We start from the raw sequence: 115,343 nt of genomic DNA on the forward strand, positions 1-115,343 counted from the left end.
CGAGATCCGGGGTCCCGGTCGCATCGGCACCACTGGGGACCCGGAACACGTCATAGGAGCGAGACACTGCCCCTGGCTCCCACACCGGCAGTAGCAGGCCCCTCCGCAGGAATCACCGGGGGCTCGTTGTTGAACGGCTGGCTCCCGTCACATACGTTCACGTCCGCGATGCCGAGGTTGATCTCCCGCGGATACAGCAGGTACTCCTCGCCCTTGGCCGGGTCCAAACCGCATGCGGCAGGGCTGGATGCGGTGCGTACACGGGTGACCTGCTCTTCTCCCTTGTATGTGGTGATGACTCTGATGTTGGCCGTCGTCCGGCCGTGGTGAGCACATCCGCCGCCCACAGTGCGCCGGGTGGCAGTACCTCGGGCGCTCGCGCCTCAAACCGTGGCGGCACTGGGGCGGCCGCCGACGGCGACACCATGAACGGCACCGCGAGGCCGGCCGAGACACCTGCAGGAGCCGCTGTACGCACAAGACGCCTACGCATGGAAAATCCCCCACTCCACCGAACCGAAAAAGCCGCACGCCGCCCTCGCCCCTCACTCCTGGACAACAAAGCAGCGTGCGAGCGATGACAGACCCAACCCACCCACGGTGCTCCGACATCGAACACCCCTGCCCCGGACCGCCGGTGGGCGGAGCCCCAGCATGGGGCGGGCCCACCCTTGCCCTGGAGTGGGGCGGCGGCACGCCAGCGCCTCCTGCCTGCGCCGGGCGGCGTGGGCAGGGTCGGGCACCGGCTTTTCGAGCAGGTCGCGGCCAGCGTCCGTTTGGGCAGGATCAGGGACGGCACGCAACGCGTGTGACAAGGGGATCCGCCGCGCCGCCCCCGTTTCTGACGCAGGTGAGGTCGGCGTCGGCGGGTTCGCGGTCGGCCTTCAGTGCAGGCTCGGGCTTGTGGACTCTTCCGGCCGTGGCGTGCCCGGCGGAGGCGCTCGGGGCCGCGGCAGAGGAGGCAACGCGGAGCGTTAGTTCTCGCAGCTGGCGGCCGGTGGCAGTGATGTCGTATCGGCGCGCGTTATGGAGAGCCTCTTTGGTCAGGTCCTGGCGCCGGTGCAAGTCCCGGCCCATCTCGTCTAGGGCCTCGGCCAGCGAGTGCGGGTTGCCAGGGGTGTAGGGAACGCCACCGTTCCCGAGGACATCCCTCACGCCAGGAAGATCGGAGTAGGCGACCGGAAGTCCGTGGGCCTGGGCCTCGATGAGGACGAGCCCGAAAGCCTCCAGACCTCTGGTCGTGAAGACGAAGGCGTCGAAGCCCGGCAAGCGGCGCCACAGTTCGGTGCGGGGCAGGAACGGAACGAAAAGAACCCGGTCGCGCAGCCCGAGTTCGATAGCCCGCTGTTCCAGATGCTCCCGGAGGATTCCTTCGCCGATCACGGTCAAGTGGTGCGGCTGATCGGTTAGAGCGAGGGCTTTGACTGCGGTGATCGTGGATTTGTTGTCGTCCAGACGACCAGCGTGCACCAGAGACAGGGGGCCGATGCCAGTGGGCGGTTGATTGCGTACCCGGGCATCGCTCAAACGGATGCCCCACGGGATGACGGTGAGGCGATCGGTGAATCGGTGTCGGGTGAGACGGTCGATGCGATCGGCGAGCGCGGAGGTCGGGGCGACGATCGCCGCGCTTGCGGCAGCAACTTCGTTCATGCCCTCGCGTTCCGATGGACTGCGCTCGGCCGCCATCACGTCGGGGCCGTGGGCGATGGCGATGATCGGGATGTTGCCGGCAGTTCGGGTGAGGGCCAGGCTGAGAGCGAACCCGAGGTTCTGGGCGTGTATGGCGTGCGGCTGGATCTCGTTGACGAGCGCACCGACCTCACGCGTCAACGCGTCAACGTAGGGGGCGAAGTCCGGGCCGTGGGGACGCTTCGCCGTGGAGAGGGTGATCAGCCGATCAAATGCAGCCTTCCATGCCGGGGCGACCGGTGCTCTGCCCAGGAAGGTCGTGTGGAATCCAGGCATTGCGCCGTAGAGATCGCTGGCGAGGATCATGCTCCCGGATGAGGGTACGCAGGTGCGGTTGATGCCGGTCAGGATGCTCAGGAGTTGGGTGGTCATGCGGAGACTCCGTCCATCGATAGCCGGTTGGTGGGAATCGGAGACCGGGCCCCCTGGGCAGGATGAACTGGTGCATGATCGGTGGCGTTCTGCGTCGCGCGCTGGCGGGGTGGCGCCCACCACGAAGCCAGGTGCGGCGTGAAGACGGCCGTGACCTCCTCAGCCGGATGTAGATAGCCCTTACTGTCCTGTTGTGCCGTCCACGCCCTGACGGACGATCGGGGGTAGACGGGATTTATCCCTATCTCTCCTTTGGGGAGGATCCCGTTGAAGGGAGTGGGGATTCCCTCGCTGTTCCAGTAGTCCCATGCCTCAAGAGCCTTGGCTTTCTCGAAGCAGTGGTACAGCTGCCGGTAGCGGGACATGTACCGGATCTCGCGGAAGATCATCTGGCCGATCAGCCCAGGCGCGGCGTTCTGGATCGTCGGGAGATCAGCGCCCTCGAAGGCGACCGATGCCGCGTCCTGGGACGGGTGCAGCGCGGTCCGGGCGAACAGGTGGGACAGCCGCCGCCGGACGTACTCGGCGGCTCCCGGGCAGAGAGCCGGTTCGATGCCGTCGATGAGCTGGACGAGCCGGTGGTGGCGCGGATGGAAACGGGCCAGGTCGAACAACTGGTTCATGCCGTCCACGGCGGCGAAGCTGAGTCGTTTGTAGAGGCAGTTGTTCAGCTCTCCCGCATGGGCACAGGCCTTGGTCTCGGGAGTGGTGGAGTGGAGCATCAGGTATTCGGAGAGCACCTCGAAGTAGAGGTAGCCGAGGAACGGCACGTGGGCCGCAGCGTCGGACAGCTGGTCGATGAACTCGGGTGCCGGGGTGGCATGGCCGGCGGCGTTGCGCAGGGCGACGTCGAGGAACATGGCTGCGGCGCGCAGCCCGGCCAGCACGGCGCGGTCGAGCTGTTCGTTCTCGGCCGGGGTGAGGAAGCTCTGGTAGCGCCGGTAGGTACGCAGGTGGATGGCGCCGAGATGCAGGTAGTCGAGGCCCTTGGGCCGGATCGGGGCATCCGGGGTGACCTCGAAGACCATGGGCGTGGTGGAGGGTTTCGTGCGCATCAGGTAGGCGCCGAGGTTGTGCGGGCGCAGTCCTTTGGGCTCGCTGGTGAGAGGCGAGCAGTACAGGGCTCCGACCAGGCATCCGGTGGAGACGTGCAGCTCCCGGCTGGTGCGGATGGCGTCGATGTCCTTGGTGGTGTGCAGCAGGTACATCGGCTGTCCGCTGACGAGCGCTTCGGTCATGGCGTTGTGTCGTATCAGCCACCCGTTGGGGGTCGAGCGTTCCAAGTAGTGGCGCCAGTCGCCCTCGCTGTCGGCCAGCGAGGCAGGAATGCGACGCTGGGCGGGCACGGTGTAGTCCGTGTGGGCGTATTCCCATTCGTCGCGCAAAGGAACTCCTGGGGATGGAAGGTCGGCAGCCGGTCCGGGGGAATCGCGAGAGGCTAAAGAACCTCGACGTTCGCTCCGGACATGCGGTTTCGGCAGTCGAGAACCCAGGGCGCGTGTTCCTGGATCATCGCAAGGTCGAAGCGTGTGTGGTCCATGAGGAGCACCACGACGTCAGCGGCCGCGACCTCCTCGGGAGTCGCGGCCACCCGGCACACGGCCCGCTCGGTACCGGCGCCGTCCGCGATGTTGGGGTCGGCGCCGCGGACCTCGGCGCCGAGGCTGATGAGGAGTTCGGCGACACGTGCCGACGGTGAGTTGCGGAGGTCGGTGGCGTTGAACTTGTAGGTCAGCCCGAGCAGCAGGATCCGGGATCCGGTGATGGTCGTGCCGCGCTTGGCGAGTGCTTCCACGACACGCCGGACGACGTAGTCGGGCATATGGCGGTTCACGTCGTCGGCGAGTTCCACGAACCGGAAGGGGACGCCGAGGTCTTCCCGGATCTTCCACGCCAGGAACAACGGGTCGACGGGCAGGCAGTGCCCACCGATGCCCGGCCCCGGGGTGAACCGCGTGAACCCGAAGGGCTTGGTCGCAGCCGCGTCGATCGCCTCCCAGATGTTCACGCCGAGGCGGCCGGTCAGCGTCGCCAACTCGTTGATCATGGAGATGTTGACGAGCCGGAAGGTGTTCTCGATCAGCTTGGCCAGCTCGGCGACCCTGGGCCCGGACACCGGCACTGTGGTCTGGAAGATGCCGTCGTAGAAGCCCTTGATGACATCGAGGGATGTGGCGTCGATTCCGGACACCACTTTGGGCGTCCCCTCGAACGACCACCTCTGGTTCCCCGGGGCGATGCGCTCGGGACTGAATCCGGCCAGGAAGTCCACCCCGCCTTTGAGGCCCGAGCACTTTTCCAGGATCGGCAGCAGCAGTTCCTCGGTGGTGCCTGGATAGCTCGTCGACTCCAGGACAACGGTCGCGCCGGGACGAAGGTACTCACCCAGCGTCCGGGCGCAGGACTCGATGTAGGTCAGGTCGGGCACGCCGTCCCGCAACGGCGTCGGCACGGTGATGACCGCGATGTCGAAGCCAGCCAGCGCGCCGGCGTCGGCGGTCGCCGAGTAGGCCCCGGAATCCAGCACCGCGCGCAGCCGTGCGGAGGCCACGTCCTGCACGTAGGACTGGCCGGCGGCGAGCTGTTGGACGCGGTGCGGGTCCACGTCGTAGCCGACGACACAGTGCCCCACCTCTGCGGCGCGTACGGCCAGGGGAAGCCCTACGTAGCCCTGACCAGCGACAACTATCTGCATGGCAGCTCCTACTCGATGGCGGTGCTTGAATGGGCCTTCGGTCCTGGTCTGGCAAGGAGAAGCGCTGTGCCCCTGGTGTCTGTCGTGATGCCCGTGTACAACTCAGCAGCCACGCTCGGCGCAGCCGTGCGATCGGTGCTCACGCAGACCCACAGCGACCTGGAGCTGCTGGTCACCGACGACCAGTCCTGCGATGGCTCCATGGACCTGCTGCGCGAGTTCGCCGAGCAGGACGAGCGAGTCCTGCCGCAGGCGGCACCCGAACGGGGCGGTGCGGGCCGGGCCCGCAACCTGGCGATCGAGCGGGCCCGCGGGGACTACATCGCCTTTCTCGACAGCGACGACATGTGGCTGCCGGAGAAGATCGAGAGGCAGCTCGTCTTCGCCGCGGAAGGCGACGCGCCATTGACGTTCACCTCGTACTTCAAGATGGACGCCGACTATCACGGTGAGAGCACCGGCTGGGTCCCGAACGGGCGCGTGGTCCATGCGCGGGAGCATGTGGACTACCGCGCGATGCTGGTCCAAGACCACATCGGTGCTCTCACCGCCATGTACGACCGTAAGGTCCTGGGCACGAGGCTGATGCCGGAAATGCGCAAGCGCCAGGACTACGCCCTGTGGCTGTCGATCATGCGGGACGGCGCGGACGCCCGGGGCCTGGCTGAGCCGCTTGCGGTTTACAGGGCCCACCAGGCGGGATCGCTGTCCTCCAACAAGCTGTCGCTCGTGCCATACAACTGGGCCCTGTACCGCGAGCACGAGCATCTGTCGGTCCCGCGGGCAACGCGGGCGCTGGCCGGCGCTGTGTGGCAGTCCATGCGCAACTCGCGCATCTAGATCCGTGCACGGGCTCGGTGAGCCCGGTGCGCGACCGTTTCCGGAGGTGGCCGGCAGGGCTCCGCCTCGTGGCCCCGCCGCGTGCTCGGCGGCTGGACCCGTGGGCGGGACTCGGCGGGGTAGTGGTCCCATCGGCCGGCTACGCGGTGGAGCCATCGCCAGCCCTCGCCCGCAGGAACAATTGGAGGAGCAGCCGTCGGTCGGCGACGGGGACACCCTCCTGGCCGCTGCGGAGCGCCTCCCGGCCGTGGAGGAAGCGGCGCTGTTTCACGATGAGGTAGTCCCCGGGCTGGAGCATGAAGGAGACCTGACCCCGGACGAGCTCCTCGGCGAGCTCCCTGGCGGCATCCGCGTGCGCCTGGCGGAGCTCGGACCTCTCCAGCATCTTGGCGGTGAACCGGACGAACCCCTCGCCCGGGGCGGAGCCGTCCAGGATCGGAAACGGTTTGCACTCCTCGCCCACGCCGAACAGGTCGAAGAATGTTCCGTAGTGGTAGGCCGGCTCGGCCAGCAGGGTGCGGCTGTCCTGCGAGACCCGCGCCACGGCCGCGTGGGCGTCGGAGAGGATGCTGGGGCCGCCGCCGAGGGGGTCGGGTCGAACGCACAGGAGCGTGGTGTAGTCCGGGGGCAGGGTCCCGTTCACCAGGTCCATGTGGAACGCGTTATAGCCGATGCCGCTGGACTTGCCGGGGTCCTTGTCGACCTTGACCCCGATGTCCTTCCACAGAGGCCACCGCGGGAAGGGCGAGAAGGGCAGGGCCACCTCGGCCGCGAAGCCCGTCGCCAGCCGCAGGAACCGGTCGTCGTCGGCCCCCAGCGCCTTGGCGAGGTTTCCCAGCCGCAGCACGGCGTATCCGCCGCCTTCTCCGTGCAGTGCCTGCCGCAGCGTCGCGGCGGTCTCCTCGAACCGCGGGGTGGCTGTCAGCTCGGTCCGGTACCGCTTCCTGGTGGCCTTCGCCAGGAACGAGCCGTCCAGTGCCCACGTCGGGAGAGGAAGGTCGATCAGAGCGGCTTCGAGTTCGTTCGGGATATCGATGAACACGCGGAGCCTCCTATGTGTTGGGGTGTTCGGGGTGTCGTTCGCATCGAGGCGGTGCGAGGCATCCGTCTGCGTCGACGGACCGGAAGGGCGGGCATGGGCTTCACGGGACATCCTTCGAGGGGCGCGGGAGGTGAACGGTCTCGATGGCGTCCCGCGCAGACGCTGGGGTGATCGGGTGTCGAGCAACTGTGCGTGCAGCCACAGGGTTTGACGGGAGTCTCGCGGGAGTCCCGTCGCCTTCGTTACAAGGAGGGAACAACGCGCCCCTGCTGCTGCGGCAGGGGCACTGACGCGGTCCGCAAATGTGTTTGCACGTGATGCAAAAGTCCCGCCCATGAGGGCAGTTGAGGTCTACGGTGGACGCGGCGCAGCCCCGGCCATCGTCAGGAGCGGGCTATGGATGCCGTCAGCGCAACGCCGGGTTCCACCATGAAGGTCATCCCAGGTGAGGTGGTACGGCAGGCACGCAAGGCTCGGGGTCTGACGCTCGTTCAGCTGGGGGAGGTGACTGGGTACTCCGCCGCCCAGGTCTCCCGATACGAGCGCGGCGTCTCCTCGATGGGCATGGACGTGCGGTGGGGCTTCGCCAGGGCGCTGGACATCCCGCCGCAGACCCTGGGACTGTCGCCGCCCCCGGGGCGCCGCGATGTCCGACACGGCCAGCCGGTTGCCCCGATCGCGGCCTACCCCCAGCTGCCCGCCTCTACTGTGGTGGGACCTGGGTGGGAGGACGGTGACGATCCGGTGCGGCGGAGAAACCTGTTGGCGAACCTGGCGGTCACGGCAGCCGCCGCCGCAGGCGCGCCCCTGACGGGCAGTACGCCGCAGCCGGAAGAGCCCGCCGTCGGGGAACTGCTCGTCGGCCGGCTGCGCGACGCGATGCTCGGCATTGGTCCCGCGGAACCGCTGCGGCCTTCCGAGCAGCTGGACGTCGAACTGTCCCGCGCCATGACAGACTTCCACGCCTGCAAGTACGCCAGCCTGTCCGTGCGACTGCCCCGCCTCATCAGGTCCGGGCATAGCGCTGGAGTGGGACACGAGGGGATCCTCACCCAGGCGTACACGCTGGCGACGCGTCTGCTGGTCAAGCTCGACGAACAGCAGATCGGATGGATGGCCGCCGACCGTGCCCGGCAGCTGGCCGAATCCACCGGCAACGTCCTGGCCATGGCAGAAGCCGCTCGGAACCTGGCAGTCCTTGCGCGGAAAGCCGGATGGAACACCGAAGCTATGTCGATCGCTCTGGCCGCCGCCGACGACCCCGGTCTGTCGCGGGCAGGACGTGACGGCAAAGCCGAACGCGGCCTGCTGATCCAGTCGGCTGCCTACACGGCCGCGCGCAGTGGCGACCCGGCAGGGATGCGACAACTGACCGAAGAAGCCCTCTCCATTGCGAGACAGCTGGGCGGCGTCACCATGCTGCGTGATCACGGAGGCGGGTTCGCGCCAGTCACCGTACAGCTCCACCTCGTGTCGGCAGAGAACTCTGCAGGAGACCCATCGGCAGCCCTCAACGCCGCTCGCCGGATCGTCCCGCAGGCCCTGCCCACCGTAGAGCGCCGTGCCCGCTACTACACCGACGTCGCCACCGCGCTGGCCCACTGGGGACGCCGGGACGACTGCGTACGCGCGCTGCTGGCAGCCGAGCACCACGCGCCGGAAGAGACCCACACACGCCCGGCGGTGAAGTCGATGGTCGCCGGTCTGCTGGTGTCCGGGCGTACCACCAGCGAGCTGCGCGGTCTTGCCGCACGGTGCGGCGTCCTGCACTGACCCGGCCCGACGGCAGCAACACGGGCTGATCCGTAAAACCACCTGTGACTCCTGAGATGAGAAGAAACGGAGGGGCGAGGCGAGCGAAGCCGGAGGTATCTGGCCGTGCCCCCATTCGGTGATGCCCGCCCCGGCTGCTCGACCTGTCCAGGGTTGTTCAGCCGGAGGCGGTGGACTCTGGCCCAGTGTTCAGAGGGCGCCGGGTCTGGGGGATGAGGGTGGTGGCGTGCAGGCAGCGGAGACGAACTCCGTGCCGCCACCGAGCTTTAGGGCGACGCGGTGCGCAGCTGGTGCGTGCCGCACGCGGGAGCAGTGTGGGTGTGTTCCGTGGCGTCGGCCCGGGATGGGGCTACCTTTCGGCGGGGGTGCTGGTCGGCCACCACAGCGGCGGCAGGTGGGCTGGAGAGCACCCCCGCGATGTTGAGGTCGAGCGCGGCCTGGCGCCTGGCTGCTCAACGACGCCGTGGGAGGCAGTGGGGGCGTCGATCGGCGGGGTCGCGGTGAGCGGTCGGCTGCCATCGGTGGCCCGGGCGCACAGCAGTCGGATGGCCCTTTGGATCGCTGTTACCGAGTCCGGCTGGTTAAACCTGCGGGTAGCTGAGAGGGAAGGGGAAGTGGTGAAGGTCTGACTGGTCACTGTGCCTCCGCCCCTCGCGTCGTACACGCGGCGGCGGCCTCGTGGAGCAAATCCGCACTGAGGCCCAGGGGCTCCGCCCGCGCGCTCGTCGCATCGAACCCGCGCTGGTGTTCCCGGCCGGGGCTCCCGTTGATGTAGGTGGCGGAGTCGGGAGTTGTGTGGATCCACACGGTGGAGTTGTGGGGGCTGGGCATGGTCAGGCCGAGGAGATCACCGCTATAGAGCCCGGTGTGAGTGTTGGTGCGGATGATGCGGATGTCCGCGAGCCCCTTGTCGACGACTTCGCACAGGTATGTCAGTTGGTCGGCGAGGATGCGGGGGTCACTGTTGCATGGCTGCTGGAGCAGCGATTCTTCCAGGACGACGTCGACTTGTTCCCAGGAGTGGAGGCCGGTGACGACGGGGCGGCGCCAGCGACCTGGGCCTGTCAAGCCGATCATGAGGGGGGAGCGCATCGGTCCCAGGCTGTCCGCGTACGTGCTGCTGCGCACCAGCGCGGGAAAGGTGCGACTGCCGTATGCGTGGACGCCGACCGCGTACCGTTCGAAGGCCACGAGCCGGTCTTGTGCCTCGGGGGCGGTGTCCGGAAGGACATGCCGTGTGCCGTCATCGCTGATGCTCGTGGCCCAGTCGGCCAGGACCCGGTGGACCTCGGAGGGCTGACGGTACAGGCGCATCAATCGTGTCAGGCTCTTCTCGCCTGGCGGTATCTTGCCGGATTCCCAGCTTGTGAGCTCGTCTGGGCCCACGCGCGCGGCCTTCGCGGCCTGGGCCAGGCTCATGCCGCGGAGGTCGCGCATGTGGATCAGGTTGGAGCCTATGACCAGCAGGCGCACGGGCGGATCGTTTGATGTGGAGGTCATCGTGTCTCACCTGGGCGGAGTCGAAGGGAGAGGGAGGGGTACGTTGGTTGTGGCGAGGATGGTGAAGGGGGCGGAGGGTATCCGCCTGACCGGCGGCACCCGCTCATCGCGTACAGCCGACGGCTACGGCGGTGGAGTGCGCCTGCGCTCATGAGGTGCGCCCTTCGCCGGACCCGGCTGGGGTCGTGGGGTGGGGGATCGTGACGTTGGGCTGCTGGTACTGGGCGGCCTGGAGTTCGTAGAGACTGCGGAAGACTTTCGGTCCCGGCGCTGTGTCGGAGAGGAGCTCTGTGAAGGTGCCGCTTTCGACGACACGTCCGTGATCGAGTACGTAGATGAGGTCGGCGGTCCGTACGGAGCCGAGCCGGTGGGTGATGAGGATGACGGTCTGGCCGTCGTCGGCGAGGCTGCGGAACTCATCGAACAGGCTTTGCTCGGCCTTTGCGTCGAGGGCGGAGGTCGGCTCATCCACGATCAGAATGTCCCCGCCCCTGTAGTGGGCTCGGCCGATCCCCAGTTTCTGCCACTGCCCGCCCGACGGGTTGTGTCCGTCCTTGTAGCCGCGGGCCAGGAGGGTTTTCCAGCCGCGCGGCAGGTCGGCGATGAGGGTGTCGGCGCCGGCGTAGCGGGCGGCTCGGTCGCGCCGCTCGATGCTGACGGGGATGGTGGAGCGGCCGATGCAGATGTTCACTTCGGCGGTGAAGGGCCAGCGGTAGAAGTCCTGTCCGACCATGGCGAGACGGGAGACGAGTTCGGCGCGGTTGGCGGTGGCGGTGTCGACGTCGTCCCAGCAGATGCGTCCAGTGTCGGGCTGGTAGAGGCCGGCGAGGAGTTTGACCAGGGTGGACTTGCCGCTGCCGTTCTCCCCGCACAGGGCAACGATCTTGCCGGTGGGGATCGTCAGGGTGGCGCCGTTGAGGGCCTGCTTGCTGTCCTTGCCGGGGTAGGTGAAGGAGACGTCCTCGAAGCGGATCTCGCGAGGCTTTGCGGGCAGCGCCTGCCCGCAGAGGGGAATCGCCCGGGCGGTGGCTTGCTGGCACAGCTGGTCTAGGTCTGCGACGAACAGGGATTCCTCGTGGCAGTAGTTGATCTGCAGGACCAGGTTGGACAGGCTGGAGGAGCCGGTGCGGATGGCGAGGACGGCTGTTCCTCCCACGGACAACGCCATCGCCCCGCTCCACAGCAGGCCCCCGAGGGTGGCGTAGGCGGCCGCGGTGGCCAGGCCGGTCCACGCGGCGGCGATCAGCCCGGTGCGCGCGGCTAGACGGGCAAGCCGGTGCTGCTCGGCTTCCTGGTCCAGCGACATCTGCCGGTAGTGGTGCAGCAGGTAGGGGCCGATGTGGTGCGCGCGGATCTCGGCGGCGGCCTCGGTGGACATCAGCAGCCGGCTGATGAGCTGCCCGGCACGCGAATGCTGGACCCAGGTCTGGAAGGAGGTGTAGCGGCGGCGGGCCACCGTCAGCGCGGCCCAGGAACTGGGCACCGTCATCGCGACCAGCAACACGATCAACAGGGGGTGCAGGACCGCGAGGACGGAGGCAGCAGCGGCCAGCGACATGAAGCCCGTGACGATGTTCTGCACGTACTTGACCAGACGCCGCGCCGACCCGGCCCCGTAGGAGGCACTGTCGAGGAGGCGGTGGAACTCATCGTCCTCGATCGCCGCCAGCTCCACCGTGGAGGTGTGCGCCAAATACTGCTCGGTCGCCACCCGCTCCACTTTCGGCTCCAGCCGCCCTGTCCCGGCAGTCGACAGAGCCCGCAGCACGGCCCCTATCCCCGCCGCGGCCGCAGTTGCCCCGATCGCTCCGCTCGCGGCGGTGAGCTTCTCAGCCGTGGTCCCGCCGGCGAGGAGATGCGCGAGGATCCGGTTGACGGCGACCAGCCCGACGGCCTGACAGATGCCCCGGCCGACCTCGGCCGCCGTGACCAGGCGCAGGGCATCGCGGTCGGCCCGCCACGCCAGCTTCACCGTCAACGCGATCAGCTTGGGCAGCCGGATCACCATGGCCCGCAGCCCGAGCTCAAGGAAGGCGTCATCGTGTGTGTTCCAGCCGAGGTCGTAGCGCAGCGACCCGCCGAACAGCGTCTCCTCGGAGGCCGACCGCACCGTCTCCTCGGAGGCCGACCGCACCGTCTCCTCCACCGGCTTGTGCCGGCGCCACCGCCTCATGCGACGTCCCCTCCCGCCGGTGCGTACGGGGGCAGTTCTTCGAGGTAGGCCGGCGCCGGGCCGGTGCCCGCCGATGCGCGGAGCGCCGCGGTGAGCAGATGGGTGTTTGTCGCGTCCATCACGGCTGGGGCCTCGGTGGGATCCCACCAGCCCCATCCGAGCAGCTCCGCGTCGGGTACGCGGATGCGGGCGTGGTCCTGGGGGCGGATGGTGGCGGCGAAGACGAACAGGTGGCAGGCGCACGGGTTCACCTCGTACCGGCCGTTGCGGCCGCTCGGTAGCCACTGCACCACCAAAAGCCTGCCTGCCGTGACAGGAGCGCTGGTCTCTTCCCGGGCTTCGCGTTCGCAGCACTGGCGCGGGGTCTCCCCGCCGCCTGGTCCGTCATCGGTCTTGCCGCCCGGCATGACCCAGTGACCGGTGCCCGCGTGGTGCACGAGCAGGACTTTCCCGTCGTTGCGCTGGATGAAGGAGGCGGCGGCTGATCCGACCAGCGCACGCTGGGGCTTGTGGGTGGTCATGCGCCCCACCCCATGGCGGAGAAGGGCCGGTTGGCGGCGATGGCGGTGAGGGCGACGGCGGTGTAGTCGACGAGCGGGGTGGGCAGCGACGAGGACGGGTGCCAGCCCAGCGCGATGCAGCGGTCGGGTTCGCAGATCCTGGGGGTGCCCCGGTAGCCGAGGACGCGGAAGAACAGCTGCAGGCGTGGCATGGGCTGAGTGCGGTCGCGGTAATGGAGCACGTGGACGAGACGGAGGTCATGGGGATCGAGAAGCACCCCGAGCTCTTCGCCGGCCTCCCGTACGGCGCACTCCTCGGCCGACTCGGCTTCCAGGTGTCCGGCCGGCACGTGCCACTCCAGCGGTGCGAACGCGGACCGCGGTGCGCGATGCTGGAGGAGAACCTGGCCGTTCTGCTCGAACACAAGGTGAACGCCGATGATGTTGGGCTGGGTTCGCATGGAGCTCCTCCGGGGGCATCAGTACGGACAGGTGCTCGGGAAACTCGTCCGACGGGTCATGCGTAACGGTGATGCGAGAGCGAAGCGTCGCCACAACATTCGATTAGAGGCGATGGGCCCGTGATTCCGGGCCGGTGGGGCGTGATCTTGCGTTCGATCCACTCTTGCGGTAACTGTCACACGGACCGGTGATTGCCTTTCCTTGATCAACATCGGTCTCTCCGGCCAGGGACGGCGGACGGGGAACAGACACGGACAGCGGCAAACGGATCGCGAGCGGAAAGTGCGGATTCGCGGTTCTCCCCGGGCTCGCCAACACAGACGGTCACCCGGGAAGGCGGTGTGGGCGTGGAGCCAGCGGGAGTTGTCCAGCAGGCAGCCCTGTCCGAGCGCAAGCGGCAGGCTGGTCTGGTGCCGGTCGATGACGGCTCGCAGGTGGGGCGTGGTGAGTGGGCTCCTGCGGACGGAGGCGTCGGTACGCAGCAGCACGGCGATCCGTCTCTCGGTGAGCGGTCCGTAAAGTGACAGACAGGCAGCACCGCACGAGGCGGCAGCCAGGGCAGCGGGCGCCTGGTGGCTCGCCATACCGCCTGGCGTGGGGCACCGCGCAAGATGAGTGTCCACCCCCTCCGCGAGGGGTGGTGCGTCGGTTGGTACTCGGCCAGTTGTCCGGGCAGCATCTGTGGTGCGACATGCCCACCGGCCCGTCCATCGTGTACGCGGGGTGCACGACTGCTCGGCTGTCGCCGTCGGCCGTTCAACGTCGCTCCCTCTCGCTCACCAGCGCAATATTCGCGGCCGCTGGGGTGGGCAGAGCGTCCGTGTGTGCGGTTGCGTCGGTGGTGGCTGACTGGAGGAGTTGGCCGATGAACTCGGGGTGGCTGAGGCCCCAGCGGCTGGCGGCCATGCCGGCGAGCAGTCCGTCGCCGGACAGGCAGGGGTGGGTCTCCACGCTGAGCCACACCGGGCGGGTGCTGCCTTCCAGTGTGAGGTGGTGCACGGCGGGTCCGCGCAGGTGCAGGGTGCGGTGAGCGCGCCGGGCCATGTCGCGGGCGTGGTTGAGTGCCTCGTCGCCGAGGGGGTGGGCCTGGGCGGGAAGGGTGAGTGCGCGGGGACGGCCGCTGCGCTCGGGCAGGATCCCGACACACAGACCCCTGCCGGGGATCTCGGTTTCGGCCAGCAGCGCGGCCCGTGAGCGGTGGCGGGCGATGAGGTCGGCGAGTTCGTCCCGGCTGTGGGCCAGTCCGGTACACCGCCACTCCTCGCTTTCCTCCTCGGCTCTGGCGGGCAGCGGCTGCGTGGGTGGGGTGACGGGCAGGATCCGTACGGGACTGAGGGGCAGCTGGTTGAAGATGCGGCTGGCCTCGGCACGCGGCTGGTTGCGGGCGTTGATCAGCACATGGTGGGGCACTCGGACTCCGGCGTGGCGCAGGAGCTGGCGGGCGCTGTATTGGTGCGCGGCCAGAGCGGTGCCCAGGACACCGGAGCCCACGTACGGGATCCCCATGTGGTTGAGAAGGCCCTGGAGTGAGCCGGCGTCGGGGTGAGGGGTGGTGACGACTACGGCCCGTTCGGCAGACGCTTCCCACAGCGTTCCAGCGACGACGCCGTCATCTGCGTCGACCACGCACGCTTTACGTCCGAGGCTGCCGACCGCATCAGCGATCTCCTGGGCGTGCTGCTGCAGGCGGCGGGCATCGCGGCGGAAGGCGGCGCCGTAGATGACCGCGACGCACTCCTCAACCTCCTGAGCGGGCAGGGGAAGTGAGCCCGTCGCTGTGTAGGGACCGGATTGCATCAAGAACTCCACGAACGGGTGGGAAACAGGGTGGGGTGGGGGTGGCTGGGAGGGACTTCTTTCCGCGAAGCCCTCGCCATGACTGGACGGTGGCGCGGTGGCTGCTGCCGTGCCACGGATCCGGCACGGATGCGGGTGGCGGGCACCTCAACGGGGAGAGCTTGAGTTCTCCTGCCGCCTGGCTGAGATGGTGGTAGGGCACAGGAGAAGCGAACCCGGCGGCGGCGACCGCTCGATGCCAGGGGCTGTCCTCGGCCCAGTTCTGATGCTGCCCGGGGAGTCACGGCTTTCCTTCTTCGGTGCGGGGTGGCCGGTGGCGATCAATGTGGGAAGGCCAGGCTTTGCTTCGGGCCGGTGCTGGAGCAGATGTACATCGGTGCCGTCTTGACCGGGTCCGCTGCGGACGTGCTCCCACCCCCACTGCTCGCGCAGGTGGTGCAGGAGCCGTGTGTGCGGCACCGCGCAGCGCACCCAGTGCGCTCGGGGGAAGGTGCGGGCGACGTGGTCGAGGGCACAGCAGGTCATCATCCAGCCGACACGCCGATGTTCAGGGGCAGGGTGGGTGTAGAGGTGTTCCAGGCTCAGGCACGCCTCGGCGTGTTCGGTCGGCGTCCACAGCGGGGTGTGGGGCAGGCGGGCGGTGAGGGTCAGGCAGCCGACGATAGGGGCGTCGTGGCTGCGGCTGCCGGGGTGGGGAGCGGCCGTTTCGTCGGTGAACACCCACAGTTGATCCGATGCGGTGGGGTGGCGGGTCAGGAGGGAGTGGACGGCATCACGGGCGTGGCGGATGCGTCGGCGGTCCGCGAGGTGGGTGCACCGGTCGACGATCACCTGCGTGATGCCTTTCTCATCCGCGTAGTTGGCGGGCCGCATGACGTACATCGCGTTCTCCGTGAGGTCGTGGAGGGGGATAGGGGGCTGGCTCCTGGCAGGTCAGGCGGGTGTGAGGGTGCGGCGCCAGGCGGTGCGATCGGTGGCGCTGTTGTCCAGGAGGCTGTAGATGAACTCGGCGTAGGCGTATTGGTGGTGGGCGGTGGCCATCTGGGGGAGCAGGCCGGTGGGGGACAGGTCGGGCTGGGTCTGTACCTCGCGCCATAGCAGCTGGGTGGCTTTGGACCGGGTGAAGCGGTGCAGGGACAGACCACGAAGAAGCAGGACTTGGTGGGCGCGCAGGGCCAGGCGCCGGGCGCGAGCGAGGGTGGCACGGTCGGCGGGCGGCATGCCACTGCAGGGCAGAGGCCGCAGCGCGTACGGATCGCCTTGGCCGTCGTCGAGGATCCCGATCCACAGGCTTTGTCCGGCGATGTCGCTCTCCCACATCAACGGGGCTGCGGGGGCGGCGTGGGTGAGCAGGTCGGTCAGCGCGTCCAGCGTGTCGGCGGCGCCCGCGCAGGCCAAAACGGTGTCGCCTTCCGCTCCGAGGGGGACCGGTGCGGGCAGGACGGGCAGGACACGGACTCGACCGCTCGCTTCGCCCCAGATCCGCAGAGCCTCGGCGCGCAGCCCGGCGTGCGCCGCCACCGGGCCATGGGGCGGCACGGGAACCTGGGCGGCGCGCAGGAGGGTGCGGGCGGTCACAGGCCGGGCGGCGAGGGTGCAGCCGGCGACGCCGGACCCGACGTAGTCCACCTCCAGCGAGTTGAGCAGGCCTTGCAGGCTGCCCGCGTCGCACGGCACATCCCCCATGGTCACGATGGCCCGCTCGGCGCCGGTCTCGTCCACGAACGCCGGGAGCGAGACGCCGTCCGCGAGCGTGAGGCGGGCTTCGCCACCCTGACCGATCACGGCTTCAGCCACCGCCTGAGCGCACCGGCGGGAGCGCACGGCCGCCTCGGCGGACTCGCCACCGTGCACGACAGCGACGATGTAAGGGATGGGCTCGTCGGTGAAGGCGGAAACAGACAGGGACGACACACTCTCGTTCACGGGGAACCTTTCAGAGGCGGGCGGACAGGTGAGCGCTGCGGGCGAGGCGGGTGTTGGTCATCGCGCCGCCCGCGTCGTGGGCGGTGCCGGGGCCGCGCTCGGGGGCAGCAGCACCAGGCTCAGTGGTGGCGGGGGTGGTGCGATGTCGTCGAGAGCGGTGGCGAGGGTGAGCGGCCCCACCCAGTGCGCGCGCGGAGTTCTGACCCAGTACGTCCCGGGCGGCTCGGTCTGGTCGAGCGGGGGCAGGTCGCTGCGTCCCCTCGACCTGCAGAACCCGTGAGGGTGTGCCCATGCGATGCCGGAAGGGATGAGCCACAGGCAGAAGGCGCCCTGCTGGTCGGCCAACACCGGCCCGGCCCCCGCCGGCTGCAGCTCTTCGACGCGTTCGAGCACGGCGCGGGAGAACGGGCCTGCCGCGGTGATCACCACCTGGAACGTCTCACCGATGACCGTCTCGCCCCCCTGCGGCGGGAACAGTACGGAGAGGGGCGGCTCGGCCTGGAGCCGGGCGGGTATGGCCACGGCGAATGCCGCGGGGGCGAGGAGCGTGTAGAGGGGCGTCACGGCTGCCTCCGAACCGGCCCGGGTTCGCGGACTTGCAGGTGAGGGCCGGTGTTCACGGCACACGGCCGGGGAAGAGCGGGATCGTCGCGATGAGCAGCAGGCACAGCAGCGGGAACGTCGCGTACCCCGTGAAGTAGACGCGCCAGAACGATGCCGCATCCCCGCGCTGCGGCTTGGCTCGCGGGGGAGAAGTTTTCACTACGGACCAGGCCAGCACGAGGGCGTACGCGGGGATGACGCCATAGACAAACGTATGGAGCAGGATCATGGTCGGGGGAGGGCAGGCGGCGGGCAGCGGTCGGCGGGTGCTCGGCGGCGGCATGCAGGTCCCACCCCGGGTCCGCGTCCTCGGTGTCCAGGGGCGGGGGTCGGTGCGTCAGGGCAGTCGTCATCAGGCCGCCCCGGCGGTGAGGGGGTGGCGCGTGAGCAGTGCTTGCCCCGCCCTGTGGGCCGCGAGGACCGCATCGGTGGGGGACCGGCCGTGCAGGTACGTGTGCGCGTCGATGGACAGCGGGCCGCGATAGCCACGCTCGTGCAACGCGGTCAGCAAGGGCGGCCAGTCGATGACACCGTCGCCGGGCAGCATTCGCATGGCGTCGGTGAGCTGGGTGCGGGGAAGGCCGAGGGCGTCACTGATCTGCACGATCAAAGGCATGTCCGGCGGGATCTGGGCGAGTTGGCTCAGGGTGCCGTTGCTGGCGTGCCAGTGGTAAGTGTCCAGGAGGACGCCGACGTTGTAGCCCAGGCCCTGGGCGCAGGCGACCGCCTCCGGCAGGCTGCGCACTCCTTCGTCCGTCGCGCTGCCCACGCCGATGAATTCCAGGACGAGGTCGAGGCCGTTGCGGGCGGCCTGGGCACCGGTGCGGCCGATGCGGTCCTGGAGCTGAGCTGGGCTGATCGATGTGCGTCCAGGGGCGAAGCGGGGCAGGACCAGTGATCCGCTGCGGCTGCCGAGGGAGGCCATCGCCGCCATCCGCACGCGCGCGTGGCGCAGCCCGGCTTCGAAGCGGTCATCGTCCCAGCCCAGCCGCAGACCCCAGGAGCCATGGATGGGGACGAGCGCATCCGAAACGATCAGTGCGTGCAGGCCCGGATCGCTGTCCAGGGCTGTGAGCCAGTGCGGAGCGGACATCTCCACCTGACGAAACCCGCGGTCAGCGGCTGCGCGTACCACTTCGTGGTGCGGGGCCTGAGGGGCGATCGCCCCCCGGTTCAGACATAACTCCATGACGATTCCTTGCTCGTGATCCCTGGGCGGGCGGCCCGGTGGCGGTGGGCCGACCGGGCCGCGAGGGCTAGGCCTGCGTGAACCAGCGGGCCTGTTCGGCATCGGTCACCGTGGCCTGCTGGTGGGTGATCTCGGCTGCGGCGAGGTGGATCAGCACGCCGACGGTCTCTTCCCCGAAGGCCTTCTCGGCGAAGGCGCTGTGCTCCAGGAGACGGAGCGCTTCTTCGAGACTGGCGGGCAGCGCCGGCTCGTCGCGTGCGGTGTGGGCGTTGTTGACCCAGCGCGGCGGCGCGGCCAGATCGGATTCAAGGCCGTGGACGATGGCGGCGATCACTGCGGCCAGGGCCAGGTAGGGGTTGGCGTCTGCCCCGGCGACGCGGATCTCGGCGCGCAGGCTGGAGCCATGGCCGACGACGCGCACGGCACAGGTGCGGTTGTCGAGCCCCCAGGTCATGCGGGTGGGGGCGAACGAGCCGGGCACGTACCGCTTGTAGGAGTTGGTGTTCGGCGCATACAGCACAGCCAGCTCCGCCAGCACGTCCAGCAGCCCTGCGATCGCCTTCTCGCCGGTCTGCGAGAGCACAGTGCCCTCGCTGTGCGCGAACATGGGGCTGCCGCTGCGCGTGAGGGAGACGTGCAGGTGCAGGCCGCTGCCGACGCCGGTCTGTGGCGCCGCCATGAACGTCGCCTCCGCCCCGGCTTTGCGGGCCAGGGTCTGGACGGCGTGCTTGAACACGACATGCTGGTCACAGGCCTTGAGCGCGTCCCCGTAGGGGAAGGTGACCTCGATTTGCCCGGCGGCCGCCTCGCCCTTGACCGCCTCCACCGGCATGCCCGCGGCTGCGAGCGCATGCTGCAGGCGGTGGAGGTAGCGGCTAACGGCAGGGGACTGGTGCAGGGCGTAGTCGCCGCCCTGCGGGGTGAGCGGGGGCAGGGCGGGACCGCCGACCGTCCGGGCGGGGGAGTAAGTGCCCTGGTACAGGACGAATTCGCTCTCCAGACCGGCGTCGGCGCGCAGTCCGTGGGCGGCCAGACGGCCGAGCTGGTGGCGCAGGATCTCCCGCGGGTCCAGGGCGGACGGCTCCCCGTCGTCGCTGAAGGCATCGGCCAGGACGAGCGCAGCCTTCGGCAGCCAGGGCACCAACCGCAGGGTCGACAGGTCAGGCACCACACGGAAGTCGGGAAACCCGCCCTCCATGGAGGCAAGGCCCGATCCGGCAGGGGCCGGGGTCATGTCGATCGAGCTGGACTGCAGATACGCGCACATGTCGGCGCCGTGCGGCACTACGTCCATGAGGAAGTGCCGTGCGCCATAGTGTTTTCCGGCCAGACGCCCGTGCGGGTCCACGATCCCGCAGAGCACCGTCTCGACGGTGCCGTCCTTGACCGCCTTCTTCAGCGTCTCCAGGGGCGGCGTTGGGGCCGGCGGTCGGGGTGGAGCGGCCATGCTCGTACGGGCGGGGGAGGAGGTGGGGCCGCCGGGGTGCTCGGCGCCCTCGCGGGATCGGGAGAGGGGAGGCACTCACACCACCTCATCCTGGATCTGGGCGAGGTCACCGCTGGCGGCGACCGGCGGCAGCTCGTAGTCCTTGCCCGCTACCCGCCACCACACAGCGGCCAGGGTGAGTGCGACGAGCAGGGCGAGGGGTGCATAGTTGAAGGTGTCCACGGTGACCGGACGGCTCTGGGGCAGGCAGAACACCACCGTCACGAACGCCACCCACACCACCGCGACCGTCCCGACCAGCCCGCCCCAGCGGCCAAGATTCCAGGGACCCTGCTGGAAGGCGCGGCCCTGGCGCACCCGCAGATAGATGGGGATGGCGTAGGCGGGGGTGATGCCGACGACGTTGATCGCGACGACCGCTCCGTAGGCGGTGGGGCTGTACAGATAGGGCAGGGCCAGGAGGCCGGCGACGGCAACGGAGAGCCAGACGGCGGCCCGCGGGGTGCCGGTGCGGGCATGAACCCGGCGCCACCGTGCGGAGCCGGGCAGGGCGTTGTCCCGGCTGAACGCGAAGATCATCCGGGAGCAGGCGGCGGTTTCGGCGTTGCCGCAGAACAGCTGGGCCACGATCACCACCAGCAGCAGGGCCTTGGCCCAGCCGACTCCCAGGGCGTCGAGGAATATCTGCGCGGGCGGTACGCCCAGCGCGGAGTTTTGGACGGCGGCGTAGTCGTGGAGGGCGAACGTGAGGCCGCACAGAAGGACGAATCCCGCTGCCCAGGACCAGGTGATGGCGCTCATGATGCCGCGCGGCGCGGCCTCGGCGGCGTTGGCGGTTTCCTCCGACAGGTGCGCGGAGGCGTCGTAGCCGCTGAAGGTGTACTGGGCCAGCAGCAGCCCGAGCAGCACCACATAGCCGTTCGATGACCAGCCGGTGGTGTTCACGAACTCGGTGAACGCGTAGTGCGGGGAGCGGTGATGGGTGGGCGCGAGAGTGAGTGCGCCGACGATGAGGGCGACGCCCGCCAGGTGCCACCACACGCTGATCCCGTTGAGGACGGATATCAGCCGCACCCCGAACAGGTTCAGCACCGCGTGCAACGCGAGGATCACGAAGTAGGTGGCCATGATCTTGCCGGGGGTGGGGGTGAAGCCTGTCTGCAGGTTCAAGAAGGCCCCGGTGAACAGGGCGGCGCCGAAGTCGATCCCGGCGATGCCTCCCAGCAGGCCGAGCAGGTTGAGCCAGCCGGTGTACCAGCCCCATTTCTTGCCGCCGAGCCGGTCGGCCATGAAGTACAGGCCGCCGCTGGTGGGGTAGGCGCTGGTCACTTCGGCGAGGCCAGCGCCGACGAAGCAGACCATGAGGCCGACGGCCAGCCAGCCCCACAGCATGACCACGGGGCCGCCCGCGCCCATGCCGAAGCCGTACATCGTCATGCAGCCGGACAGGATGCTGATCACCGAGAAGCTGATCGCGGCGTTGCCGAACCGGCCCATGCGCCGGGCCAGCTGAGGGGTGTAGCCGAGCTCGCGCAGACGGTCGTCATCGAGCGGTGGCCGAGGTCTGGGAGTGGGCGGGGGCATCGCAGGCAACACAACCTCCAAGAGATCGGAAGAAAACGGGCAAGGGACGTGCAGGGGCAGGGCGGTCAGGGCCGGGCAGGGCCGGGCGGAGGGATGTCCTGTGCGCGGGCGCGCCGGGCGGTGTACAGGCAGATGCCGCGCACGCGCAAGAACTCGTGGGCGGCCAAGGCGTCCTGGGACGGATCGGTGGTGTGGTAGGCCCAGGGGGCGCGGGTGAAGTGGCAGTCCAGGACGGCGAAGACCTGCCCGGCCTTCTCGTACTCCTGGGCGCAAAACATGGCGTGAGCCAGGTAGTTGAGGTCGGAGACGGAGACGTGCGCATCCACCCGCAGGTCCGCGCTGTCATACGCCCGCAGAACGTCGCGGCGCAGCGGGTCACGGTTCCACTGGCGGCGCAGCAGCGGATCGCGGCCGCCGTCGTGGTGGAAGATGTCCACGGCTGCATACAGCGGCAGCATCAGCAGTGCCGCATCCTTACCGGGCCGCGCCCACGACGTCACCCAGCGGGCGAATGCGTTGGGGGCGGCCCCGGTGCCGGGGCGGGTGACGCAGCGCAGCATCTGGTGCCCGGCCTCCCGGCTGTAGGGGTGGCGCTGCCAGATCGCCGCCCACAGGCCCCAGGGACCCGGCGGGAGCATCAGTTCGCCTGCCTCCTGCCAGTAGTCGGGGTAGCGGAAGTGGACGTCGGTCACCCCGAGGGCCAGCAGGGCGATCAGCGGTACTGGATCGTCCGGGGCGCGCTCGTGGGCGTGCAGGCAGCTGGCACGCGCCGCCTCGACGAGCGCGGCGGTATTCGCCTGCCGGCGGCGGTGGGCGTGCAGTGCCCGCTGCACCAGCACCCGGGCGTGCATGACGTGACCGTCCACACTGTCGGGCTCCTCATACAGCCAGGCCCCCACGACATCGCGGTCGGTGCGCGCCGCGGCCGCGGCCAGCACTTGGCTGCGGGAGGTCCGCAGATCCCAGTCCCTGCCGGTGGCGTGCAGCAGATCCCGTATCCCGGCCCAGCGGGCCGCCTCCATCTCCTCCAGCGCCGTGCGCAGCGGACCGTCGAATCCAGCCGGGTGATAGACGGGCACCATGCTCTCCTCGCCGACACCCCTTCCGCGCGCCATCACAGCGCCCCCCTCAGGGGCGGAATCCCGGAAGGCAGGGCCTCGCGGACATCGTCACCGGCCGTGCCGCAGTGGTTGAAGACAGTGATCAGCGCCGATTCGGTGGTGATCGCCTGGTTGAGGTTGCGCAGCTCCTCGGCGGGCCGGTGCAGGACGATCTCATGGCGGCCCGCCTCCTGGACGTGCCGGTCCTCGACCCAGGCGCACATCTGGCAGAGGTAGGAGGCCAGATACGGGTCGCGGACCACCGCGGTGACATGGGACGCCGGCGGGGTGAGCCGGGCAGCATGGTCGCTTACCCACATCGACAGCAGGATCCCCAGCCGCAGCTCCCTCATGCTGGGGTGGGTGTATGCGTCGACCACCACCAGCTCCGCCTGCGTGTGCTGCCCGGCCGGCGGGCTGGGCAGCAGACCGTTGGAGCGGGCCAACACCAACACGGCCAGGAGCACGTCGCCCTCGAAGAGGCCGGTTACGCATTCCCCGGGGCTGGGCGGTGTGCCAAGGAAGGCGGCGATGTGCAGCGGGGCGGAGCCGGCCTTGCCCGGGGCTCTGGCATCCAGTGCCCTCATCCGCTCCTGGACGAGGGTGACCGCCGCCTGCCTATCGGCCGCGGTGAGCAGACGCATCACGTACATGCGTTCTCCTTCGCCGACGGGTGCGGTGTGAAGGCGAGCGCGGCGTAGCTGCCCGCGGCCCAGCCGGGCTGTCCCCGGTGGGGATGGGCGGGATGCCACTGGTGTGTCGGTACCATCCGGCCCACCTGGTGGAAGCCGTCGAGCAGTGCGGCGATCTGGGCCCGTCTGCGCCCCTGGAACAGCGGGGCGGGGCGGGCGGTCACATCGGCCGGGCGGGCGCGCCTGATCAGGTCCGGAGTGGGGTGGGTGAGCGAGACGGCGCTGCCCGCGGCCAGCCATTCGCGCAGCAGGACCATCCCCGCGCGGGCGGGCGCATCACGGACCTGGAAGAGCACATCGTGCAGCAGGGCGGCTATCGGCTGCGTGCGCTCCAGGCGCGCCTCGGCCGCGTCCAGCAGCTGCTCCATTTCCTCGAACCGTGCCCGCAGCACCGGCGCCCCACCCGGCATCGCCTTCGGGGTCCGGCGGGCGCGCGGCGAGGGCAGCTCGTGGTCGATGCAGAGCCACGTGGCCTGCGGCTGGATCCGCCGAGCGATCCGGTGCAGGTCATCCTCGAACCCGCGCAGCATGGGCAGGCGCACGTCGATGAACTGCTGGAGTCCGCGCCGGGCCAGTGAGGTCACGACCAGCTCCGCATGGATGCGGTCCAGGCGCTCGGTGCCCGGATGCGGCTCCGCGGTGGCCGTCAGGCGCTGTCTCTGCCCGGGCTCCCCGCCGCCCGCCACCGCTCCCGCCGAGTCGACCAGCCGTACCCGCGCGGTGGTCACCGTGCACCGCCCGCGTGCTGGGGACTTACATCCCACGTGGGGTCGAGGTCCTGGAAGTAGCACCAGACCCACTTGCCCACACCGTCTCTGCGCGGGGCGACACCCCAGCGGTGCGCCAGTGCCTCGATCAGCTGGAGACCCCGGCCACTGAGCTCCCCAGGCTCAGGACGGCGCGGGCGGACAGGGGCCGGTGACTGGTCGGCCACAGCGACGAGCACACCCCGATCGGTGCGGGTACGCGCGAGCCGGAAGGTGATCTTCCCGGCGCCGTGGCACAGCGCATTGGTGACCAACTCCGCCCCGGCCAGCACCACATCATCGGCCAGGGTCTCAAGCCTCCAGGCGAGCAGAGACTGTGCCGCCAGAGCCCTGCACCGCTGCGGCCACTGCGCGTCCGGCCCGGCCAGCACGTCGGCTCGCGGGGTGGTGCGCTGGAACCACAACTCCCGGCTGTAGACGCGCTCGGCGGACTCCGGATCCCAGCAGGCCAGCTGGGTGCGTAAGGGCGCAGGCACGAGTGCGGGTGCAGCGGGAGGCTCACCGAGGAGGTGAAGCAAGGAACTCTGCATGAGCGAGGTGGTGGGGGGCATCAGGAGCTCCACGGAGACGGGGCGGAGAGGGGATCGCCGTGCTGCGGATCCACCGGCGGACAGGCAGCCTTCCGGGGTGAGGTGTCGTCGATGTGCCATCGTGCAGGGGCTGTTGGGGAATATCGTCGTGCCCAGGCAACCGCGCGACGGCTCTCGCAGACACCCCAGCGCGGGCACGGGCACGGGTAACACGGGTAAAGATCGACTTGGTGACAGGGGCGCATTGTGGCGCGCACACGCAACACGCTGTTGGAGTCTGTGATCAACGAACTGGGCTGGTCCCAGGAGCGGGTGGCGGCCCATTTTCGGCGTACGGCCGCCGAGCACGCGGCCAGTGAACTCCTCACCGTGACGCGCTCGCATATCAACCAGTGGGTGCGAGGCAGCCGCCCCAGCGCCCCCGCGCCGGATATCTTGTGCGAGACGCTGTCGCGAGGACTGGGCCGCGTGGTCACCCTGGCGCAGATCGGGCTCGCCCCCAGCGCAACGGTGCCGCCGACCACCTGGGACTGGGACGCTGACACGGTGGTGCAACTGGTGGATATCGGGGGCGACAGCATGAGGGACCTCACCCGCAGGAAACTTCTGGGCTACTCGGCCGCAGGCGCTGCCCTGCCGGCCGAGCCCTGGTGGCGAGAGAGGGCCCAACGGGCCCAGGAGCGCCGCTCCCTGTCCCGGCGCACCATCAGCCCCGCCCACGTCGAAGCCGTACGCGACGCCATGCACCACTACTCCCGGCAGGACCAGCGCCTCGGCGGCGAGGCCGGCCGGGCCGCGCTGCTCGCCTACCTCCAGCACGACGTCGCCGACTACCTCTCGCGCCGCGTGTCCTGCGAGGGCCTGCGCCGCGAGCTCTTCTCTGCTGCGGCCGAACTCGTCTACCTCGCGGGCTGGATGAGCTTTGACGCATCGGACCACGGACAGGCGCAACAGTGCTTCACCCTCGCCTTCCGCATCGCTGCCGAAGCCGACGACGCGCCCCTGGGGGGCCATATCCTGCGCGCCGCCGCCCACCAGGCCATCGACCTCGGGCACCCCCAACGCGCCCTGGACATCGCCGAAGGCTCGCTCACCCAGAGCCGCTACGCACTCGCCAGCCCCCGGGAGAAGGCCCTGCTCGGTGTGGTCCACGCGCGGGCCCTGGCGGCCGCACAGCGCAAACAGGCTGCCCTGGCTGCTCTGCGGCGTGCCGAAGACGACCTCGGCCGGGCCCGAGAGGACCTCGAACCGAGCCGGGTGTTCTTCTTCGGCGAGGCTGCCCTCGCCCATGAAACCGCCTGCACACTGCGAGATCTCGGCGACCTCAAGGGCGCCGAAGCCGAGTTCCAGCGCAGCGTCCGCACCCGGGGCAAGCCGTTCCTGCGCACCCACGCCGTCACCCTCGGCTACCTCGGCGACGTTCAGGTCCGCCAGGGACACCTCGACGCCGCGTGCCAGACCTGGGCCCAGGCCCTCGACGTGATCGACGGGATCCAGTCCGGACGGGTACGCGACACCGTGGTCCACATGCGGCGCGCGCTGTCCCCCGTCCGCGGCCGAGGAGGAAGCGCCGCTGCCGAAGTCGACCAGCGGGCAGCCGCCGTACTGCGCGGCGTAGGGTGACGGTGCCACGACGCCGCCGGTCCGCACCACGCCTCGCCGATCGAGGCGAATGAGGGGAAACGCATGTCTGAAACATTCCAGGTGAAGGCCATCGCGACCGTGGTCGGCGGCCACCTCACGGCAGGAGACGACTACCAGGGCGGGGTTGAGTCCGTCATTCGCCTCAACGAGGAGTACCCCCTCGAAACCCTCCAGGGGCTGGAGGAGTTCTCCCACATCGAGGTCCTGTGGCGCATGCACCTGGCGGCGCCCCAGGACGTCGCCCTGCATGCCCGCAGCCCCCGAGGCAACACCGCGTGGCCGGCCACCGGAACCTTCGTGCACCGCAACCACCGCCGCCCCAACCAGCTCGCCATCTCCCACCCCCGCGTGCTCCGCGTGGAAGGCCGCGACATTCACGTCACCGGGCTCGACGCGGTCGACGGAACTCCCGTGTTGGACCTCGCCCCCTGGTTCCCGCAAATGGGCCCGCAGGAAAGCGTCCACGTCCCGGAATGGGTCGGCGACATGCTCACCCACTACTGGGCACCCGCCGAACACCGCATGTGAGTCGTATCCCCGCCCATCCCGGTGCCCCTGTGAGCACCCGCCAGCGGGGAAGCGGTACCAGCTGGACGTCAGGCACAGACCGCGACGGAACCCACGGCCAGTGACGTACCCCACGTGCTGGTACGCCGCAGGCAGGCCGCCCCACGTGCCCGGCTCGGCCGGGGGCCGAACGGACGCCGTCGCGCATGCCAGGAGCTTCATGCCAGCACCGCCGTCCTGAAGGCCACCGGCAGCGGATCACTGGCGGTGAGCAGGCAAGCCTGGTGGCCCCGGTACACGGCGTGCTGCGCATTCCTTGCGTCGAGGCGCCCGCACAGCAGCACCAGCAGTTCCCGCACCTCGGTCAGAGTCACCGCGCCGCGGCTCTTGTCGGCGTACTCCGTCAGCTCGCATCCGGCGGCAAGGGCCCGCAGCAGGTCGAGCTGGAAGCCCGGCACGACGAGCGTCCTGCTGTGCAGGACAGGCACCACACCACGGCTGGTAGTCAGGTGCACGATGCGCGTCCACCGGATGCACTCCCCGCCACTGAAAGCGCAGCCCAGATCCGCCACACCCCGCCAGGCGGCCGCATCGCTGGGATAGAGACCGTCCTCAGCAAGAGCTCGGCCGTCGTGGCCCTGGGCCACCAGCGTAAGGACACGCCGCTCGTGAGCGGTGAAGCGAGGCGCTCGCGTAGGGCCGAGGATCATTGCCGCGGCTCCTTCGCGAGGGACACCAGGCGCACGTTGCGTTCGGCGAACCAGGCGGCCATGTACTGCTGCGCCTGCACGTAGGCCTGCTTGGTTGCAAACGTGGCGGGTGAGAGAAGTTCCTCGGGGCGGGAGATCACCAACTGACAAATGAACCCTGCCGCGATGCGCGGGACGATCTTCTGCTGCCAGTACGGACGTTGTGCGAGCGGCACGTCAGGGGACCCCACGTCATAGGCATCGACGACAACTTCGCCACCGCTCCGCGCACTAAGGATCCGCAGTCGGCTCATCCAGGTCCGCACGACCCGCGGGTCCGTGTCCCTGAAGTGGGCGTAGACCGCGGCAGGTTCGGCCACAGCCTCCGTGGGCGGCTCGTACGCGGGATTGAGGAGGAACGGCTCCAGAGCCTGCGCCGCCTCGGGCAGCACACTCAGCTGCCGAGCGTCCGCCGGCCACTGCAGCGCCGCCCGAGCCACGGCCAGCGTGCTCTGCGCGTGCCGAGACGGGCCGTTGGCGACCTCGTCGACGGCGGCGGCCAGGACGGGCCGGATCCCCGCCGCGATATCAGCGCGCGCGGTGCCGTGCAGCGCCCCCAGGACGTGCTGCAGTACGGCTGTCGTCGGGCGGCCGGGAGTCCGTGCCTGATCGGGCGCAGTGCCCGAGGCGCCAGGCGTGCGACGCACCTCGGCCGCAACGGCGGACGACGGGGTATGCATCAGAGCTCCAGGGTCGGGAGAAGGGGGTAGCTGGTGCGAGGGGATCCCCGACGGCCCTGCGCGGGCGCCCCGGGGTGGGCAAGCGTTGCTGCGGTGCACAGGCTCGGCAATCAGGCAGTCCACTGATCCGTCACTTGAACGCCGAGCAGTCACTTCGGGCGATTGCATCTGAGGAGTAAGTCACTGCTGCTTGCAGGGATTTGACCGGCCGTCACTAGGCTGTCGAGCGTGCTGACAGTGTTTGGGAGGTACTGATGGGCCACACACCGCACGGTCCGTCCTGTGCGCGGCGGATCCGGCAGGAAGCGCTCGCCCACGGAGAGAGCGTCGGCCGGATCGCCCGGGTGATCCATGACCACTGCGGGGTGTCGCTGCTTCGCGCCCACCGCCTTGCCCGCGGGCTGACCCTGCAGCAGGCCGCCCAGGAACTGAACTCGCTCGCAACCGGGCGCGCGGCTGCTCCTCATGTCGACGGTGACCAGCTGGGGCACTGGGAGACCGGGCGCCAGCCCCGCGCGGCGACCCTTGGGCTGCTGTGCGACTTCTACGACTGCGCTCCCCATGACCTTGGACTCGGACACGCGAGGGCCGGGGATGATGGCGCGAGGCCGATCGCTGCGGGCTCGCGCACGAAGCCCGCGCCCGACTGTCTGGCGGTCGATTCCCTGGAAGGGACAGTTGATGCGGTGCGGCGCTCGGTGGACCGCACCCTGGCCACCGGCTCGGTCAGCGCCGCCCAGCTGGAGCTGGTCGAAGAGCAGATCTTCCGGGCCCGCCAGCAGTACGTCTTCACCCCACCGAGACAGATGATCACTGTGCTCCTTGACCATCTCGTGGAGGTTGAGGCGATGGCGGCGCACCGCCAGTGCGCCGCTGTGCAGGTCCGCCTGTCCGAGCTCACCGCGATGCTCGCCACGCTCGTCGCCGACGCGCTCATGAAACTGGGACAGCTCAGCCGCTCCCGGACCTGGTACCACACCGCGCGTACGGCTGCGGATGACAGCGGGACGAGCGAGCTCCGGGCCCGGGTGCGGGTGCAGGCAGCGATGCTGCCCTTCTACTACGGCCCCCTGGACGAAGCGGTCAAGCTCACCCGGCAGGCCCGCACCATCCTGCGGGCAAGGCCGGTGCGCACCACCGCCTTCGCCGCCGTGGCCGAGGCACGCGCCCTGGCCAAGCTGCACGACACCCACGCCGCACAAGTCGCACTGCGCGACGCGCTCACCGTCTTTGAGCACAGCAGAGAAGAACACCTGGCCGACAACGACGCCTTCGGCTTCCCCGAGCGCCGCTTCCGCCTGTATCAGAGCGGAACCCTCACCGCGCTCGGCCGCACCAGCCAGGCCCGCCGCGTACAAGAGGCAGCCCTGCGCCTCTACCCCCGGACGAGCGGCATCGACCCCGCCCTGCTCCACTTCGAGGCCGCCCTGTGCCTGGCCCACGAAGGCAGCCTTACCGACGCCTGCGAACTCACCGCGACGACCTTCCTGGGGATCGTCGCCGAACACCGCACACCCATCGTGGAGGAACGGGCCCGCGAGATCGTCGCGGCACTCCCACCCGGTGCACAGCTCAGCCGGCCCGCCCGCGAACTGCGTGAGATCCTCGCCCTTGCTCCCGCACCCACGTGACAGGCACGCGCCCGGTCGGCGAGTGTGGAGTCCATGACACACGTGGTGATCGCTCCCGGCGGATTCGACAAGTCCGAGATGCAGCAGGTCCTGCAGCAAGCCTGCGCCGTGGTCGGCCTCGACCACGGTGATGCCCGGCTGCTGCGCGGACACACCAACGCCGTGATCCTCCTGGAACGCGAACAGACCGTCGTCAAGATCGCCCGCCGGGGAACGCGCACCGAGGACGTCGTACGTACGGTCGCCTTCGTCCGCCACCTCATGGACCTTGGCTTTCCCACCGTCGCCCTGCACCCCATTGGCCAGCCCGTCATCATCGACGGGCACGCCGCCACCTTCTGGCACTACCTGCCCCAGCCTCCGCACCCCGTCACCGCCGCGCAGCTCGCCAGGCCGCTGCACGCCCTGCACACCCTGGCCGCCCCACCTCTCACGCTGCCGCGCCACGACAACCTCGCGGCGATCCGCCGCTCCCTCGCGACCACCAGCTGGCTGCCCGGGCGAACCCTCGCCTTCCTCAACGACTACGCCGACCAGCTCGCCCATGCGCTCACCACTGTGGACTTCGCCCTTCGCGACGGCGTGATCCAAGGCGACCCGCAGCACCGCAACGCCCTGCACACCGGGCACGGGGAGGCCGTGCTCTGCGACTGGGACACCGTCACGCGCGGGCAACCGGAATGGGATCTGGTCACCGTGGAGATCCACTGCCGCCGATTCGGACACGGCCAGCAGCACTACCAGGCCTTCGCCGACACCTACGGCTTCGACATCACCCGGTGGCCCGGCTACCCGATCCTGGCCGCGATCCGCGAACTGCGGATGATCACCACCAACGCACGCAAGGTCCCCCAAGCCCCCAGCAGCCAAAGGGAAGTCGAACGGCGCATCGCAGCCCTCCAAAGCCACGACAGGCAACTGCGGTGGAACATCCTGTAATACCCCGCGGCACTGCCGGGAGACGCCACGGCGCTCGCCCGCCGACGCTGCTCCGCGCCGGGCAGCACCCGACCGGGGCCACGGGCGCACCGGCAACCGCGCGCTGTGGCAGAGCAGCGTCCCAACCGGCGATGACACTTCGATCGGTGCCCCGCACGCCGGGTGCGGCGGGCAGGTATCGGCGGCGAAGAACACAGCAGATCCTTTCCGGGAACGAAGGGCTCAGCGTTGGCGGACGGTCTGGCCGTGGGGGCCGGCGGTGAACTCGAAGTCCGCAAGGCGGGGCTAGCCCAGTTCGGGCCACCGTTTGCGTGCGCGCTGGCCGCGCACGAGCATGAAGTCGACGGCGGCGACCAGGGGACCACTGACCGTGTCGTCCTCCTGGCGGGTCAGGACCGCGACCGCGTCGGTGCCGAACGGGGTGGTCACCGGTGCGACGATCACCCCGCCGACCGCTACCTGTTCTGCCCGTGCCGGAGGGATCTGTCAGCGTCGGAGGACATGGTCCGGCTTGTCGAGCCACACCTGCTGGCCCTCGTCGGAGACGGTCAGGCCGTAACGGGTCACGTGAGGCTGGCTGGCTGTGCGCCATGCGGTGTAGGCCGTGACGACCTCGGCCCACAGATCGCGTTCTCCCCAGACGGTCACCGCGCCGTCCTCCCACCAGTCGGTGTAGCGGACGACGGTGACGGAAGCGCCCGTGTCGTCCCGGATCTGGGCTCGGCGGGTGCTGTCGTCGTCGCGCTGCCGATCGATGGCGATGTGGGGCACGTGCAGACCGATGGCGAAGTCCTGGGCCCACGTCCCGTCCAGCACCTGGGCGGGGTCGATGGGCGAAGACGTGAGCGCGTAGGTGTCCGGGTTGCGGGCGGGCTCGCGTGGTCGCTCGGAGCGGGCCCACATGTAGGAGGCAGAGCCGACGAACGGGCCTGAGGCGATGCCGTCATGTACGCGCAGTTTCAGCAGCCCGCCGTTGGCGTAGAGCGTGTTGAACGGGGTCAGGATGATGCCCCCGTCGGTTGTCTGCCGGCGCCAGGCGGCCGGGATGCGGCGCAGGGAGGCCGTGTTGATGATGCGGTCGAAGGGAGCGCTCTCGGGATGTCCGGCCAGCCCGTCCCCGCGTACCACATAAGGGGCGTAGCCGGCCTTGCCGAGATTGTCCGCGCCCCACGCTGATAGGGCCGGGTCGATCTCGATCGTGGTCACCTGTGCGGCCCCGACGCGTTCGGCAAGGAGCGCGGTGTGGTAGCCGGAGGCGGTTCCGATTTCGAGGACCCGGTGTTCGGGCTCGACGTCGAGTTGGTTCAGCTTCTCGAAGGCGATGTCGAGGGCGGAGATGCTGCTGGTGTAGTCGCCTCGTGCGGGGCCGTCGGCGGGGGTGCGGCCGTCGTCCATCTGCGTGATCAGCGAATTGTGGGTGTCCCACACCCCTGCCTGCCACGCATCGAAGTCGGCGGACCGGTCGATGACGGGGTGGAGGCCCTTCTCGTCGGTGGCCAGGGTCCAGAATTGAGCGGGGGCGAACATTTCACGGTCGACGGCATCGAACGCGGGACGGAGCCATGGGGACCGGAAGGCCCCCATGGCGTCCAGCTCCCGCGCGGCGCGTGCACGGTAGTTCATGGTGCGCCTACTTTCCGCGTCCGCCGCTGCCGGAACCTCCGCCGCTGCCGTCAGGGCTCGGCGTCGGCGGGGTCCACGGCTTGATCGGTGCCGGGTCGCCCTTGTGCTTGCTGTCGGCCATCATTTCCTCCTCGGTGTGGGCAGACGTCCGGGCTGTGTGTGATCTGGACGAGCGCGCGCGTGGTGGTGCGGCAGAAAGGGGCCTTGGCGCGGCCTCGTCCGTATCGAAGGCCTCCGGAATCACCTGGGCCAACTCCGGGGGAGCGAACCCCACGGCTGGAAAGTCGGTCATGACCGGGTCCTTCGTGGAGGGGAGGCTCGTCAGTGCTGGCGGACGCTTTGGCCGTTGGGCCCTGCAGCGAGTTCGAAGTCTGGGAGGCGGGGCCATCCGAGTTCGCGCCAGGGGCGGGGCTTGCGCTGGGAGCGGGTGCGCATGAAGCTCACGGCCGCTACCAGCTGCCCGCTTGCGTGGCCTTGGCCGTCGGCGACGAGCAGGGCCAGCGCGTCGTCGCCGAACGGTGTGGCCACTGGTGTGAGGATCGTTCCGCCGGGCTGCATCTGTTCCATCCATGCGGGCGGGATCTGCTGCACGCATGCGGTGCTGATCAGCCGGTCGTACGGGGCGCGGGCGGCGTAGCCGGCCTCCCCGTCCGCGACGACGACGGTGGGGGCGGCGACGTCGAGGGTGTGCAGTGCCGTGCGGGCCCGATCGGCCGTGGCCGGGTCGATCTCTACTGTCGTCAGGCGGTGTGCTCCGACGCGGGCAGCGAGCAGGGCGGCGTTGTAGCCGGTGCCGGTCCCGATCTCCAGCACGTTCTCGCCCGGCTGCGGATCGAGGTGATGGAGCATCTGCACGACGACGGCGGAGCAGGAGATTGAGGAGGTGAATGCGTTCGATCGGGCTGGACCATCCTGCGGGGTGATCTTGCCGTCGTCGATCTGGGTGATCAGCGCGATCCGCGGGGTGTAGACGGCTTCGAGCCAGCGTTCGGGTTCAGCGGTGCGGTCGATCACTGGGAAGAGGCCGTCCTTGTCCCGCTCGGGCCACCACACCAGGTCGGGAACGAAGTGGGCACGGGGGACGGACCGGAAGGCCTTGCGCAGCCAGGAGCGGCCTTGGAAGTAGCCGGCCCGGTAGCTGTCGATGATCTCCATGCACCGGGTGATGTGCTGCTGCTCGTCCATCGGGTTCGTCCCCTTCTGCCGCACTCAGCTGTCGCTGGGGGCGCCGCCGCCCATGCGGTCCTCGTCACTACCGTGACCCTGCCCGTTGCCGGTGTCGCCCTGTCCGGCGCCGTGGATGTCGCCCTCCTCGCTCTGGTCGCTGTCAGAGGTCCCGTTCGTACGTCCCATGACGGTCTTCTCTCCTTGAAAGGCTCGCTCACGGAGTGATCGTCCACTGCCTGTGAGGGGGATCAGCTTGGCCCCGAGGGGAGTGACAGCGCCATGTCGTGCGGGTGCCAGATGGGCGGCCCCTGCCAGGGCCCGGGGACGTCGCCAGGCCACTCAAGTGCCAATCTCTGCACAAGTGTTGAACTGGGGGCCGAGTGCGGTATCCCCTTTCGTGCAGAGGAATGACACGAGTCCCTTGACCGGTGAACCCCTTGGGGGAGACGTGAGTGTCTGTAAGCACTTATTTTGGCTCCAGTGCACGGGGTTCTTTTGGCTCCACTGGCTGGCCGGTGGGGGCGCGTATTGGTGTGATTCACGCCCCTGCGGCAAGGTGATTTGGCCCCACTTCGAACGAGTGGTTCTGCTGGCCGGGACGGGGGGTCGGCGCGGTAGTTTTGGAGTCTCGGTCAGACCTCCGAAAGCGTGCCCCCGACAGGTGCGTGGAGGGCTGCCGACCCGACTCGACTCAGGTTGCGGGCCGCCCAGTGCCCGTGGCAGCTGGACGAGAACGGGCGATGGCCTGGTCGGCACTGGGACTTGGCGGCTGGGTCCGAAACGGCTGCGGCCGGCCTCCCGTGAGGGAGGCCGGCCGCGGTTGTCGTTCGAGGTCAGCGGCGTCGCTTCTTCTGACTCTGGGCGAAGCGGTAGGAGTCGGTGCCGGTTTCGACGATGTGTGCGTTGAAGGTGACGCGGTCGACGATCGCGGTGCAGAGCCGGGGGTCGGTGAACGTCTGCCTCCACTCGGAGAACGGGGCGTTCGACGCGATGGCGATGGCTCTGCGTTCTTCGCGCTCGGTGAAGATCTGGAACAGCAGTTTCGCTCCGGCCTTGTCGAGGTCGAGATAGCCGAACTCGTCCAGGCAGAGTAGGTCGACGCGGCCGTAGCGGGCGATGGTGCGGCCCAGCTTCTTCTCGTCGGCGGCCTCGGCGAGCTCGTTGACCAGGTTGACCGTGGTCGTGTAGCGGACCTTCAGCCCGGCCTCGGCCATGGCGGTGCCGATCCCGATGAGCAGGTGGGACTTGCCGGTGCCGGAGTCGCCGATCAGGCAGAGCGGCTGCCCGGCCTTGACCCAGGCCGGGTCCGACAGCGTGCCGACCAGTTCCGGAGTGACGTTCGGGTTCTCGGCGAAGTCGAAGTCCTCCAGCCGCTTGGGGCGGGGGAAGTTGGCGTCTCTGACCAGCCGCTGCTTGCGCCGTTCCTCGCGTTCGGCGCACTCGGCCTCCAGCAGGTCGGCGAGGAAGTCCTTGTAGCTGGACCGCTGGCGCATCGCCTCCTCGGCCATCTCCGAGACCCGGCTGCGGATGGTGGGCAGGTGCAGGCTGCGGCATGCCTCGTCGATGGCCGTGTCCACGGCCTCCTCGGGTCCGGCGTCCCGGCGGGGTCCAGGGACGTGCTGGCGGGTGGGTGCGGCGGTCGTGTTCATGCAAGGCCTTTCGGTCGGCGGGTCAGGAGCTGGTCGTAGTGGCTCACGGTCGGCAGCGGGCGTTTGTCCTCGGGAAGCTGGGCTCTGCGGGCCGCCAAAGAGACCACCCCGCTGGGCTTGGCCCACGGCGGCGGATCGTCTCCGTCGCCTCCTTCCTCGGCCACCTCTGGTGTTTGCGCGGCGGCTTTGCGGGCCTCGACGGCCACGACGTCTGCGGTGGCGGCACCGGCCCGGATCGCGGCCGCCATGCCCAGCTGGACCGCCTCGGCCGGCATCCGCCGGTGCAGCAGGAGGACCTCGATCAGGGCCCTGGTCCCGGCCGCGTCGCCGTGCGCGGTGCGGGCCGCGGCCCAGAACGCCTCATGGACCTCGGTGAACGATCCGTTCTGGCGGGCGGTTGCCAATGCGGTGGAGCCCGCCATGGCGCCGGGCTTGGTCAGCAGGATCTCGAGGTAGTGGTCGAGTTCGTCGCGGAACTCGCCCCGCCGGGTCAGCCGGGGGTGACGGGCGGCGATCGTCCGCCGTTCGAACACCAGCAGTTCGTTGCCCCGTAGCAGCACCCGCACGTTCTGCCCGATGAAACGGGCGGGCACCGAGTAGTGGCACTGACGGACCGTGATCCGGCTGCTGCGGTCGACCTTCGGCGTCAGCGTGATGCCGCACTCGAACTCCTCGAACGGCAACGGCAGCAATTCGTCTTTCTCGATGGTGAAGTTGAAGCCGATGGTGGTCAGTCTGCCCGCAAGGATCCGTGTGTCCTCGGCCGCGTCGATCGCCGTGATCTTCTCGTTCAGCTCGGCCAACGAGGCGACGTCGGGAACCGGAACGAGGTGCGTGCGCCGGAAACGTCCGCCCTCGTGCTCGACGCCGCCCTTCTCATGGGCGCCTTCCTGGCCGGGGATGCAGTAGAAGGCGTCGAAGCCGTAGTGGGCACGGAAGGTCACCCACCGTTCCGACTCCACCCGGCTGCGGCCGGTGCAGATCCGGTTGACCGCCGGCTTCAGATTGTCGTAACGAATGTGCCGGGCCGGGACTCCGCCCAGGACGTTGAACGCCTCAACATGCCCTTCCATGAAGGACTCCTGGGCCTGTGAGGCATAGACCCGGTGGACGGCCTTGCCCGAGTACGACATCCGCAGCGTGAACAGGTGGCATTTGACCACTTCGCCCGCCAGCCGAACCCACACATCGGCGAAGTCGACCTCCGCTTCCTCGCCGGGAAGATGCACCTGGGGAACCATCCCGTTCATGTGCCGGTGCCCTTCCCGGGCCTCGGCCTCGATCTGCGGGCGCCGGATCAGGACGTAGTCACAGACCGTCGAGTACGACGCCTGGTCGAAGCCGTGGTCTTGGGCGAGACGCTGATGGATCCGCCGGGCCGTGTGTTTCTGCTTGCGTGGCGCGGTCAGGTCCTCCCGCAGCATCGCGTCGATCCAGGCCTTGGCCGGGTCTAGGACTGTCGCCCGCGGCACCGGTTTCTTCCTCGGCGGTGGGACCGCGGAGTTCAGGGCCTGACGGACCGTCCTGCGGTGCACTCCGTACTTCTCCCCAAGAGCCCGCTGCGACAGCTCCGGATCGAGACGTCTGTCTCTCCGGATCGCGGCGAACAGTTCAGCGCGCGACAAACCCACCCCGGCCTCCCGACATGACCGTGATCAACACACACGGCCTCCGACAAGACCGTGATCGACGCACACACCCTGCCGTCATCGGGCGGACAGAGCAGTGCATTCACTCCAAAGAGGGCACGTCACAGCACGTGTTCGCCAGGTGGAGCCAGATCAACTTCGTACCCCACGGGGCCACTTCAGATCCGTGCACTGGAGCCCAAAGAAGTGCTTACAAACACGTGAGGCAACAACCGCCGACCCTGCTGAAGCAGCTGTGCATGGAACGCAGCCTGGGTGTCCCGGAGATGGTCGCCCTGTTCTCGACCACGGCCGCCCAGATCATTGGCAAGGGCTCCAACGATCCGACCTGCAGTGAACGCACCGCGAAGCGATGGCGAGCAGGAAACGTCGATCCGCTCTCCTTGAGCTCCGACACCTGCCGCGTTCTGCAGGCCATGTTCGGCCAGCCCGTTGCCGAACTGTTCGGGCCACCCATACAGCTTGATGCCCGTACCACCGCGTTCGACCTGGAGCAAAAGATCAACATGATGGCAGAAGACGCCCACCACGACGCCAGCGCGACCGCCGCGGCGTCGATCTCCGACACCAGCCTGGACCAGCTGACCGACGATGTGGCAGGGCTCGCGCACGACTACGCCTGCCTCGCCCCCGTTACCGCCCTCCAGCGCGGCCACGCTCTTCAGGCGCGACTGCAAGACCAGCGTGATCACACCCGGGTCCCCGCACAGCAGCAGCGGCTCTTGTTGCTCTCCGGCCAGACCATGGCTCTGCTTGCCGTAGCGGCCTTCGACCTCGGTGCTTTCGCCGGCGCCCGGCGCCTGGCCCGCACAGCCGACCTCTACGCCGAGACTGCCCGCTTCGAGCCCCTGCGCGCCTACGCCGACGGCATCCTCGCCTACATCGCCTACTTCACCTCGATGCCCGGCGAAGCCGTCGCGAAAGCCCGCCGGGCCCAGACGTACGGCGGACTTGGTGACGTCGCCCGCAGGCGCCTGCTCGCCATCGAGGCACGCGCGCTCGGCCACCTCGGTGACCGCGACGCCGCCATGCATGCCCTGAGGCTGGCCGAAGACGTCGATGACGGCACGCGCGATGACCTGCACGACGGCGTCGGAGGAGAATTCGGCTTTCCGGCAGACCGCCTGGCCATGTCCAACAGCTCGACAGCGCTACTCGTCCACGACGCTAATCAGGCCGAGATCTCGGCACTCCAGGCACTGCAGCTCATCGACCAGCAGCCAGCCCAGACCCGCTCAGCGCACGTCCTGGGCGGCGCCTCGGCCGACCTTGGCATGGCACGCCTGCTCAGCGACGACGTTGAAGGCGCCGCTGAAGCCCTGCTGCCGCTGTGGAACATCCCAGCTGACCAACGTGTCACCGGCGTGCTGGCCCGGACCAGCCAGATCCAGCACCTCCTCACCTCACCGGCCTTCCGAGGAGCCGTGCAGCCCGCACAACTTCGCCAACAAATCGAGGACTTCACCCGAGCCGCCAGCGCCCATCAGCTGACCGGATCGGCACTGTTACAGCTCGAAGGATGACGGGGCCAAGGCGGCGAGAATCTTCGCCTCCTTGTCCGCGGCGATACCGTGCTCCTTCCACCGGGGGTGCTCCACCGGGCGTCCGTCACCGGCCAGCCAGGCCCACGTGTCACGCAGGGTCTCAACCACCGGCCGGCACCGGAAGCCAGCCGCCACCGCCCGACTGGAATCGACCGACCACGCACCCGCGTGCGTACGCCACAACGGCAACTCAGTCCACTCCTTCACACCGTGCCCGGCCAGCATCTCCGGCTCCACCCACACCGGCTTGCCCGCGCCGCCCGTGACCACCAGGCACTCACGGAGGAAGTCCTCGAAGGAGATGCCGTCAGGGTGGGCCAGAGTGAAGCCACCGCCCGCCGTCCCCACCGCCTGGTCCAGGGCGAAAGCCGCGACATCTCGTACGTCAACAGGCTGAATACGCTGCTCACGCGGTGCCGGCGCCACCATCCTCCCCCCGCGTTGGGCCCGCGACAGCCACCACGGCAGCCGCCCCACGTACTCCCCGGGCCCCAGCAGGACCCCCGGCCGAAGGAACACCGCCGCCTCACCGAAAGCCTCGTGGACCGCCCGCTCGCCACCGGCCTTCTGAAACCCGTACACGGTGGGGCTGCCGTCCTCACCGGTGTATCCGAACGACTCATCCGCGTCCGGCGGGCACTCCAGCAACGGCGAACTGTCAGTCAGAGGCATGTGAGGCCACCCCTTATAGACGGACACCGTGGAAATATGCACCCACCGCCGGGCCGCGCGTCGGAGGGCCACGGCCGCCAGACGCACGTCCCGCGGCGGAAAGTCAGAACTTGATGTGTCGATCACGGCATCCCAAGGGCCATGCCCGGCGAGACGGTGCAAGTCCCCACGAGAGGTGCGATCACCATGAACCGGCTCGACACCGGGAACATCACGGCCGGAGCGCCCACGGTTGAACGTAGTGACCGACCAGCCCCGCGCGAGCGCTCCCTCCACGGTGCTCTTACCCAGAAACCACGTGCCGCCGATGACCAGGATCCTCATGTGAGTGATCCTGCCGTCCTGTTCAGCGCGCGGAAAGGGCGACGCTGGAATCTGGGCGCTATCTGCGGGGCAGCGACCACGACGAGGACCGGTGATCGAGCCCGAAGCAGGGACTCTGTGGACGACCACTCAGGCCGCCCGGTTCCTGGGGACCGAGTCGACCGGCAGCGCCCGGCGCAGCTAGACCTGGTGGAGGTTGTAGAGGCTGATGAGCTCGCGTAGCGCAACCTGCTCGTCCTCGCCGCTGGCGTCGTGAAGGGCAGCATGCCCGAGGCGCAGCAGCCGGGTAATCCTCTCGCCGACATCGCGATCCCGGTCCCTGGCCTGTGTCTCGTAGCTGAAGGGGCTGTGTGGCCATCCTGCGAAAGGAGTTGACCGAAGGGCGGCGGGGCGGTGGAACCCGGGCGACTTCGCAACGAAGCGCTTCACCTGGCTACGCCGCGCGGTAGCACGACACCCAGCGCTCGTTCCACTGCTCTCACCAGGGAACTGCCCGGGAGGCGGACGCACTTCAAGCACCCTTTGCCGCCGATGCCTCGCGGTGCCCTTTTGGCTCTGCGGCGGCCCCCGCTACCATCCGAGCACGCACAGCGACGAGGAGGGAGTCTTCCTGTGGGCAGGCACGGAGGCAAGCCCGATCCATCGGAGAGCGATGGCCACAAGCCCGGCCGGCCCATCCCGCCCCCCGACCCCAAGCGCCCCGAAAAGCCGAAGTGACCGGGCCCGAGGAACTCGCCCACCGCCTGCGCGCGGACGGCTACCTCACGGAGGTCTGGTACGAGCCGTTCGTCTACGTCCGGCGTGAGGACTTCATTCCCGACCGCATCTGGGTACAGGCAGACGACGGCTACCGGCGCCTTGAGCGTGATGAGAATCCCGGCCGGTGGCTCTCGCTGGTGTACGACGACGTCGCACTCGTCACCCAGGTCGAAGACGAGCACAACGGACTCGCGCTCGTACCGTCGAGCTCGTCGAGCATGCCGCGCGTCGTGGCCACCATGCTGGAGACCCTCGATGTTGCCGACGGCATGAGCGTGCTGGAAATCGGCACCGGCACCGGCTACAACGCCGCATTGCTGTCTCACCGGCTGGGCGATGCACGGGTCACCAGCATCGAGATCGACCCCGCTGTTGCCGAAACCGCCCGCGAGCGCCTCGCGAAGGCCGGCCACCACCCCAATGTCATCACCGGTGACGGCACTACCGCTGCCCCTGGCCAGCGGCCCGTGGACCGGGTCATCGTCACCTGCGCCCTGGGCAGCGTGCCGTACGCGCTGGTCAACCACACGCGGCCCGGGGGCCGGATCGTGCTGCCGTGGGGCACCGGTCTGTACAACGGTGTCCTCCTCCGCCTCGACGTGCACGCCGACGGCAGCGCCTCGGGGCCGGTCATAGGTGACTGCGCGTTCATGTGGAACCGAGCCGAAGCGGTGCACCGCGACGTCACGACCGTGATCCACCACGATGATCCGGCCGAGGTGAGCCACACCGGCCTGGACCCGCGCCGCGTGCTGGGCGACGAGAACGCCGCATTCGTCACCGGCCTGCTCGTCCCCGACTGCCGCTACAGCGTCGGGCACGGCCCGAACAACGAGTTCACCCTCTGGCTCGCCGACCACCGCACCGGTTCCTGGGCGAGCATCGACTACACCCCCGGCGCCGCCACCTACGAGACGGCCCAGTTCGGGCCCCGCCGCCTGTGGGAGGAAGCCGAGGCTGCGATGCGGTGGTGGCAGAGCGCCGGAGAGCCCGTACGGACTCGCTTCGGCATCACCATCACGTCCACCGATCAGTGGACATGGCTGGATACGCCGGACCTGCGCATGACAGCCGGATGACGGAACTGCCGACTGCCGGCCACCGGTCTGCGCGGGCAACAACCTCGGCGATTACGACCGTCGCCATGCCCCGAGCCCGCCCCGATCTCCCGCTCAGTCCTGACACCCGCACCTTCTACCGGCTACGTGACACAGCACGAGCACGAGGCGGAACTGGGGGCCGCGATGTCGGATCGATCGACCATGGGCGAGATCCCCGGGGACTCCTCACCCAGCTGATCAACCAGCGAGTGACGCCGGGGACAACCCGCGGACACACAGCGGCTCCCGCTTTTGGGCGCGCCTGCAGCCGTGGGTCTCACAGGGCGATCGGTCGATACGCGAGAGCTGTATCGACCACCTCGTCGGCCGAGAGTTCCCTTTCCGGCGGCCAGAAGATCAGGTCGCTGACGTAGCCGGTCGGGCACGCCAACGCCCGGTCCAGCATCTCCAGCCAACTGTCGGCTTCCGCCTCGGAGACGAAGTCCGCCTCCATGATCCGCTGTACCAGGGCAACCGCTGCTGTCCTGCTCATCTCCATGGCGCTCATCCCGCCTACAGGGCCCACCAGCAGTACAGGCGCCGCCCATCGCTGGCACGGTTGGCCAGGCCCGACAGCAGGACCAGCACCTCGTACGCGGTGTCGGCGGTGATTCCGTACGCCTGGAGCTCATCCGTCACAGCCCACGCGCCGCCGGCTTCGGCCAGCCGCTCGTGCGAGGCTGAGGCCAGAGCCTCCTGCAGGGTGTCGGAGAGGCTGATGATCAACGCGCTCTCGTGATCGGGCGACGAGAGAATCTGGCCGGCGCGCGGCCGTGCTGATGCTTCGTCGTAGCTGCAGCGGGTGAGGATTGCTTCGAGGGAGGCCATCGTCACGCTCGGATCAATCCCTTTGAGGGAAATCACGTCGAATCCCGAAGCGTCGGGTCCACCGATCTGATCGAGAACGCCGACAGCCGCTTCGTCATCGGGAGCCGAGAAGTAGTCACACATAGGCATGCAACGATCCTTGCACCCGGCACTGACATTGAGCCGCCAGCAGCAGTGGGTACTCCAAGCGAACCACCATGCACGACGACATCGGGCAGTACTTGCCACCACGCACAATCGCCCGACATCCGGCGGCCCTGGGGCGCCTGGAATTCAGGGCCGTCCCCGTCTCACCACATCTGGGGCTTCTCCCCACCAGGGCAGGGGCTTACCGGTGTATCTACCCGAGGGTGACCAGGGTGACGGGTGTTCGCAGCGGAAGCGGCCAACGCTTGCGGCGGTGACGTACGCAGCCGGTTCCGCGGTGGGCCTGCGCGGTAGGCACCGAGCCTCGGTCACTCAGCGCCGCGGCAGGCGGGGCGGGAGCACCCTCGCCGACCGGGTGCTCCCGCCCCGCCTGCCGCGGGCTAGGTTCTGTCTCTCCGATCACGCTGGTTGTCTCGTGGCTCCGCCACCACGATGGGCCGTGGAGGCATCGCCTCCACGGCCCCGGGGATCATCGCCGTGAGCGGTCCGGACTCGTGATCCTGAACCGGGCCATGTTCTCCGCGTTCTCTTCGGTGGCCCACCGATGGAAGCCGGCCTTCTCCAGCACGCGGACCGAGGACGGGTTGGACAGTTCCACATCGGCGGACACGGTGTGGACCTCAGGTGCAGTGAGGGCGAACTCTGCCAGGGCCTGGGTGGCCTCAGGGGCATAGCCCCGGCCGCGGCGGGAGGCCACGATGCCGTATCCGATTTCGAGAACGCCTTCGCTGGGCGGCCAGAACAGGCCGATCGAGCCCACCACCAAGCCGCTCTCGCGCTCGATGATCAAACGGTGACCATATGCGTCGAGCCAGGCGGGGTGCTGGCCGAAGAGGCCCGCGACCACGCGATCGCCTTCGGCGGGAAAGTCGCCCGCCCAGTGCGTGGGCCTGGCGTCGTCGAGGACCGCAGTGGCCTCGTTCGTGGTCCAGGGCCGCAGGATCAGGCGCTTGGTAATCACGTCGGTGTGGGCGGGTGAAGAAGAGGAAGACACGTGTCTCTCCTGGTCGTTGGAACGACCCGGGCCGCGCTCTGCTATTGCGCGGGCCGGACGAGGGCATGCTGAAGACGGCCGACGGCAGCCATATTCATCAACCTCCCTGTCCCGCTGATCACGTGTCTCTCGCGCCAGCGTGACCGTAACAACTGCTCCGCAGCCTGGGCAACTCACTGACAAGCCCGCACACGCGCGCGCCCTCGTCACAACGGCGGCCAGACGGCCTGCCGCCGGAAGGATATTCAGCTCCATGACAGCAGCGTCCAGTGACGCGGTCGAGCCTCAGTTGCCAGTCGCTCGGTGGTAGGCCTCACGGATGTCGGCCGGGACCCGCTTGGGGCCAATCCTGTCTACTGTGTAGCCCTGGGCTTGGGCCCAGCTCCGGATGGTGTCCAGGTCGGGGTCTGCCTGGGTGTTCATGCGCGGGGTCCCCCGGACTGCATAGGCGGGCAGGCGGGCTTCATTGAGGTAGGCAGGGGAGAGGGAGAGGCCGAACCGTGCCTCGACCACGGCGAGGCTGCGCCGATAGGTGATCTTGTAATGCTCATCCTCCGGCGCGCAGAACGTATACCCGTCGGGCGCGAGCACCCCTGCTGCGACGAGCTCGGCCAGCAGCAGATCCGGCTCCGCACCCCAGCGGTGCCTCTCTTCCCTAATTCCGAAACCGCACACGTACCGGCCATCGCGGGCATAGCGGACGGTGGCAGGTGGACGTTCACCCATCGGTAGGTAATGGATGACTTCCACGCCGTTACGGGAGATCTCCACCAGCAGCTCGCCGCCGGTGGAGTCGCCGTACTCCAGGGCGAACGACCAGCCAGCGCACGCCCCGACCCGCACCACGCCGTCGCCGTCCCCGTCCGGCCGGTATCCGATCATGCCGAGTTCATTGACCTCGGCGTCGGTGATCGGTTTGCTCGCCGCATCCGCAGCACCGCCCATCCGCACCGCCAGCTCCCGCGGGGAAATCCCGCGCGCGAACACGACACTGGACATCCAATCGTCCAGGTCGACCAGCCACTGAATACCGTCCTCCATGACAACACCGCCCCCTGCCCGCTCAGCCACCTGTTGCTTCCAGCCTCGACCCTAACCGCGCCCACTGACAGGCCAGTTGGTTCAAGGCGGTGCCGCTCCCAGCAAAGCAACCGTCACACTGGCGGCGGTGGCGTGCTTCCGGTCCAGCCAGGGTGCAGATACCACGTAGCCAGGGCCTGGAGACATTCTTGGAGGCGCCTGTTGGCCAAGCCGAAAGACGGGTCCTGGGAGTTGGCGGGAGCCCTCCGGCTTGTTCTTCTCAGGGAGATGGTGGAGAAAACGAGAGGATGTTGGCGGGTACGGCCGTTATCGTCAGAGCACGCCGATCTCCGGCAGCGGCATCTGGGGGTCGCCGCGCCCGGGTACGAGGGCCCACCGGCGCGGGCTGCGTGCCATGGGGAACCAGGGACCGCCCCGTCCGCGCAACCATCAGCACCGCCCAGGGCGGCAGGATGACGGAAGGTGACGGCTGTGGACGGTTCATCTGGCAGTCTGCTGTGCTTCCTCGACGTCGACGGGCCACTCAACCCCTATGCGGCCAAGCCCCACCGGCGCCCCGCCGGGTACACCACCCACCGGGTGATGCCGCCGAGCTGGGAGTTGAGGCAGACGCACAAGCCTCCCGGGCGCCGCAAGCCTTTGCGGGTATGGCTCAACCCCGACCACGGACCCGCTCTCCTGGCACTCGCCGACCGCTACACCCTCATCTGGGCAACAACCTGGAGGGATGAGGCCAACGACTTCATCAGCCCGGTGCTGGGCCTGCCCATCCTCCCGTACATCGATTTCAGCGACGCGGCGGAGGCCCGGTCACGGCCTGACGGGCTGCACTGGAAGACAGAACCTCTGGTGGCCTACGCCAACGGGAAGGCCTTCGCATGGGCGGACGACGAAATCACCAGTCAGGACCAGGCTTATGTCGCCTCCCACCACGCCGGACCCGCCCTGCTGCGCCGGGTCGACCCGCAGATCGGGCTGCTGGACGGCGACTTCGCCGCGCTCAAGGCCTTCGCGGCAGTGGCCGGCGCAGCGGCAGGGACGGGAGACCAGGAGATGCCGCCCAGTTTGACGGCCTGACGGATTCCTGAGCCGATCTTGCCTGCAGTCCGTCGGCCGACGAACCGCGGCCTTGGCAGTGAAATACGGTGGCCCCTGGAGACGGTTGCCGGGTAGCGGGGTGGGGGCGCCGCCGCTCAGCGGGCAGACGTAGCGGCGGCTGGGGGCAGCTGCTGGTGGAGGATCTGCCGCAGCCGGTCGGCGTCGCCGGGCTCGTGAAATGCCCGCTTGGGCAGGAGGGTCATGCACTTCTGGTCGGCGCTGAGCAGCACGAACAGGTTCGGTGTCTCCACGTAGCGGGAGAACATGGCCCAGGCGGTCCACTGGCGTTCGTGCTGGGTCGCGGCCGTCACTCCCCAGCCATCCACGGTGATGTAGCGCTGTCCTTGGGCCTGGCCGTGCTGGTGAGCCTGCCGGGCCCGCATGCGTGGCACGATCACCAGGAAGAACGTCAGGAGTGTGGAGCCGAACATCAGCGGGCCCAAGTCCACTTCGCTGCCCGGGTGGTCGACCCGCAGGCCCAGCGCGAGGAGCACCAGCCCCATCCCGGTAACGGCCCACTGGCTGCGCCGGCCAGCGGGAGAGGCTTTCATCAGGACGCGCATCGCCTCCTGGAACTCCGCGGCCGTCGCCTGGTAGGCCACATGGACGGGCGCGACCGTGCCCAGCTGAGCATTATCGGTACTCAAGGTTTGTCTCCTGGCTTGATGGATCGCCAGCGAGCCGAGCCGGAGCGTGCTTTCTGCCGATGTTCCGGACCATTATGCGCGGCTCTTCGGCGGCCGCGATCGCCGCGAGGCGGTCCTTGGCCTCTTCGGGGACGGACAATGGCGCCAGGCATCATCATGCTTCTTCCCGCCCCACCAGGGCCGCCGCGGCCCGTTCTGAAGCACGGCCGAGTTGCCGGGGCGGTGGGTCACTTCTTGCGGGGGACGGTGAAGTAGTACCCGTTGGAGGCCGATGAGCTGAGGTAGAGGGCCAGGACGGTGCCGTAGCGGGCCCGCGCGGTCGCCACACTCATCGGGGCTTGGGGGGTGATCGAGCAGCGCTCGTAGATTTCGTCCTTGGGCGGGAAGCACGGGAGGGGTTCCTCGACCTGGCTCGGGAGCGGATCTGGCCGGTCCCATTCGATCCGTATTACTGCGGCTTCGAGGCCAGGCCAGCTCATCAGGGAGCCGTCGGGCATCCGTCCGTGTGCACGCTGGAAGTCGAGTGCGTACCTCACGCTGCTGGCCGCGACGGGCAGGTCGGCTGCTTCGAAGCGGGTGAGGACATCAGTGATGTCCCCCCGGACACCGAAGTAAGCATCAACCTCCATGCGGCACTCGAGGACGTACGGAGACGGATTGTTCTCGAAAACCGAGCGCTTGGCAGGCCTGGCGCAGGAGTCACGGAAGCGCGTGAGCACGTGCTCCAGGCCCTCGACAGCGGTCAGGCGCGCGAGCACGGCACGCATCCCTTGCTCCTCCACTGCTCTGCGGGACGCGGCCTGCGGCGACGTGTCCTGCGTCCGCAGGTCCTTTGCTGCCGGCTCACGCGAGCACGCCGCCGTCAGCCCCACCAGAGGGAACGCCACCAGTAGCCCGCCCGCTCGGGCGCACCACCGGCAACCTTGGCGCCACCGAGCCGCGATGCTCTCCATGTCCGCACCTCCGCCCCCACCGTGAGGGAAGGCGGGGGCTCGCACATGAGTACGCATTCTCAGGTGCTGCCCGGCAGCTGGGCGGCGCTGCGGCGCAGTGTGTCGGACGGTCCAACTCCCCATCGGCTGCACGCGGACCCGGCCCAAGGCGTTGACCTCCCTTCATCCTGTCGGGTGCGGTGGTGCGGGCGACCGCAGCGAGCGAAACCAACGGACGGGGTGACCGTCGGGGCCGTCGGTGAGCCAGGAACCAACGCCCAGGGGCACCAGCTCGTACGGGTTAGACAACGATGAACATCAAGAGCGCTACATAACTGGTGCTGAGTGAACGGGACGAGCCATGGAGGCCATCGTCACGGCGGAGCAGATCCGCTCCCTGTGCAACAGTCCGGAACCAGGGCGTCATCGACTGCGGCGAGGACTTCGAGCCCGTCGCCAAAGGGGCTGTTCACGAGTGGGCCTGGGCTGGGGGAATGGAGGGCCGTGCAGATCGTTTCCCGCGAGCGTGCTGATCGCTTCCCGTGATTCAGGCGGGCGGGTGCGGCCAGGACGGTGTGGATGATGGTCCGGTGACGAGCATCAGCGATGACCACGTGAAGGTCTGCTTCCGGATGCAAATAGATGAGGACGGCTGGCCGCCGTCGAGCGTGGAGAGCCTGTGGGCGGTGGACCTTGGCGATGGCACGGTGCGGCTGGACAATACGCCTTGGTTCGTACGCGGGGTCGCCAGCGGCGACGTCATCCGTGTGGAGGCCGACGATGAAGGCGTCCGTTGGGCTGGCGAGACGGTGCGGGCGTCGGAGAACTGCACGATCCGGTTGATCGTGCTGAAGGACGGCGGCTCGGCTGCTGCCCGGCAGAGTGTGCTCGAGATCTTCCACAAGCTCGGGACGACCGGTGAGGGGATCGAGCAGTTCCGGATGGTTGCGCTGGATGTTCCGCCGGACGCGGACCTGCCGCGGATCCGCAAGCTCCTGGAGCACGGTGAGGCCAAGGGGTGGTGGCACTGGGAGGAGGGCTGCGTCACCGCAGCGTGGGAGGCCACAGCCGCTCGGTGACGTGTGGGTGCTGGCTGGTTGCGCGGGAAGTGTCTGTGTCGGCCCCCGAGGCGTGTTCACGGCCTGTGGAGGTGACGGACAGTGATGTCCGGGCGTCTCGCTCTCTGCTGTTTGACCTCGTCTTGTGACTGCGAGCTTCCGTTACTCCAGATAGAGAGCTGCCAAGCGGGGCAGTCGGCGAGTCATTTCGTCGTGGTCATCGAAATCGAAGTTCCAGGTGGGGTCCAGCTCCCGGTAGCGGATGATGGGTGGGCTCGCGGGGAGCTGATCACCGGTCGCCGAGATGTGTGTGTTCCAGGCGATACCCAGCATGTCCTCGCCCTCCAGGTCGACGCTGTCGGCTGCGGAGGCTTGAACGATGGGCAGTTCTGCCAGGGCATCGGGATCAGCGACTACGCGCTCGAAGACTTCACGGCCCTGAGCGATCAGCCAGCCGCGGAAGTAGTCGAAGCCGTCGTCAGAGCACCCGCCGTTGGCAACGTAAGCAGCGGCCCACAGAGGATTGGTGTAGGAGTCAACCATCAGGTCCCACAGCGCCTGCTCAGCTGCGAGGATCTCCTCGGCCGGCCGGGAGGCCAGCAGCGAGGCCGCCTCGCGAGCGACCGCTTCGCCGTCGTTCGGATTGGTCGCCTGATTGCGGGCCGCCTCAATGAGCTGCCAGAACTGCTGCTTGTTCATGGAGGCAGAGCCTGCCAGCTGGTACTGACATCGGGCTGGTCGCGGGAGCTTGGCCCATCAGAGCAGCCACGTTGCTCCCGTCAGCGTGTGTGGTCGCCGGGTGCATATCGGCCTCCAGGCTCCTCCTGCTTCGGTGACCAGGCGAGTGGCTGTCTTGTCGTGGTAGCCGAGGGCCTTCGCGATGACGGGGGCCGGGGTCTGGAGGACGAGTTGGCGGATCGCGGAGGTCCGGCCGCGTTGCGGTGGAACGCCGATCTCTCGCAGGTGGACTTGGAGGCTCACCGGGTTCATCGGCTGTCCGGGCTGGCGACCAGGGAAGAGCCACTGTGAGCTTCTGCTGCTGGCGTAGGGCAGGTGCTGGCAGGACTGGATGTAAGCCCGCATGAGGTCAGCGACGGGCCCTGGCAGCGGGGACGGCGGATCTCCCAATCGGACGGCGACGGTGGCCCCGCCGTCGAGGACGTCGTCGACCCTGAGGCGGACGATGCGGGTGACGGGTTGCGCGTAGAGGAGAACCAGCGCCGCGGCACCCCGGGCTCGCAGGGGCAGGGAGTCGTCGTTGAGAGCCCGCCGGAGAAGGGCGAGTGGCGGTGCTGGTGCAGCGGCGGTGCGGTGAAGCCCTGCGGGTGGAGGTCTGGCCTTCGAGGGCGAGATGGCGATCGACCGGCTGATCGCGCGGCGTGAGGTGCACCTGGAGCAGGCGGGGCAGCAGCCGGGCGGTGCCAGCGTCCCAGTAGACGGGCTCCATCACGAAGTCCTCGCGGCCGGCGCCGCGGCGGCACGGTGCGCTGCTGTGGGCCCGGGGAGAAATATTCGCGGGGACGACGCGCTCCCACCCCGCTCCTGGATAGCCTCAGACCCCCGACAGACAAGGACACTCCATGCGCCTGCGACAGACCGCAGCCCTCACCGCGGCCACCGCCCTCGCCGTCCTCATCCCCACCGCCGACGCCCACGCCGCCGCCGTCGCCTGCGGCGGCTCCGTCTCCACCCAGGGCATCGCCGCCAACGGCTGCATCAGCGCCGAGAAGTTCAAGGAAGGAAAGGTCTTCTTCCGCGACATCAAGGCCCACACCGTCATCACCAACACCCGCGCCCACGCCTCCTACGTGGAGTACGAAGCCTTCCTCCACGTCGCCGGCGACGGCGACGACTGGACCAAGATGGGCAGCGGCCGCACCCTCGTCCAGCGCCGCTCGACCGTCGGCCCCATCGAAATCGCCAGCTCCACCCGCGTCTGCTTCGTCGTCAACGCGAAGATCACGGTCCGCGTCCACGTCCGGCCGGCGGGCGGCGCCTGGAGCAACTGGTCCAGCGCCGCCACCTCCCAGTGCCAGACCTGACCTGCCGTGCCAGCGCCCGGCCCTCCACGGCGCCGCTGGGGGAGCGGGGGCGTTCGGCGTTTTCGCAGGGTTAATCCGCCGTCGTGTCGGCCAGCGCCTGAACGAGGCGCCAGACGGCTTCGATCGCGCCCCGCGCGCTCGCCGTGGTCATCCTCGGCTAGGAGGACGAGCGTGTGGTCCGCTGCCCGGTGTGCGGGACCCGCTTCGCGCTGGGGGCACGGGCACCGCCGTGACGCGGTCTTCGACCACCCCGCCTGCCGCCAGAAGGCGCACCGTGCCCGGCGCCGGGAGGCCGGCCGGGTCCGCGAAGCCGTAACGCCATCGACGGGCCTGGCAGCTCCCGTACCCCTCTCCGGAGCTCTGGCCAGCGCGGACGCCTTGGTCGGGTTGGTGACGGCCCCCAGGGGAGGCGCCTGCGCGATCAACGCCCGTGTGGCGACGCCCCGTTGGCCACGGCGCGCCCCGGCCGGGGGCGGGCGATACCCGGCATCGCCGAGTCCCCAAAAAATTGCAGCGCCTGTTCCGACCTCGTCCGACGCGCACCTGGCCGCGCGGGTCGTCCAGGCCGAGCACGTGGCCGGCGTGGTCCAGGTCCCGCTGGTCGGCCGGATCGCGGCAGGAGAACCGATGCTTGCCGAGCAAGACGTCCAGGATGTGCTCCCGATGCCAGTTGCACTGGTTGGCCACGGTGACCTGTTTGCACTGAAACTGGCCAGTGCATGATCGACGCAGGTATCCGGGACGGCGACATCGTCGTCATCAGGCGTCAACGTGCTGCCGAGCTCGGCGACATCGTGGCCGCGCTGCTGGGCACCGGGGAGGCCACGGTCAAGAAACTCCGGATCGCGGACGACGGAGTGTGGCTGATGCCCTGCAACCCGGCCTTTTCCCCCATCAGCCTCGACGACGACGGCATGATCCTCGGCCGGGTCGTCGCCGTTCTCCGGTCGCTGTAGCTCACCCGGCCGCAAGCTGCGGCGCAGAACAGTCCAAGCCAGGAACAGCCCGCAGCAGGGCGTGCCACATGCGGGTCGGACCATCCCCCCCACCGGCGTGCGGGTGTGGCCGCGCACAGGGTGACGGGCCGTACGCCACCGGCGATCGTCATCCAGGGCTCATGGAGACCACCAGCGTTGCGCTCCCGGGTCGCGCGAACTTCCGTGGAAAGAGTCCAGCAGATCTACGCAGGGCGCCAGGACACCTGGAGAGGTGTCCTGGCGCGTCACCGGCGCCGGCCCGGTCCGGTCTGTGGCGTTCGGTCAGATGAGGTTAAGGGAGTTGTAGCCCCAGCCGATCTTGACGCGGTTGTCGAAGGGGTCGCGGGAGTCGCCGTTGCCGGAGTAGCGCCACAGCGTGCCGTCGTTGCCGCGCGCGACAAGGTCGCTGCGGCCGTCGCCGTCGAGGTCACCCACCGAGAGGAGGCGGTTGTAGGTGTTCCAGCCGCCACCGATCTTGACGCGGTTGTTGAACGGGTCCTTGCGGTCGCCGTTGCCGGCGTAGAGCCACAGCACGCCGGCCCTGTCGCGGGCGACGATGTCCGTGAACCCGTCGCCGTTCAGGTCGCCCTGGCCGGCGATCTCGGTGTACTGGCCCCAGCCGCCGCCGACCTTGGTGCGGGCGGTGACCCGGCCGTCGTTGTAGCCGAGGTAGAGCCACAGCACGCCCGCCTTGTCCACGGCGAGCAGGTCCGACTCGCGGGCTCCGGCGAGGTTGCCGGGGGAGAGCACCTTGTTGTAGATCTGCCAGCCCCCGCCGATCGCCTTCGTGGACGCCGTCTGGTTGGGCTTGGCCGTGGTGTACAGAAGCTGGCCGTCCTTCAGGACACTCCAGGCACCGTCCTTCTGTCCGTCCTTGTCCTGGTCGACCTGGATGTAGTGCTTGAAGGCGCTGAAGTCGGCGGCCGTGGGCCACGACGCCTCGAAGCCACCCCGGCCGTCCGGGAAGTACCAGTTCAACCACCCGTCCCGCTCCACAGCCGCCATCGGGAAGGTGGCCGTCCGCTCCCCGCCGACCGCCGCACGCGGAGCGGCCAGCTTGCCCTTCGCGGACGGGGCACGGTGCTGCTCGGCGGCCTGGGCGCCCTTGGTGGCGTCATCGGCCGGGTTCCCGGCCGCGAACGCGTTACCGGCGGTGGCGGCCATCGCTGCGGCGATGGCGGTGGCGGCGAGCGCGCTCTTGACGGCGCGGCCACGCTGGATGAAACGCATGGTTTTTCCCCCAGGAAAAAGGTCATAGGGGCGCGATTGGTCCGGACCGTGCCATAGTTCTTCCGCACCATACACAGAGCCTTGACCGGCCTGCATGGTGGGGGCAGGGGCTCGGGTTCACGACGGCGAACGATGCCTGAAGTGATCAAGCAGGATGCGCATCGGCGCATGCATTTCCAGGGGGTGGGTTCCATGAGCAAGCGGTAGGTGGCGGTCGGCATGACGGCCGCGATCGTCCTGGCGGGGTTGACGGCCTGCTCGGCCCAGCAGGCCAAGGAGACCGCGAAGTCGGTGGCGGACACGGCCGACAAGGCCAATGGCGCGGTGATGGCCGCGCTCGCGCGGACCAGCGACACGACGGAGCGGGCCCAGTCGGCGGTCATCACGGCCACGATCACGGGGGTGGGCTAGCCGGCGCCGATGGAGGCGACCGGCACGTACACGTGGGGAACCCAGACCGCGTTCGACACGCAGATCAACACCACCAGCGCGGGCATCAAGAACCTGCGCTCGGCGCCGACCACCCGGATGCTGTTCGTGAAAGGGGCCCGCCACTACCAGATCGCCCCGCAGGACAGCGGCCAGTTCAAGGACAAGCGCTGGATGCGGGTCGACGCGAGCGCTGGCCTCGGCGAGCAGGGCGCCACAGGTGCGGAGGGACACGCCATGGCTAGCGCCGAACGATGAGGTCCCGGTGGGGGGAATGGGTTCTGTGGGCCGCTGAGGTCGACGCCCAGCAATGCTCTCTCACGAGGGTCGCGGTCCTCACGTGCGATAGGTGCGGCCGCCGCGTCGGGGCAGGGTGGCCGGGTTGTCATCGGCGGTGGCGAGTGTTTCGGCGGCCAGGTGGAGTTCGGCCCGCACGGCGGCCGACGCCAGGTCCAGCCCGAGAGCCTCGCTGCACCGGGCTAGCCACTGCGTCAGGGTGCTGCGGCTCAGGTTCAGCTCGGCGGCCGCCGGGGCGGTGCGGCCGCGGTGGGCCAGCCAGCAGCGCAACGCGATGCGCAAGGGACGGTCCAGGGGCTCCAGTAGCTGTGATGCCCAGCGGCGGGCGCGTTCGGGCCGCAGAAGCTCGGGTGGCACACACGGCTGGCTTGGCAGCCGCCGGGTAGCCGAGGGAGGTGGGTGCGAGGCGGGTGCCCGGACGGCTAGCAGGAGCAGTGCTTGGGTCCCGGGATCGTCGAGTTCCACGGCGAGGGCGGTGCTGGCATTGCGTAGACGCAGGCGCACCGTGCCTTCCGCGACCGCGAGAGCCGATGCGGCGCCGGCCGCAGAGCCAGCGCGCAGGTAGGCCTCTAGGGTTTTGCGCTGCTCGCGGGTCAGCGGGTGGAGGACTTGCGCGGACCAGACGGCCAGCCGGTCGGGCGGTATCACATGGAGCAGTTCGTAGGCGCCCAAGCCGGTGGCAGGCGCCAGGCAGCCCCCGGCCGCACTGCTGCGCGCCGTCGCGGCCTCTGCCCAGGCCGTGGGGAGCATGTCCAGCGGCACCGGCTCCGCAGTGCCGCCCGCCAGGCGGTGCTGGTCAGCGATCCGCGCCATGAGGGCGAACCGCTGGTGGGAGTCGCCGTGGCGGTCGTGCAGGGCGATGACGGTGAGTTCTGTGCCCTGCAGGCACACCAGGGTGCGGGGCGAGGCGGGGGGACCGGGAGGGTGCACGGTGCGCCACAGGTCGCGGTAGGCGGTCTCGGCGGCTTCCCCGGTAAGCCGGTAGACCGTCGCGTGGGTGAGGGCGTTGCAGCCCAGTACCTCGGCAGCGAGCCGGGCCTGGCCCGCCAGGAGCAGCGCCAGTACCGCCCGGTGCTGGCGCTGCTCAAGGCGGTGGCTCTCCTCCACCTGGCGGGTGGTTGCGCGCAGCCTTAGCAGGTCGACTGCGGTCGACTGGATCAGCGCGACGCGTTTGCGCGGGGTGGCGGAGCCGGGCTTGATGACGAGGGTGGAGTCGGTCATTTTGCGGACGATGAGGTGGCGGTAGGCCAACGGGCGCTCCGCCGCGCGGATTCCCTCCGCGGCGGCGTCGGGCGGGCTGCTGTGCACCGCGCGGCCGCCGCGGTTGACCAGGACCGCCCAGCCTTCGGCCACGGCGGCAACTTCCGCAATCAGCTGCGCATCTGAGTGGGCGGCCGCCCTTTGAAGCCGCCGCACCAGCTGGTACGGCGTCGCCTTCCCCAGCGGGGAGGGCGGGAGTGCCCCACCACCTGTGGTCACCGGATCCGGGCCACGCCGCCCCACCCCGCGCGGTCGGTGAGGGTGCCGGTGGTGGGGTCCGGACGCCACCGGGGCCAGCTGGTGAAACCGGGCTCGACCAGGTCCGTGCCGTCGAACAGCTGCACCGTGACGGAGGGTTCGCGGAGAATATAGGGGATCGCGCCGCTGGTGTTGTACTCCTCCTGGACCTTGCGGTGAAGGTCGTCGGCGGCCGTGGAGTGGCTCAGTGCGAGGTAGCTGCCAGCGGGCAGCTGGTCCACCAAGCGGCGTACCAGGCCCAGGGCCGACTGCCAGTCCACGATGTGGCCGAGGACGTCGTTGATGACCAGGGCGATGGGCTGTGTCATGTCGAGTGTCTTGGCTGCCCCGGCCAGCACCTCTTCGGTGTTGCGCATGTCGGTCTGGACGTACGCGGTGGCTCCCTCCTTGGTGCTGGTGCGTAACGCGTGGACGTGTAACAGCACGATCGGGTCGTGGTCGACGTAGACCACTCGGCACTCAGGCGCGATCCGCTGTGCCACCTCGTGCGTGTTGTTGCTGGTCGGCAGCCCGGCCCCCAGGTCGATGAACTGGCGTATCCCCGCTTCCTTCGTGAGGTAGGTGACCGTGCGGCGCAGGAAGGCGCGTGATTCCCCGGCGAACGGGACGATGTTGGGGTACTTGCTGCTGTAGGCGTCTCCGGCCGCCTGGTCGGCAGGGTAGTGGTCCTTGCCGCCGAGCCAGTAGTTCCACACCCGCGCGCTGTGCGCGACGGACGTGTCGATTGTGGTCGACTTGGGGGTGGGCTCTGTCATCTCAGTGCCTCCATCGATGTGTTGGGGTGCGGGGCGAGCACGCAGGCGTGGTCCCACCGCACCTGATACGCCGTGACGGTAGTGAGTTCGTCCGAGACCTCGGCGGTTCCCGGCAGTCCGCCGTCGCGGACGACGTGGTCAGGGACTTCGGGCACGTTGACCCGGTAGAGCAGCAGCGTGGGCTGCCCGGCCAGGGCATGCAGGGGGCCGTCGAGGGGATAGATCTGCAAGGTGATGTCGCCGCGTTGCGCGGCGGCGGACAGTTCCCGATGCTGTTCGGCCATCACGGCCGGGCTGCCAACCTGTGTGTGCAGGGCCGTCGCCGACATGAGCGCCCAGATCCTGGTGTGCGCCTCGCGCAGGCGCCTCTGGCGCTCCAGTAGCAGTTCGGTCCGTGCCTGCCTGACCGCGGCGGACAGGTCGGACCGGCGGATGTCTTCCACGGCGCGTGCGTAGGCGGGTGTGCGCAGCAGAGCCGGAACCAAGGCTGGCTCCCAGACGCGGATCATTTCGGCGGCGGACTCGATACCCATGAGGTCCTGCTGCCAGGGTTCCATCGCCGAACGCCACGGGTGCCACCAGCCCGGCAGGTTGGCGCAGGCCATGTCGCTGAGGAACTCGTCGATCTCGGCGGGCCCGGCTCCGTAGGCCTTGAGGAGGGTGTGGACCTGGCCCTCGTCGAGTGAGGTCGCGGCCAACTCGATACGCCGGATGGTCGCTTGGTGGGCACCCAGGGCGTCGGCCGCCTGTGCCCGCGAGAACCCGGCGGCCTCCCGAAGGGTCTGGAGCCGGTTGGCCAGCACGCGGTGCGCGATGGTCCGGCCAGACCTTTCCCGTGCCACGAACTCCCCTTTCGGCGACACTTTGCACAACCTGCGGGTAGTGCCCACCTTGTACCTTGCATACTCTGCGCGCAACCCCACAGGATGTCTAACCTGCCGCAGCTACTGAGTAGTTGGGGGCCCGTTGTGGACCAGCGGTGGGCCTTCGGTCGGACCAGGTAGAGCCCGGGTGCACCCCGGTGCCGAGCGCTGGCCCGCTGTGCTCGTCCGCTGCGATCGACCCGGCCAGCCAGACCACGGGGGGACGTGATGGAACGGATTGTTAGGGGCTATCGGGCAGGGAAACAGCCGAGTCGGGCTAGAGCTGCACCCACATGTGTGCCCGGGTGGTCCGCCGCTGGCGCGTTCAACGCAGGCATTGTTCACCAGGGGGGTGACACCCTGGCCCCGCCCGGATCCTGGGCGCCACAGCCGGCCGCGCCTCAGTGGATCACGCCTGTGAGACCCGGCGCCCGGGAACCGGCGCATGCTGCGTCCACGCGCACGGTCCACTCGAGGCGCGTTCCGCCCTTCGCCGGCGCTCTCTCATCCAGCCGCCCGTTCACGCGCACTTCGGCACGTACAGCGCACGGGGACCATCGGCACGTGGAGGGACTCTCACCCGTTTCTGCCTGCCCGACCGACCCGCCGAGACGGGCCCCTACCGAGGAGTGCCGCATGCCGACTCTCGGCTCCCTCTCCACCAATCACCCGGAAGCACGGCTCGCATTCCTGATCCCTGGCGGCAGTAAGCCCTACCACGACGTGCCGGTCACGGGCCTGGTTGTCCTGCCGCTCGCCCGGCTCCTCGAGGGGCGCCCGCTGCAGCCTGTTCCCGCCGGGAGCATCGTTGTCCTGACCGGAGCTCCCGGGCGCTTTTACAGTCGCGACCTGGCGGCGGTGGACCGGCTGCTGCGGCACATGTCCGCACACGACGCCGTCGCGCTCGTCTTCACCATCAGCCGCGACTCGCGTCTGGTACTCCCGCGCGCGGTCCGTGACCTCGCGGACGAGCTGGCCATCGTACTGATGGTCTCCACCGCCCCGGCTTACCCGTGGCGCCGGGTACACGAGACCATCCAGCAGGGCAGAGTGGCTGCCGCCGAGCGTACGGCCTCCCAGATGACGGCGCTCGTCAGGCAACTCCCCGCACAGCTGGCCGACCGCCAGGCCATGCAGCGCATTGTCGACTGGCTCGCCACGAGCCTGCGCGCACAGGTGATGGTCAGCGATCCGGAACGCGTCCATGCGGCATCGCCAGCCAGCGCCGCCGAATACCTCGCTCCGCTGGTCATCCGTCAGACGTTCACCGGCACCGCGCCGACATCCCCAGCCCGCCACAGCCAGCTGGTCCCGCTCGGCGTGGTGCGCGGCCGCGAACCCGTTCTCGCCGTCGCCCGAGACACCCCCTTCGCCAGCCACGAGATGCAGATGCTGCGCCATGCCGCCAAGCTCCTCGGCCTGGTCGACCAGGCCCAACGGGAATACGGGCGGGTCGCCGACGCCACCCGGGCCGCGCGCGCAGCCGTGGCGGAACTCCTGTTCCAGTCCGAGGTCGCCACGGCCCGCCGCATCATTGACGGGCTCACCCCGGGACTGCTCGACCCCGAGACCGCCCGGGTCTTCGTCCTCGAGTCTGACCCGGCCGACAACGACAGGGTCAGACGGCGCTGCGAGGGGTTGACGGCCAGCAAGGCGCTCGTGGTACCCGACCCCCGCACGGCCTGCCGGACTCTGATCGTCCATCCCGTCCGGCCCGACGCCGATACGGGTGACGCACTGTCTGAGCAACTCATTGAGCTTGTGCGAGAGTTAGGCCCTTCAGTCTGCCTTGGGGGCAGTGGCGTCTACTCAATGGGACTGCTCGCCGACGCACTCCAGGAAGCCATCGGCGCCCTGGCTCTGGCCCGCCACCTGCCGGACTCTGTCGCCTTGTCCGCGCAGGAGACCAAACTGATCGACCTCCTGCCGCAGCCCGAGGCCTACGCCTGGGCGTGCTGCCTGCTGCGCCCGTTGATGCGCGCGGAAGCTGATTGGGAGCAGCTCCGGGACACGCTTCCCCTTGCCCTTGCCTACTCTCACTCCGAGGCAGCCCGAAGACTCGGTCTGCACCGCAACACCGTCACACGCCACCTAGGGAAGGCGAGTGAGCTGCTGCACATGGATCTTGCCACGCTGACGACGCGCATCGCCCTCGCCCTGGCCCTGGAGGTCGTCACCCGGCGCCAGCAGTCCGTACCGGACCACGTCTGCGCAACACCGCCCAGCCTGCTGTCGCTCCTGGCCGCCCCCGAAGTCGCGGCGTGGGCCGCGTCGTTGCTGCGCCCCGCGCAGCAGGACCGGCGCCCCTTGCTCCTCACGGCCGAGGCCTGGCTGACCCACGATGCTCACACCGAGCTCACCGCACGGACACTGGGAATCTCCCAGGCCACTGTCCGCTCCCGGCTGCGGGCTCTGGAGCACCTCATCAGCCGTGACCTGACGTCGCCCTGCGGCATGCGCGATCTGCTCTACGCCCTCCACCTGGTCAACGGAACCCCCGTCGTTGCGCCTGGCACACGCGTCTCCTGCGCCGCGTAACAACCCAACACCGGCCACTGTTGCTCTTGCAATCCCTCACTAAATGATCTTCGAGGCGGTTGGATCACTCCGGGGCTGTTGATCCTGGGGGTGGGGGTGGGGGGTGGCTCGGCCGGAGCCGTGGGATGTCGACGACGAGATGTGGGCGGTGGTCGAACCGCTGCTGCCCAAGGTTGAGCGGCGAGCCCGTCATGCCGGGCGAAAGCGGCATCCGGACCGGCTGGTGTTCCAGGGGACCCTGTTCGAGCTGCATGCCGGGATCGCCTGGGAACACCTGCTGCACAAGCTCGGCTTCGGCTCGAGGATGACGTGTGTGGACGATCGCGTTATTCGGCTCTGTCGCAGATCTTGTGACGCGGCCTGTTTGGGCCCACGTGCCTGGGTAGGTGGGCAGGTAGCACCGTGCGGTTCGGTGGATCAGTAGCGGTGGCCGGGCCAGTGCGGGTCCTCCCAGCGGTCGGGTCCGGTGACGCCGAGCAGGCGTATCCGGTGAAGTAGATCCTCGGATGCGCCACAGGCACGAAGCCGGGCAGGCGTGTGGCGGACAAGCCAGGCAGTCAGCTCGGCGCGCATCTCTTCCTCGTTCTCCCAAGCCCGCCAGGGAAGTTGGTCGCCGAGCAGTTCGTACTCCCAGTGCGCTGCCGCTTCGGCCAGGTGTCGGTCGGCTACAGGGTCACTCAGCGCTTGCCAGGTGTTGAGCCACGGGCTCAGCGTGCCCGTGGCCTCGGCACTGAGGGCGAGGAGGTCATGCGCAGGTATGGAGGGATCCGGATCGGTGAGGGTGCAGGCCCACCAGGCCTGCAGGAATTCCTCCACTGCAGTGGCCTGCTCGGCAGGCCACTGCTGCCAGTGGCCGAGAGCGAATGAACGCCCGACCTCCTCCATGCCGAAGAGGGGCTCGATGAGGCCGCTGACGAGGGCCGAGGCGAACTGGGGCAGGATCCGGCGCAGCACGGAGGCGTGATCGCTCCAGTCGATGGCCTGCCATGTGCGCTGGAGGAGATCGGGGTCCAGCTCCGAGTCCGCCACCTTGAGCTGCGCGAGGTCTTCCGCGCTGCCCCAGTGGCACTCGCAGTTGGACTCGTCGGGGTGAGCGGTCATCCCGCGGAAGGTGACGGCCAGTCCGTCCAGCGCGGCGTCGAGGCGAATTCGTGCGCGGGGCTGATCGAGGTTCATCATGGGCGTTTGCCTTTGGGGACTCCGGGAGCTTGCGCCAGCCGAAGATCGCTAATTTACCGGGTCAGGATCCCGACTGTCATCAGCATGACGGCGTCTCGACTCCCGCAGTGCTCGCGATTGCCCAGAGCCGGGTCACAAGATCAGCGACAGAGCCCCGTTATTCCCCGGGGGTAGGTTCACGTAATTACTCCAGCCGTAGATCGTGATCTCGATGGTGAGGGGCGCCGAGGCGACAGTCGGACAGCGTCGACCGTCTGGCCGAGACCGCCCACGCCGTCGGCTCCTTCTCCCTCTACCCGAGTTCACCGAGACGGAGGGCGTTCCTTATCTCGCTGAGCTTCGCGGTCGTCGCCGGGGTCTGCTCCTGCGCTTGTTCAGCGAGTCGGAGGGCGTTCTCAATCTCGCTGAGCTTCGCGGAGGACAGGACGGCCGCTCGCTCGATCAGGTCGTCCCGGGACACGGTGGTCAGCCACGTGCAAGGGGTGAAGCCCGGACGCGGCAACGCGAGCCGCAGCACGCCTTCGAACGGCAGCCCTTCACCGGCGCCCACCATCACTTCGATACCCAGACCGCTAATGTCGACGCCCGCCGGAGCGACGACCTGCATCACCTGGATCCCGGACGCGTCGTCTCCCGACAGCAGCACGACCGGCCGCCGCTCGTCGAACTGGACCCACCAGACTTCGCCACGTTGCACAAGTCCTCCTGACACAGGAACGGCAGACAGACGCTGCGCGAGCCTGACGCGCTGTGGAGACGGGTGTGGCCACCCGTTGATCATCGGTGTGTGAAGACAAACGATCACGCGGTGGCCGCAGGTCACAGCGTAAACCCTGCCCACTGGCAGGAGGCGTTCGAGGGCCTGATGAGCCGGATAGCGGGACGGTTCACACGGTCGAACCCCGGTTCTGAGTCCGGAAGTTGGTGCTTGGACTGCTGTCGGACCTGCCCGCAAGAACTGCTGGACCATCGCCGAATGGGCCGGGGACAAGACCCCGGACGGCATGCAGCACCTGCTCGGCCGGGCCAAGTGGGATGCCGACCAGGTCCGCGACGACGTGGTGGCCCACCTGCACGACGACCAGGCGGTACTGGCGGTCGACGAGACCGGCGACGTGAAGAAGGGCACCGACACGGTCGGCGTCCAGCGCCAGTACACCGGCACCGCCGGACGCGTCGAGAACAGCCAGGTAGCCGTTTACCTCGCCTACTCGACCCCGCGAGGACACGCGGCGATCGACCGGGAACTCTATGTTCCGCGTTCCTGGAACTCCGACCCCGACCGCTGCTGAGCCGCCGGACTCGGTGACAAGACGGAGTTCGCGACAAAGCCAGAGCTGGCCGCCCGCATGGTCACGCGATTCCTGGACGCCGGCCACCGGGCCGCATGGGCCGCCGGCGACGAGGTCTACGGCGGCAACCCGAGGCTGCGCGCCGCGCTGGAGGAACGCGGCAACGGCTACGTCCTAGATTGCCGGCTGCCGCTATCGGCGACGGATCTCGTGGGGATGATCACGTACCAGGAAAGCCGCCCCCCCCGCGCATACGCCCCGCCTTCCCATTCACCGGCGGGCCAGCGCCGAAGTGTGTCGCGGAAAGGTCAGCCTGAGCCACTGGCCAGCCGCCCGCGCCGGCCTGCCATAGACCGTGCAGCCGGGATGCCCCTCATCTGGGCCAACTGGGGATCCCCCTGGTAGATGTGACCGATGGCCTGGAGATACCAGGCGGCGGCTGAGTGATCGCCGACGCGGCATAGCTTGCCTTTCGCTCCGCGCCGAAGGCCCCGACCGGCCAGGTGCCCGAGTGGCCCACGCCTGCCCGCAGGGCACGGAGGAAGGGACTCGTCAGGCTCCGCATTCCCCTTCCTGCCTAGCGCTGACGTGCCCAGAAGTAACCACGTTGGCGCGGCGGATGGGCAGGCCTGGCGCCACGTCACTGAGTTTGTTCAGTGGGCAGTTCTGGAACCTCCCGAGCGACGGCAGTGCACCTCAGTAAGCCCACAGGGGCCCGTAGTGCAGAACTGGCAGGTGGCGGCTCGCAGATGGTGCACTCAGTCAATGGCGGCACGCGGTGTCTGCCGCCTAAGTTCCTTTACAAGTCAGCCGACCGCCGATGGCCAGGATGCGGGCGAAGCGGTGGCTGAGTACCTCGAGCCACGGCAATCCCCGCATCCGTCGGTTTGTCGCCGGGATCCAAGGATCCGAGCACACCGCCGTTCAGCCACGTCACTACCAGCACTACCGGATGTCCACTGAGGCGTTGACCGCCTGTGGAGTCGACCCGCTGCTGCGGCGGGCCCGCGCCGTGCCCTGTGGACTGGGCACTGTCTGCGCCCGCTCGCCGCGCCGTCGGCCCTACCTCTCCTCTCACCCATCATGGAGTGTTTTGCTGTGAAGCCGTTAAGCCGCACTGCTGCCGCGTTCACCCTGACGGTGGCCGTCACGGGAGCTGCTGCCGTGACCGCCACGTCCGCTCACGCCGTCGACAATCGCTGCTACATCACCGCGTCCGCGGCCAATGTCCGCGCGAAGGCAACTACCCGCGCTGTCGCGGTGGGTGTCGCTTACAAGGGCTGGTCGTGTGCCGCCCTGGACTACTCCTACCCGGGCGACACGCAATGGGCGAAGATCCGGGTGAACCGCACGGGCGTCGTCGGGTGGGTGCGCGGCGACCTGCTGCACTCGCCCGGGGAAGGCGGGCACACCTGTATCCCCGAGAACTGCCCCCGATAGACCACGAGCCCTGCGGGACCTGACCTTCCTGGGTTCCCGGCGCGCTGAGCCACAGGCGCCTTGGTGGTCTTCATGCCGCAGCTCCGTCCAGTTCGCCCCCGAACAGCGACCACGCTGATCTCCCCTCGCGCGGTCGCACGGACGGGGCTGCCGGGGTGCCGCTCGCCCCCGAGCGGCACCCCACCCCGCCGGCCCCGGCAGCCAGTTGGGACCGGTCGGCCTCGGGATGACACCAACGGCGCTGCCCGCCTACCGAAGTGCTCGCGCGCGCCCGGACAACATCACTCTTCTGTGCCCCCTCCACCACGACTCAGGGACCCGGCGTCGCCCGGCCCTGTCCGCCTCACGTCAGGACGCCTCTGTGTTCTCCGATGACACCCGCCCCGGCCCGCCGCTCCTCGTCGTCTTGGGCGCCGGTGACCGCGTCTACTGCGGATACGCGCTCCAGCACATTGCTGCCCGCTATCCGATTGCCTTGCTCGATAAGAAACCGGGGCAGTGGGCGTGTGACGTCAGCGCTGTGACGGTCGAGGTAGACCTGGCCTCTGACGAGGACGCCATCCGGGCCGTAGAGGCAATCGCCACGGGCCGCGGGGTCGCTGGGGTCCTTACCTACCAGGACCAGCACGTTGAACTCGCAGCCTGGCTGGCCCACCTCTTCCCCGGGCCCGGGAACACTCCCACCTCGGCGACCGCCTGCCGCGACCAGCACCTTGCCCAGTCCTTGCTCACAGGCGTCGACATCCCTTCTACCACCCCCGCCCTTGCCGGTGACGCCGACGCCGCCGTCGAGCACGCGAGCGCGCTCGACGGACCGGTCGTCCTCAAACCCCGCATTCTCAGCGGCTATGCGGGGGGTCACCGTGCCCAGAGCCCTCGCGAGATACGCGAGGCCTTCGTAACCGTCCGGGATTCCTACCAGCCGGGAGGGCAGTGCGCCGGTAGAGGCGGGGCGCTGATCGAGGCGTACATGGACGGCCCCGAGATCGGCGTGGAGTGCGTGGTCTTCGACCGCGACACCGTGCACGTGGCAGCCGTCAGCCGCACCTTCACGGAGGATCAGCCCTCAGTCCTGGAAACCGGACATCTCGTGGACGCCACCGACCCCGTCCTCCGCGATCCCCGGATCGGCCAGCTCGCCGCGTCGGCCGTGGCCGTGGTGGGCCTCTCACGCGGCGTGGTCCACGTCCAGATGCGGCTGACCCACCAGGGGCCGCGCATCACGGAGATCGGCGCCACTCTCGCCAGCGATCTCATTCCCCACCTTGTGTACCTGGCCACGGGCCTTAACCTGCCGCAGATCGCAGCCGATCTTGCCACGGGCGCCGACCTCGATCTGGTGCCCCGCCAGAGCCGATGCGCCGCCGTACGGTTCTTTTACCCCTGCGTCACCGGTCAGGTCACCGCGGTGCACTGCGGGATTCAGGCTGCGTGGCTGGAACGGCTCGTGTGGACCGCGCTGCCTGGCGAACACGTCTGCGCGCCGCCCCACGCCAGCATCCGAGACCGCACCGCCCTGGCTGTCGTCACCGGTGGCGACCCCTCCTCCTGCCGCAAGCGACTCCAGCTCGTCGAAGAGCGCACCGGTATCCACATCCAGCCCGGCACGGCCTGACCACCCACCAGGAGTCTCGCCATGATTCTCAGCCCCACCCGCACCAGCGCCACAGGACCGGACGCCCCCACCGCCGCGGGAGTCGCCGCCGTGATCGCCCCCGCCGACACCGGCACCCCCTACGCACCCGCCCTGGCCCGGCACGGCTGGTCCTGCATCCCCGTCACCCTGCCCGGGACGCTCCAGGCCGGCGCCGCTCCGTCGCGCCTCATCAACCAGATCACCCACACCGGCAGCCTGCGCCGGACGGCACGTGACCTCGCCCACGCGGGCACCACAGCCGTCGTGGCAGGCTCACCGGCAGGATGCGAGCTGGCCGACCGTCTCGCCGCCCGCCTCGGGCTGCCCGGCAACGCCCCCGCCACCGCCGACCTGCGCCGCGACACCGCCTGGACCAGCGCGACCCTGCGCGATGCCGGGCTCAGCGCCCCACGCCTCATCCGCACGGCCAGCCTCGGCGAGGCCCTGCGCTGGACCCGGTTCACCCGCCTGCCCCAGCTCGTCGTGGAACACCCTGACCCCGCCCGGACACACCCCGGGGCGCTCTGCCGCACACCCGCCGACATCCGTGCCGCCTGGCATCGCCAGCAACACCGCGACAGCCAGCCGCTCGTCCTGCGCGAGCACCACCCCGGCACCCAGTTCCGTATCCACACCATGAGCGGACCTTCCCACGACGGCAACGACGCCCACACCGTCACCGCCATCTGGTGCGAGAGCCACACGCGCGAACGGCAGATTGACCGAGCCGACCTGGTCAGCCGCCGAGGCATCCTGGCCCGCGCGCTCACCCGCTACACCCAGCGCGCCCTCACCATCTTGGGCGTGCGCTACGGCCCCGCCCAGGTCACCGTCGTCTACACACCCGACCGAGGCCCCACCCTCACCGCCCTGCGCACCGATGCTGGCACGGAATTCGCGCCCGAGGCGCTCCGCGCGGCGACCGGCCACGACCCGGTCGCCGACACCGTGCACCTGATTCTCACCGGCCGGCGCGAAGAGGCCCGCCCGGTCCGCCAGGCACACACGACTAAGGTCGCGCTGCTGCCCCGCCAGGACGGCGTGGTGAACCCGGAGCTGCTGCACACCCTCACCAGCCTTCCGACCGTGGCCGCCCACACCCCGCTGATCGCAGGCACCGCCGTGAGCGCCGGTCAGGTGGCGGGCTGGTTCCTGCTCGCCGCCGAGGACATGCGGGCCATCAACCGTGACTACCAGGCGATCCGGGCCGCCGAGGACTTCGGCCTGTACGGGCGAACCGCATGACATCGCCACCCGATCCCATATGTGCCAACAAACCGGCCGCACCGGGAATGCCGGAGCGCAGGACGACTTGGACGCCGGTATGCCCGGCTGAAACCGCACTGTACGTCGGTGAACTCCCCTCGGACCCGCTCGACGACGCTGTCCAAGTCCTCGCTCTGATCGCTGCACTGCGTGCCAAGACACCGCGCATCCCTGGCTTCGCCGGCAACCGTGCCTTCGCTTCCCCCGACCTCGGCTCCGCCACGGGCGCGCTGTTCAACAGCGTGGTTGATCCGATCAACAACGATGCCTGCACCATCGACACCAGGGCCTACGAGCAGGCCGTGGTCCGCTTCATCGCCCAGACCGCCCAAGCGCGCCCCAAGGACACCTTCGGCTACGTCACGCCCAGTGACAGCGAGGGACTCCTGTTCGGCCTCGCCACCGCCCGCCGTCGGCTGCCCGACGCCGCCGTCTACGCCTCCGACCAGGCCCACGACAGCGTCGCCACAGCCGCGGACCTCCTCGGCATGAAGCTCGTGACCATACCCACCACGCGTGACGGGGCAATGGACCCACAGGCCCTGAAGAGCGCGGCGCTCCTCCAGCGCCGCATCCGTCCCCACGCCGGGCGCGGCCCAGGAGCCATCGTGGTCGCAACGATCGGAACGGTCATGCGCGGCGCGTACGACGACGTCACCGAACTCCGTCAATCGGCTGCAACGGCGGGGGGTGTCCATGTCCATGCCGACGCCGCCTGCGGCGGGCTGATCGCCGCCCACGCGCCTTCCGCACCCCGCTGGAACTTTGCCCACGGCGTCGACTCCCTCTCCATCAGCGGCCACGAAATCCTCGACGCCCTCATCCCGTGCGGCGTCGTCCTGACCCGCCGACACCACGTCGCGGCGCCCCTGCTGGCCAGCACCTACGGCCAGGCCACCAGCCAGAAGCACGGCCACTCCCGCAGCGGCCTGGCCGCCCTGCTCCTCTGGTGTGTGCTGCGGCGCATCGGGCACTCCGGCCTACGCGCCCACGTTCTTGGCTGCCTGGCAACCGTCCAGTACGCCGTCGAGCAGCTCACCCTGGCCGGCGTTCACCCCACCCGCACCACCGACTCCCTCACCGTCTGCTTCGACCGGCCCGCCGAACGGGTCGCCCGCAAGTGGCACCTCGTCTGCGAAGGCCAGCTGGCCCGCCTGGTCACCGCCGGCCACGTCACACGGACTTCGATCGATGCCCTCCGCCGCGACCTGCGCACCCCCTGACACGAGGCCGAACCACGCGACAGGAACATCCCTATGCAACGCATCCTTCTCACTCGCCCAGCCACCGCCCAGCGCACCATGATCGACACCTGGCTCGACAGTTACATCATGCGCGCCCATCCCCTCCTCGGACGCAGTGGCGCCGTCTGCCCCTACGTCACCGCAGCCCGCCGCCACGGCGTCATCCGCGTACGGGCCGCCACCGACACCCCGACCGGAGACCTGGTACCCCGCGACCGCCAGCACACCAGCCTCGCCCAGGCCCGGACTTGGCTCCACGCAGTCCTGCGCACCGCGGTCGACGATTTCGAACACCACCCCTGGCCTCCCCACGCACGCCAACTGCACTGCCTCGTCGTGCTGCTCCAGGGCCTTGCCCCCGATCACTGGGGCGAACTCGACCGCGTCCACGCCGAGGTCAAGGCAGACGTGATGCGGCGAGGCCTGATGATCAGCCGCTTCCACCCGCGCTGCCCGGCCACGGCCGTGCACAACGCTTTCTTCGCCGTGAACCGGTCGCCGGCCCCGCTTATCGTCATCCGCCGCATGGCCCGCGATGACCACCTCTTCGCCGACGACGACCAGCAGCTGGGGGCCTACCAGCGCCACTTCCCGGACAGCGAGCGATGGGACACACCATCCAGCTGCGCAGCAGCCCACCCGCAAACCCTGTGACCACGGGCTGACACCGCCTGTGTGACACGGCGGCGTCACCGCGGACCTCATCCCTTGGATTCGTGCGCTGGCAGCGCCTCTGGCCTACACCAGCGACTCCAACGCCACCGCTGCGCTCACTGCCCCCGACCGCACGCCGAAGGCCGCGCTGCGGGGGCGCATCCTCCCCCCAGCCGCCTCCATGGAGTCCAACGCCATGACCACTGCCGTCCCCGACACCGACACCTCGAGCAGAGCCGATCACCAGGGCATCCGCACTACTGTGCTGAGTGACCGGCGCGCCCTCGCTTTCCTCGACCGCTGCTGGCCCACCCTCTACACCCGCGACCCGCACAGCACGCCGTACCAGTCCAGGGCCTGGCTGGGAGGCTGGGCACGGCACTTGCCCCTCACGGCCGCCCCAGTCATGGTGATCGCCCATGACAGCGGTGGACCTGTCGCGGCGATGGCCATGACATACGAGGTGACGGACGACGGCCATGACCGGATGCGGCCACTGTCCGCACCCGCCGCCGAATGCATTCGCGCCGTCGGCCCCGGAAGTGAACACCTGGCCGTCGCGAACGCACTGGTGCGATGCCTGGTCGGACTGGCCCGCGACGGAACGCAGGTTGAGCTTTCGGACGTTCCGGCCGACAGTGCTCTCGCTCACCAGCTGGCCGTGCAATGGAACGGCTCCCTGGACCAGACGCCCTACGCCATGATCGCCCTGCCGGTCGGCTATGGAGGCCTCTCCCGGACAACGCAGCGCGGCCACCGGCGCCGCCAGCGCGTCTGGGACAACTTGGCCGAGCACGGCCACCGCGTCCGCTACCGCCGCACCCAGAGCACCGCCGAACTGCTGGAGACCCTTCCCACCCTTGAATACTTGCACCGGCTGAGGCGGCCAAACCAGCCGGAAGGCCTACTCCATCAGGGCCTTCAGCCGTGGCGCACCGTCCTCGAACGCTGCAGCACCGCAGCCTTCATCGCCACACTGACTCTCGATGAGGACGTAGTCGCGACCCAGCTGTGCCTGCACCGCGGACACCGTGTCCACTCCGCCCTCGCCGCCATGAACCCCACCGCCTGCGCCCTGGCGCCTGGACACGCCCTCCTGCGGCATCTCACCGCCGACCTGGAACGCTCTGGATACCAGACGCTGGATCTCGGCAGAACGCGACCAGAACCCGGCCAGATCCACTACAAGGCCCAGTACGCCGCAACATGGACACGAACACTGGCGATCGCCAGCCAACCACTGGCTACGGTCGACTCCCCGGGTCTATCATGATTTAGGTGTTTCTCGCTGGTTTGGCCTAGTAGTTCTCTTGTGGGTTGTTACCCGTCCGGCCGTAAGGCGGCCGTCGAAGAGCCGGTCGAACTCGTTCAACGCGGTCTTCCACTTGTTGTTCCACCGCTGACGTCCGCGTCCGGTGGGGACCAGGGCGAGTGTGGTGAGGTAGAGGCGTTTGAGGGCGGCCCGCACATGGCGGCTCCGTCCCAGGCCGCTGGGCCAGCCCCACCACGATCTTGTCGACGGTCACCGCGCGGGCGTTCTGCTCTTCCACCGTCCATGCCCCCGTTCCGGGGGCCGGGTGGTTGTGCCCTACAAGCCTCGCGGGACAGAGGAGTGGGTTACTTGACTAAGTTGAGGCGGATGTGACGCCTGGGACGGCGAGTCCGCCGTTGACGGAGCCGTACGGGCGGCAGCCGCAGAAACCAGAACCGGGGGATTCGGAAACCGCAGGTGCGCGGTCAGACCGGCTGAGATCATGGCGAGAGGGTCAGCGCATGATCATGGCACAGCAGTGGGGGCGGCGATGGACGAGACGAGCACGGTGCGGGCGGTCGTGATCGACTACAAGGCGGTCCTGCGCTCGCCTGGGCACGCCCACAACGGGATCGCCGACTTCCTTCAGTGGCTCGACGAACACGGCATCTCTTTCGTACTGCTCACGACCGACTCCCTCGACGCCGAAGCCGCCCTGACGGCTGCTGGTCTGCCCGCGCCTGCCCTCCACCTGTGCCGCGACGACATCCCCGGCAGGCCGGCCCGTGGAAGCGGTGCCTGGCTGCTGACGGTCGCCGACCGCCTAAAGCTGCGCGCGAATCAGATCGTCCTGGTGGGAACCTCGGAGTGGGACTGGCGCACCGGCATCAACGCCGGCGTCGTTCACGTCCACGCCCGCTGGGCCAGCCACGTCCGCGACAACAAGGGCATGCTCACCTTGTTGGCTGACGAGCCGGCGGACGTCGGTGAGCTCCTGGAGCACTTCCTCCTGGATGAACCCCGCTGGGCCTTCAGCCACGACGACGACGCCCGCTCCTTCAAGATCCGCTCGCTGCTGCCTCCCAACGTGCGGTTCCCCCGGGAAGCCGGCCGGACCTTCGAGCTCCAAGACGTCTTCACACGCGGCCGCACGATCACCGTCGGCAGCCAGGACGCCCGCGACATCCTGATGCTGCGCCTGCTCTCCTCCGCATACCTCGACGGCACCCTGCCCCACCGCAGCCTCTTCTGCGTTTACCCCAGCAGCTCCCCAGGCCGGGTCAGCCAGCAACTCGCCGGCTTCCTCACCAAGGCCAAGGTGATGGTTGGCTCCTACTACCGCGAGGACCTCCTCGAGCGCACCGGCCAGGCCCCGGACACCAGCCTGGAACGGTGGAAGCGGAGCCGGGGCGAGGCGAGCACGGCGGACATCTCGATCGGCGCCCAGGCCCGCACCGTCCGGATCAACCCCAAGTACAAGGGCAAGCTCAAGGGCAAGATGGTGATCGTCTTCGACGACTTCACCACCGAGGGCAAGTCCATCGAGTGGGCCCGCACCCTCCTGACCAGCGCCAACGCGGCACAGGTCATCGCCCTGACCATCGGCAAGTACGGCGCCTCCCGCCACACCGCCTACCAGCTGCGCCCCGGAACGACGATCGACCCCTACCAGGTCAGCTACCACCTGGCAGCCAGGAACTTTGTGACGACGCCCGTCACCGGAGACTCAGGCCCGGGCCCCGACAGCGCCCTGCAGGCCACGATGTCCCACTTCATCGCCGCCGCGCAGAACTCCGAGTGACTGTGCCCATCATCCGGCCCTCGGACGAGCCGACGCGGCTCGGGGAGAACCTGAGCCGAACGATCGACCCGACCACACCCTTCCCTCCCGTACGGGGTCCGCGTACGCCATGATGGAGGTGGCCCGAGAACCTTGCTTCATCCTTCGAACATCCCGGGGCCACGAGTAGAAGGACACCCGATGGACCTCAATATCACCGCTGAGCAGCACGATCTGCTGACCCTGTGCGCGCTGCGCATCGGCGACACCTCCCTGGACTGGAGCCTGCTCGCCCGCAGCGCCCAGAGCCCCGAGGGCCTGGCCGCGCTCATGGACGGACAGCTGCACGAGGACTCGCGTGCCGCGACGAAGAACCGCCCCCTGCTGCAGCAGGCCCTGGCCGCCGGCCTGGACGAAGCCCGTGCCCGCGTCGACGACGAGCTCGCCGCGGCCAGCAACGCCGACGCGCGCCTGGTCACGGTCCTCGACAAGGACTACCCGGCGAACCTGAGGCTGATCGGCAACCTGCCGCCATTCCTCTTCTACCACGGCGAGCTCGATCAGCGCGACGCCCGCTCCATCGCCGTCGTCGGCACCCGCCAGGCCTCCGAGGACGGGCTGCGCCGAGCCGGCCGGATGGCCCGCGAGCTCGTCGAACACGACGTCGTGATCGCCAGCGGTCTGGCCAAGGGCATCGACGCGGCAGCCCACCGGGCCACGCTCGCTGCGGGCGGCCGTACCTTCGCCGTCATGGGCACCGGCATCGCCGCCCCGATCTACCCGGCCGAGAACCGGCCCCTCGCGAAGGCGATCCTCACGGCTGACGGAGCGCTGCTGAGCCAGTTCTGGCCCACGAGCCCCCCGGCGAAGTACACCTTCCCGCGCCGCAACGTCGTCACCTCCGGTACCACCCTGGGCAGCGTCGTCATCGAGGCTTCCAGCACGTCGGGCGCCAAGATGCAGGCCCGCCTGGCCGCCGAGCACGGCAAACTCGTCTTCCTGATCCGCTCCCTCGCCGACACCCAGCCCTGGGCCAAAAAGATGCTCGATGAGGACCGGGCGATCCTGGTCACCGCCTCCAGCGACATCACCAACCGCCTCGGCCAGGCCACGGACATCCAGGCCGCCGGCCAGCAGCGCCAGCAGCTCGCCCTGGCCGGCCTGTGACGGCAGGCCTCCCGGATCCGGCAGGCTTCCCCGACTGCCCCGTATGCGCCTACCGCATCACCGGCACCGCCCGCCTGTGCTCCGACTGCGCCGGCCGCACCCTCCAGCCGGTCGCCGAGCCCCACTGCCCGGTTTGCTCCCAGGTGGTCGCGCCCGGCAGGCAGTGCAGCAACCGGGTGTGCGCGCTATCGGAAGCCGAGCGGGGGTTCTCCCGAGTCGACGCAGTGGCCATGTACTCCGGAGCCCTGCGCGACAAGATCCACAAGCTGAAGTACGACGGGAAGGCCGGCTGGGCGATGATCTTCGGGCGGCTCCTTGTCGGCTGGATGGAAAGCCACCCCGAGGAGATGCGGGGCGTCGACCACGTCGTCGGCAACCCCACCCACACCGGCCGCCAGCCGATCCAGCACATCGAGGCGATCATGGACGCCGCCTACACTGAGGACGTGACCCGAGCCTTCCCACTCAGCCCGCCGGGCGCACACCGGCTGGTGAAGCAGGCCGAGACGGCCCGGTCCGCGAACCGCACGCTGGACGAGAAGCGCACGGCCGCCACCGCGCATGCCGCCGCCCTGACCTGGACCGGAGACACCAGCGACATCAAAGGAGCCACCATCCTGCTCGTCGATGACGTGTTCACCAGCGGATCGCAGCTCCAGCACGTCGCGCTCCGGCTCCGGGCGACCGGCGCCGCCGACATCCGGGGACTGGTTCTCGCCCGAGTCCCCTGGAGCGGATGACTCCGCCCCCGAGACCCCAGGAGTGAGCCTGGCGGCTGGTTCAGGTCGGTGGGTCAGTGCCGGATACGCCGCACCGAACTCACGCGGCCTGCCCAGGGGCCGTGGTCATGCGCCACCGGCCCGGGCCGGTGATGCCGTGGTCGGGGCGTCCGCGTCGGGGATCACGACGATCCCGCCGAGGTGGTCAGTGACCCATGCCGGAGGAGTCCGGCCTTCCAGGACGTCGCGCACGTAGTCGGGGGCCTCCGCCCGCAGACCGCGGAGCGCGTGCGCGAGGTAAGGCACGGAGAAGTGCCCGAAGTCGTTGGGGACGTTCTCGAAAAGGGCGCCGGTGACAGGAGCGGCGCGGTCCATGACCGCCGCACCGGCGAACTGGCCGTACCTGATCTGCTGAACCGGCCGGAGAAGCTCTTTTGCCACCCGGCGAGACCCCCGCTGCGGCTGCCGCAAAAAGCGGTCGAGGCCTTCGTCCAGGCTGCGCACGAGAGGCACGATCGGCGCGTCCAGGTGGTCGGGGCTGGCGATGTCTTCGACAGGGGTCGCGTCGTGGAAGGCCATCACGCCCGCACTTCTCCCGCCCAGACCGACTGCGGTCTCCGCCACCAGGGCAGAGACGATGGACACCCCGGCCCGGTCGCGTTCCTTGCAAAGAGCGTCATCATGGGTGCGATCGCAGTTCAGCGTCGACCTGTACTGCGAGTCACCGCAGTACAGGATGTAGGCCGCAGGGACCTGGAAGCGATTTGCCGCCCCGATCAGCTTGGAGAGCTGCGTCCTGTTGTCGCCGGGCGTCTTGTAGGTGAAATCGATGCTCCAGCGCGTGCCGTGCACCTTCAAGATCTTTGCCTGGACGAGGAGCCCGTAGCAGGTGCCGTCCCGGTCCACCCACCACCACAGCCAGTCGGCTCCGTTCTCCTTCTCCTGGCCAGCCGTCTCGACGAATTGGATGCGTGGGCTCGCGGTGGACAGCAGCACCTGGGTTGCCGCCACCTCATGGAACATTCCGCCAGCGTCCAGCATGCGCGTCATCAGACGATCCGCCGCCGTCCGGCCCTGCCGGAGTGCCTCGTACGGGCTGGTCTCATGATCGGAAAAGTCGTTCAACGCGACAGCCCCTCTCGGAGACTTGGGAATCGCACCTCCCCATCATCCTCCTCCGCCGCCGCCGCGGCCGCTGCTGGAGCGATCGTGAAGTTCGGAAGGCTCCAACGAAGGGAGGCCGGAGCGCCTCGGTATCGGCCGAGGCCCGATTGTCCGTGCATGTCGCTGCGTTCTGGCCGGACGGCAGCTTCGCATACTGGTACGCCATGACGACGGAAACGACGGACGTGATCCGCAAGTGGGACGACATGGCCCCCACGGCGGTGCCGTGCCCGGACTGCGGCGCCGACGAAGGAGAGCCCTGCCCGGGCGGTGTCGTGCACATGAACCGGTGGGCACTGATCATGTCGCGCGTGGACCCAATCATCTTCAGCCAATTCCGCCCCAGGCTGACGGCGGAACATGCGGATGGGTCCCGGTGCCCGCGAACGGGGAAGGGTAAGCACGTTCAACGCCCGCTCGACTCACGCTGTCCAGGCCGTGCGTTCTACGTGACGCACTGCCCGAACTGCGGTTGGGCATGCCAGAAGCCGAAGCGCAAGGACGCCGAAAACGCCGCGCAGTTGCATGTGCGGTTCTGCGCCGACCAGGAGATCCGGGACCGTAGCCTGACGCCCGCGGAGCGCCAGGAACGGCAGCGCCGGAAACAGGAGCAAAGGCGCCGCGAGGCCCTGACCTTCCCGTGTCCGCAGTGCGGCGTGCAGGCAGGAGAGTTGTGCCTGAACCGCCGCAAGAAGTATCCGCAGCCCGATCCCCGGCTTGTACACCTCAAGCGCTACGGACGCCCGGCCGTTAGTGTCCGACCGACTGATACAACAGAGGTCTCCAATTAACCCTGGCCACGGGGTGGCTACCACGCAACTCGGCCCGTGGCAAGGCTCCCTGGCGCCGTTCGGCGTCGGCCGCTACCTGGTGGCGATCCAGAACCCGTCGTGCTGCTCACACAGCGGGTCTGGACAGAGCCAGGTGACCAGGACGTCCGGGTCCAGATCAGGCTGCAGGCTCGGGAGTTCTGAGATGCGAGGATGGCTCATCGTCCGGCAGGCGGGGCAGGGGTGAGCGCGCAGGCGGCGCGCCTCGGACCGGGGGTACATCTGCTTCGGCTGGCTCATGTTTCCCACGCTGACACAGAACGTGCCCGTCCATTCCCCCGGCTCCGTTGTAGCAGTGCCCTCACGGTCACCACGAAGCCAACGAGGACTCAGTCAAAGACGCGTTCTAACCGTCGAGGGGAAGGCCATGACAGGATTCGATGTTTTTCTCACCTGGCAGTTCCCTGCCGCGCTGATGGCGGCTGCGGCTGCGGGCGGGCTCGTGCGATGGCGGTCGGCGGGCATAGGGGTGATGAGCCCTGTGCTGGACTATTCCTGAACTCTGCGGGCGTGATTCTCGGCCTGGGCCTCCCCACCGTCGCGGCCTGGGCCGACGGAAGCCACTTTCCCTCTGCGTCGTCCGCATTCGGCTTTTTCGGCGGCGCCGCCGTGGGGGTCCTGGTGGGCGCGGCTGTCGTCATTCCACTGACCGCGCGCTGGGCATCCGGGGAGGATCCCGGCACGGAGGCGTGAGATACCGCGTGCCCGGCCCGGACCGCAGGTGCACCGGGCCCGTCGGGTAGTAGCCGCACGAGTGGAAATCCGCGGTGACCCGGGTAGCCGGCGGCCTGCCGGAGGTGGCGAGGGCGGCGGCCGGGCCCGCGAGAGCGGCGACTGCCGCAACGGCAGTGATGGTGATCAAGGTACGCATGACTGCCCAACAGCCCTCATGATCTGGCTCCGAACATGATCCGAGAAACAGTGCCTAACAGTCTGCCGTTTGACGGCTGGGCAGCCTAGGGAACCAGGAGGCGTTCTACCGGCGGACGGCCGAGATCAGTCCGCCGGGGCGCTCCTCGCTCTGCGGCGGGGTGGTGATCGGGCGGCCGTAGGCGGCGGCGCGCTCGCGCAGGGTGTGGCTGGTGGCCTCCCAGCCGTGCCCGGCCAGCCAGTCCACCGGGTCGTCGGGCATCTCCGAGAGCCACATGGACGCCGCCGATCCCGGCTCGGCGTCCGCGCGGAAGCGCTCGATCACGCCGCGCGGGCTCAGCGTCAGCCCCATCCGGCTGCCCGGCGCCGAGTGCGCGCTGATCCGGGCCAGCAGCAGTTCCACCGCTTCCTCGGGGAGGTAGATCAGCAGTCCTTCGGCGATCCATACGGTCGGCACCGCAGGGTCGTGTCCTGCGGCGGCCAGCGCGGCTGCCCAGTCCTCGCGCAGATCCACCGCGACGGTGATCCGCTCGCAGCGTGCGACGGCCTGCTCCTGGCGCAGTATCGAAGCCTTGAAGTCGAGTGGGGCGGCGGTGTCGACCTCGAACAGCCGGGTGCCCTTGGGCCAGTCCATCCGGAAGGCCCGGCTGTCCATGCCGGCGCCGAGCAGCACGACCTGGCGGACCCCGGACGCACAGGCCTGCTGCAACAGGTCGTCGAGGAACTTCGTCCTGATGACGATGGAGTGCGACACGGCCAGTCGGCGCAGGTGCGCGGCCTCGTCGGGCAGCGGCGGCGAGGAGGGCCCCAGGCCGCCGGCGGTGGCGAAGGCCTGTGCCAGCGGGTCGCGGAACAGCGCGTTCTCCCGCTCGCTCTCCAAAGCCCGCACCCTGGCCACCCCCACCGCCGTGGCCCACACTCCCGACGGCTGCACCCGCTCCTGCTCATCAGTCACCACGCCAGACTAGATGAGATTCCCAGGGGGCCTGATGAGTGGAGCCAGATTCATGCGCGGCCAACCAGTCATGCGCGCGGTGACCGGCTACGACCACCAAAACCACCATTAGGCGAAGACCAACAGTCACCCCTGTGTACGCGACCACACGAAGTGGACCAGAGCCCGTTCTCGCGAACAAAGCCAGTACGTCACGGACTGGGTGGCCGACAAGATCCGCTGGGGGACTGAGCATCGACCCGACCGCGCAAGCCGCTCTGAGTGAGACGCTGGCGGGTTGTCCCGACGAGCAGATCAGCGTGGTCCGGGCCCGCTGACGTCCGTAGTTGACCCACCGTCTCCCTCTGGTGTGCCCAGGCTGCGGCGAGGGTATCCAGTCGCACGGCCTTGCACCGAGGCGGTGGTCAGTGCCATCCGTTCTCCCCCGACAGACCGGCAGCGCCCGCGAGGAAGGCGGTGACTGCGGCTGAGCTGGGCAGCGGCGTGTGTGCGGCCGCCAATCTTGTGCTGGCAGCGGCCCAGCAAGGTGCCTACACCTCGTTGAAGCCACGCGAGGCGTCGTAGATGTCCGCCTCGATGACCACTATGTAAAAGGCGGTCACGACGTAGTTGACCATCACATGGTCTTCCCACAATGAGCGCGTCACAGAGTCGGTTGTGTAAGCAAGGTGACTGGCAGCGGCTTCAGGCTCCGCTGCGATCCTGTCGACAAGACGTACCAACTTCTTGCGATCTTCGGCTGGCAGGTAGTCACGGAACCGCCCGGCCTGCTCAGTAAACTGCACGCGTCTCTTCATCGAGGCAGAACTATAGGAACACCAAGCAGGGCTCTGCCAGGCATATCGGGACGATGATGTCGTCGCCGCAGCAGACTGGGCGGGCTTTGGGCGGATACCTCGACCAGGGTGAGAGGGGAGTGGCTCCCATCGGTGACGTTCCAGTCCGAGCCTTGCCCGCCCACTGCCGTGCGTACCGCATGCCGAAACCGCAGGCGCGCAGCGCGGTTCGGGAGCCTTTCCGGGGCCTGCTGCGCCCCCGCTGTTGCCCGGGCGGCTGCGTCACAACTCGGTCCACGGCCGTGCTTTGCCCCCGGCGAGAGGCTTCCAGACGTTGCCGGTGGGGCCTGGGTTTTCGAGGTCGTCGAGGATGGCTGCGCCCATGGGTACCTGCCGGGCGAGTGCGGCGACGAGGGGGTGTTCGGCCGCCATGGCCTGCAGGTCGCTGATGCGGTTGCCGAGGACGGTACGGGAGGCCCCGGTCAGGACGAACAGGATGCGGGGGAAGACGGGGTACCAGCGCAGCCATATCGGCCCCGGGGTGGGCTGGCGTGTGCGGGGCCGGCCGACGAGTTGCGGTTCGTACGTCCACAGGCGGGCGTATTCGATGAGTTTGGTGGCGAGGCGCTCGCTGCTCATGGTCGCCCGGTCGACTTCGATGAACGCGCGGAGCTGGGTGCGCTGGTGGTCTGTGGTGAGGGTGTAGTGCATGAGGGCGTCGGCGATGAGGCGCTCGCCGTCGCCGAGGGGGTGGGAGACCTCGGGGGTCCAGTCCCAGGGGCCGTGCTCGTCGCCGCGCTGTCGGGCGTCGGTGACGAAGGCGAGGTGGGTGCGCAGGACGGTGAGGGTGTGCGGGGTTTTGAGCGAGGCGGCTGTCGCCGTGGTGATGGGGTAGGGGGGCCGGCCGCGCAGGGCGGGGAAGTCGCGGGTGAGGCGGGCGCCTTCGCGGGTGAGGAACCACAGGCGGGACCGGTTGGAGGCGGGCAGCACCGCGGCATCCACCAGGCCTTCGTGGCGCAGTTTGTTCAGCGGCGCGGAGAGGGTCTGCAGCCGTGCGTGGGGACGGAGGAGTTCATGGAGCTGAGAGGTGGTCGCGATGCGGTGCTGGGCGAGCGCAGCCAGGAGCTGATGCGCCAGCGTCTCGCCGGGACTCGGCCGACCTCCAGTGGGCGGGGACTCGAAGGGGGTGCTCACGGCTGATACCTCTTCTTCTTGCCCGGCCGGGTACGCGGGCCGGTCGCGGCGGCGTGGCGGGTGACGAAGCGGGTCACACGGGTCAGCTGCTTTTCGGCCCGGTCGGTGAGCTGCGGAAGGGGTGCGGCGCCCGCCGCGGCCTGGGCGGCGCGCTCCACTGCCGCCGCCTCGTGGGGGCGGGCGTAGTCGGCGAAGACGTCATCGAGGTGCGGGCCGGTGATGCGGACGGGGCCGACACGGCGGCCTTCGACGGTCAGTGACATGTAGTGCTCGAACCGGTCCAGAGAAGCGACGACTTCGGGGCTGGGGTGGTCGCCCCATTCGGCGGTGATCGGGGTGATGGCGGACTGCGAGCCCGCGGTCGAGGCCAGAGTCGAGGCGTTCTGCACCAGCGACAGCTTCACCGGCATAGGAAGGCGGCCCAGGAGCTGGGTCATGCCGTGGACGTGAACGCGGTATTTGCGGAAGTCCTCGAACATCGCGGCGATCGTCTCGGGGGCCGCGCCGGTCAGCGTGATCAGTTCGTCGAAGTAGGAGCGGAACGGCACCCGCTGGTCTTCGGGGGTGTCGCGGCGCGAGCGGACGGCGCGCAACAGGTCGCGGGCGAGGAGCGCGGTGATGAGCCGGTCGGTGGGCCCGTTGCCGCCCGGGCACACCCACACGATCATCTTCGTGTCCATGGCGGCGCGGATGTTGTAGACGCCGGCGGGCTGTCCGAGGAAGGCGCGGGTCACCGGGTTCGCGGCGAGGCGGGCGATCGGGTTGAGGACCACGGCGAACGCGTCGGCGGGAAGCGTGGGGAACACCGTGTGCCACCAGGAGCGGGTCTCCTCGTCCAGGCACCCCTCCACCGCCGTGAGGGCTGCGGCACGGAAGGCGGGGTCGGTGAGCAGGGAGCGGGTGTGGAAGATCGTGGCCTGGTCCTCGGGCTTCCCGGCGTGGCAGGCGGCCTCGTTGACGGCCACCAGCACCGCCAGTGCCGCGGTGAAGATGGTCAGTGCCCGCGGTGCTGTGGCATCGTCCCAGCCCAGCACGGACGCGTACGCGTCGGCGGTCGCTTCGACGACCTCGTGGGCGACCTGTCCCTGGTGCATGCCGATCGGGTTCCAGCAGCTGATCTGCGGAGTCGGCCCGTGTGCGTTGAGGTCGATGAGCGCGATCCGTTCCATCAGATGGTCGTGGGCCAAGAAGGGCAGCGCGCGCGGCCACGAGTCGCGGTGGGGGTCGACGAACATGAGTCCGCCGCCGGCGTGGGCCCAGCCGATGGCCTGGGCCAAGGCGCGTTCGGTCTTGCCGCCGCCTGCTTTGCCGACGCCGACCTCGAAGAGCGTCTCGCGCGCGTAGGTGGCGACCAGGCGACGGCGGCCGTCCGGCCCGCGGTAGATCCCCTGCAACAGCAGGTCGGGATTGCCGTGTGCGAAGGTCGGCAGGTCGCCGGCCAGTAGGGGCAGGCGGCAGTGCACGGTGGGAGGCTTGAGCAGACCGGTCAGTTCGTCCAGCTGGACCCAGTTGGCGCGCGGCGGCTGGCAGTGCCCCAGATTCCAGCGGCGTTCGAAGGCGCGGCGGCTGGGCCAGCGGTCCGCGCCGATCCGCCAGGGACCCACCCGCAGCCCGCGCATCGCCCACCGTGACCCGCCGCCGAACACATCCAGCGCCGCCTGGAGCTGAGCGAGCCGGGCCTCGGCCCGGCCTTTGGTGTGGGAGGCGCACATCACCAGCAACTGCACCCGCACCAGGTGGTCGTCGTCGGCGAGTTTGCCCAGCGCGTCGGCCGGATCGATGCGGCGGGGGACCGGCGGCATCACCAGCCGCCGCCCGCCACCGCTGTTCTTTCCGGTCACCAGCTGCTGCACCTGCCAGGCCAGCGAGTCCTCGATCCCCAAGGCGTCCTGCCGTATCCACCGGGCGGCCCGCTGGGCCTCGCGCCGTTCCATGCGGCGCGCCTGCGTCATCAGTTGCAGACGTCGCGCGCGCAGCGACGTTTTGGGGGCGCGCTGGATGTCGAGCCGTATCTCGGCCAGGTCACCCAGGTCGGCCCGCAGGTCGGACACAGCATCGACGAGCGGCTGGAGCGGGTCGGGGGAGAGGGGTACTTCGCGCAGCGGCGCGGTGGGCCTGCCGCGCAGGATGAACTCCGCCCGCACCACATGGGTGCGCGGCTTGTCCGTCAGCGAGCCGGCCCTGTTCACTGTCACCCCGGGGCCGAACGGGGTGATCGACAACAGGCGTTCACCGCCTGCCGGTCCTTCGATCCGGTAGCGCAGCGGGCTGGAGCCGTCTGCGCGCAGCCGGATCTGCACCGTCTTTGAGCGCCGCGGCGCCCACCACGGCATGGAGGTCGAGGCCCGGGCGAGCTGGACACCCCGGCGGAAAATCTCCTCGATACCAGGATCGAAATGCCGCGACGGCACGAGCTCCAGCGCCATCCGCTGCGCCGAGGCCTTACGCGCCAGACGGCGCACCACCACCTCACCCGCCACCCACAGGCTGATGGCGGCCGCGGCCACCACCCACCAATAAGTGATCACCCAGCCCACGGCATGCACGACGCCCAGCACGAGCCCGAGGAACGGCGCGGACGCCGCCTCGCCTGCCGGTCCGGTCACGTACGGGGCCGCGGTATCCACGTGATGCCCTCCTTCTTCGACAGGGTGCGGGCGAAGTGCCAGTCGGTGATGCGGCCTTCCGCGTAGGCGCCGCCCCGATCAGCGCCCGCCCACACCAGATGCACCACCGCCCGGTCAGCAGCCCCCTCCCGGCGGGCGACCGCGGCCTGGACGCGCCAACGCGCGGCAGAGAACGCCGGGGCCAGCGCCTGGCCCGAGGTGGGGAAGACGGTGGGCCACTGCGCGCGGCCGACGCCGGTGGCATCCGCCCGCAGTAGCGCGCGGCCGGCGTCGAGCAATACCCGCTCATCAGCGGGCGCAAGGTCGGCGGGCCAGGCCGCCTCCAGGCTCCGTTGAATGACCGCGTCGCCGCCCAGGCCGTCGCCGCGCGGGGGCAGAGCGGAGGTGGTGGCCGTGGGCGACGACTGGGGTGGCGTCGCGGCGCCAGACGTGTCGGGGGCCAGTGGGGTCGAGGGAGAAGCACTGTGGACCGGTGGCTGACGGGTGGTGGGGTGCTCGGTCGGCGCTGGCGTCGGGGATGAAGGCTCCTGCCGGTCGGGCACGCCCAGCAGGGCAACTCCGCCGACGGCCAACATGACGGTGCTCAGCAACAGCAGACGTGGGGAGCGCGGTGTGGTGGTCACAGCAGCCTGGCTCCCCCCGCGTAGCCGGACATGGCGGTGACGGCGTCGAGGCGCACGACAGTCCCTGGGCGGGCGGCGTTGACCATCTGCCCGCCGCCCACATAGATCCCGACGTGGTAGATCGTCGCGTCGCGCCCGGGAGCGTAGGCGTAGAAGGTCAGGTCCCCGGGGCGCAGAGCGCTGGTGCCGAGGCCGGCCGGGATCCGCTTTCCCACCCCAGCCTGTTCGGCTGCGGTGCGCGGCAGGCGCACCCCGGCCTTGGCGTACGCGTACGCGGTGAGCCCGGAGCAGTCGAAGCCCTTAATGCTGGTGCCGCTCTTGCCGCTGGGGGTGCAGCAGATCCCGTAGGTGGGGCCGCTGGCATCGCCGCCGCCCCAGGAGTACGGCACCCCCTTCTGGGCGAGGGCGGCCTGGATGACGGTGCGGACCGTGCCGGTCAAGTGGTTCGTCGCCGGGCCGGCGGCGGCCGCCGCCGTGTACTGGTCGATCCAGCCCAGCACCTCCGCCACGTACGCGGTGGAGTGGTTGTACTGCCAGATCGCCGCTTCGAGCTGTGAACGCTGCGCCAGATCACGGCCGTTCCCACAGAGGTAGAGAGCGGCGCCGAGGGCGGCGTCGTCCGCGTTGTGCGGATCGGCTATTCCGTCATCGTTGGCGTCCTTGCCTGTCGACTCCCAAGTGGAGGGCAGGAACTGGAAAGGACCGACCGCACGTTCACCTTGAGAGGTGCCGTCCCACTTGCCGCCGTCGGTGTCGGTAACTGTCGTGGTGTTGCCGCCCTGCCCGGAGCCGTTGAGCAAGACCCCATAGATCCGGGGGCGGATGTCGCCGTTGGCGGCGATGGTCCGGCCGACGGCGTGGTTGGACTCGACCTTCGAGATCCCCGCCAGGACGGGCCAGCGCATCCCCCGGCACTTCGGTACGTACGCGCCGACGTGCTCGGCAGCGTTCTTGTAGGCGGTGAGCATCCGGGCCGGGATGTCCGCCGCGCTGCCGCCCTCAACGAGGCCACCGTCGTCCTGCGCCCGTGTTCTGAGCGTTACGTATGCGCTGATCGCGTTGGATACGGGGGCCGCGCAGCACGTGGCGGCGAACACCAGCAGCGCCAGCAGGCATCTCCACCGCCGGACGCGGCGTCCAGAACGCGTCATTCTTGCTCGCCGCCCTTGTTCCGCCGGCGGGCCCGTTGCTGGCGCAGGCGTTCGGCTTCGGGGGCGGTCCTGCGCATCAACTCCTGCATCCGGGCCCGCGCCTCCTGGCGCGCCTGCCCGCGGGCGCTCCCGCCGCCGGGAAGCACGGCCTGGTGAAGATCGGGGCGAGCGCGGCGCCCAGGACCGTCCGGGTGCGACGGCTGTGCCGGGGGCGTGGTTGTAGAGGGGGCACCCGTTGCTTGGGCGGTCCGTCCGGCGGGGGCCGGAGGGCCCGCAGGACGTCCGGGGGACGCTGGCCGAGCCGGGGTTACCGGGCGGGAGGTGACTGTCGATGTGCCTGTGGTCGGTAGGCGGCGGCTGGGGAACGGGCCGGGGCCGCCGCGGTCGGTGTTCTCCCGCACGTCATGGGAGGCGTGCCGTGCGGTGTCGTGCCAGGCGCGGCCGTCCTCGCGCCAGGTGTTGCCCCACACCCGCACCTGCTGGCGGGCGTCGCGGGTGTAGCGCGAGGCGACGGTGTCGCCCGCGCGGGTCCGGCGGACGTTGGCCGGGAGCCCGACGGTCGCCCCGTAAGCGGTCCGGCCGCCACGGTGCAGGATGCGGTAACCGCGGTAGCGGACCAGCCGGTTGTGTGCCCGGGTGGAGAGCAGGGTGCGGTCGGTGTGCTGGTCGTGCAGCACCGTGTCGCTGTTGCGGTCGATGATCTGGCCGTCGGCGTCGCGGTAGCGGTCCGGTGGCCCACCGGGCCGACGCGGACCGGTGCCGCCCGAGCCATCGCTCCCGCCACCCGACGGTCCGCCACCGTTGGTGTCCGTGTCGGCGGTGGGTTTGCGCCACTTGGCCAGCTGCTCCTTGTCCGGCCGTCGTCCGATCAGCAGCCAGTGCCCGCCCCTGACGCCGAGCCGCGCCCCGAGCCCGCCGATTGCGGCGGCCGCGGTGAGGGGGGCGAGTCCGCGTCCGACTTCGGCACTGGCGTCGGCCAGCATCGCGCCGGTGTCCACCGGCATCCCCGTCCCGTCGGCCAGGGAGCTCAGCGCGCCCAGCAGGCGCTGGCGGGTGCCGAGCATCCCGTACCGGCCGCCGGTGCCGGTGAACAGGCGCAGCCCACCGCCGTATCCGCCCAGCGCTGCGGGGGAGTTCATGGCGAGCGCGGCCCCGAGTTCGGAGGTGTCGCCCGGCAGGTGGGTGCCGCCGATCTTGGCGTAGCGCATCCGCATCGCCATCCGCCGCCCGAACGAGCTGATGCCGCCAAGCAGGCGGCGGTGCCCGGCCGTACCGGCGATGGCCAGGACGTCGATGAGCAGGATCCGCTCCACCATCAGGTCCGGGCCGTTCGTGACGGTGGCATCTATGGCGATCCCGAAGAACGGGATGAACGCGCAGATCCCGACCACCGCGACGATCGCGATGCCCCACAGGGACAGCCACTTCCACACCGACTGCCGGGCCGGTCCCGGGAGCATGCCCGCGACGAAGGTGATGCCGCCGGCGGCCGCGGCCGCCACGCACACGCCCTGCGTGCCCAGCAGCACGACCGCGGAGGACAGGAGCATGCCGCAGATGAACAGTGCGGCGACCAGGAGGAGCCCGGCGCCGCCGACCCGCCACCAGGTGGGCCGTTCCGCGTAGGCGGCGCAGGCCTTGCCGACCGGCCCCGTCTTCTTGAGATCCGTGAGGAAGGCGGCGAACTCCTGGTCGTCCTCGCCCAGCACCGGATGGGGCGAATCGAGTAGGTCACCGGCCGCGGTCAGGGACGGCAGGACGTCGCGGCGGTCGGGTGCCGCGCCGCCTTGTCCGGCCAGGCAGTACTGCTTGGCGGGGCCCTTGATCAGGCTGCACGGCCCGCCCGGCACATCGTCCCTGGGCTTGTAGCCGCCGGTGACCCACTTCAGATGCACCGCATACGCGGCACGGTCGGATGCCTTGCCGGGGTCGAGGATGCGCCCGTACTGCAGCAGCATGAAGGGCTTGACGATCAGAGCGTTGGTGAGCGAGTCCTGGAGCGGGCGGGCCACCGCCACGGCAGCGGCAGGCTCGTGCCCTGGTTGGGCGAGGCAGGTTCGTTCGCCGTTGCCCGTCATGGCATCGCAGGGGCCGCGGCTGGCGAGCTTGCCGCCCCAGTCATAGGCGCCGACGCTCTGCTGGGCGACCTCGGCACCGACCTGCTGGGCCTGCCCCAGCGGCCCGGACTCGGCGAGCAGGGTGTCGGGGCGGATGAGCGCAGAGGCGGCGATCGCCCCGATCAGCAGGGTGAGGAAGATTTCCCCCAGCCCCCGGCCGACCCGGCCGCGCACCAGCATGAAGGCGGCGAAGACGAATGCCCACGCCAGCAGCAGCCCCTTCAACCCCAGGGTGTCGACCACGACGTTGTCGTAGGTGTCGGCCGCCTTCTGCGCGGGGCGGGTGAGGATCTTGAGCAGCGGGAAGCGGAAGGCCACCTCGACTGCCCATCCGGCGAGGCCGACCAGCAGCCGGACCAGGGTGAACAGACCGGACAGGGCGAAGGCGAGGGCCTGGCTCTTGAAGGCGACGATGGAGCCGCCGGAGGCGTTCAGCTCGTACCCGTCGATCGGCACCCCCTCGGACGAGGCGATGTTCAGCGGCGCGAGCAGATCCCCGGTCTCAGCATTGCTGCTGGCGGCGTAGACGACCTGGGTGTTCACCACGACGAACACCCAGGTGAGCAGCACGACGAAGCCGAGTGAACGCCACGTCGCACGGTGGGGACGCAGCATCTCAGCCCCGCCCCGGCCCAGGCAGGCACCCCACCTGCCACACCACCAGGCCGATCACACCCACACCCGCCACACCCACACCGGCCGAGTCCAACGCGTCGGCCAGGCCGACGTTCACCGCACACGGGCCTTGCTGAACAAGATCCGGGGCGGGGTCAAAGGCCCGCCCGGTGCGGGGCCACCATCCCGCTGGCACGCCCCCTGCGACCGTGAGGGCGATGACACCACAGGCGATGGTGATCAGAGCGAAGGCCACACTCGCGGCCACTGCGCCCTCCCGGATGCGGCTCCAGGGCGACGCGATCATTGGAAGGCCGCCTTCGGATGGGGGCCGGTCGCCTGGGGGTCGGGTGGCTGCGGCGTTGACGGCGCGGCAGGCCCCGGGCGGTGGTCGCCGGGTGTGGTGGTGATGGAGGAGGTGATGCGGGCGATGCGGGGAATGACGGCTTTGACGCGGCCGGTGTTCTGCCTTGGGCAGGCCAGCAGGAACTCGCCTTCGCGGCCCTGATGGCCGACGGGGGACAGGCCGGTGGTGACCAGCCGCAGCAGCGCATCGTCGTTGGGGTCGAGCCCAACGAACTCGAGGCCCCGGCGGGCCCGCTCGCGATCCGCGGTGCGGGCGAGAGCCCGGTAGGCCATCAGGCCACGGTCGGGGCCCAGTTCGAGGGCGTCGTGGGAGGCGCCGAGCAGGCCGGCGCCGTGTTTGCGGCCGTCGTGGAGGATCTCGTGCACCAGGGCGGTGCCTTCGGCGGAGGAGGTGAGCCAGTACAGCTCGTCCAGCACCACCGCGGTGAACCGATCAGGGTCCGCGAACGCGGTCTGGCGGGCGAGGGCTGCGATCAGGTAGAGCACCGCGCGGCCGATCAGCGCCTCCAGCGGCTGCTGGTGCAGAACCTCGGGCTTGTCGAACGCCGCCTTGGGGGGAAGCGTCAGACCGGCCGTAGTGATCACGATCATGTCGGTGGTGCTGGACGCGTCCAGGCGCACCGGCGCCAACGTCGGATCGAAGACCATCCGCGCCAGCGGGTTGGTGGCGACGACCCGGATCAGCCCGGCGAGCGTGGCGGCCGCGTCCTGCCGCTTACCGGACCCCGTGGTGGCCATCTGTTCCAGGACGCCCACGACCTGCTGCATGCAGGGGGTGTCGCTGGCGGCGGCCTGCTCGACGGCGTGGTGGAGGACTTCACCGCTGGTGCTCATGGGACCGATGCCGAGCTGGAGAGTGAGGTAGGACAAGGCGTAGTGGCGGCCCTCGGGCCCGCCGAAGATCCGCAGCGGGTCGATGGACACCTCTGCTTCGGCGGCGTCGATGATCTGGGCACGGCCGTCGGTGGCGGTGCGCGCGAAGGTAGCCCACTCGCGTACGGGGGTGCGGTCGATGCAGATGGCGCAGCCACCGCGCGCCCACACCGCCTCCGCGATCAGTTTCTGCAGCACGGACTTGCCCGCGCCCAGGTCCCCGACGATGCCCATCGAGGCGGACGCGTCGACCTTGGGCGCATCCGCCACATTGATCATGACGGGGCGGGTGGTGCCGCAGTCCAGGTCGATGCCGAGGAACATCCCGTTCGGGTCGCCGACCTCGCTCACAGTGAGGGCCCCGTTCAAGGCCCAGTCCTCCGAGACCTGGTGCTGGGTGAACTCCCGTACCAGGCCCGGCCGGGCGGTGCCCGGCAGGCCGAGCGTGAACAGGGCTTCTTGCAGGCCGGCTGGGCGCACGGCCCGGTAGTCGGCACCCCCGAGCAGGGCAGCCAGGGCTCGCGCGCGGGCGTCGCAGACGGCGGCGGTGGGCCCCCACACGCTCAGCACGGTGACCGACTGCACCTCCACCTCGACCGACGTGCGGGACAGACGCGCATCGAGCTCACCCAGGTCGCGGGCCGCATCCGGCAGGGAAGCGGGCATGCCGGTCGGGCGGACGTCGTACTGCTCGGCCTGGTCGATCAACTCCGTCTTCTTACGGCGCACCTGCTGACGCGCCTTCTCCGCGGACACGAGCGTGAGGTCGACGGTGTAGTCGATAGGGAAGTCGAGGCTCTCCAGCTGGGCGAACAGATCCGCGGCACCCTGGCTGACCGCGGGCGGGCACTCGGCCAGCGCGAGGTGCGCCTGATAGCCCACCCCCGTCTCGGACTCGACCTGCAGCCACCGCCGCCTCAGCGGCGAACTCGTCTTCAGCCGCCACCAGGACCCACGGCCAGAGCGGGTGACCTGGCCGCCCGCGTTCGTGAGCTTGCTGGCGTCGTCGAGCACCGGGTCGATGCCGCCCTCGTGCAGGCGGACCTGGCCAAGGTCGGCATAACTGGGCGACCGCAGCACGCCATCGCGGATCTGCCCGTTGCACAGATCGCTGCTCTCGGCCTCGGCCAGCAGCGGCTCCGGCAGGCCGCGGTGCAGGGCGTGCTGGATCATCCACACGACCTCCGCCGGACGGGCCGGACGCAACGCGATCCCACCGGCGAGCGCTGACTCCACCCGGGAGGCCTGCTCGCGATACGCCATCACCTCGCGCCGCGCCACCGGCACCGGGCGCAGGCCCAGCTTCGGAGAAATCTCCGCCCACACCGCGCCCAGCTGCGCCGACACCTGCAGCCGGGCGGCGTCGGTGCGCAGGGGCACGGCCAGCCACAGGGTGCGGCGGTGCATCTCCTCCTGGTCCAGCAGGTCCAGCGTGGCCTCGATGGTCTCCACCCACGGATGCGGCCCGGCATCGGGGCCTTGCCCGGAGGGTTCGATGCCCTCGATCATCTTGTGGGCGACCTCCCCCGGGTCCACCTGAGCGCACAGCCCGAACAGACGCGGGCTGCCGGACAGCGAGCGGACCAAGTGGGTGACGTGGGCCAGCTGTTCGTCGCGGACCGCGGCGGGAACGTAGGTGCCCTGGACGCTCTCGGCGTGCTGGCCTTGCGTGTCGGGACCGGGGCGCAGGCGGTAGAGGGCCCAGACGCTGCCCTGTGTCGACCACACCAGGTGCCCGGCGATGTGACGGATCGGCACCCTCACCGCACACCCCCGCTCTCGGAGAGTGCGAGCAACTGCTGCACAGCCGACACCGGCCGCACCGGAGCTGGAGAACCCGCAGAAGCGGTCCGGACCGGAGAGTGGGGCGAAGACGGAGGTTGTGCGGACCTGCTCCGGCGGGGCGCCCGCGCGGACGGCGGAGCCGCCCCCAGCGACGCGGCCGATGCGACCGGGGCGCACCCGGCCTCGATGCTGAAGCCGCCGAGCAGCGCTCGTGGCACGCGGTCGCGGGCGGCCCGCCCGCCGATCCGCCCGCCCCGCGGCTGCCAGCCGAGCAGCATCCATCCCACGGCGGCCTGGAGCGGGGCGCGCCCCCTCATCTTCGGCCGGCGTACGGTCCAGACGGCCAGGACCCAGGCCGCAATCGGCACCGGCCCCATCCACGACCACCAGCTGATGGTCTTGACCAGGAGCAGGCCGCCGCCGACGGCGACCGTGATCTGCGCCGGGGTGTACGGCCCGAGGGGGATTCGCCAGTCGGCGACCTTGCCCAGCACCCAGGGGTGGCGGCGTGCCGTGGTGTAGAAGCGACCCACCCGCCCGGCGGTCGCGCTCACAACGAGCCTCCGTCGCTCGGCGCATGTGCGCGGGACGCTGTGGGGTCGACCTGTTGGACGAGGCCGGGGAAGGGGGCGCCCTTGGAGGGGTTGTTCACCTCGTCCTCGAACATCTTCGCCAGGCTGTCGCGCGAGTTGTACAGCCCGAGCGCGATGATCATCAGCAGCAGGGCGCCGATCCCGGCCTTGAGACTGAATTTCTGGATCATGATGACGACCACCAGGCAGACCAGGCCGGCCTGCAGGCCCTTGGTCGCCCACTCCTTGAACATGTTGATCCAGCTGTCACCGAGATCGTTGAGCTCTCCCGCGAGCATCAGACTGTGCACCGTGTTCACCGGGCACCCCCGTCCTGGGCGGTCCCGGAGTCCAATGCCGTGATCTCCCAGCGGCCAGAGCGGGCCTTGAGGGCCAGTTCGTACGCCAGCGGCCAGCGGCCGACGCGGTCGCGGGCCTCCACCGCCGCCAGGACCCGGACCGTGGTGCCGTCCGCCGGAACACGCTCAGCTGCCGCTACCGTCTCGGCGGCGGATATCCGCTGCACCGTTGCCCCTTGGAACGGGGCAGGGGAGACAGCGCTCAACTTCACGCCCGGTGCGAGGTAACGCTCGACCTCGCCGGCCCCGGTGAGGTAGGCGCCGAGGAACTGCCCGATGGCGGAAGTCAGATCACCGGCCGGGACTGACACGCCGTACGGCGACTTCGCCATCGCGGCCCGGCCCGGTCCGGCCACCACACCCGGCGCACCGGTCACGGCGAACGAGGAGCCTGAGGCATCGGCGGCAACCGGGACCGCGTAGTAGCGCACCGTGCCGTCGGCGTACTGCGCGGCCACCGTCACCGACCACATGCCCCTGGCGCGCTGCGCACTGCGCAGCGCGGTCACCGACGCGGGCGCCGACTGCGCACCCGCCGACTCGGGCAAGTCGACGCCGGGCGCCATGGACTGCGCAAGCCGCGCCTGTGCACTCGACGGATCACTCGTCGTGCTGCGCAGCCACGCGCCGACGAACAGCTGCGCAAAGCCCGCTGGGGCCGCGTAAGCGGCGGTCGTCGTGCTGCGCGACGGCGCGGGGCTCGCCGGGGTGGCCGTCTTCACCGTGGGTGCGCTGGAGGCGACGGCGACCGCCAGGGCGACGGGACCGGAGGCTATAACGCCCCACAGGGCGAGGCGCGAGAGGCGGACACGCCGCCGCATCGCCTCCAGCCGCGCGCCCCCCGCCATCGGAGCAGCAGCCGCGCTCAGCGGGGCCTGCTGCATGCCAGAGGACATGTTCGAACTCCCAGGTCAGAATGGGTGATTACTGACCTCGAGAAAACCTGCCGACCCCCACCACACCACCCACCACCAGACCCCCACCACAGTCACGAACAGGACACAAAAGCCGTGGTGGGGCTCATGGGGGCCCACCCATGCCCCCACCACGCCGCGCGGGCTTCGTCCGGCGGGGGCAACAAGTGCTGTGGCGGCAGTGATGCGAGAAGAGAGCCGTGCGCAGTTGCTGGGCGGACCGTGGCTCCGACTGCGCATTCGGTCACACGTGCCAAGCGCCGTCGCCGTTGCGCAGTCCGGATGGGGCCGAGCCTCACAGGGGCGTGGTGGGGGTCATGGTGGGGCGCACCATGACCCCCACCACGGCAGATGGTCGGCTCTGGCCGGTCTGCGTTGCGCCGTCGCTGCCGCGTCCTGGCTGCGCAGACCTCCACAGGCTCAGGAGTACCACGGTAGACAGCACCGACCGCGCCCACCTGATCGACTGGTCATGGGCAGCGGTCGGGCCGCCGTGGGTGGATGGCGCGCTGTGGGCCATGCGGCTCATCTCCGACGGCGGCCACAGCCCCGAACAAGCTCGCCACCAGGCCCAGCGCATCCCGGCGTTCGCCGCCGCCTCACCCCAGGCCGCGCATCTCCTGGCCGACGCCGAAGCCCGCCGCTGGCAGGATCTCAACGACGACGGCGTGCCCGGTGTCGAGTCGGTCACCGAAGGCTCCCGGCTCTGGGCTGACTTCTGGGCTTCGGCGCAGGGGTGAAGGCGCCGGCCGGATTCCGCAGGAGCGTCGCTCGGGAGGCATGGATGTTCGAGGACTGGTCGAACTCCTGGGCCGTGTATCGGAAGTGAATCTTGCACGTAGGGTGTCGGCATGGTGCGTCCTGAAAGCTCCATCAGACCTGCGGGTGCGAGTCCCGCCCGGGTAGGCACCGGAGCGCCCGGTAGCAGGCCCCAGCTCGTCGGAGAGATCCGGCGGGCCGAGCGGGGTGTCAAGAGCCTCTTCGGAGGGAGCAAGAACACGGGCCGCAGCGTCAAGCGAATCCTGCAGCCTCGTCACACTCACGATGGAGAAGCCGAGCCGCTCATGTCACGGCGAAGGCCATGTCCGGCGGGCCCTGTTCCGGGGTCAGCCCGTCGGGTTCTCCCGGGGTAAGGGGAGTGGCACGTGTTCATGGCCTGGTGGGGAACAGGAGAGACCCGTCTGTGCGCGCCCGTCGTCAGGGCAGAGACCGGAGATATAAGCCGATGGTGAAGTTCTCCGGAGTGCAGCGGGAGTCCGAGGGGGTCGTAGTACCGCCGATCGGCGTGCAACATAACGCGCCGGGAGGGAAGGGCCCTCACTTTGATCGCGCTGGCGAAGAGGGTAAGCGCAAGGGCATGACCGGGACCGCCCGGTCCAACCACCCCGACGACGGGCACCCGCAGTGTGCACGAGGACCCGTCCGAGACAACGTGCGAGAACTTCAACGCAAGCTATGGGCTGCTGCAAAGCAGTCTCCGGGCAGACGCTTCCATGCCTTGTTCGACCGTATCCACCGGGGTGACGTCCTGTGGCGGGCATGGGTGCGTGTGCGTGAGAACCGTGGGGCCGCCGGGGTGGATCGGGTAACCCTGGAGGAAGTGGAGCGATACGGAGTACACCGGTTCCTCGACGAACTCCGTGACGCCCTGCAAAACGGCTCCTATCGCCCCGCGCCGGCCAGGCGCGTGGAGATCCCCAAACCCGATGGAGGCAGGCGCCCCCAAGGCGGCGCTGGAGACGGCCCGCGAGATCTTAAGCGGTCTCGGACTGCAACTGCATCCGGACAAGACCCAGGTGATCGATCTCAGGGAGGGCCGGGAAGGTTTCGACTTCCTCGGATGTCATTTTCGCGCCCGCATGTCGGGAAAGCTGTGGGAGCAGAAGCGTGTTCGGCGCTACTACCTGCACCGATGGCCGTCCCAGCGGGCGATGAAACGCATCCGGGAGAAGGTCCGGGACCGAACCGGCCGCAACCGATGCGGGACGGACATCCGTGACGTGATCGCGGACATCAACCCCGTCCTGCGCGGCTGGGGCGGCTACTTCCGGACCGGCAACGCAGCCACCAAGTTCCGCCAGGTTGACGCCTACGTGGAGAAGCGGCTTCTCGGCCTGATGGTCAAGAAGAGAGGTCGCAACCTCCGCGCCGGACAGATCAGGCAATGGACTGGGGACTGGTTCCGCGGGCATGGGCTGTACCGCCTTCGCGGCACGGTCCGATACCCGAAGACCGCGTAACACAACCAAGAAGATCATCGGTAAGCCGTGTGCGGGAAAACCGCACGCACGGATTGAAAGGGGACGGAGGAAACGGGCCCGCAAGGAGCACCGCGCCTCCAACTACCAATGTCGCTGAGCCACATAGCCCTCTCGTCCGGACGCTCAATCGAGCTCACCGAGCTGGGCATGTCCTCGACGTACGGAGGGTTGCTGGAGGGCTACCCGTGCAAGCCCATCAATGACATGAAGGTCAGAGGCCTCCAGTGGCAGGCTGAGCGGGCGTTTCCCTCCACACCGGTCCATCTGGTTGCCCCCTCCCGCGAGTACCCGGACGAGACCGCCAGGGCCTTCGGCCCCGTTGAGGTACTGCCTTCCGTGGCCTGCATCGGGGCCTTCCGCTCGACAGCGGTCGCCCCTGAACTCGACCCGGTGCTGCACCGTTCCGCTCTCACCATGGTCTGGTTCCAGTCCAGCTTGGAGGTTCCGTCGGGCGAGGACGCCGACCTTGTGCTGCGCAGCATTCGCTGGGAGGAGCTGGCGCAGGACTACGAGCTCTAGCGACGGGTGCCAATCCATGGTCAGCCGCTGGCCAGGCTCGCGGTCATGGCCTGAACGTGGTCTGTCCCGAGCAGTCGCCTGCCAATATGGTGACGGGCCTTGTAGGTCGGCATGGGGAGTTGCTGTGGGCGATCACGAGAAGCCGGACGACGGTCAGGGCGACAAGCTGCCGGGGCAGCCGTGGACCCCGCCGCAAGAGCCGCCCACCACGGATGGTGGTGCCCCGGGTGGCGGCGGGAAACACGGCAAGTGAGCTGGCGGGAGCTGGTTGCACGCCTCGCCGGGGATGGTGCGCTGTCGCCAGGATGGCGACCGGTGTTCGAGGAACTGCCGCGGGAGGGGTTCCTGCCCGATGTGGTGTGGCAGCACCACGTGGCCACGGGCACGGTCACGGCGGTCGACCGGAGCGTGGAGCCGGCACGGTGGACTGCTGCGGCCGACTCCGCTGACCCGCTGGTGACGCAGTGGGACGACGGCACACACCAGGGGCTGGAGCAGGGGAGGACGGCGTCGTCATCGGCGTCCGCCCCCTCCGTCGTCGCCGCGATGCTGAAGGATCTCGATGTGCGGCCCGGCCAGCGAGTCCTGGAGGTCGGTACCGGCACGGGCTGGAATGCCGCACTCCTGGCGCAACGGCTCGGCGCCGGGGCGGTGACCACGATTGAGGTGGACCCGGCTCTCGCCGACATGGCCCGCATGTCGTTGGAGCGGCATGGTCTGGGTGGGGTGAGCGTGGTGCGCGGGGACGGCTTTGCCGGATACCGGCCCGGGGCACCGTATGACCGGATCGTCGCCACCTGCGGTGTACGGACCGTCCCGGCCGCCTGGCTGGAGCAGTGCCGGCCGGGCGGGCGGATCGTGGTGCCCTGGGGCACCCCCTTCACCCGCCTGGAGGCCACCGCCCAGCTAACCCTCTCCCAGGACGGCCAGAGCGCGAGCGGGCTGTTCACCGGCCTGGTGCAGTTCATGAGCCTGCGAGCCCAGCGCCAGACCGAACCCGCCTACGGGGACTATGTCACCGCCGAATCCCGGGAGAAGGCAGAACAGAGCACCACCACGCTCACGCTGAACGAGAGCTTCGGAGCAGAGTGGGACATCGGCCGGTTCGTCCTCGGCCTCCTCATCCCCTCCTGCACGGTCCTCTTCGACTCACCGCAAGACGGCCGCCGTCCGGTATGGCTGTGCGGACTCGGCGCGGACCGGTCGTGGGCCTGTGTCCTCTTCCGCGACGACGGCGACGAAGCACCGTCCACGGTCTACCAGTACGGCGACCGCCGGCTGTGGGATGAGGCCGAGCGCGCTCATGCCTGGTGGCGCGACCACGGCGAGCCGGGCCTCGGCCAGCTCGGCCTGACCGTTGACTGCCACGGCCAGCACACGTGGCTGCGAGCCCCGAGTGAGCCTCTGCCCGCCTTCGCTGGCCGTCCCTGACCGGGGACGGCGGCTAGAAGAGGCTGTGTGTCACGCTCTGCTTGACCTGTGGGGAGGTCAACTGGCCGCGGCCTGTCAGAGCGAAAACGCGGACTGCAGCTCGTCGAGGGTCGGAGGTCCCGGATCGCGAACGGGCTGGCCTACGTCGGATGACCAACTGGGACGCCACCCTTCGACGAAATTCGTGAAGTCGTTCCGCAGATACCGGGCATCGGTCGGCTTCAGCCGGATCTGTTGACGGCTGTCAGCCCACCAGATTTCGAAATCGGCAACGGTGCCTTCCACCGGCCATGCCTCGCTCTCCTCCGGTAGCAGCAAGACGTCGACGAAGCCTCCGACGCTCAGGCCGATATCCACGAAGATCCCGATCGCACCAGGTCGGGGAACCTTCACCACCGTTCCCTCGAAGACCTGTCCGAAGCGCAGGTTCTTCCGAATCCGAGCCCACTCGTCATCTGTCACCACGAACGAATCATCGCACCCCTGGCGCTTCCTGATCTGTTCGCGCCTGACTATGACCAGCGACCTAAGGCCGCTCGTCAGCGGCTTCGGCCGGAGGACTGACCGAGCGGTCTGGACTCCTCACCTGGCCGCAGCCGGTTCCGGCTTGTATAAGGTCCCGTCGCGGAGCATCGCGAAGGGGACGTCGGCATTGCGGAGCCACGAGAAAGGTAACTCGGGGGGCGCAGCCTCCCGTGCCGCGTGTCCCTTCGGCCTTTGACCCGTTGTATGCGACGGCGCGACCATCTGGCGCGTCACCGCGTGCGGCACGGCGAGCTTGCGTCGCATCAACGAACCGGAAGGCCTGCGATGACCGAGCAGCCCTGCGCCGAAGGTGATCACCTCCGTACCGTCGCGATGGGACTCGTGGCGGCCTTCGAGAGTCTGGGGGCCGAGCACCAGGCCCTGACGGCAGAGGAGAAGGAGACCACCGCCAAAGAGCGCCAGGGCACCGTGCGCCGCATGGTCCAGTCCATCACGGACGCGAGCCGCACGCTGGTCCACGCGGTCAACCTGCTGGCCCAGGTCCACGGAATGCGGGCCCTGGGCATCGGCAATCAGATGGCGAAGGACGCGGATGGCCGTGCCTACAGCCCCCTCTTCGCCCTCGGCAACCCCGACGAGTTGCTCTACGAGACGGCCTCCTGCGTCCAAGTCGTCGCACGGCGCCTGAGCGAGGCGTACCAGCCGACGAAGAAGTACCCGAGCCTGGCCACCGCCAGGAAGCCGCAGGAGATGAAAACAGTCCTGTCGAGCCTGCGTACAGCGCTCACCGGTCTGTGCGTCGAACTGACTGCCCGCAACCTGACGCAGGACGCTGCCGAATCCGATGAACCGACTGACCCTGACCTGACGGAGGGCATTGTCGAATTCGATGAGTGCATCGCCTTCCTCGATGAGCTGGAGAGCCGGACGTGCGTCGTCCTGCCGGCCCAGGCGGCCGGGCCCACAGCCGACGACGTGACCGCGGCGATCCTCGCCAGTCCGGACATCGCCCGTGCGGCTGCCGCCGCGCTGGAGCGCGCAAGCGCCCGATGACCTAATGCCTCGCCAGCAGTGGCGCCATGTCGCTGCTGGCGGGTGCCGGAGCTCGTGCGGATTCCATGAGGTCGCGGAACTTCTTCTCGGATCCGCAAAGGTGGGCGGCTGGCTCATCCCGTACGTGCCCCACTCGTCTGCATAACGCCAGATATCCGGCAGGCGCGGACACCTGGGGGGCACTCGCCTGACAGGCCTGACGCACGTTCGGCATCCGAGATCAAAGAGGCCGGTGTGGGCACCGGACGCCGGGTGCGGGCGACGGGGGAACGTCCGCACCCGGCACACCCCACGCTAGCCGGGCCACGGCGGTGAGCTGAGCGGAAGCACGGCCCACTGACTGAAATCCACCGTCAGCGAGGGGGATGGCCGGTCCGCAGCAGCCGGGGCTGCTGCGGGGCGTGGTGGCGAGCCGCGCCGTGCCGGCCATCGTGCGGCATCCGGCCCGCAAGGGACCAACGGCCCGTAACCGGGTGCCGCGTCTAGGGGGGAGTGGGCACAGATGTGCTCACTGCTGGGTTCTGCCCCGTCGCTGGGCGTCCTGCGCGAGGAGCCGCTTGCGTTTCCACTGACGGCGCCCGCCCTTGTCGGTGATCGCGTCGGGGGTTTCCAGCAGGGGCAGGTTGCCCTGGGAGAGGCTGCTGGAGAAGGAGTTGACGCTCTTGAATCCCAGCAGTGCCGCGGCTTGCGTCGCTCCCAGGAGCTCGTTGGGGTCGCCGTCGCGGGGGACGTCGGGCAGTGCGGGTGCGGTGCGCTGGGCGCCGGTGCGCTTGCCGCGGCCGGGCCGGGTGGCCATCCAGTCCAGGAGGGTCTGCACGCGCCACCACTGTCGGAGGTAGGGGTGTTCGGGGGTGCCGAGTTCTTCGACGACGTCCGGGTCGGGGAAGTAGCCGGGGTGGTCGCGGACGAAGGTGGTGACCTGGTTGGGGTTCTTGTAGCCCAGGAACCTTGAGGAATCGGCGGCGTTCAGCAGGTCCTGCGGGTCATGGGCGGGCGGGGTGTGCTTGCGCAGTCGTGCCTGCGGCCGCTTGGTGAACCAGTCGGTGACCTGTGCGTGGTCCCAAAGGCGGGCGCGCCCGCGCATGCCGGCGATCTCGGGGAAGCCGTTTTCAGCGCGGTCGTTGTAGAGGCTGCTGATCCGTGCGGGGGTGAGGCCCTGTTCGGCCGCGATCTCGGCAGCGTCGGCCAGGCGAGGCGCGCGGCGCGAGGTCATGGCACGGCTTCCGTCCGGTCGGAGGCGGGCCGGCCCGTCCGGCTCACAACTCACATAATGGCAGGAGTGAAGGTGGGGGTCCAGTGCGCTGCCCAGGTTTTCCCAGGCAGCCTCGGGAGGGCGCTATGGCTCGGGGATCAGGCACACACCGCGGCGGGCCGCGTCTTCGGCCATCTGCGTATAGGCCAGGGCCGCCGGCGTCATCGCCCACTCGGCCAGGGCGAGCAGCAGGATCAGCTCGTCGCGGTCCTGGTCCGCGTCGCACGGCATGCCAGCCGCCGTCGCGGTTGCCAGCAGATCACGGCCGGGCGTCTTGGCGAAGCGGGCCGTCAAGCGGTCGCGCAGGTCGGCGAAGCCCTGCTCGTACAGCCCGCTCGCTTCGCGCAGGAGCAGCTCCAGGTCCTCGCCGTGGCGGGCCGGTGCGGCTGCGGCGAGGTCGAGAATGCGCTGCGTGGTCGTCGTCATCGACAGCAGTATGCCTTTCACCCCGGAGTGCGGGGGATTGCGGGAGGTCGCCTGGGGGAGCAGCCGTCGCATGGCGTGTGCTGGGTGTGCCGGGCCAGGTCGGGCTGTTTGCGGGGCGTGCTGTTGAGTGCGGTGCGGACCTGCTGCTGGAGGGAGGTGAACTCTGGTCCGTCGTCCGGGCAGACGACGCCGGGTTCGGGGGCCTCGCAGGTTCGGGCGTGGCGGATGAGGTCGGTGATGCGCCAGTCGGGCCGGAAGCTGTCCCCCCGTGCTTGCTCGACTTCGGCGTACAGGTCGGCCAGCCGCGGCCGCCGGGCGACAGCCAGCAGCACGTCGCGGCGGGCAGCGAAGACGCAGAGTGAGCAGGAGCAGCGGGAGGTGCCGGACCAGTCGCCCGCGCCGGGCACCGAGTCGTAGGTCCAGCTATAGGGCACGTTCGCGTCGCTGTGCCAGGCCTTGACCGCGGCGGTCGGCCAGTCCTTGATGGGCAGCCACTCGTCCACGACGCGTGCGCCGTTGGCCTGCACGGTGCGCCAGGCCGCACGCTTCCTTCGGTCGGGCCCCTCGTCGCTGCGCAGCCCCATGACCTTGAGAATCCGCACCGGTCGGCCGAGCTCGCGCCGCAGGCGGCGGACGATCGGTGTCCAGGCGCTGGAGACCACGCTCTCCTTGGCGCTCTTGCGGCAGTACGGGCTGCCCAGGCGTGGGAAGCGCCCGTACGCCGCGATCTCGGTCAGCAGTGCGCGCGGCATCCGCGTGCCGTCGGGGCCGGCCATCGTGCGGGTGACCTCCAGGTGCCGGTCGGGAGGTAGCCCGAAGGCGGCGCTGTGCAGGGCGGCGAGCTCGGACACGCCCGGGTAGCGGGTGCCGTCGAAGACGACGGGGGGCCATTCCAGGGCGCCGAGGCTGGAGTGGTAGGAGATCACCCGGGTTTCCACCCCGGCGGCCTGGGCGGCGTCCATGAACACGGCCATCATGGCCGCGCTGTCCTTGCCGCCGGACAGCTGGGGAGCGAGCAGGTCATAGGACGAGAGATCGGGTGTGCTGGAGGGGTGGTTGACGGGGCGCGCAGGCATGTCGGCTCCATGGTGGCCATGGGTGGCTGGTGAGAGGGGAGGGGAAGGGCGGCGGCTCACATTGCTGGTGGTTGGGAGTCGGCCCGCTTGGGGTACGGCCGCACGACGGGCAGACCGATGCCGATCTCCTCCCGTTCGCGGCGGGCCCGGCCGAGCCGGAACACGAAGCGGTGTTCTGTGGACATACGCTGTGTTGCCTCATGTCGTGTTGCGGCTGAGGGAGTCAAGTGGCGTACGAATGGGGGCTTTTCTGGGTTGGTGACGGGGGCGATCCTGTCGGAGGCCGACCCGTCCCTGGCTGGGAGGACTTGGAGGCGCGGGAGCGGGTGCTCGGGCTGCGCGAGCGGCAGCCGATCCTCGTCTCGCCGGATGGCCGGGTGGATCCTCGACTTACTGGCCCTAACAAAAGGCCGTTGATCATGTGACTGTTGGCTTGTCGGCTCGTTGGTTTGGTCATGGTGAACCGTCGGTCGCGGCCGTGGGTGGTGTCGGACGAACTGTGGTCGCTCGTCGAGCCGTTGCTGCCCGTGCCAGGTCCCAAGCAGGTCGAGGGCAGGCCTCGGGTGCCGGACCGGCAGGCGTTGTGCGGGATCCTTTTCGTCCTGCACACCGGGATCCAGTGGGAGTACCTGCCCCAGGAGCTGGGTTTCGGTTCGGGCATGACCTGCTGGCGGCGCCTGGCCGCGTGGAACGAGGCTGGTGTCTGGGACCGTCTGCACGCAGTACTGCTGCGGGAGTTGCGGTCGAAGAACCAGCTGGACTGGTCGCGGGCGGTGATCGATTCCTCCCATGTCCGGGCGGCTCGGCGGGGCCCAAAAGCGGTCCCAGCCCGGTCGACCGGGCACGGCCGGGCAGTAAACACCACCTCATCGTCGACGGCCAGGGCATCCCGCTCGCGGTCTCGCTGACCGGTGGAAATCGCAACGATGTCACGCAGTTGCTGCCCCTGCTCGACAAGATCCCGTCTGTGGCCGGCACGGTCGGACGTCCCCGGCACCGGCCCGACATGCTGTTCGCCGACCGCGGCTACGACCACGACAAGTACCGTCGTCTGCTGTGGGCACGCGGCATCCGGCCCGTGATCGCCAGACGAGGTGAGCCGCACGGCAGCGGCCTGGGTGTTTTCCGCTGGGTCGTTGAGCGCACGATCTCCTGGCTGCACGGCTACCGCCGCCTACGGATCCGCTGGGAACGCCGCGACGACATCCACGAAGCCTTCCTCAGCCTCGCCGCCTGCCTGATCACCCACCGCCACGTCCAACGCCTTTGTTAGCACCTCTTAGTGAGTGCCTGCGCCGCTCGGCGTTCTCGGCCAAGGCGCAGGGAACGCAGGTCACGTACGCCCCGCTTTACCGGCTGTTCTTCACGTTCCTGTGGCAGCGCGGGCTGGACTGGGACGAGGCGTCGGAGGATGACGTCGAGGACTGGGAGGACTGGCGTCGACGAGGGGCGGCGAATCCGGCGCCGGTCGACGGCGGCACGTGGGCGAAGGAGCAGGCGGCGTTGAAGCTGCTGTACGGCATCGCGGCCCAGCGCGGTCTCGTTCCGTCGAACCCGGTGACGCTCGCCTCGCCGTCGGACGTGAAGACCTCGGACGTGAAGTGGTTGTCGCCTCGGGCCTTTCGGCTGTGGCGCAACGTCGGGCTCGGTGGCATGCTGCCGGACGGCCTGGAGGACGAGGCGTGGCGCGGTCGGTCGGCTGGCCGGGATACGGCGTACGCCGACCTGATGTACTCCAGCGGCCTGCGGCGCCGCGAGGGAGGCACCGTGCTGCTCTGCGAGCTCCCGGCGCTTGGGCGACGGAACTACTACGCGGGGCGGGTGGGCCAGGCCGTGGCCAAGCGGGCCGGCTACACCTTCTACGTCGGTCATCCGGCGCTTCAGCGTGTCGAGGGCTACCGGGTGAGCACGCGCGCCTTGGCGGTGGCCCGCGCCCGGCGGCGTGGCGTCTACGACCGGTTGCCCGGCCTGCGCATCATCCAGGGGGTCAGCCGGGCGGGCCGTGTGCAGTGGAAGGGGCGGGACGGGCGTGCGGGCGAGAGCGCGCTGGGGCGGCTGACGGCCGCTGAGCGGATGCGGTTGTTCGTCGAGGGTGAGGACGGCTTGGAGCCGGCGATGCTGTGGCTGACCGAGAGCGGGCTGCCGCTGCGGTACACGAGTTGGACGAAGGTCTTCGAGCGGGCGAGCGACCGGTGCGCGGCCGCGGGGCTCGACGTTTTCGCGACGCCGAAGATGCTGCGGCACTCCATGGCTCTGCGGACGCTGATCGCGCTGCACAACGCGCTGGACCGTCGGCTCGGGCTGACGCCCGCCGAGCGCCTGCACTACGAGGAGGTGTACGGGCAGGTCTGGCTGATGGTCAAGGACATGCTCGGGCACCGCAGCGAGCAGGTGACGCGGGACGTGTACCTGGAGCCGGTGCGTGGGCTGCAGCTGGAGTCGCTGCTCGGCGACGACGACAATCCCGTGAACGCGGAGAGGATCGCGGAGCTGGCGGCCCGTACGGGTCTGATCTTGGACGTGGCGTGAGCGGGCGGGGGCGCCGGGCGGCGCTGCCGCCGACGGACTACCGCAAGGCGCCGGTGCTGGATGCGGACGGCCTGGTCATCCGCCCCGTCAGCGGTGCCGGGAAGCCGCTGGGTGTGTGGGACTTCCGGGACAGCCCCGGCCCCGTCGACTTCCGGCAGGCGCTGGTGGCCGGGCTGGCCGGGCAGGGACGGGGCTGGGGCAGCCAGGACACCTACCAGACGAACGCCAGCACGCTGAGGCTGCTGTTCAAGGACGCGGCGGCGGCCGAGCCACCCGTCGCCGCGACCAGTCAGATCACGGTCGAGTGGTGGAAGCAGTGGACCGGTGACATCCACGTCCGCCGGGTCTTGGCCGCGGTCGTCCGGCGGGCGCCCGGGGTGCCAGAGGCGACCCGGGTGTTCCTGCAGACGCCGCGGCGCCGGCCGCCGGCCCGGCGAGGACGGCCGCGCAAGCAGGCGCACACCAGGGAGGAACTGCGCCGGATCAGGGACGCGGCCGCCGCGACGGTACGTGCAGGGCGGTTGCGGATCGCGGCGAACACCGCGGTCCTCCAGCGGTGGCGGGCCGGGGCGATCGAGCGCTGGGACGGCGACTGGCCCCTCGGGGAGGTGCTGGACGTGCTGGCCCGCACCGGCGACCTTCCGCGCTACCCCAACAGTGCCGACCGCGCGGTGACCGCGTACGCGGATCGCGCGTGCGGCTTCGAGGGCAACGCCGCCTCGCTGAGCCGACTCTTTCCGACGCCGGCGGAGATCGGGGCGGCGGCCGTGCTGCTGATCGCGCACGGGGCGTGGAACCAGTCGGTGCTCAAGAAGATGGATGTGCCTACTTGGTGGCCGAACGCGGACCGCGAAGACCCCGCCGTGCACCAGGTCGACACGGATAAGGCCCGGCGCGGACGGCGCCGGCACGCGAGCAACATGCTCGTCGACGTCGGGGAGGGGTCCAGCGGCCGGGCCCTGCGGCACGTGTTGGAGCTGACCGCGCCGGCCCGGGTCACCCTGGAGGCGCTGGGCCGGCCCGCGACGAAGCTGCTGGTCGGCCACCGCGGCTTGGGTGGAGCTGAGAATCTGCGGGACCACGAGGTCGGCAAGGCCCTGGAGGGCGCGATCCGGCGCTGGCAGCAGCAGGTCCGCGACGGCGGCGTCGACCTGCCCGCTCGGGTGCACGCCCAGGCGCTGCGCCACAGCGCGCAGGCGCACCACGGCCGTGCCCGCAACAACACCCAGGCCACCCACGAGCGGGATTACCAGCTGGAGGACGAGGACGTCCGTACCGCCTCGCGCGGCGCGGTGGAGCTCGGACTGGCCCAGGCTCTGGCCTCCGCCCGGCAGACGGTCGCCATGCGCCTGGTCGAGGAGGTCGACGCCGCTGGCGAGGTGAGCGCCGAGCTCGTGGCCAAGGAGGCCGGGATCGACCTGGAGGTGGCGCGCCGGATCCTGGCCGGCCGGCTGCGCACCCCGGTCGCCTCATGCGCGGACTTCCTCAACTCCGACCACACCACGGCCGGGATGCCGTGCGCGGTGTCGTTCCTGCTGTGTTTCGCCTGCCGCAACGCGGTGGCCACCGGCCGCGACCTGCCCCGCATCGCCTACCTGCACCAGGCGCTGGAGTCCCTGCGCTCGGCCGTGACGCCGACGGTGTGGGCCGCGGACTGGGCGACACACCACGCGCGGATTGGCGACTTCCTCACCACCTACACCACCACCGACGCGCGGCCCCAGCTGGTCGCCGCCGTGGCCGACAGCGAGCGGGAGCTGATCCACGCGATGCTGGAACGGAGGCTCGACCCGTGAACGCTTCCTCGCCCCTGCCCGCTGGCCCGGAGGTCGTCGACCCGGCCCCGGACGCCTTCGTCTTGCCGTTCAACCGGCTGCGGCCCGGCTTCGACCCCGAGCAGCTGCCGCGCTTTCGCGATCTGGCCTGGCGCCTGGCGCTGATCAGCCCCAGGGAGTCGAACCGCTCACTGGTCATCGACTGGAGCCGCTGCCCCGCCGGGCTGCGGCCCGGCGTGATGCGCGCGGCCTTCGCCGAGCTGAACGTCCCAACCCCGGCGGTGCTGCTCCAGCAGCGGGCCTCGCGCTCCACCACCCAACCGGGCACCCTGCGCCACAACTTCCAGATCTGGATCCGTCTCGCCTCCTGGCTCGACGGGCGCGGCATCACCGAACTCGCACAGGTCACGACCGGCGACCTGGAGGCCTACGCCGAGCAGCTGCGCCCGCTCGGCCGCCGGTGGCGCACCGACGCCAAGGCCCTTTGGGTGATCTCACGGCTATGGGCATACGCCCCCTACCTGCCCGAGAGCGACCGCCTGGTCATGCCGCCTTGGGAGGACCCGGGCGCGGTCATGTCCGACTTCCTCGGCACCAATGACGACACCCCGGACGGCGAGAACAGCGTCGCGATCGTGCACCCGGCAGTCATGGCCCCACTGCTGGTGTGGGCGCTTCGCACGGTCCTGGACCTGGCACCGGACATCCTGACCGCCGCCCGCGAGCACCGTCGGCTGCTCGCCGCCATTCCCGCCCGCGCCCCGCTCGGCGGCACCGAGACCACGGTGGCCTACCTGCGCGGCCTGCTCGCGGCCAGCGAGAAGCTGCCCTCCAGCGGTGCGCCCGGCGCCACCGCCGTACGCGCCCGCTACGGCGGTGCGTTGCCACCGATGGCCAACACCTTCCTGGCCGGCACCCTCGGCGTGACCACCTCCCAGGTCGCGCGCGCCCGCGGCATCCTGTCCGGCGAGCTGACCCCGAACGACTTCGGCCCCGCACCGCGCCTCGACGTTCAGCTCGCCGCCCGGATCGGCGCAGTCCCGTGGCGAGAGGCGATCGGCTTCGATGACGTGGACGTGCTGGTGCTGCACCTGTCCACCGCCGCCCTGATCTGCTGCGCTTACCTTTCCGGCATGCGGCCCGAGGAAGTCTTGGCCCTGCGCCGGGGCTGCTGCACGCGCGTGGAGCGCGATGACGGCACCGTACGGTTCGAGGTCCGCGGCCGGCACTTCAAGGGCGTGCTGGACGAGGACGGCAACGCGATCGGCGAAGGCGAAGTGCGAGCGGACCCGTGGATCGTGCTGGAGCCCGTCGCGCGCGCCATCGCCGTCGTCGAGGAACTCGAAGACGGCGAGCAGCTGTTCACCCGCACCCTCTACCGGTACGCCAAGGGCACCTGCATGCCCCGCACCGGCCTGTCCTCCGACACAGCCGTGGAACGGATCCGAGCCTTCACCGCCTGGGCCAACCAGCTCGCCGCCGCCCACGACCGCCCCCACGAGCTGATCCCGGACGACCCGGACGGCGCCGTCGCCCTGCGCCGCTTCCGCCGCACCATCGCCTGGTTCATCTACCGCCAGCCCGGTGGCCGGATTGCGCTCGCGGTGCAGTACGGGCACGCGGCCACCGCCATGTCGGAGTCCTACGCCGGCCGCTCGAAGGCCGACATGCTCGAGGTACTGGACCAGGAGAAGGGTCTGGCCCTGGCCGAGACCCTCACCGAGGCCAGCGAACGCCTCGCCGCCGGCGAGAAGGTCAGCGGCCCGGCCGCCGACCGCTACCGCGCTGCGGCCGCCGAGTTCTCCGACTGCTACGCCGGGACCTACCTCGGACGACGCGAACTGCGCGCGCTGGTCGCCAACCCCCGCCTCCAGGTCTACGAGGACCCGAAGGCGTTCCTGACCTGCAACCACGACGCGTTCACCGCGCTGTGCAACCCCGACCGCGACCGGGCGGGCGACGGCGGTCGCAGCACCCCCGACCACTCCCGCTGCCACCCGGCGTGCGCAAACATCAGCCGCACCGACAGCCAAATCACCGCCCTGCGCACCGAGGTCGCGCGGATCGACGCGGACGCCGACGCTGGCCTCGACCCCTACCCCATCGCCGCCCGCGAACAGCAGCGCAAGGATCACCTCACCGCCATCATCCGCCGCCACGACGCGCAGCAGCCCGCCGGCAACCACGCCCAGGAGCGACGATGAACACCCCCACCGCTGCCGCCCCCGGACCGCACGACGGCGCGGCGCTGGCCCAGCTCGTCGGCGAGGCCCTCACCCACGTCCAAGGCCACGCCGACACCGAGGACGCCGCAGAGGCGCAGGCCATCACCGACGCCATGGTGCGCCTGCTGATCGGCGCCCCGCTGCATTCCGACGGCAAACTGACCATCGTCTCCCTGGCCATCGAGGCCGGACTGCGCCGCAACAAGCTCACCCACAAGCACACCGGCCTCAAGGACCTGTTCTACGCCCTGGTCAAGGCCCGCACCCCCGTCCCCGAAGCGCTGCCCGACTCGGCGCGAGCCCGCGCGGCCAAGCAGGAACAGGACCTGGCCCGCGTCCGCGCCGAACGCGACGATCTGCGCGGACAGACGCAGCTCCTGGTTCGGATCGTCCACGTCCTGGAGATCGAGAACAGCAAGCTCAAGGAGACCAACGCGGCCCTGGAACAGCAGGTGGCCGCCCAGGCCTCGGTCCCCGATCTCAGCCGGCGGCGTCGTCCCTGACCTTGGCGTCAATCGACGGCGGGTGCCGTGCTGTGCCGTCGCCTCGGTGGCCAAGACCAGAGCGGGCATTACCCCAGCAACGCGGTGGCCGGCAGCACGACGACCTGCCACCCCGCCGCGTTACCGCACCCCCTCGTTGTCTGTCCGCCGCCCCAGCTCGAGCCTTCTAGGCCAACGCAACCGATATGTCGCCATGTGATGTTAGGACCTCAGTACCTCCGCATCGGCTCAACCCGTTCGCCGTTACTCAGGCACCTACGAGCGTTACGCTGTGCCGTCGGCCAACGAGGTGGGGGCAACGATGGAGCGACCGTTGGTGAGCTTGCTAATCAGCTCGCGCAATCGCCCACGGCTCCTGTACGACGCAGTTCGATCGGTGCTTGATGGCTCGACCCTGCCGGACGAGATCGTCGTGGTCGATCAAAGCGACGCACCGAACGAGGCCCTGAAAAGCTTGCAGACGCCGGACACAGTCGTGTTCCGCTACATCACGTCGGACACGAGAGGAATCAGCAGGAGCCGCAACCTGGCTTTCGGATACGCCTCCCATCCGGTCATCGTCGTCATCGACGACGACTGCCTCGTGGCGAAGGACTGGCTGGAGGTGATCGTGCGAGCACTACTCCAGGCCGGCCCCAGAGCGGTGGTGACGGGCCGAGTCCTCGCCGGAGCGGCGGAGGAGCAGGGTGCTTTCGCGCCCTCGCTGCATACCGATGACCAAGCGGCCGAGTTCACCGGCCGGATCACCATCGATCCGCTGGCAACCTTCAACTTCGCCTTGTACGCGGAGACTTTCACCGAGATCGGGCCCTTCGACTCCCGGATCGGCCCCGGCACCCGGTTCCCGTCCTCGGAGGACAACGACTACGGCTATCGCCTGTTGCTGGCGGGGTACTCCATCGTGTTTGAGCCGGCGGCGCTCGTCCACCACCGTGCCTGGCGGACCGAGCGGAACTACCTGGCTGTCCGCTTCGCCTACGGCCGGGGCCAAGGCGGCTATTACGGTAAGTACCTCGCCCGCGGGGACTGGTTCATGCTGCGGAAACTCGTCCATGCGCTCAAGCGCCGGGCCAGTCGCATGCGCCAGGGTGGTCGCCTCGGCGTTCTCGGCGAACTCGCCTGGATCGCCGGCTGGAGCGTCGGCACGGCGGACTGGCTGCTACGGCCCTCTCGTCTGGACGAACGCCACTCGCGCTCAGCGGACGGATCCCGGGGGTGGTAGGCGATCCGGAGGCATTGCGCGGACGCACCGTCCTTATCACCGGGCACTCCGGCTTCATCGGATCGTGGCTTTGCTCCCTGTTGGTCGCGTGCGGGGCCGATGTGGTCGGCTACTCCCTGTCCGAGGACCCCGCCAGCGCCACGCGCGCCCAGTGGCTCACGCTTCTAGGAGTGACCGATGTCCGGGGTGATGTCCGCGACCTCGCCTCGGTCGTCGCGGCGGCCCGCGTCTTCGAGCCCGACGTTGTGGTCCACTTGGCTGCTCAGCCCCTTCTCGGCCGCGGGTTCACGGAACCGCACCTGACATTCGACGTGAACCTCAACGGATCGCTGTCCGTCCTTGAGACCGTCCGCCTGGGCGCCGTTCGGGCCCTGGTGCATGTCACCTCCGACAAGTGCTATGCGCCCGCTGGTGCGGGCGCGCCGCCCCTCACCGAGGGGTCACGGCTCGGCGGAGCAGGGCCGTATCCGGCGTCGAAGTGGATGGCTGAGGCACTGTTCAACGAGTTTCGCGCGCTGGTCCCGGCAGATTCGTCGATCGCGTCGGTGCGGCTGGGGAACGTTATCGGCGGCGGCGACGAAGCGGACCGGCTCGTGCCGAACGCGCTGCGGGCGTTTCGTTCGGGGACGGCATTCCGCCTACGCGACCCGGCGGCTGAACGACCTTTCCAGCATGTGCTCGACGTCGTGTGGGGGCTGGCCACGCTTGCGTCCCGTCTTCTCTTCCGCCAAATCGACAGTGGCCGCGCGCTGAACTTCGCTCCCCCGAGCATGGCGAGCTCGGCGGGTGAACTCGTTGCCGAACTGGCCCGCGAGTGGGGTCCCGGCGCTCTCGTGAGTGACGGCCGAGACGAGGTCGATTTCCCTGAAGAGCCGGTTCTGAGGCTTGACGGAGGGCGTGCCGCGAGATCGCTGCGCTGGGAGCACCGTCTCGACCTCACCAATGCTGCCTCCTGGACCGTGGCCTGGGCGAGGATGACCGACAGCGAGGTCCCTCCGTCCGACGCTACCGCCTGTCAGGTAGTCGACTTCCTCGCGGCGAGCACACGGGCAGGGTCGAGGGAACATGATGGTGACTCCGTCGGTGCTGGCGAGCGGTGAGGCGTAGAGGGATGCCCGCACGGCTCGCGCCGCGAGGCGGGCTGTTTTGCACAGTGCTATTTGGGTGAGTTGATGATGCTGGCTCACCGTGCGGCGGTCGGCAGTCCGGCGTCAGGACTCGTCAGGGGCTGGGCGACCGGGATAGGAGGGGCGTTCCTGGCGTCTGCGCACTCGAGGTGGTCTTCACCGGGCCGCATCGAGGATCAGCGGGAGGAGCCGGTCGGTCACCGACTGCCTGTCCCGTTCGGTCAGCAGCGCGTGGTTCAGCAGCATCGCCGCCCTGGCGGCGGTGAGGAGGGCTAGTTGCCGGGAGTCGCGTACGGGCCAGGGACGGACGCTGCGGTAACCAGCCCCGTATGCCTCAACCAGGGCGGTGTAGTCCGTTCGTTCACGGCCGTAGAACAGGGTGATCGCGACATCGAGCACCGGGGGACCCACCATCACGTCCTCGAAGTCGAGCAGTCTCAGCTCGCCTGGGCCGGTGGACAGCACGTTCCACATTTCGATGTTGCCGTGGAGGAACATGCGGTCGGGAGCACGGGTGAGTCGGCCCAGCTCGGCATCGGCCTCCCCGACCACGGATTCGACCACTCTCGCGTGCCGAGCCGGGACGAACTCGGCGTAGCGGGGATCCGTGATCACGAGCTGCGTGCCCGCGTAGTACATGGTTCGGTCCCACACCAGCGGCTTGAGGCCCGGGGCGGACTGCCAGCTGGCCGCGAATTCGTGGAGTTGTGCGGTCATCCGGCCAAGCTCGCAGTAGTTGAGCTGGGTCAGGTCGGCGGCGAGCGGTCGCCCGTCCGCCCAGAAGAACAGGCTGCACTCGACGGGCGTCCCGTCGCGGTTCGCGACGGTGCGGGTGTTCCGGTCGAACTCCTCGGCGTAGGGCTCCAGAACCCGCACCTCGGTGCCTCGTCGGACAGCGCTCAGCCAAGCCAACTCGGTCCTGCTGTCGACGCTCGGCCCCCTCCGCAGGCGGAGCGCGAGCGCGGGGCCTGCGGCCGACACCAGCCGGGCCGTCACATTTGAATGCCTGACCAACTCTGCGACGGTGTAGCCATCCAGATTGAATGCGGCGATGGCTGCACGGGCAAGGGAGTTCGCGTGCGCCGCCTCGGAAGCGTCGAGCGCCCTGATGCCAATGCGCTGAGGCGGAACGTAGATGTCGCGTGCTGCCATCTCGCGTCCTCCTCCGTAGCACCCGGGACCGGAAGGTCTCCTCCGCGCCGTTTACGAGAAGCTCCGCCAACCCTACGCGGCGGCTGTGTGATCGGTCTTGATGTTCGGTCAGTTCAAGGACTCCCGCCCGCGAATCTGATCAGTGGTTAACATGGCTGTCTCCGGTCCTGCGGTGTCTGGGACGACCGGGATGGGGGCCAGGGGGCAGCGCTTGTGAGTTTCGCGGCGAAATACATCAATGCGTGGCTGCGTGTGGCGGAGACTGTCGACGTCACGGCGGTCGAGCGGGCCGTGGAGGTGCTGGCCGAGGCCAGGGAGCGCGACGCGACAGTATGGACGGTGGGCAACGGCGGTTGTGGCGCTCTTGCCTCGCATCTGGCGATCGGACTGACGTTGAACACACGGCGCTCGGGGGGCAGGCCGTTCCGGGCGGTGTGCCTGAGCGCGGACGCCGCCGCGCTCAGCGCAGCCGTCAACGATTTCGGCTCCCGTGAGGCCCTCAGGGCGTTGCTTGAATGCAACGGGCGTGCTGGCGACGTCCTGTGCGCGTTCACGGTGTCCGGTGAGAGCGCTAACGTCAACCAGGCGATCGCCGCAGCCGGGGCAGCCGGTATGCCGGTCGTTGCCCTCGTGGGGACTCCGGGGAGCACCGCCGCCCGGCTGGCGGACCATCCGGTCCTGCTCGGATCGGCTGAACCCGGCATCGCGGAAGACGTGGCCTCGGCTGTTATGCACGCCATGTACTGCTCCTTCATGTACGAGGGATCGTCGAGCCTGCCCGAGGGGTTCATCAGTGCCCACTGAGCGGGGCGTCCTGGTCGTGACTGGCGGCAGCCGCGGCATCGGCGCGGAGACCGTCCGTCGCGCGGTGGCGAGCGGCTGGGACGTCTGCTTCAGCTACGTCGAGGCGGAGGACCGAGCCGACGCCCTAGTGGTCGAAGTGCGCGAGTCCGGTGGGCGGGCGGTCGCCGTGCGGGCGGACATCGCGCAGGAGCCCGACGTCCTGGCGCTCTTCCGCGCGGCGGACGTTCTCGGTCCCGTTCGCGGCCTGGTCGCGAATGCGGCCGTTGTCGCCCCGCCGTCGCGGCTGCGGGATTTTACTGCGGAGCGGGTTCGGCGCGTTCTGGACGTGAACGTGCTCGGCACTATTCTGTGTTGCCGTGAGGCCGTACGCAGGATGTCTACAGCGGACGGTCACGCCGGGGGCTCCATCGTGCTGGTTTCCTCAGCGGCCAGCCGCATCGGTTCTGCCGGCGAGTACGTCGACTACGCGGCCAGCAAAGGCGCCGTGGACAGTCTCGTGACTGGCCTCTCCCGCGAGGTCGCGGCCGAGGGGATTCGGGTGAACGCGGTCCGGCCGGGCACGACATTGACGGAGATCCATGAGCGCAACGGGCAGTCGGCACGAGTCCGCGCTATGGAGCCACTGATCCCGCTGCGCCGCGCCGCAGCGCCGTACGAGGTCGCGGAGGCGGTGCTGTGGCTGCTCAGCGACGCCGCCTCGTACTGCGTCGGCTCGGTTCTGGACGTGGCTGGCGGACGCTGAGCGCCTGCCCAGCAGTCACCCTGCCGGGCAGGACCGAGGCAGCAGCATCCCTTTGATCACAGCTCCTTCGGCCTGGAGTCCAAAGCCGGTCGCCCAGTCGTCCAGAGTTCCCTCCCAGCCGACAATCCGCTCGACCACCTCGCCGGCGCCGTCCGCCAGCAGCGCCAGCACCCGCTCCCACACGGTCCATGTATGCGAAAAGCTCCCGCGAAGGGTGAGTTGCTTGGCCACGAGCGAATCGAGCGAGTATGCATAGGGTTGCGGCCCCCACCCCACCTTCGTCACCTGGCCCAAGGGCCGTGCCAGTTCCAGAGCGGTACGGAGCGCCTCGCTGGCCCCGGCAGCATCGATGACAGCGTCGGCTCCGGCCCGACCGCGGCGCTCCAGGGCAGCGCGCGCCTCCTCGACGGACGCGGCGAACCGTATCGGCCCCATCGCCTGCATCGTCGGGGCTCTCCAGGCGTCTCCAGGCAGCCCCACCACGACCACGGGGCCGGCCCCACCGAGGGTGGCGAGCCACGCGCTGAGCAGCCCGATAGTGCCAGCCCCGACGACGGCAACGGCATCACCGGGACGGATCTCCGTGCGGACACAGGTCGCCTGATAGGCCACGCATACCGGCTCGGTCAGAGCCCCCTGCTTGAAGGAGACATTGTCCGGAAGCCGGTGCAGGCACCGCTCGGGAACGACCACCCGTTCGGCCATGCCTCCGTCCGCCCGTGCGCCGAAACCGCGACGGTTCGGATCGAGGTTGTACACACCGGTCCGGGCCCATTCGGACGCGGCGTCTATCTCGGCGGCCGTCTCGGAGACGACGCGGTCGCCCACCGCGAACGAAGTCACTCCGGCCCCTGCCTCGACGACCACTCCGGAGAACTCGTGGCCGAGGGTGACCGGGTAGGTCATGTCCCAGGAGACGTCGCCCTGCTGGATGTGGATCTCGCTCCCGCAGATGCCGACCGCTTCCACCCGCACGATGACGTGCCCGGGTCGGCAGGCCACCTCCTCGACATCCAGCAGAGCCACCCGGTCGGGCCCGGGCGCTGTGGCGACCACGGCCTTCACAGGTCGTCTCCCCTCATGTCGGTGAATTCGGCGGCGACGGCGAGTACGGCGCCGGCGGCGCGTGCGAGGTCCTCCGCGGAGTGCTCCGTCGAGACGTACCAGAGCCCCCGCGCCGGAACGAACACGCCCTTGTCGAGCAGACGGGCTGCGAACCTGCCGTAGGCCTGCGCGTCGGACAGGAGGCGGTCGCCGTGCTCGCGCACCGGTTGCTCCGCGACAAAGCCGAAGCCGGCGCCGACCGTGTGGTTGAACTGGACAGGTAGTCCATGCTCGGAGTTGGCTCGCTCGAACGCTCCGGCGATCACCTTCATCGCGGACTCCAGCCTCGGGTAGACCTCTTCACGGTGCTCGCGCAGGTGATTGATGCCAGCGAATCCAGCCGCGGCGGCGAGCGGGCTGCCGTTGAAGTTGCCCATGTGCGCAACGGTACCTGTAGCGACCACCGACATGACGTCTCGGGACCCGCACACGGCACTGATCGGGAACCCGGAGCCGAGGGCCTTGCCCAGGACCGTCAGGTCCGGTACGACCCCGAGGAGTTCCTGCGCCCCGCCCAGCGCCACTCGAAAACCGGTAATTACCTCATCGAAGATCAGCAGAGCGCCGGCCTCCCGGGTCAGCTGCCGAACCTCTTCCAGGTATCCGGGCTCGGGCGCGAAACAGCCGCCGTTGATGTTAAGGGGCTCCATGATGACGGCGGCCACGTCGTCGGCCAGCGCGGCGGCGAGTGCCCTGGTGTCGTTCCACGGGCAGATCGTCACCTGCTGCGCGGCAAGGGGATCCTGTCCGGCGGTTCCCGGGCCGTCCCCTTGCAGTCCCGGAATGGCGATATGCATGGAGTCGAGCCATCCGTGGTAGTGACCGCGGAACTTGACGACTCTGCTCCGCCCCGTCGCCGCCCGGGCGACGCGCAGCGCCGCCTGGACCGCCTCCGTGCCTGTGTTGCTGAAGATCACGAGTTCTGCCGACGGCACGACCTCGCAGAGGAGTTCAGCAAACGGCGCCTCGTGCTGGTTTCCCGCGCCGAACCCGATACCGCGGTTCAGCTGGCTTCGTACCGCGTCTTTGACCACGTCCGGGGACTGGCCGAGGAGCATAGGGCCGAAGGAGAGCGTGAAGTCCACGTATTCGTTTCCGTCGACGTCCCAGATGCGGCTGCCCGCGCCCCGGCTGGCGGTGATGGGCACAGGGGCCTGTGTCGCCTTCATGGCCGACGAAACGCCCCGGGCCAGTGAACGCCTGGTCCGGGCGTAGGAGGCGTGAGAAGTGGCGTAACGGTCCACGGGCACTCCGTTTCGGCGGCTGCCGGCGGTACCGGTCATGGCCCGCTCGGCTCACCAAGTGTCAAGGACGTGTTCGAGGAACCGTTCGAGGTGCCCGTCCAGCCGCGCGCTCACCCTGACCGGCCGCCCCAGGTCCTCCAGGAGGATCAGCTCGGCTTCATCGCCCACTCGCTTCTTGTCCTGCGCCATGCCGCTCACGATCTGGGAGGCGCTGACCTCCCGGAGTTCGCTCCCGTCCACCAGGCCGCGGATGATCAGGCCGATTCGTGCGCGGACCTCCGGGGCCAGGATGCCGAGCTTCTCGGCGTAGGCGTTCGCGCACTCCATGCCGTAGGCCACCGCGATCCCGTGGGGAATGTGGCCCTTCGATGCGTATTCGATCCCGTGGCCGAAAGTGTGCCCGAAGTTAAGGTTCCTGCGGAGTCCGGTGTCGAATTCATCGGTTTCGACGAAGTCCTTCTTGACCGTCATGGCCCGCCTGGCCAGGGCGGACATGTCCGCTGTGCTGAGCCGCTCCCAACCCCCGGACAGTTCCGCCTCGAAGGCCGCCCATACCGTGTCGCCTCCTAGAGCGGCGTAGTGGAGCATCTCGCCAATGCCGGACTGGACATCGCGCGGCGCCAGAGTGCCCAGGAACGCGTCGTCGACAATGACCTCGGCCGGCGGGTGGAAGGTGCCGAGCTGATTCTTGTAACCCCGGTGATTGATCGACGACTTGCTGCCGATACAGCTGTCGCCCTGGGCCAGGAGAGTGGTCGGCACGAACACCCAACGGGCGCCGCGGTGGACGATGGAGGCTGCGAACGCGGCGGCGTCCTGAACCGTTCCACCGCCGATCACGTAAAGCGTGCCGCCGCGGTCGAAGCCGGAATCGAGAAGCCACGTCACGACCAGCAGGGCGCCTTCGAGTGACTTGAGGTCTTCCTCGGCCACGACCGGCAGCGTGGGGGCGGTAGACGCGAGTGTTCCAACTTCCGGGTGTCCTGCCAGCACGGTGGCGTCGACTACGAGCCGGTCCGATGCGGACAGCCCCGTCGGAAGGGCACGCTTCAGCGAGATCCATCGAACTTCATACGCACCGCGATACGACCAGACAGTGAATGCCTGCCCCTGGTCCACCAAAGCCCAACTCCTCCCCGGCGCCTGAGTAGACGCAGCGTATAGCTGCGAATGTCGGCAGGAAAGGGTGCCTCGGGCGGCAGCCATCGGCCGCAACCCTCTCATCCTGATACCGTCACAGGCCAGGCGGCAACACGCAGCAACTGTCCGCAGAAACGGTGAACACCGCGGTGCCGGACCCTGCGGGCACCGGTTGCGGCCAGCGCCTCGTGCAGCCACGCGGTCGGGTCCCCGCCAGGCCGCAGCTGCGAAGCCCAGCGCGGTGAGCTTGGCGGCCGTGTACTGGTGGCCCTGCTCCTGGCGGCGGATCTTCTGTGCCGTCCGGCCGGAAGCGCGCCGGTTTCCGGAATCCTGAACGTTGGTAAGCCGAAACCTGCGTGCCTGTTGATGGCTCGGCGGTCCCACGTGCGGGTTCCGGCTTAGCTGACGGGACATGGTGAGCGAACCCCGGTTCTGCCAGGAGGAATGGGAAGACCACGGCTGATCTGAAATACACATCCCGCCTGGGACTTCGACTTCGACGACGGCGACGAACTTACCCGGCGACTGCCATGACTGGCCGCTCTGTACGATCACCGAATGCAGGGAAGTGATCCGCCTGTCCTGTGCCGAGATCAGCAGGTGGTGTCCTGTCCGGATAGTTGAGGGAGCTGACGGGTGTCCGCTTTTGGCTTCTACGCTCACGTCGCCGTTTGCGGTGAGGTCCTGGGAGTTGGCCTCGGTGCCGACCCGGAAGCCTGGGAGGCCGCCCTGGGGGCGAGATGCCTTGATGTTCCCGGTGGTGGCCTACTGCGGCGGGACTACGGGCTCGTGGAAATTAACTTTTCGCCGGACCAGCCAGGGTGGCAAGGGCAGATGTCGTGCTTCGGCTTCGGCGTGAAGATCCAACGGCTGCTGTACGACCAGTCCCCGAACACCGTGCCGTCCCCGCTCTCGCGGGAGTACGGGGAATTCGCACCCAGAGTCCCCTTCAAGGAACTGCAGGCCGCCATCCTGGCCCTGGGCCACACGATCGAACTCGACAAGCACAACACGTCGAGTGACATGGACTGCTACCGCGTATCCGGGTCCGCCGCCCGCATCCACGTGGTCGCCGACCCTGACCCGTACGGGTCAGGCGACCCAGATCCAGACGGACACCAGAGGGGCGACGTCTGG

General features: G+C 69.4%; 107 protein-coding genes and 3 pseudogenes (1 of these 110 running past the window's edge). 46 read left to right on the forward strand and 64 right to left on the reverse strand.

Translation table 11 applies throughout. The annotated features are described in order from the left end of the window. Positions 1–786 precede the first annotated feature (786 nt). From OG965_RS39250 to OG965_RS39260, 3 genes are read right to left on the reverse strand one after another with little or no spacing between them, the layout of a single operon-like run. A complete protein-coding gene (locus OG965_RS39250; protein WP_371648000.1) occupies positions 787–2,064 on the reverse strand; it encodes a glycosyltransferase family 4 protein in 1,278 nt (425 codons plus the stop codon). Continuing rightward, a complete protein-coding gene (locus OG965_RS39255; RefSeq protein ID WP_371647998.1) occupies positions 2,061–3,449 on the reverse strand; it encodes a hypothetical protein in 1,389 nt (462 codons plus the stop codon). Before OG965_RS39255 ends, OG965_RS39250 begins: the two co-directional genes overlap by 4 nt. Positions 3,450–3,502: 53 nt before the next feature. Next, positions 3,503–4,759, reverse strand: coding sequence for a nucleotide sugar dehydrogenase (locus tag OG965_RS39260; RefSeq protein ID WP_371647996.1), 1,257 nt, complete (start codon positions 4,757–4,759; stop codon positions 3,503–3,505). Between the two features lie 66 nt (positions 4,760–4,825). On the opposite strand from OG965_RS39260, the gene OG965_RS39265 reads away from it, so the two are divergent. Continuing rightward, positions 4,826–5,599 carry a glycosyltransferase family 2 protein gene (locus tag OG965_RS39265; protein ID WP_371647994.1) on the forward strand — a complete coding sequence of 258 codons (774 nt, stop codon included), beginning with the start codon at positions 4,826–4,828 and terminating at the stop codon, positions 5,597–5,599. A 139-nt stretch (positions 5,600–5,738) separates the two neighbouring features. Here OG965_RS39265 and OG965_RS39270 read toward each other — a convergent pair whose 3' ends face one another. Next, positions 5,739–6,641, reverse strand: a complete 903-nt coding sequence (locus OG965_RS39270) for a TauD/TfdA family dioxygenase (protein WP_371647992.1) — start codon at positions 6,639–6,641, stop codon at positions 5,739–5,741. Between the two features lie 429 nt (positions 6,642–7,070). Here OG965_RS39270 and OG965_RS39275 point away from each other — a divergent pair, with 429 nt between their 5' ends. Then, on the forward strand, positions 7,071–8,414 hold the full coding sequence (locus tag OG965_RS39275; protein ID WP_371657180.1) for a helix-turn-helix domain-containing protein: 1,344 nt from the start codon (positions 7,071–7,073) through the stop codon (positions 8,412–8,414). Between the two features lie 633 nt (positions 8,415–9,047). Here OG965_RS39275 and OG965_RS39280 read toward each other — a convergent pair. The 5 genes from OG965_RS39280 to OG965_RS39300 all read right to left on the reverse strand — a co-directional run bounded on the left by OG965_RS39280 (position 9,048) and on the right by OG965_RS39300 (position 14,555). Continuing rightward, complete coding sequence (locus OG965_RS39280; protein WP_371647988.1) at positions 9,048–9,914, reverse strand: Scr1 family TA system antitoxin-like transcriptional regulator; 867 nt, start codon at positions 9,912–9,914, stop codon at positions 9,048–9,050. 148 nt (positions 9,915–10,062) lie between these two features. Then, a complete protein-coding gene (locus tag OG965_RS39285) occupies positions 10,063–12,087 on the reverse strand; it encodes an ATP-binding cassette domain-containing protein (RefSeq protein WP_371647986.1) in 2,025 nt (674 codons plus the stop codon). Next, a complete protein-coding gene (locus OG965_RS39290; RefSeq protein ID WP_371647984.1) occupies positions 12,084–12,608 on the reverse strand; it encodes an NUDIX domain-containing protein in 525 nt (174 codons plus the stop codon). The genes OG965_RS39285 and OG965_RS39290 overlap by 4 nt, the downstream gene beginning before the upstream one ends. Continuing rightward, entirely contained in the window at positions 12,605–13,048 is a 444-nt protein-coding gene (locus tag OG965_RS39295; protein ID WP_371647982.1) for an NUDIX domain-containing protein, read from the reverse strand. The genes OG965_RS39290 and OG965_RS39295 overlap by 4 nt, the downstream gene beginning before the upstream one ends. 757 nt (positions 13,049–13,805) lie before the next feature. After that, positions 13,806–14,555, reverse strand: a complete 750-nt coding sequence (locus OG965_RS39300) for a hypothetical protein (RefSeq protein ID WP_371647980.1) — start codon at positions 14,553–14,555, stop codon at positions 13,806–13,808. 36 nt (positions 14,556–14,591) lie between these two features. On the opposite strand from OG965_RS39300, the gene OG965_RS39305 reads away from it, so the two are divergent. After that, positions 14,592–14,816 (forward strand): hypothetical protein, encoded by a 225-nt coding sequence (locus OG965_RS39305; protein WP_371647978.1) that lies wholly within the window; start codon positions 14,592–14,594, stop codon positions 14,814–14,816. A 177-nt stretch (positions 14,817–14,993) separates the two neighbouring features. On the opposite strand, the gene OG965_RS39310 is transcribed toward OG965_RS39305, so the two are convergent. From OG965_RS39310 to OG965_RS39360, 11 genes are all read right to left on the reverse strand, one after another. Then, the gene (locus OG965_RS39310; RefSeq protein ID WP_371647976.1) at positions 14,994–15,728 is read right to left on the reverse strand and encodes a hypothetical protein; all 735 of its coding nucleotides are present in this window, start codon (positions 15,726–15,728) and stop codon (positions 14,994–14,996) included. A 51-nt stretch (positions 15,729–15,779) separates the two neighbouring features. Next, a complete protein-coding gene (locus tag OG965_RS39315) occupies positions 15,780–16,772 on the reverse strand; it encodes a hypothetical protein (RefSeq protein WP_371647974.1) in 993 nt (330 codons plus the stop codon). Positions 16,773–16,829: 57 nt separating this feature from the next. Further along, positions 16,830–17,336 (reverse strand): hypothetical protein, encoded by a 507-nt coding sequence (locus tag OG965_RS39320; RefSeq protein ID WP_371647972.1) that lies wholly within the window; start codon positions 17,334–17,336, stop codon positions 16,830–16,832. Positions 17,337–17,388: 52 nt separating this feature from the next. After that, a complete protein-coding gene (locus OG965_RS39325; RefSeq protein WP_371647971.1) occupies positions 17,389–17,658 on the reverse strand; it encodes a hypothetical protein in 270 nt (89 codons plus the stop codon). Positions 17,659–17,727: 69 nt separating this feature from the next. Then, a complete protein-coding gene (locus OG965_RS39330) occupies positions 17,728–18,666 on the reverse strand; it encodes a sugar phosphate isomerase/epimerase family protein (protein ID WP_371656798.1) in 939 nt (312 codons plus the stop codon). Further along, positions 18,632–20,086 carry a glutamine synthetase family protein gene (locus OG965_RS39335; protein WP_371647967.1) on the reverse strand — a complete coding sequence of 485 codons (1,455 nt, stop codon included), beginning with the start codon at positions 20,084–20,086 and terminating at the stop codon, positions 18,632–18,634. The genes OG965_RS39330 and OG965_RS39335 overlap by 35 nt, the downstream gene beginning before the upstream one ends. Next, positions 20,087–21,595 carry an amino acid permease gene (locus tag OG965_RS39340; RefSeq protein WP_371656806.1) on the reverse strand — a complete coding sequence of 503 codons (1,509 nt, stop codon included), beginning with the start codon at positions 21,593–21,595 and terminating at the stop codon, positions 20,087–20,089. It lies immediately after the preceding gene. A gap of 65 nt (positions 21,596–21,660) precedes the next feature. Continuing rightward, a complete protein-coding gene (locus OG965_RS39345) occupies positions 21,661–22,710 on the reverse strand; it encodes a hypothetical protein (RefSeq protein ID WP_371647965.1) in 1,050 nt (349 codons plus the stop codon). After that, the gene (locus OG965_RS39350; protein WP_371647963.1) at positions 22,710–23,348 is read right to left on the reverse strand and encodes a hypothetical protein; all 639 of its coding nucleotides are present in this window, start codon (positions 23,346–23,348) and stop codon (positions 22,710–22,712) included. The genes OG965_RS39345 and OG965_RS39350 overlap by 1 nt, the downstream gene beginning before the upstream one ends. Next, the gene (locus tag OG965_RS39355) at positions 23,339–24,115 is read right to left on the reverse strand and encodes an SAM-dependent methyltransferase (RefSeq protein ID WP_371647961.1); all 777 of its coding nucleotides are present in this window, start codon (positions 24,113–24,115) and stop codon (positions 23,339–23,341) included. The genes OG965_RS39350 and OG965_RS39355 overlap by 10 nt, the downstream gene beginning before the upstream one ends. Beyond that, positions 24,112–24,630, reverse strand: a complete 519-nt coding sequence (locus tag OG965_RS39360) for an ATP-binding protein (protein WP_371647959.1) — start codon at positions 24,628–24,630, stop codon at positions 24,112–24,114. Before OG965_RS39360 ends, OG965_RS39355 begins: the two co-directional genes overlap by 4 nt. Before the next feature lie 300 nt (positions 24,631–24,930). Here OG965_RS39360 and OG965_RS39365 point away from each other — a divergent pair, with 300 nt between their 5' ends. Together OG965_RS39365 and OG965_RS39370 are read left to right on the forward strand one after the other, a co-directional pair. Continuing rightward, complete coding sequence (locus OG965_RS39365) at positions 24,931–26,307, forward strand: Tat pathway signal protein (protein WP_371647957.1); 1,377 nt, start codon at positions 24,931–24,933, stop codon at positions 26,305–26,307. A gap of 63 nt (positions 26,308–26,370) precedes the next feature. Beyond that, positions 26,371–26,856 (forward strand): SAM-dependent methyltransferase, encoded by a 486-nt coding sequence (locus OG965_RS39370; protein ID WP_371647955.1) that lies wholly within the window; start codon positions 26,371–26,373, stop codon positions 26,854–26,856. A 197-nt stretch (positions 26,857–27,053) separates the two neighbouring features. On the opposite strand, the gene OG965_RS39375 is transcribed toward OG965_RS39370, so the two are convergent. Beyond that, entirely contained in the window at positions 27,054–27,545 is a 492-nt protein-coding gene (locus OG965_RS39375) for a hypothetical protein (protein WP_371647953.1), read from the reverse strand. Beyond that, a complete protein-coding gene (locus tag OG965_RS39380; RefSeq protein ID WP_371647951.1) occupies positions 27,542–28,264 on the reverse strand; it encodes a hypothetical protein in 723 nt (240 codons plus the stop codon). Before OG965_RS39380 ends, OG965_RS39375 begins: the two co-directional genes overlap by 4 nt. A 254-nt stretch (positions 28,265–28,518) precedes the next feature. Here OG965_RS39380 and OG965_RS39385 point away from each other — a divergent pair, with 254 nt between their 5' ends. Continuing rightward, positions 28,519–29,895, forward strand: a complete 1,377-nt coding sequence (locus OG965_RS39385) for a helix-turn-helix domain-containing protein (RefSeq protein ID WP_371647950.1) — start codon at positions 28,519–28,521, stop codon at positions 29,893–29,895. Between the two features lie 33 nt (positions 29,896–29,928). Beyond that, positions 29,929–30,834, forward strand: a complete 906-nt coding sequence (locus OG965_RS39390; protein WP_371647949.1) for an aminoglycoside phosphotransferase family protein — start codon at positions 29,929–29,931, stop codon at positions 30,832–30,834. A 285-nt stretch (positions 30,835–31,119) separates the two neighbouring features. On the opposite strand, the gene OG965_RS39395 is transcribed toward OG965_RS39390, so the two are convergent. From OG965_RS39395 to istA, 6 genes are all read right to left on the reverse strand, one after another. Then, the gene (locus OG965_RS39395; RefSeq protein WP_371647947.1) at positions 31,120–31,263 is read right to left on the reverse strand and encodes a hypothetical protein; all 144 of its coding nucleotides are present in this window, start codon (positions 31,261–31,263) and stop codon (positions 31,120–31,122) included. A gap of 57 nt (positions 31,264–31,320) precedes the next feature. Further along, the gene (locus OG965_RS39400; protein ID WP_371647946.1) at positions 31,321–32,457 is read right to left on the reverse strand and encodes a methyltransferase domain-containing protein; all 1,137 of its coding nucleotides are present in this window, start codon (positions 32,455–32,457) and stop codon (positions 31,321–31,323) included. 321 nt (positions 32,458–32,778) lie between these two features. Further along, positions 32,779–33,642 (reverse strand): methyltransferase domain-containing protein, encoded by an 864-nt coding sequence (locus OG965_RS39405; RefSeq protein WP_371647943.1) that lies wholly within the window; start codon positions 33,640–33,642, stop codon positions 32,779–32,781. A 24-nt stretch (positions 33,643–33,666) separates the two neighbouring features. Beyond that, positions 33,667–33,810 carry a hypothetical protein gene (locus OG965_RS39410; RefSeq protein ID WP_371647941.1) on the reverse strand — a complete coding sequence of 48 codons (144 nt, stop codon included), beginning with the start codon at positions 33,808–33,810 and terminating at the stop codon, positions 33,667–33,669. Between the two features lie 647 nt (positions 33,811–34,457). Continuing rightward, positions 34,458–35,273, reverse strand: coding sequence for an IS21-like element helper ATPase IstB (istB, locus tag OG965_RS39415; RefSeq protein ID WP_371647939.1), 816 nt, complete (start codon positions 35,271–35,273; stop codon positions 34,458–34,460). Next, the gene (gene istA, locus OG965_RS39420) at positions 35,270–36,898 is read right to left on the reverse strand and encodes an IS21 family transposase (protein ID WP_371656805.1); all 1,629 of its coding nucleotides are present in this window, start codon (positions 36,896–36,898) and stop codon (positions 35,270–35,272) included. Before istA ends, istB begins: the two co-directional genes overlap by 4 nt. A gap of 263 nt (positions 36,899–37,161) precedes the next feature. On the opposite strand from istA, the gene OG965_RS39425 reads away from it, so the two are divergent. After that, positions 37,162–38,445 carry a DNA-binding protein gene (locus OG965_RS39425; RefSeq protein ID WP_371647937.1) on the forward strand — a complete coding sequence of 428 codons (1,284 nt, stop codon included), beginning with the start codon at positions 37,162–37,164 and terminating at the stop codon, positions 38,443–38,445. Here OG965_RS39425 and OG965_RS39430 read toward each other — a convergent pair. After that, a complete protein-coding gene (locus OG965_RS39430; RefSeq protein WP_371647935.1) occupies positions 38,428–39,462 on the reverse strand; it encodes an NAD-dependent epimerase/dehydratase family protein in 1,035 nt (344 codons plus the stop codon). The two genes, OG965_RS39425 and OG965_RS39430, sit on opposite strands and share 18 nt — an antisense overlap. A gap of 713 nt (positions 39,463–40,175) precedes the next feature. Here OG965_RS39430 and OG965_RS39435 point away from each other — a divergent pair. Next, positions 40,176–41,300 carry a methyltransferase domain-containing protein gene (locus OG965_RS39435; protein ID WP_371647933.1) on the forward strand — a complete coding sequence of 375 codons (1,125 nt, stop codon included), beginning with the start codon at positions 40,176–40,178 and terminating at the stop codon, positions 41,298–41,300. 298 nt (positions 41,301–41,598) lie between these two features. Here OG965_RS39435 and OG965_RS39440 read toward each other — a convergent pair whose 3' ends face one another. The 4 genes from OG965_RS39440 to OG965_RS39455 all read right to left on the reverse strand — a co-directional run bounded on the left by OG965_RS39440 (position 41,599) and on the right by OG965_RS39455 (position 44,331). Continuing rightward, entirely contained in the window at positions 41,599–41,829 is a 231-nt protein-coding gene (locus OG965_RS39440; RefSeq protein WP_371647931.1) for an e9imm peptide, read from the reverse strand. 5 nt (positions 41,830–41,834) lie between these two features. Further along, positions 41,835–42,272 (reverse strand): hypothetical protein, encoded by a 438-nt coding sequence (locus tag OG965_RS39445; protein ID WP_371647929.1) that lies wholly within the window; start codon positions 42,270–42,272, stop codon positions 41,835–41,837. A gap of 493 nt (positions 42,273–42,765) precedes the next feature. Beyond that, positions 42,766–43,290: a GNAT family N-acetyltransferase gene (locus OG965_RS39450; RefSeq protein ID WP_371647928.1), complete on the reverse strand. Its 525-nt coding sequence runs from the start codon at positions 43,288–43,290 to the stop codon at positions 42,766–42,768. Positions 43,291–43,575: 285 nt separating this feature from the next. Continuing rightward, positions 43,576–44,331 carry a DUF6461 domain-containing protein gene (locus OG965_RS39455; protein WP_371647926.1) on the reverse strand — a complete coding sequence of 252 codons (756 nt, stop codon included), beginning with the start codon at positions 44,329–44,331 and terminating at the stop codon, positions 43,576–43,578. 471 nt (positions 44,332–44,802) lie between these two features. Here OG965_RS39455 and OG965_RS39460 point away from each other — a divergent pair, with 471 nt between their 5' ends. Next, positions 44,803–45,408: a hypothetical protein gene (locus tag OG965_RS39460; protein WP_371647924.1), complete on the forward strand. Its 606-nt coding sequence runs from the start codon at positions 44,803–44,805 to the stop codon at positions 45,406–45,408. Between the two features lie 116 nt (positions 45,409–45,524). On the opposite strand, the gene OG965_RS39465 is transcribed toward OG965_RS39460, so the two are convergent. Further along, positions 45,525–46,076: a YcxB family protein gene (locus OG965_RS39465; protein WP_371647922.1), complete on the reverse strand. Its 552-nt coding sequence runs from the start codon at positions 46,074–46,076 to the stop codon at positions 45,525–45,527. 227 nt (positions 46,077–46,303) lie between these two features. After that, positions 46,304–46,843 (reverse strand): hypothetical protein, encoded by a 540-nt coding sequence (locus OG965_RS39470; protein ID WP_371647920.1) that lies wholly within the window; start codon positions 46,841–46,843, stop codon positions 46,304–46,306. 755 nt (positions 46,844–47,598) lie between these two features. Between OG965_RS39470 and OG965_RS39475 the strand changes: the two genes are divergently transcribed. Next, entirely contained in the window at positions 47,599–48,087 is a 489-nt protein-coding gene (locus OG965_RS39475; protein ID WP_371647918.1) for a DUF4265 domain-containing protein, read from the forward strand. 141 nt (positions 48,088–48,228) lie between these two features. Here the strand turns inward: OG965_RS39475 and OG965_RS39480 are convergent, their stop codons facing one another. Then, the gene (locus OG965_RS39480; RefSeq protein ID WP_371647916.1) at positions 48,229–48,765 is read right to left on the reverse strand and encodes a DUF4240 domain-containing protein; all 537 of its coding nucleotides are present in this window, start codon (positions 48,763–48,765) and stop codon (positions 48,229–48,231) included. Positions 48,766–49,456: 691 nt separating this feature from the next. Beyond that, positions 49,457–49,543, reverse strand: a pseudogene (locus OG965_RS39485) (integrase/recombinase); the annotation flags it as partial. A gap of 103 nt (positions 49,544–49,646) precedes the next feature. Between OG965_RS39485 and OG965_RS39490 the strand changes: the two are divergent. Together OG965_RS39490 and OG965_RS39495 are read left to right on the forward strand one after the other, a co-directional pair. Then, a complete protein-coding gene (locus OG965_RS39490; protein WP_371647914.1) occupies positions 49,647–50,108 on the forward strand; it encodes a hypothetical protein in 462 nt (153 codons plus the stop codon). Positions 50,109–50,827: 719 nt separating this feature from the next. Next, complete coding sequence (locus OG965_RS39495) at positions 50,828–51,064, forward strand: LexA family protein (RefSeq protein WP_371647912.1); 237 nt, start codon at positions 50,828–50,830, stop codon at positions 51,062–51,064. Positions 51,065–51,367: 303 nt separating this feature from the next. Here OG965_RS39495 and OG965_RS39500 read toward each other — a convergent pair whose 3' ends face one another. Beyond that, the gene (locus tag OG965_RS39500) at positions 51,368–52,315 is read right to left on the reverse strand and encodes an FG-GAP repeat domain-containing protein (protein ID WP_371647910.1); all 948 of its coding nucleotides are present in this window, start codon (positions 52,313–52,315) and stop codon (positions 51,368–51,370) included. A gap of 219 nt (positions 52,316–52,534) precedes the next feature. Here OG965_RS39500 and OG965_RS39505 point away from each other — a divergent pair, with 219 nt between their 5' ends. After that, positions 52,535–52,726, forward strand: coding sequence for a hypothetical protein (locus OG965_RS39505; protein WP_371647908.1), 192 nt, complete (start codon positions 52,535–52,537; stop codon positions 52,724–52,726). 9 nt (positions 52,727–52,735) lie between these two features. Next, complete coding sequence (locus OG965_RS39510) at positions 52,736–53,002, forward strand: hypothetical protein (protein ID WP_371647906.1); 267 nt, start codon at positions 52,736–52,738, stop codon at positions 53,000–53,002. 78 nt (positions 53,003–53,080) lie between these two features. Here the strand turns inward: OG965_RS39510 and OG965_RS39515 are convergent, their stop codons facing one another. From OG965_RS39515 to OG965_RS39525, 3 genes are all read right to left on the reverse strand, one after another. Continuing rightward, a complete protein-coding gene (locus OG965_RS39515) occupies positions 53,081–54,394 on the reverse strand; it encodes a helix-turn-helix domain-containing protein (protein ID WP_371647904.1) in 1,314 nt (437 codons plus the stop codon). 122 nt (positions 54,395–54,516) lie between these two features. Continuing rightward, on the reverse strand, positions 54,517–55,314 hold the full coding sequence (locus OG965_RS39520; protein WP_371647902.1) for an SAM-dependent methyltransferase: 798 nt from the start codon (positions 55,312–55,314) through the stop codon (positions 54,517–54,519). After that, entirely contained in the window at positions 55,311–56,156 is an 846-nt protein-coding gene (locus OG965_RS39525) for a helix-turn-helix domain-containing protein (protein WP_371647900.1), read from the reverse strand. The genes OG965_RS39520 and OG965_RS39525 overlap by 4 nt, the downstream gene beginning before the upstream one ends. Before the next feature lie 657 nt (positions 56,157–56,813). Here OG965_RS39525 and OG965_RS39530 point away from each other — a divergent pair. Both OG965_RS39530 and OG965_RS39535 read left to right on the forward strand, forming a co-directional pair. Next, positions 56,814–58,715: a helix-turn-helix domain-containing protein gene (locus OG965_RS39530; protein ID WP_371647898.1), complete on the forward strand. Its 1,902-nt coding sequence runs from the start codon at positions 56,814–56,816 to the stop codon at positions 58,713–58,715. Positions 58,716–58,818: 103 nt separating this feature from the next. After that, a pseudogene (locus OG965_RS39535) lies at positions 58,819–59,028 on the forward strand (transposase); the annotation flags it as partial. Between the two features lie 104 nt (positions 59,029–59,132). Here the strand turns inward: OG965_RS39535 and OG965_RS39540 are convergent. Further along, the gene (locus OG965_RS39540; protein ID WP_371656804.1) at positions 59,133–59,891 is read right to left on the reverse strand and encodes a hypothetical protein; all 759 of its coding nucleotides are present in this window, start codon (positions 59,889–59,891) and stop codon (positions 59,133–59,135) included. Between the two features lie 295 nt (positions 59,892–60,186). Beyond that, complete coding sequence (locus OG965_RS39545) at positions 60,187–60,591, reverse strand: type II toxin-antitoxin system PemK/MazF family toxin (protein ID WP_371647896.1); 405 nt, start codon at positions 60,589–60,591, stop codon at positions 60,187–60,189. Positions 60,592–60,759: 168 nt separating this feature from the next. On the opposite strand from OG965_RS39545, the pseudogene OG965_RS39550 reads away from it, so the two are divergent. The 10 genes and pseudogenes from OG965_RS39550 to OG965_RS39595 form a co-directional block, all read left to right on the forward strand. Beyond that, positions 60,760–61,363, forward strand: a pseudogene (locus OG965_RS39550) (IS701 family transposase); the annotation flags it as partial. A 987-nt stretch (positions 61,364–62,350) separates the two neighbouring features. Then, positions 62,351–62,626 (forward strand): SH3 domain-containing protein, encoded by a 276-nt coding sequence (locus OG965_RS39555; protein ID WP_371647894.1) that lies wholly within the window; start codon positions 62,351–62,353, stop codon positions 62,624–62,626. A 361-nt stretch (positions 62,627–62,987) separates the two neighbouring features. Beyond that, complete coding sequence (locus OG965_RS39560; RefSeq protein WP_371647892.1) at positions 62,988–64,241, forward strand: ATP-grasp domain-containing protein; 1,254 nt, start codon at positions 62,988–62,990, stop codon at positions 64,239–64,241. 21 nt (positions 64,242–64,262) lie between these two features. Next, entirely contained in the window at positions 64,263–65,507 is a 1,245-nt protein-coding gene (locus OG965_RS39565; RefSeq protein WP_371647890.1) for a glutathione synthetase, read from the forward strand. Between the two features lie 47 nt (positions 65,508–65,554). After that, complete coding sequence (locus tag OG965_RS39570; protein ID WP_371647888.1) at positions 65,555–66,751, forward strand: pyridoxal-dependent decarboxylase; 1,197 nt, start codon at positions 65,555–65,557, stop codon at positions 66,749–66,751. Between the two features lie 33 nt (positions 66,752–66,784). Further along, the gene (locus tag OG965_RS39575; protein WP_371647886.1) at positions 66,785–67,426 is read left to right on the forward strand and encodes a DUF6875 domain-containing protein; all 642 of its coding nucleotides are present in this window, start codon (positions 66,785–66,787) and stop codon (positions 67,424–67,426) included. A 196-nt stretch (positions 67,427–67,622) separates the two neighbouring features. Next, on the forward strand, positions 67,623–68,699 hold the full coding sequence (locus OG965_RS39580) for a GNAT family N-acetyltransferase (protein WP_371647884.1): 1,077 nt from the start codon (positions 67,623–67,625) through the stop codon (positions 68,697–68,699). Positions 68,700–69,228: 529 nt separating this feature from the next. Further along, positions 69,229–70,479: an HAD family hydrolase gene (locus tag OG965_RS39585; protein ID WP_371647882.1), complete on the forward strand. Its 1,251-nt coding sequence runs from the start codon at positions 69,229–69,231 to the stop codon at positions 70,477–70,479. Between the two features lie 180 nt (positions 70,480–70,659). After that, complete coding sequence (locus OG965_RS39590; RefSeq protein WP_371647880.1) at positions 70,660–71,625, forward strand: DNA-processing protein DprA; 966 nt, start codon at positions 70,660–70,662, stop codon at positions 71,623–71,625. After that, positions 71,622–72,365 carry a ComF family protein gene (locus OG965_RS39595; protein ID WP_371647878.1) on the forward strand — a complete coding sequence of 248 codons (744 nt, stop codon included), beginning with the start codon at positions 71,622–71,624 and terminating at the stop codon, positions 72,363–72,365. Before OG965_RS39590 ends, OG965_RS39595 begins: the two co-directional genes overlap by 4 nt. A gap of 105 nt (positions 72,366–72,470) precedes the next feature. Here the strand turns inward: OG965_RS39595 and OG965_RS39600 are convergent, their stop codons facing one another. After that, positions 72,471–73,469, reverse strand: coding sequence for a hypothetical protein (locus OG965_RS39600; protein ID WP_371647876.1), 999 nt, complete (start codon positions 73,467–73,469; stop codon positions 72,471–72,473). Positions 73,470–73,672: 203 nt separating this feature from the next. On the opposite strand from OG965_RS39600, the gene OG965_RS39605 reads away from it, so the two are divergent. The 3 genes from OG965_RS39605 (at position 73,673) to OG965_RS39615 (ending at position 75,031) form a co-directional block, all read left to right on the forward strand. Then, positions 73,673–74,299 (forward strand): hypothetical protein, encoded by a 627-nt coding sequence (locus OG965_RS39605; RefSeq protein ID WP_371647875.1) that lies wholly within the window; start codon positions 73,673–73,675, stop codon positions 74,297–74,299. 406 nt (positions 74,300–74,705) lie between these two features. Beyond that, complete coding sequence (locus OG965_RS39610) at positions 74,706–74,837, forward strand: hypothetical protein (RefSeq protein ID WP_371647873.1); 132 nt, start codon at positions 74,706–74,708, stop codon at positions 74,835–74,837. Positions 74,838–74,848: 11 nt separating this feature from the next. Next, on the forward strand, positions 74,849–75,031 hold the full coding sequence (locus OG965_RS39615; protein WP_371647871.1) for a hypothetical protein: 183 nt from the start codon (positions 74,849–74,851) through the stop codon (positions 75,029–75,031). 283 nt (positions 75,032–75,314) lie between these two features. Here the strand turns inward: OG965_RS39615 and OG965_RS39620 are convergent, their stop codons facing one another. The 11 genes from OG965_RS39620 to OG965_RS39670 all read right to left on the reverse strand — a co-directional run bounded on the left by OG965_RS39620 (position 75,315) and on the right by OG965_RS39670 (position 90,117). After that, the gene (locus tag OG965_RS39620; protein ID WP_371647869.1) at positions 75,315–76,163 is read right to left on the reverse strand and encodes a class I SAM-dependent methyltransferase; all 849 of its coding nucleotides are present in this window, start codon (positions 76,161–76,163) and stop codon (positions 75,315–75,317) included. Positions 76,164–76,693: 530 nt separating this feature from the next. Continuing rightward, positions 76,694–76,960, reverse strand: a complete 267-nt coding sequence (locus tag OG965_RS39625) for a hypothetical protein (protein WP_371647867.1) — start codon at positions 76,958–76,960, stop codon at positions 76,694–76,696. Positions 76,961–77,221: 261 nt separating this feature from the next. After that, positions 77,222–78,133, reverse strand: coding sequence for a replication-relaxation family protein (locus tag OG965_RS39630; RefSeq protein WP_371647865.1), 912 nt, complete (start codon positions 78,131–78,133; stop codon positions 77,222–77,224). Beyond that, the gene (locus OG965_RS39635; RefSeq protein WP_371647863.1) at positions 78,130–80,760 is read right to left on the reverse strand and encodes an ATP/GTP-binding protein; all 2,631 of its coding nucleotides are present in this window, start codon (positions 80,758–80,760) and stop codon (positions 78,130–78,132) included. The genes OG965_RS39630 and OG965_RS39635 overlap by 4 nt, the downstream gene beginning before the upstream one ends. Continuing rightward, positions 80,736–81,383: a hypothetical protein gene (locus OG965_RS39640; protein WP_371647861.1), complete on the reverse strand. Its 648-nt coding sequence runs from the start codon at positions 81,381–81,383 to the stop codon at positions 80,736–80,738. Before OG965_RS39640 ends, OG965_RS39635 begins: the two co-directional genes overlap by 25 nt. After that, positions 81,380–82,534: a C40 family peptidase gene (locus tag OG965_RS39645; protein ID WP_371647859.1), complete on the reverse strand. Its 1,155-nt coding sequence runs from the start codon at positions 82,532–82,534 to the stop codon at positions 81,380–81,382. The genes OG965_RS39640 and OG965_RS39645 overlap by 4 nt, the downstream gene beginning before the upstream one ends. Then, positions 82,531–85,266, reverse strand: a complete 2,736-nt coding sequence (locus tag OG965_RS39650) for a hypothetical protein (RefSeq protein ID WP_371647857.1) — start codon at positions 85,264–85,266, stop codon at positions 82,531–82,533. Before OG965_RS39650 ends, OG965_RS39645 begins: the two co-directional genes overlap by 4 nt. A gap of 303 nt (positions 85,267–85,569) precedes the next feature. Further along, complete coding sequence (locus OG965_RS39655; protein ID WP_371647855.1) at positions 85,570–88,269, reverse strand: ATP-binding protein; 2,700 nt, start codon at positions 88,267–88,269, stop codon at positions 85,570–85,572. Beyond that, positions 88,266–88,844 (reverse strand): hypothetical protein, encoded by a 579-nt coding sequence (locus OG965_RS39660; protein ID WP_371647853.1) that lies wholly within the window; start codon positions 88,842–88,844, stop codon positions 88,266–88,268. The genes OG965_RS39655 and OG965_RS39660 overlap by 4 nt, the downstream gene beginning before the upstream one ends. After that, positions 88,841–89,182 (reverse strand): hypothetical protein, encoded by a 342-nt coding sequence (locus OG965_RS39665; protein WP_371647851.1) that lies wholly within the window; start codon positions 89,180–89,182, stop codon positions 88,841–88,843. The genes OG965_RS39660 and OG965_RS39665 overlap by 4 nt, the downstream gene beginning before the upstream one ends. After that, the gene (locus tag OG965_RS39670; protein ID WP_371647849.1) at positions 89,179–90,117 is read right to left on the reverse strand and encodes a conjugal transfer protein; all 939 of its coding nucleotides are present in this window, start codon (positions 90,115–90,117) and stop codon (positions 89,179–89,181) included. Before OG965_RS39670 ends, OG965_RS39665 begins: the two co-directional genes overlap by 4 nt. 350 nt (positions 90,118–90,467) lie before the next feature. Between OG965_RS39670 and OG965_RS39675 the strand changes: the two genes are divergently transcribed. From OG965_RS39675 to OG965_RS39695, 5 genes are all read left to right on the forward strand, one after another. Further along, positions 90,468–90,875: a hypothetical protein gene (locus OG965_RS39675; RefSeq protein ID WP_371647847.1), complete on the forward strand. Its 408-nt coding sequence runs from the start codon at positions 90,468–90,470 to the stop codon at positions 90,873–90,875. Between the two features lie 966 nt (positions 90,876–91,841). Beyond that, positions 91,842–92,375, forward strand: coding sequence for a group II intron maturase-specific domain-containing protein (locus tag OG965_RS39680; RefSeq protein WP_371647846.1), 534 nt, complete (start codon positions 91,842–91,844; stop codon positions 92,373–92,375). 108 nt (positions 92,376–92,483) lie between these two features. Continuing rightward, entirely contained in the window at positions 92,484–92,915 is a 432-nt protein-coding gene (locus tag OG965_RS39685; RefSeq protein WP_371647844.1) for a hypothetical protein, read from the forward strand. A gap of 124 nt (positions 92,916–93,039) precedes the next feature. Continuing rightward, positions 93,040–93,168, forward strand: a complete 129-nt coding sequence (locus tag OG965_RS39690; RefSeq protein WP_371647842.1) for a hypothetical protein — start codon at positions 93,040–93,042, stop codon at positions 93,166–93,168. Between the two features lie 62 nt (positions 93,169–93,230). Next, positions 93,231–94,346 (forward strand): methyltransferase domain-containing protein, encoded by a 1,116-nt coding sequence (locus OG965_RS39695; RefSeq protein WP_371647840.1) that lies wholly within the window; start codon positions 93,231–93,233, stop codon positions 94,344–94,346. 75 nt (positions 94,347–94,421) lie between these two features. On the opposite strand, the gene OG965_RS39700 is transcribed toward OG965_RS39695, so the two are convergent. Continuing rightward, a complete protein-coding gene (locus OG965_RS39700) occupies positions 94,422–94,811 on the reverse strand; it encodes a hypothetical protein (protein WP_371647838.1) in 390 nt (129 codons plus the stop codon). 345 nt (positions 94,812–95,156) lie between these two features. Here OG965_RS39700 and OG965_RS39705 point away from each other — a divergent pair, with 345 nt between their 5' ends. Next, positions 95,157–95,885 carry a hypothetical protein gene (locus OG965_RS39705; protein ID WP_371647836.1) on the forward strand — a complete coding sequence of 243 codons (729 nt, stop codon included), beginning with the start codon at positions 95,157–95,159 and terminating at the stop codon, positions 95,883–95,885. A gap of 508 nt (positions 95,886–96,393) precedes the next feature. Here OG965_RS39705 and OG965_RS39710 read toward each other — a convergent pair. The 4 genes from OG965_RS39710 to OG965_RS39725 all read right to left on the reverse strand — a co-directional run bounded on the left by OG965_RS39710 (position 96,394) and on the right by OG965_RS39725 (position 98,824). Beyond that, a complete protein-coding gene (locus tag OG965_RS39710) occupies positions 96,394–97,098 on the reverse strand; it encodes a hypothetical protein (RefSeq protein ID WP_371647834.1) in 705 nt (234 codons plus the stop codon). A gap of 123 nt (positions 97,099–97,221) precedes the next feature. Beyond that, positions 97,222–97,563, reverse strand: a complete 342-nt coding sequence (locus OG965_RS39715; protein WP_371647832.1) for a hypothetical protein — start codon at positions 97,561–97,563, stop codon at positions 97,222–97,224. 17 nt (positions 97,564–97,580) lie between these two features. Continuing rightward, positions 97,581–98,639 (reverse strand): phosphoadenosine phosphosulfate reductase, encoded by a 1,059-nt coding sequence (locus OG965_RS39720; RefSeq protein WP_371647830.1) that lies wholly within the window; start codon positions 98,637–98,639, stop codon positions 97,581–97,583. A gap of 56 nt (positions 98,640–98,695) precedes the next feature. Next, a complete protein-coding gene (locus tag OG965_RS39725) occupies positions 98,696–98,824 on the reverse strand; it encodes a hypothetical protein (RefSeq protein ID WP_371647828.1) in 129 nt (42 codons plus the stop codon). Between the two features lie 270 nt (positions 98,825–99,094). Here OG965_RS39725 and OG965_RS39730 point away from each other — a divergent pair. From OG965_RS39730 to OG965_RS39760, 7 genes are all read left to right on the forward strand, one after another. Continuing rightward, a protein-coding gene (locus OG965_RS39730) for an IS5 family transposase (protein WP_371656799.1) occupies positions 99,095–99,912 on the forward strand; the annotation gives its coding sequence in 2 pieces (ribosomal slippage) (positions 99,095–99,424 and positions 99,427–99,912; 816 coding nt in all). Beyond that, on the forward strand, positions 99,906–101,168 hold the full coding sequence (locus tag OG965_RS39735; protein ID WP_371647826.1) for an integrase: 1,263 nt from the start codon (positions 99,906–99,908) through the stop codon (positions 101,166–101,168). The genes OG965_RS39730 and OG965_RS39735 overlap by 7 nt, the downstream gene beginning before the upstream one ends. Next, positions 101,165–102,964 carry a hypothetical protein gene (locus tag OG965_RS39740; protein ID WP_371647824.1) on the forward strand — a complete coding sequence of 600 codons (1,800 nt, stop codon included), beginning with the start codon at positions 101,165–101,167 and terminating at the stop codon, positions 102,962–102,964. Before OG965_RS39735 ends, OG965_RS39740 begins: the two co-directional genes overlap by 4 nt. Beyond that, positions 102,961–105,147 carry a hypothetical protein gene (locus tag OG965_RS39745; RefSeq protein ID WP_371647822.1) on the forward strand — a complete coding sequence of 729 codons (2,187 nt, stop codon included), beginning with the start codon at positions 102,961–102,963 and terminating at the stop codon, positions 105,145–105,147. Before OG965_RS39740 ends, OG965_RS39745 begins: the two co-directional genes overlap by 4 nt. Continuing rightward, entirely contained in the window at positions 105,144–105,671 is a 528-nt protein-coding gene (locus OG965_RS39750) for a hypothetical protein (protein ID WP_371647820.1), read from the forward strand. The genes OG965_RS39745 and OG965_RS39750 overlap by 4 nt, the downstream gene beginning before the upstream one ends. A gap of 316 nt (positions 105,672–105,987) precedes the next feature. After that, positions 105,988–106,893 (forward strand): glycosyltransferase family 2 protein, encoded by a 906-nt coding sequence (locus OG965_RS39755; protein ID WP_371647818.1) that lies wholly within the window; start codon positions 105,988–105,990, stop codon positions 106,891–106,893. Next, a complete protein-coding gene (locus tag OG965_RS39760; RefSeq protein ID WP_371647816.1) occupies positions 106,887–107,993 on the forward strand; it encodes an NAD-dependent epimerase/dehydratase family protein in 1,107 nt (368 codons plus the stop codon). The genes OG965_RS39755 and OG965_RS39760 overlap by 7 nt, the downstream gene beginning before the upstream one ends. Before the next feature lie 183 nt (positions 107,994–108,176). Here the strand turns inward: OG965_RS39760 and OG965_RS39765 are convergent, their stop codons facing one another. Beyond that, complete coding sequence (locus OG965_RS39765; protein ID WP_371647814.1) at positions 108,177–109,172, reverse strand: phosphotransferase enzyme family protein; 996 nt, start codon at positions 109,170–109,172, stop codon at positions 108,177–108,179. Positions 109,173–109,385: 213 nt separating this feature from the next. Here OG965_RS39765 and OG965_RS39770 point away from each other — a divergent pair, with 213 nt between their 5' ends. Beyond that, positions 109,386–109,976 (forward strand): SIS domain-containing protein, encoded by a 591-nt coding sequence (locus OG965_RS39770; RefSeq protein WP_371647812.1) that lies wholly within the window; start codon positions 109,386–109,388, stop codon positions 109,974–109,976. Further along, positions 109,966–110,718 carry an SDR family oxidoreductase gene (locus OG965_RS39775; RefSeq protein ID WP_371647810.1) on the forward strand — a complete coding sequence of 251 codons (753 nt, stop codon included), beginning with the start codon at positions 109,966–109,968 and terminating at the stop codon, positions 110,716–110,718. The genes OG965_RS39770 and OG965_RS39775 overlap by 11 nt, the downstream gene beginning before the upstream one ends. Positions 110,719–110,733: 15 nt before the next feature. Here OG965_RS39775 and OG965_RS39780 read toward each other — a convergent pair whose 3' ends face one another. Genes OG965_RS39780 through OG965_RS39790 form a run of 3 tightly spaced genes read right to left on the reverse strand, consistent with a single transcriptional unit; the run spans position 110,734 to position 114,185 of the window. Next, a complete protein-coding gene (locus OG965_RS39780; RefSeq protein ID WP_371647808.1) occupies positions 110,734–111,783 on the reverse strand; it encodes an alcohol dehydrogenase catalytic domain-containing protein in 1,050 nt (349 codons plus the stop codon). After that, entirely contained in the window at positions 111,780–113,105 is a 1,326-nt protein-coding gene (locus tag OG965_RS39785) for an aspartate aminotransferase family protein (RefSeq protein ID WP_371656800.1), read from the reverse strand. Before OG965_RS39785 ends, OG965_RS39780 begins: the two co-directional genes overlap by 4 nt. 12 nt (positions 113,106–113,117) lie before the next feature. Beyond that, positions 113,118–114,185, reverse strand: coding sequence for a hypothetical protein (locus OG965_RS39790; RefSeq protein WP_371647806.1), 1,068 nt, complete (start codon positions 114,183–114,185; stop codon positions 113,118–113,120). 855 nt (positions 114,186–115,040) lie between these two features. Between OG965_RS39790 and OG965_RS39795 the strand changes: the two genes are divergently transcribed. Further along, positions 115,041–115,343, forward strand: the 5' portion of a protein-coding gene (locus tag OG965_RS39795) for a hypothetical protein (protein ID WP_371647804.1). The gene runs 18 nt beyond the window's last position; the window shows 303 of its 321 coding nt (coding positions 1–303); its start codon is at positions 115,041–115,043; its stop codon lies off the right edge, out of view.

It is taken from the genome of Streptomyces sp. NBC_00224 (assembly GCF_041435195.1).
Lineage (GTDB): Bacteria > Actinomycetota > Actinomycetes > Streptomycetales > Streptomycetaceae > Streptomyces.

Bases quoted from the DNA above. Each gene is read 5' to 3' on its own strand.
- OG965_RS39250 (WP_371648000.1), bottom strand. From the start codon at position 2,064: ATGACCACCCAACTCCTGAGCATCCTGACCGGCATCAACCGCACCTGC.
- OG965_RS39260 (WP_371647996.1), bottom strand. From the start codon at position 4,759: ATGCAGATAGTTGTCGCTGGTCAGGGCTACGTAGGGCTTCCCCTGGCC.
- OG965_RS39275 (WP_371657180.1), top strand. From the start codon at position 7,071: ATGAAGGTCATCCCAGGTGAGGTGGTACGGCAGGCACGCAAGGCTCGG.
- OG965_RS39280 (WP_371647988.1), bottom strand. From the start codon at position 9,914: ATGACCTCCACATCAAACGATCCGCCCGTGCGCCTGCTGGTCATAGGC.
- OG965_RS39285 (WP_371647986.1), bottom strand. From the start codon at position 12,087: ATGAGGCGGTGGCGCCGGCACAAGCCGGTGGAGGAGACGGTGCGGTCG.
- OG965_RS39290 (WP_371647984.1), bottom strand. From the start codon at position 12,608: ATGACCACCCACAAGCCCCAGCGTGCGCTGGTCGGATCAGCCGCCGCC.
- OG965_RS39295 (WP_371647982.1), bottom strand. From the start codon at position 13,048: ATGCGAACCCAGCCCAACATCATCGGCGTTCACCTTGTGTTCGAGCAG.
- OG965_RS39300 (WP_371647980.1), bottom strand. From the start codon at position 14,555: ATGGGGATCCCGTACGTGGGCTCCGGTGTCCTGGGCACCGCTCTGGCC.
- OG965_RS39310 (WP_371647976.1), bottom strand. From the start codon at position 15,728: ATGTACGTCATGCGGCCCGCCAACTACGCGGATGAGAAAGGCATCACG.
- OG965_RS39325 (WP_371647971.1), bottom strand. From the start codon at position 17,658: ATGCCGCCGCCGAGCACCCGCCGACCGCTGCCCGCCGCCTGCCCTCCC.
- OG965_RS39330 (WP_371656798.1), bottom strand. From the start codon at position 18,666: ATGCCGAACAGGCCCGCTGGTTCACGCAGGCCTAGCCCTCGCGGCCCG.
- OG965_RS39340 (WP_371656806.1), bottom strand. From the start codon at position 21,595: ATGCCCCCGCCCACTCCCAGACCTCGGCCACCGCTCGATGACGACCGT.
- OG965_RS39345 (WP_371647965.1), bottom strand. From the start codon at position 22,710: ATGGCGCGCGGAAGGGGTGTCGGCGAGGAGAGCATGGTGCCCGTCTAT.
- OG965_RS39350 (WP_371647963.1), bottom strand. From the start codon at position 23,348: ATGTACGTGATGCGTCTGCTCACCGCGGCCGATAGGCAGGCGGCGGTC.
- OG965_RS39370 (WP_371647955.1), top strand. From the start codon at position 26,371: ATGTCTGAAACATTCCAGGTGAAGGCCATCGCGACCGTGGTCGGCGGC.
- OG965_RS39375 (WP_371647953.1), bottom strand. From the start codon at position 27,545: ATGATCCTCGGCCCTACGCGAGCGCCTCGCTTCACCGCTCACGAGCGG.
- OG965_RS39380 (WP_371647951.1), bottom strand. From the start codon at position 28,264: ATGCATACCCCGTCGTCCGCCGTTGCGGCCGAGGTGCGTCGCACGCCT.
- OG965_RS39385 (WP_371647950.1), top strand. From the start codon at position 28,519: ATGGGCCACACACCGCACGGTCCGTCCTGTGCGCGGCGGATCCGGCAG.
- OG965_RS39390 (WP_371647949.1), top strand. From the start codon at position 29,929: ATGACACACGTGGTGATCGCTCCCGGCGGATTCGACAAGTCCGAGATG.
- OG965_RS39400 (WP_371647946.1), bottom strand. From the start codon at position 32,457: ATGAACTACCGTGCACGCGCCGCGCGGGAGCTGGACGCCATGGGGGCC.
- OG965_RS39405 (WP_371647943.1), bottom strand. From the start codon at position 33,642: ATGGACGAGCAGCAGCACATCACCCGGTGCATGGAGATCATCGACAGC.
- OG965_RS39410 (WP_371647941.1), bottom strand. From the start codon at position 33,810: ATGGGACGTACGAACGGGACCTCTGACAGCGACCAGAGCGAGGAGGGC.
- istB (WP_371647939.1), bottom strand. From the start codon at position 35,273: ATGAACACGACCGCCGCACCCACCCGCCAGCACGTCCCTGGACCCCGC.
- OG965_RS39425 (WP_371647937.1), top strand. From the start codon at position 37,162: ATGGAACGCAGCCTGGGTGTCCCGGAGATGGTCGCCCTGTTCTCGACC.
- OG965_RS39430 (WP_371647935.1), bottom strand. From the start codon at position 39,462: ATGAGGATCCTGGTCATCGGCGGCACGTGGTTTCTGGGTAAGAGCACC.
- OG965_RS39440 (WP_371647931.1), bottom strand. From the start codon at position 41,829: ATGAGCGCCATGGAGATGAGCAGGACAGCAGCGGTTGCCCTGGTACAG.
- OG965_RS39445 (WP_371647929.1), bottom strand. From the start codon at position 42,272: ATGTGTGACTACTTCTCGGCTCCCGATGACGAAGCGGCTGTCGGCGTT.
- OG965_RS39455 (WP_371647926.1), bottom strand. From the start codon at position 44,331: ATGGAGGACGGTATTCAGTGGCTGGTCGACCTGGACGATTGGATGTCC.
- OG965_RS39470 (WP_371647920.1), bottom strand. From the start codon at position 46,843: ATGCGTGCCGTGCTCGCGCGCCTGACCGCTGTCGAGGGCCTGGAGCAC.
- OG965_RS39480 (WP_371647916.1), bottom strand. From the start codon at position 48,765: ATGAACAAGCAGCAGTTCTGGCAGCTCATTGAGGCGGCCCGCAATCAG.
- OG965_RS39490 (WP_371647914.1), top strand. From the start codon at position 49,647: ATGCGCCTGCGACAGACCGCAGCCCTCACCGCGGCCACCGCCCTCGCC.
- OG965_RS39495 (WP_371647912.1), top strand. From the start codon at position 50,828: ATGATCGACGCAGGTATCCGGGACGGCGACATCGTCGTCATCAGGCGT.
- OG965_RS39500 (WP_371647910.1), bottom strand. From the start codon at position 52,315: ATGCGTTTCATCCAGCGTGGCCGCGCCGTCAAGAGCGCGCTCGCCGCC.
- OG965_RS39505 (WP_371647908.1), top strand. From the start codon at position 52,535: ATGACGGCCGCGATCGTCCTGGCGGGGTTGACGGCCTGCTCGGCCCAG.
- OG965_RS39510 (WP_371647906.1), top strand. From the start codon at position 52,736: ATGGAGGCGACCGGCACGTACACGTGGGGAACCCAGACCGCGTTCGAC.
- OG965_RS39520 (WP_371647902.1), bottom strand. From the start codon at position 55,314: ATGACAGAGCCCACCCCCAAGTCGACCACAATCGACACGTCCGTCGCG.
- OG965_RS39530 (WP_371647898.1), top strand. From the start codon at position 56,814: ATGCCGACTCTCGGCTCCCTCTCCACCAATCACCCGGAAGCACGGCTC.
- OG965_RS39540 (WP_371656804.1), bottom strand. From the start codon at position 59,891: ATGAACCTCGATCAGCCCCGCGCACGAATTCGCCTCGACGCCGCGCTG.
- OG965_RS39565 (WP_371647890.1), top strand. From the start codon at position 64,263: ATGATTCTCAGCCCCACCCGCACCAGCGCCACAGGACCGGACGCCCCC.
- OG965_RS39570 (WP_371647888.1), top strand. From the start codon at position 65,555: ATGCCGGAGCGCAGGACGACTTGGACGCCGGTATGCCCGGCTGAAACC.
- OG965_RS39575 (WP_371647886.1), top strand. From the start codon at position 66,785: ATGCAACGCATCCTTCTCACTCGCCCAGCCACCGCCCAGCGCACCATG.
- OG965_RS39580 (WP_371647884.1), top strand. From the start codon at position 67,623: ATGACCACTGCCGTCCCCGACACCGACACCTCGAGCAGAGCCGATCAC.
- OG965_RS39585 (WP_371647882.1), top strand. From the start codon at position 69,229: ATGGACGAGACGAGCACGGTGCGGGCGGTCGTGATCGACTACAAGGCG.
- OG965_RS39590 (WP_371647880.1), top strand. From the start codon at position 70,660: ATGGACCTCAATATCACCGCTGAGCAGCACGATCTGCTGACCCTGTGC.
- OG965_RS39605 (WP_371647875.1), top strand. From the start codon at position 73,673: ATGACGACGGAAACGACGGACGTGATCCGCAAGTGGGACGACATGGCC.
- OG965_RS39610 (WP_371647873.1), top strand. From the start codon at position 74,706: ATGACAGGATTCGATGTTTTTCTCACCTGGCAGTTCCCTGCCGCGCTG.
- OG965_RS39625 (WP_371647867.1), bottom strand. From the start codon at position 76,960: ATGAAGAGACGCGTGCAGTTTACTGAGCAGGCCGGGCGGTTCCGTGAC.
- OG965_RS39645 (WP_371647859.1), bottom strand. From the start codon at position 82,534: ATGACGCGTTCTGGACGCCGCGTCCGGCGGTGGAGATGCCTGCTGGCG.
- OG965_RS39650 (WP_371647857.1), bottom strand. From the start codon at position 85,266: ATGCTGCGTCCCCACCGTGCGACGTGGCGTTCACTCGGCTTCGTCGTG.
- OG965_RS39670 (WP_371647849.1), bottom strand. From the start codon at position 90,117: ATGTCCTCTGGCATGCAGCAGGCCCCGCTGAGCGCGGCTGCTGCTCCG.
- OG965_RS39675 (WP_371647847.1), top strand. From the start codon at position 90,468: ATGACCCCCACCACGGCAGATGGTCGGCTCTGGCCGGTCTGCGTTGCG.
- OG965_RS39680 (WP_371647846.1), top strand. From the start codon at position 91,842: ATGGAGGCAGGCGCCCCCAAGGCGGCGCTGGAGACGGCCCGCGAGATC.
- OG965_RS39685 (WP_371647844.1), top strand. From the start codon at position 92,484: ATGTCGCTGAGCCACATAGCCCTCTCGTCCGGACGCTCAATCGAGCTC.
- OG965_RS39705 (WP_371647836.1), top strand. From the start codon at position 95,157: ATGACCGAGCAGCCCTGCGCCGAAGGTGATCACCTCCGTACCGTCGCG.
- OG965_RS39710 (WP_371647834.1), bottom strand. From the start codon at position 97,098: ATGACCTCGCGCCGCGCGCCTCGCCTGGCCGACGCTGCCGAGATCGCG.
- OG965_RS39715 (WP_371647832.1), bottom strand. From the start codon at position 97,563: ATGACGACGACCACGCAGCGCATTCTCGACCTCGCCGCAGCCGCACCG.
- OG965_RS39720 (WP_371647830.1), bottom strand. From the start codon at position 98,639: ATGCCTGCGCGCCCCGTCAACCACCCCTCCAGCACACCCGATCTCTCG.
- OG965_RS39725 (WP_371647828.1), bottom strand. From the start codon at position 98,824: ATGTCCACAGAACACCGCTTCGTGTTCCGGCTCGGCCGGGCCCGCCGC.
- OG965_RS39750 (WP_371647820.1), top strand. From the start codon at position 105,144: ATGAACACCCCCACCGCTGCCGCCCCCGGACCGCACGACGGCGCGGCG.
- OG965_RS39765 (WP_371647814.1), bottom strand. From the start codon at position 109,172: ATGGCAGCACGCGACATCTACGTTCCGCCTCAGCGCATTGGCATCAGG.
- OG965_RS39785 (WP_371656800.1), bottom strand. From the start codon at position 113,105: ATGACCGGTACCGCCGGCAGCCGCCGAAACGGAGTGCCCGTGGACCGT.